This is a genomic window from Streptomyces sp. NPDC087901, from assembly GCF_044742205.1.
In the GTDB taxonomy this organism is placed as follows: Bacteria; Actinomycetota; Actinomycetes; order Streptomycetales; family Streptomycetaceae; genus Streptomyces.
On the sequence record NZ_JBIUUC010000005.1, the window covers coordinates 223576 to 338918 of the forward strand.

99 protein-coding genes and 1 pseudogene (2 of these 100 only partly in view) are annotated in these 115343 nt (G+C 71.0%); 48 read left to right on the plus strand and 52 right to left on the minus strand.

Annotated features, from left to right (window positions below; genetic code table 11):
* Positions 1-1433: the 5' portion of an alpha/beta fold hydrolase gene (locus tag ACIOEW_RS18220; protein WP_401964617.1), read on the minus strand. Its footprint begins 91 nt before the window's first position; only the first 1433 of its 1524 coding nucleotides appear in the window; its start codon is at positions 1431-1433; its stop codon lies off the left edge, out of view.
* A 409-nt stretch (positions 1434-1842) separates the two neighbouring features.
* Between ACIOEW_RS18220 and paaK the strand changes: the two are divergent.
* Both paaK and ACIOEW_RS18230 read left to right on the plus strand, forming a co-directional pair.
* A pseudogene (gene paaK / locus ACIOEW_RS18225) lies at positions 1843-3133 on the plus strand (phenylacetate--CoA ligase PaaK).
* A 189-nt stretch (positions 3134-3322) separates the two neighbouring features.
* Complete coding sequence (locus tag ACIOEW_RS18230) at positions 3323-4087, plus strand: SAM-dependent methyltransferase (RefSeq protein WP_401964968.1); 765 nt, start codon at positions 3323-3325, stop codon at positions 4085-4087.
* 69 nt (positions 4088-4156) lie between these two features.
* Here the strand turns inward: ACIOEW_RS18230 and ACIOEW_RS18235 are convergent, their stop codons facing one another.
* The gene (locus tag ACIOEW_RS18235) at positions 4157-5656 is read right to left on the minus strand and encodes an acyl-CoA synthetase (protein ID WP_401964619.1); all 1500 of its coding nucleotides are present in this window, start codon (positions 5654-5656) and stop codon (positions 4157-4159) included.
* A gap of 150 nt (positions 5657-5806) precedes the next feature.
* On the opposite strand from ACIOEW_RS18235, the gene ACIOEW_RS18240 reads away from it, so the two are divergent.
* Complete coding sequence (locus ACIOEW_RS18240) at positions 5807-8230, plus strand: penicillin acylase family protein (protein ID WP_401964620.1); 2424 nt, start codon at positions 5807-5809, stop codon at positions 8228-8230.
* A 38-nt stretch (positions 8231-8268) separates the two neighbouring features.
* Here the strand turns inward: ACIOEW_RS18240 and ACIOEW_RS18245 are convergent, their stop codons facing one another.
* Genes ACIOEW_RS18245 through ACIOEW_RS18255 form a run of 3 tightly spaced genes read right to left on the minus strand, consistent with a single transcriptional unit; the run spans position 8269 to position 12075 of the window.
* Complete coding sequence (locus tag ACIOEW_RS18245; protein WP_362545748.1) at positions 8269-9375, minus strand: ionic transporter y4hA; 1107 nt, start codon at positions 9373-9375, stop codon at positions 8269-8271.
* A gap of 52 nt (positions 9376-9427) precedes the next feature.
* The gene (locus tag ACIOEW_RS18250) at positions 9428-10969 is read right to left on the minus strand and encodes an acyl-CoA synthetase (protein ID WP_401964622.1); all 1542 of its coding nucleotides are present in this window, start codon (positions 10967-10969) and stop codon (positions 9428-9430) included.
* Positions 10966-12075, minus strand: a complete 1110-nt coding sequence (locus tag ACIOEW_RS18255; protein ID WP_401964623.1) for an NAD(P)H-dependent flavin oxidoreductase — start codon at positions 12073-12075, stop codon at positions 10966-10968. The genes ACIOEW_RS18250 and ACIOEW_RS18255 overlap by 4 nt, the downstream gene beginning before the upstream one ends.
* A 182-nt stretch (positions 12076-12257) precedes the next feature.
* Between ACIOEW_RS18255 and ACIOEW_RS18260 the strand changes: the two genes are divergently transcribed.
* Positions 12258-14108 carry a serine hydrolase gene (locus ACIOEW_RS18260; protein WP_401964624.1) on the plus strand — a complete coding sequence of 617 codons (1851 nt, stop codon included), beginning with the start codon at positions 12258-12260 and terminating at the stop codon, positions 14106-14108.
* Positions 14109-14619: 511 nt separating this feature from the next.
* Positions 14620-15039, plus strand: coding sequence for a hypothetical protein (locus ACIOEW_RS18265; protein ID WP_401964626.1), 420 nt, complete (start codon positions 14620-14622; stop codon positions 15037-15039).
* 249 nt (positions 15040-15288) lie between these two features.
* Here the strand turns inward: ACIOEW_RS18265 and ACIOEW_RS18270 are convergent, their stop codons facing one another.
* Positions 15289-15726 carry a VOC family protein gene (locus ACIOEW_RS18270; RefSeq protein WP_401964627.1) on the minus strand — a complete coding sequence of 146 codons (438 nt, stop codon included), beginning with the start codon at positions 15724-15726 and terminating at the stop codon, positions 15289-15291.
* A gap of 597 nt (positions 15727-16323) precedes the next feature.
* Between ACIOEW_RS18270 and ACIOEW_RS18275 the strand changes: the two genes are divergently transcribed.
* Positions 16324-17715: an endo-1,4-beta-xylanase gene (locus ACIOEW_RS18275; protein ID WP_401964628.1), complete on the plus strand. Its 1392-nt coding sequence runs from the start codon at positions 16324-16326 to the stop codon at positions 17713-17715.
* 135 nt (positions 17716-17850) lie between these two features.
* Here ACIOEW_RS18275 and ACIOEW_RS18280 read toward each other — a convergent pair whose 3' ends face one another.
* A complete protein-coding gene (locus tag ACIOEW_RS18280) occupies positions 17851-18933 on the minus strand; it encodes a LacI family DNA-binding transcriptional regulator (RefSeq protein WP_362545730.1) in 1083 nt (360 codons plus the stop codon).
* A 226-nt stretch (positions 18934-19159) separates the two neighbouring features.
* Between ACIOEW_RS18280 and ACIOEW_RS18285 the strand changes: the two genes are divergently transcribed.
* From ACIOEW_RS18285 to ACIOEW_RS18335, 11 genes are all read left to right on the plus strand, one after another.
* Entirely contained in the window at positions 19160-20428 is a 1269-nt protein-coding gene (locus ACIOEW_RS18285; protein WP_401964630.1) for an ABC transporter substrate-binding protein, read from the plus strand.
* A gap of 138 nt (positions 20429-20566) precedes the next feature.
* Positions 20567-21409 carry a carbohydrate ABC transporter permease gene (locus ACIOEW_RS18290; protein WP_401964632.1) on the plus strand — a complete coding sequence of 281 codons (843 nt, stop codon included), beginning with the start codon at positions 20567-20569 and terminating at the stop codon, positions 21407-21409.
* A complete protein-coding gene (locus ACIOEW_RS18295) occupies positions 21396-22319 on the plus strand; it encodes a carbohydrate ABC transporter permease (RefSeq protein ID WP_401964633.1) in 924 nt (307 codons plus the stop codon). The genes ACIOEW_RS18290 and ACIOEW_RS18295 overlap by 14 nt, the downstream gene beginning before the upstream one ends.
* Positions 22320-22364: 45 nt before the next feature.
* Positions 22365-23129: an SDR family NAD(P)-dependent oxidoreductase gene (locus tag ACIOEW_RS18300; RefSeq protein ID WP_401964635.1), complete on the plus strand. Its 765-nt coding sequence runs from the start codon at positions 22365-22367 to the stop codon at positions 23127-23129.
* The gene (locus ACIOEW_RS18305; protein ID WP_401964636.1) at positions 23117-24904 is read left to right on the plus strand and encodes a heparinase II/III family protein; all 1788 of its coding nucleotides are present in this window, start codon (positions 23117-23119) and stop codon (positions 24902-24904) included. The genes ACIOEW_RS18300 and ACIOEW_RS18305 overlap by 13 nt, the downstream gene beginning before the upstream one ends.
* Before the next feature lie 3 nt (positions 24905-24907).
* Entirely contained in the window at positions 24908-26887 is a 1980-nt protein-coding gene (locus tag ACIOEW_RS18310; RefSeq protein ID WP_401964637.1) for a hypothetical protein, read from the plus strand.
* Between the two features lie 2 nt (positions 26888-26889).
* The gene (locus ACIOEW_RS18315; RefSeq protein ID WP_401964638.1) at positions 26890-27492 is read left to right on the plus strand and encodes a hypothetical protein; all 603 of its coding nucleotides are present in this window, start codon (positions 26890-26892) and stop codon (positions 27490-27492) included.
* On the plus strand, positions 27489-28568 hold the full coding sequence (locus ACIOEW_RS18320; RefSeq protein WP_401964639.1) for a DUF1565 domain-containing protein: 1080 nt from the start codon (positions 27489-27491) through the stop codon (positions 28566-28568). The genes ACIOEW_RS18315 and ACIOEW_RS18320 overlap by 4 nt, the downstream gene beginning before the upstream one ends.
* A 59-nt stretch (positions 28569-28627) precedes the next feature.
* Positions 28628-29716 (plus strand): SGNH/GDSL hydrolase family protein, encoded by a 1089-nt coding sequence (locus tag ACIOEW_RS18325; RefSeq protein WP_401964641.1) that lies wholly within the window; start codon positions 28628-28630, stop codon positions 29714-29716.
* Positions 29673-32153, plus strand: coding sequence for a polysaccharide lyase 8 family protein (locus ACIOEW_RS18330; RefSeq protein WP_401964642.1), 2481 nt, complete (start codon positions 29673-29675; stop codon positions 32151-32153). Before ACIOEW_RS18325 ends, ACIOEW_RS18330 begins: the two co-directional genes overlap by 44 nt.
* A 4-nt stretch (positions 32154-32157) precedes the next feature.
* Positions 32158-33132: an acetylxylan esterase gene (locus ACIOEW_RS18335; protein ID WP_362545701.1), complete on the plus strand. Its 975-nt coding sequence runs from the start codon at positions 32158-32160 to the stop codon at positions 33130-33132.
* Between the two features lie 9 nt (positions 33133-33141).
* Here the strand turns inward: ACIOEW_RS18335 and ACIOEW_RS18340 are convergent, their stop codons facing one another.
* From ACIOEW_RS18340 to ACIOEW_RS18365, 6 genes are all read right to left on the minus strand, one after another.
* Positions 33142-34686: a phytoene desaturase family protein gene (locus ACIOEW_RS18340; RefSeq protein WP_401964643.1), complete on the minus strand. Its 1545-nt coding sequence runs from the start codon at positions 34684-34686 to the stop codon at positions 33142-33144.
* Positions 34687-34756: 70 nt separating this feature from the next.
* Positions 34757-37000 (minus strand): tetratricopeptide repeat protein, encoded by a 2244-nt coding sequence (locus tag ACIOEW_RS18345; RefSeq protein WP_401964644.1) that lies wholly within the window; start codon positions 36998-37000, stop codon positions 34757-34759.
* Positions 37001-37026: 26 nt separating this feature from the next.
* Positions 37027-37917: an oxygenase MpaB family protein gene (locus ACIOEW_RS18350; protein WP_362545692.1), complete on the minus strand. Its 891-nt coding sequence runs from the start codon at positions 37915-37917 to the stop codon at positions 37027-37029.
* A 46-nt stretch (positions 37918-37963) separates the two neighbouring features.
* Positions 37964-39142 carry an acyl-CoA dehydrogenase family protein gene (locus ACIOEW_RS18355; protein WP_401964645.1) on the minus strand — a complete coding sequence of 393 codons (1179 nt, stop codon included), beginning with the start codon at positions 39140-39142 and terminating at the stop codon, positions 37964-37966.
* Between the two features lie 104 nt (positions 39143-39246).
* The gene (locus ACIOEW_RS18360; RefSeq protein WP_401964647.1) at positions 39247-40404 is read right to left on the minus strand and encodes a methyltransferase; all 1158 of its coding nucleotides are present in this window, start codon (positions 40402-40404) and stop codon (positions 39247-39249) included.
* 199 nt (positions 40405-40603) lie between these two features.
* Positions 40604-40801, minus strand: a complete 198-nt coding sequence (locus tag ACIOEW_RS18365; RefSeq protein WP_362545683.1) for a hypothetical protein — start codon at positions 40799-40801, stop codon at positions 40604-40606.
* Positions 40802-41053: 252 nt separating this feature from the next.
* Between ACIOEW_RS18365 and ACIOEW_RS18370 the strand changes: the two genes are divergently transcribed.
* From ACIOEW_RS18370 to ACIOEW_RS18385, 4 genes are all read left to right on the plus strand, one after another.
* Positions 41054-41878, plus strand: a complete 825-nt coding sequence (locus ACIOEW_RS18370; RefSeq protein WP_362545680.1) for an endonuclease — start codon at positions 41054-41056, stop codon at positions 41876-41878.
* A gap of 272 nt (positions 41879-42150) precedes the next feature.
* On the plus strand, positions 42151-43515 hold the full coding sequence (locus tag ACIOEW_RS18375; protein ID WP_401964649.1) for a leucyl aminopeptidase: 1365 nt from the start codon (positions 42151-42153) through the stop codon (positions 43513-43515).
* A gap of 1 nt (position 43516) precedes the next feature.
* Positions 43517-45175 (plus strand): AbgT family transporter, encoded by a 1659-nt coding sequence (locus tag ACIOEW_RS18380; RefSeq protein ID WP_401964650.1) that lies wholly within the window; start codon positions 43517-43519, stop codon positions 45173-45175.
* Positions 45176-45180: 5 nt separating this feature from the next.
* The gene (locus tag ACIOEW_RS18385; RefSeq protein ID WP_401964651.1) at positions 45181-46989 is read left to right on the plus strand and encodes an SLC13 family permease; all 1809 of its coding nucleotides are present in this window, start codon (positions 45181-45183) and stop codon (positions 46987-46989) included.
* Positions 46990-46995: 6 nt separating this feature from the next.
* Here ACIOEW_RS18385 and glsA read toward each other — a convergent pair whose 3' ends face one another.
* From glsA to ACIOEW_RS18400, 3 genes are all read right to left on the minus strand, one after another.
* Positions 46996-48333 carry a glutaminase A gene (gene glsA / locus ACIOEW_RS18390; RefSeq protein ID WP_401964652.1) on the minus strand — a complete coding sequence of 446 codons (1338 nt, stop codon included), beginning with the start codon at positions 48331-48333 and terminating at the stop codon, positions 46996-46998.
* Between the two features lie 14 nt (positions 48334-48347).
* Positions 48348-48914, minus strand: coding sequence for a hypothetical protein (locus ACIOEW_RS18395; protein WP_401964653.1), 567 nt, complete (start codon positions 48912-48914; stop codon positions 48348-48350).
* Between the two features lie 82 nt (positions 48915-48996).
* Entirely contained in the window at positions 48997-49491 is a 495-nt protein-coding gene (locus tag ACIOEW_RS18400) for a DUF1269 domain-containing protein (protein WP_401964654.1), read from the minus strand.
* A gap of 124 nt (positions 49492-49615) precedes the next feature.
* Here ACIOEW_RS18400 and ACIOEW_RS18405 point away from each other — a divergent pair, with 124 nt between their 5' ends.
* Positions 49616-50731 (plus strand): chemotaxis protein, encoded by a 1116-nt coding sequence (locus ACIOEW_RS18405; protein WP_401964655.1) that lies wholly within the window; start codon positions 49616-49618, stop codon positions 50729-50731.
* A gap of 75 nt (positions 50732-50806) precedes the next feature.
* Complete coding sequence (locus tag ACIOEW_RS18410) at positions 50807-51130, plus strand: plasmid stabilization protein (protein ID WP_362545656.1); 324 nt, start codon at positions 50807-50809, stop codon at positions 51128-51130.
* Positions 51131-51184: 54 nt separating this feature from the next.
* Here the strand turns inward: ACIOEW_RS18410 and ACIOEW_RS18415 are convergent, their stop codons facing one another.
* The 7 genes from ACIOEW_RS18415 to ACIOEW_RS18445 form a co-directional block, all read right to left on the minus strand.
* On the minus strand, positions 51185-53572 hold the full coding sequence (locus ACIOEW_RS18415) for a phosphoketolase family protein (protein WP_362545653.1): 2388 nt from the start codon (positions 53570-53572) through the stop codon (positions 51185-51187).
* A gap of 99 nt (positions 53573-53671) precedes the next feature.
* Complete coding sequence (locus ACIOEW_RS18420; RefSeq protein ID WP_401964656.1) at positions 53672-55084, minus strand: NADP-dependent succinic semialdehyde dehydrogenase; 1413 nt, start codon at positions 55082-55084, stop codon at positions 53672-53674.
* 177 nt (positions 55085-55261) lie between these two features.
* Complete coding sequence (locus tag ACIOEW_RS18425) at positions 55262-55765, minus strand: ATP-binding protein (protein ID WP_362545647.1); 504 nt, start codon at positions 55763-55765, stop codon at positions 55262-55264.
* Positions 55766-55955: 190 nt separating this feature from the next.
* On the minus strand, positions 55956-58055 hold the full coding sequence (locus tag ACIOEW_RS18430; RefSeq protein ID WP_401964657.1) for a xanthine dehydrogenase family protein molybdopterin-binding subunit: 2100 nt from the start codon (positions 58053-58055) through the stop codon (positions 55956-55958).
* A gap of 80 nt (positions 58056-58135) precedes the next feature.
* Positions 58136-59122, minus strand: a complete 987-nt coding sequence (locus ACIOEW_RS18435; RefSeq protein ID WP_401964658.1) for an FAD binding domain-containing protein — start codon at positions 59120-59122, stop codon at positions 58136-58138.
* Complete coding sequence (locus tag ACIOEW_RS18440; RefSeq protein ID WP_401964659.1) at positions 59119-59685, minus strand: 2Fe-2S iron-sulfur cluster-binding protein; 567 nt, start codon at positions 59683-59685, stop codon at positions 59119-59121. Before ACIOEW_RS18440 ends, ACIOEW_RS18435 begins: the two co-directional genes overlap by 4 nt.
* Before the next feature lie 94 nt (positions 59686-59779).
* A complete protein-coding gene (locus tag ACIOEW_RS18445; RefSeq protein WP_362545638.1) occupies positions 59780-60172 on the minus strand; it encodes a hypothetical protein in 393 nt (130 codons plus the stop codon).
* A 209-nt stretch (positions 60173-60381) separates the two neighbouring features.
* Here ACIOEW_RS18445 and ACIOEW_RS18450 point away from each other — a divergent pair, with 209 nt between their 5' ends.
* Both ACIOEW_RS18450 and ACIOEW_RS18455 read left to right on the plus strand, forming a co-directional pair.
* Complete coding sequence (locus ACIOEW_RS18450) at positions 60382-60714, plus strand: DUF6479 family protein (RefSeq protein WP_362545635.1); 333 nt, start codon at positions 60382-60384, stop codon at positions 60712-60714.
* 193 nt (positions 60715-60907) lie between these two features.
* Positions 60908-61735, plus strand: a complete 828-nt coding sequence (locus tag ACIOEW_RS18455; protein ID WP_401964660.1) for a VOC family protein — start codon at positions 60908-60910, stop codon at positions 61733-61735.
* A 12-nt stretch (positions 61736-61747) separates the two neighbouring features.
* Here ACIOEW_RS18455 and ACIOEW_RS18460 read toward each other — a convergent pair whose 3' ends face one another.
* The 3 genes from ACIOEW_RS18460 to ACIOEW_RS18470 all read right to left on the minus strand — a co-directional run bounded on the left by ACIOEW_RS18460 (position 61748) and on the right by ACIOEW_RS18470 (position 63343).
* Entirely contained in the window at positions 61748-62263 is a 516-nt protein-coding gene (locus ACIOEW_RS18460; protein ID WP_362545629.1) for a DUF6328 family protein, read from the minus strand.
* Positions 62264-62399: 136 nt separating this feature from the next.
* Positions 62400-62891 carry a GNAT family N-acetyltransferase gene (locus ACIOEW_RS18465; RefSeq protein ID WP_401964661.1) on the minus strand — a complete coding sequence of 164 codons (492 nt, stop codon included), beginning with the start codon at positions 62889-62891 and terminating at the stop codon, positions 62400-62402.
* A 47-nt stretch (positions 62892-62938) separates the two neighbouring features.
* A complete protein-coding gene (locus tag ACIOEW_RS18470; RefSeq protein ID WP_401964662.1) occupies positions 62939-63343 on the minus strand; it encodes a DUF1992 domain-containing protein in 405 nt (134 codons plus the stop codon).
* Between the two features lie 239 nt (positions 63344-63582).
* On the opposite strand from ACIOEW_RS18470, the gene ACIOEW_RS18475 reads away from it, so the two are divergent.
* Together ACIOEW_RS18475 and ACIOEW_RS18480 are read left to right on the plus strand one after the other, a co-directional pair.
* Positions 63583-64158 (plus strand): hypothetical protein, encoded by a 576-nt coding sequence (locus tag ACIOEW_RS18475; RefSeq protein WP_401964663.1) that lies wholly within the window; start codon positions 63583-63585, stop codon positions 64156-64158.
* Positions 64155-64724: a hypothetical protein gene (locus ACIOEW_RS18480; RefSeq protein WP_401964664.1), complete on the plus strand. Its 570-nt coding sequence runs from the start codon at positions 64155-64157 to the stop codon at positions 64722-64724. Before ACIOEW_RS18475 ends, ACIOEW_RS18480 begins: the two co-directional genes overlap by 4 nt.
* A 359-nt stretch (positions 64725-65083) precedes the next feature.
* Here ACIOEW_RS18480 and ACIOEW_RS18485 read toward each other — a convergent pair whose 3' ends face one another.
* The 3 genes from ACIOEW_RS18485 to ACIOEW_RS18495 form a co-directional block, all read right to left on the minus strand.
* A complete protein-coding gene (locus tag ACIOEW_RS18485) occupies positions 65084-65884 on the minus strand; it encodes a tyrosine-protein phosphatase (protein WP_401964665.1) in 801 nt (266 codons plus the stop codon).
* Between the two features lie 412 nt (positions 65885-66296).
* A complete protein-coding gene (locus ACIOEW_RS18490; protein ID WP_362545611.1) occupies positions 66297-66590 on the minus strand; it encodes an SHOCT domain-containing protein in 294 nt (97 codons plus the stop codon).
* Between the two features lie 58 nt (positions 66591-66648).
* Entirely contained in the window at positions 66649-67077 is a 429-nt protein-coding gene (locus ACIOEW_RS18495; RefSeq protein ID WP_362545608.1) for a DUF6325 family protein, read from the minus strand.
* Between the two features lie 296 nt (positions 67078-67373).
* On the opposite strand from ACIOEW_RS18495, the gene mutA reads away from it, so the two are divergent.
* The 3 genes from mutA to meaB are packed head-to-tail and all read left to right on the plus strand — an operon-like array spanning position 67374 to position 72469.
* Positions 67374-69230, plus strand: a complete 1857-nt coding sequence (mutA, locus tag ACIOEW_RS18500; RefSeq protein WP_401964666.1) for a methylmalonyl-CoA mutase small subunit — start codon at positions 67374-67376, stop codon at positions 69228-69230.
* Positions 69230-71431: a methylmalonyl-CoA mutase gene (gene scpA / locus ACIOEW_RS18505; protein WP_401964667.1), complete on the plus strand. Its 2202-nt coding sequence runs from the start codon at positions 69230-69232 to the stop codon at positions 71429-71431. Before mutA ends, scpA begins: the two co-directional genes overlap by 1 nt.
* Positions 71432-71443: 12 nt before the next feature.
* The gene (gene meaB, locus ACIOEW_RS18510; protein WP_401964668.1) at positions 71444-72469 is read left to right on the plus strand and encodes a methylmalonyl Co-A mutase-associated GTPase MeaB; all 1026 of its coding nucleotides are present in this window, start codon (positions 71444-71446) and stop codon (positions 72467-72469) included.
* Positions 72470-72648: 179 nt separating this feature from the next.
* Here meaB and ACIOEW_RS18515 read toward each other — a convergent pair whose 3' ends face one another.
* Positions 72649-73530, minus strand: coding sequence for a GNAT family N-acetyltransferase (locus ACIOEW_RS18515; protein ID WP_401964669.1), 882 nt, complete (start codon positions 73528-73530; stop codon positions 72649-72651).
* Between the two features lie 323 nt (positions 73531-73853).
* Between ACIOEW_RS18515 and rho the strand changes: the two genes are divergently transcribed.
* Complete coding sequence (rho, locus tag ACIOEW_RS18520; RefSeq protein WP_401964671.1) at positions 73854-75026, plus strand: transcription termination factor Rho; 1173 nt, start codon at positions 73854-73856, stop codon at positions 75024-75026.
* A 17-nt stretch (positions 75027-75043) separates the two neighbouring features.
* On the opposite strand, the gene ACIOEW_RS18525 is transcribed toward rho, so the two are convergent.
* The 4 genes from ACIOEW_RS18525 to ACIOEW_RS18540 all read right to left on the minus strand — a co-directional run bounded on the left by ACIOEW_RS18525 (position 75044) and on the right by ACIOEW_RS18540 (position 81218).
* Positions 75044-76408, minus strand: a complete 1365-nt coding sequence (locus ACIOEW_RS18525; RefSeq protein ID WP_362545586.1) for an NAD(P)/FAD-dependent oxidoreductase — start codon at positions 76406-76408, stop codon at positions 75044-75046.
* Between the two features lie 133 nt (positions 76409-76541).
* A complete protein-coding gene (locus tag ACIOEW_RS18530; RefSeq protein WP_401964672.1) occupies positions 76542-76889 on the minus strand; it encodes a hypothetical protein in 348 nt (115 codons plus the stop codon).
* Between the two features lie 29 nt (positions 76890-76918).
* Positions 76919-78649 (minus strand): cytochrome c oxidase subunit I, encoded by a 1731-nt coding sequence (ctaD, locus tag ACIOEW_RS18535; protein ID WP_401964673.1) that lies wholly within the window; start codon positions 78647-78649, stop codon positions 76919-76921.
* A gap of 346 nt (positions 78650-78995) precedes the next feature.
* Positions 78996-81218: an NADP-dependent isocitrate dehydrogenase gene (locus ACIOEW_RS18540; RefSeq protein ID WP_362545579.1), complete on the minus strand. Its 2223-nt coding sequence runs from the start codon at positions 81216-81218 to the stop codon at positions 78996-78998.
* 128 nt (positions 81219-81346) lie between these two features.
* On the opposite strand from ACIOEW_RS18540, the gene ACIOEW_RS18545 reads away from it, so the two are divergent.
* Positions 81347-81856 carry a tetratricopeptide repeat protein gene (locus ACIOEW_RS18545; protein WP_401964674.1) on the plus strand — a complete coding sequence of 170 codons (510 nt, stop codon included), beginning with the start codon at positions 81347-81349 and terminating at the stop codon, positions 81854-81856.
* 6 nt (positions 81857-81862) lie between these two features.
* Here the strand turns inward: ACIOEW_RS18545 and ACIOEW_RS18550 are convergent, their stop codons facing one another.
* Both ACIOEW_RS18550 and ACIOEW_RS18555 read right to left on the minus strand, forming a co-directional pair.
* Positions 81863-82894 carry a glutathione S-transferase C-terminal domain-containing protein gene (locus ACIOEW_RS18550; RefSeq protein WP_362545574.1) on the minus strand — a complete coding sequence of 344 codons (1032 nt, stop codon included), beginning with the start codon at positions 82892-82894 and terminating at the stop codon, positions 81863-81865.
* Entirely contained in the window at positions 82891-84408 is a 1518-nt protein-coding gene (locus tag ACIOEW_RS18555; protein WP_401964675.1) for an MFS transporter, read from the minus strand. Before ACIOEW_RS18555 ends, ACIOEW_RS18550 begins: the two co-directional genes overlap by 4 nt.
* Positions 84409-84551: 143 nt before the next feature.
* Here ACIOEW_RS18555 and ACIOEW_RS18560 point away from each other — a divergent pair, with 143 nt between their 5' ends.
* The gene (locus tag ACIOEW_RS18560; RefSeq protein WP_362545569.1) at positions 84552-84947 is read left to right on the plus strand and encodes a helix-turn-helix transcriptional regulator; all 396 of its coding nucleotides are present in this window, start codon (positions 84552-84554) and stop codon (positions 84945-84947) included.
* A gap of 129 nt (positions 84948-85076) precedes the next feature.
* Here the strand turns inward: ACIOEW_RS18560 and ACIOEW_RS18565 are convergent, their stop codons facing one another.
* Entirely contained in the window at positions 85077-86477 is a 1401-nt protein-coding gene (locus ACIOEW_RS18565; RefSeq protein WP_401964676.1) for an NAD(P)-binding domain-containing protein, read from the minus strand.
* Between the two features lie 104 nt (positions 86478-86581).
* On the opposite strand from ACIOEW_RS18565, the gene ACIOEW_RS18570 reads away from it, so the two are divergent.
* The gene (locus tag ACIOEW_RS18570; RefSeq protein ID WP_362545566.1) at positions 86582-86947 is read left to right on the plus strand and encodes a metalloregulator ArsR/SmtB family transcription factor; all 366 of its coding nucleotides are present in this window, start codon (positions 86582-86584) and stop codon (positions 86945-86947) included.
* A gap of 61 nt (positions 86948-87008) precedes the next feature.
* Here ACIOEW_RS18570 and arsB read toward each other — a convergent pair whose 3' ends face one another.
* Positions 87009-88187 (minus strand): ACR3 family arsenite efflux transporter, encoded by a 1179-nt coding sequence (arsB, locus tag ACIOEW_RS18575; protein ID WP_401964677.1) that lies wholly within the window; start codon positions 88185-88187, stop codon positions 87009-87011.
* On the minus strand, positions 88184-88492 hold the full coding sequence (locus ACIOEW_RS18580; protein ID WP_362545560.1) for a metalloregulator ArsR/SmtB family transcription factor: 309 nt from the start codon (positions 88490-88492) through the stop codon (positions 88184-88186). Before ACIOEW_RS18580 ends, arsB begins: the two co-directional genes overlap by 4 nt.
* A gap of 93 nt (positions 88493-88585) precedes the next feature.
* Here ACIOEW_RS18580 and ACIOEW_RS18585 point away from each other — a divergent pair, with 93 nt between their 5' ends.
* Positions 88586-89008: an arsenate reductase ArsC gene (locus ACIOEW_RS18585; protein WP_362545557.1), complete on the plus strand. Its 423-nt coding sequence runs from the start codon at positions 88586-88588 to the stop codon at positions 89006-89008.
* Positions 89009-89083: 75 nt separating this feature from the next.
* On the opposite strand, the gene ACIOEW_RS18590 is transcribed toward ACIOEW_RS18585, so the two are convergent.
* Positions 89084-89629, minus strand: coding sequence for a DUF1697 domain-containing protein (locus ACIOEW_RS18590; protein ID WP_401964678.1), 546 nt, complete (start codon positions 89627-89629; stop codon positions 89084-89086).
* Between the two features lie 131 nt (positions 89630-89760).
* Positions 89761-91044: an MFS transporter gene (locus tag ACIOEW_RS18595; protein WP_401964680.1), complete on the minus strand. Its 1284-nt coding sequence runs from the start codon at positions 91042-91044 to the stop codon at positions 89761-89763.
* A 180-nt stretch (positions 91045-91224) separates the two neighbouring features.
* On the opposite strand from ACIOEW_RS18595, the gene dhaK reads away from it, so the two are divergent.
* Genes dhaK through ACIOEW_RS18615 form a run of 4 tightly spaced genes read left to right on the plus strand, consistent with a single transcriptional unit; the run spans position 91225 to position 93855 of the window.
* On the plus strand, positions 91225-92217 hold the full coding sequence (gene dhaK / locus ACIOEW_RS18600; RefSeq protein ID WP_401964681.1) for a dihydroxyacetone kinase subunit DhaK: 993 nt from the start codon (positions 91225-91227) through the stop codon (positions 92215-92217).
* 54 nt (positions 92218-92271) lie between these two features.
* Complete coding sequence (gene dhaL / locus ACIOEW_RS18605; protein ID WP_362545547.1) at positions 92272-92886, plus strand: dihydroxyacetone kinase subunit DhaL; 615 nt, start codon at positions 92272-92274, stop codon at positions 92884-92886.
* A complete protein-coding gene (gene dhaM, locus ACIOEW_RS18610; RefSeq protein ID WP_401964683.1) occupies positions 92883-93293 on the plus strand; it encodes a dihydroxyacetone kinase phosphoryl donor subunit DhaM in 411 nt (136 codons plus the stop codon). Before dhaL ends, dhaM begins: the two co-directional genes overlap by 4 nt.
* A 49-nt stretch (positions 93294-93342) precedes the next feature.
* Complete coding sequence (locus ACIOEW_RS18615; protein ID WP_362545541.1) at positions 93343-93855, plus strand: NUDIX domain-containing protein; 513 nt, start codon at positions 93343-93345, stop codon at positions 93853-93855.
* A 33-nt stretch (positions 93856-93888) separates the two neighbouring features.
* On the opposite strand, the gene abc-f is transcribed toward ACIOEW_RS18615, so the two are convergent.
* The 3 genes from abc-f to ACIOEW_RS18630 all read right to left on the minus strand — a co-directional run bounded on the left by abc-f (position 93889) and on the right by ACIOEW_RS18630 (position 97043).
* Positions 93889-95532 (minus strand): ribosomal protection-like ABC-F family protein, encoded by a 1644-nt coding sequence (abc-f, locus tag ACIOEW_RS18620; protein WP_401964685.1) that lies wholly within the window; start codon positions 95530-95532, stop codon positions 93889-93891.
* A 243-nt stretch (positions 95533-95775) separates the two neighbouring features.
* Positions 95776-96714 carry a M56 family metallopeptidase gene (locus tag ACIOEW_RS18625; RefSeq protein ID WP_401964687.1) on the minus strand — a complete coding sequence of 313 codons (939 nt, stop codon included), beginning with the start codon at positions 96712-96714 and terminating at the stop codon, positions 95776-95778.
* Complete coding sequence (locus ACIOEW_RS18630) at positions 96711-97043, minus strand: BlaI/MecI/CopY family transcriptional regulator (protein ID WP_401964969.1); 333 nt, start codon at positions 97041-97043, stop codon at positions 96711-96713. Before ACIOEW_RS18630 ends, ACIOEW_RS18625 begins: the two co-directional genes overlap by 4 nt.
* A gap of 278 nt (positions 97044-97321) precedes the next feature.
* Here ACIOEW_RS18630 and ACIOEW_RS18635 point away from each other — a divergent pair, with 278 nt between their 5' ends.
* Together ACIOEW_RS18635 and ACIOEW_RS18640 are read left to right on the plus strand one after the other, a co-directional pair.
* The gene (locus ACIOEW_RS18635; RefSeq protein WP_401964689.1) at positions 97322-97993 is read left to right on the plus strand and encodes a DedA family protein; all 672 of its coding nucleotides are present in this window, start codon (positions 97322-97324) and stop codon (positions 97991-97993) included.
* On the plus strand, positions 97990-98592 hold the full coding sequence (locus ACIOEW_RS18640) for a phosphatase PAP2 family protein (protein WP_401964690.1): 603 nt from the start codon (positions 97990-97992) through the stop codon (positions 98590-98592). The genes ACIOEW_RS18635 and ACIOEW_RS18640 overlap by 4 nt, the downstream gene beginning before the upstream one ends.
* 91 nt (positions 98593-98683) lie before the next feature.
* Here ACIOEW_RS18640 and ACIOEW_RS18645 read toward each other — a convergent pair whose 3' ends face one another.
* The 8 genes from ACIOEW_RS18645 to ACIOEW_RS18680 all read right to left on the minus strand — a co-directional run bounded on the left by ACIOEW_RS18645 (position 98684) and on the right by ACIOEW_RS18680 (position 105835).
* The gene (locus tag ACIOEW_RS18645) at positions 98684-98998 is read right to left on the minus strand and encodes a DUF6191 domain-containing protein (protein WP_401964692.1); all 315 of its coding nucleotides are present in this window, start codon (positions 98996-98998) and stop codon (positions 98684-98686) included.
* 162 nt (positions 98999-99160) lie between these two features.
* Positions 99161-100201 (minus strand): NAD(P)-dependent alcohol dehydrogenase, encoded by a 1041-nt coding sequence (locus ACIOEW_RS18650; RefSeq protein WP_401964693.1) that lies wholly within the window; start codon positions 100199-100201, stop codon positions 99161-99163.
* 58 nt (positions 100202-100259) lie between these two features.
* Positions 100260-101033, minus strand: a complete 774-nt coding sequence (locus ACIOEW_RS18655) for an SDR family NAD(P)-dependent oxidoreductase (protein WP_401964694.1) — start codon at positions 101031-101033, stop codon at positions 100260-100262.
* Entirely contained in the window at positions 101030-101701 is a 672-nt protein-coding gene (locus ACIOEW_RS18660; protein ID WP_401964696.1) for a TetR family transcriptional regulator, read from the minus strand. The genes ACIOEW_RS18655 and ACIOEW_RS18660 overlap by 4 nt, the downstream gene beginning before the upstream one ends.
* A gap of 131 nt (positions 101702-101832) precedes the next feature.
* Positions 101833-103047 carry a PP2C family protein-serine/threonine phosphatase gene (locus ACIOEW_RS18665; RefSeq protein ID WP_401964697.1) on the minus strand — a complete coding sequence of 405 codons (1215 nt, stop codon included), beginning with the start codon at positions 103045-103047 and terminating at the stop codon, positions 101833-101835.
* Positions 103048-103264: 217 nt separating this feature from the next.
* Complete coding sequence (locus tag ACIOEW_RS18670) at positions 103265-104029, minus strand: GNAT family N-acetyltransferase (RefSeq protein ID WP_401964699.1); 765 nt, start codon at positions 104027-104029, stop codon at positions 103265-103267.
* A complete protein-coding gene (locus ACIOEW_RS18675) occupies positions 104026-104946 on the minus strand; it encodes an NADP-dependent oxidoreductase (protein ID WP_401964701.1) in 921 nt (306 codons plus the stop codon). Before ACIOEW_RS18675 ends, ACIOEW_RS18670 begins: the two co-directional genes overlap by 4 nt.
* A gap of 151 nt (positions 104947-105097) precedes the next feature.
* Positions 105098-105835, minus strand: coding sequence for an SAM-dependent methyltransferase (locus ACIOEW_RS18680; RefSeq protein WP_401964703.1), 738 nt, complete (start codon positions 105833-105835; stop codon positions 105098-105100).
* A 333-nt stretch (positions 105836-106168) separates the two neighbouring features.
* Between ACIOEW_RS18680 and ACIOEW_RS18685 the strand changes: the two genes are divergently transcribed.
* The 7 genes from ACIOEW_RS18685 to ACIOEW_RS18715 form a co-directional block, all read left to right on the plus strand.
* Positions 106169-107821: an ABC transporter substrate-binding protein gene (locus ACIOEW_RS18685; protein ID WP_401964704.1), complete on the plus strand. Its 1653-nt coding sequence runs from the start codon at positions 106169-106171 to the stop codon at positions 107819-107821.
* 45 nt (positions 107822-107866) lie between these two features.
* A complete protein-coding gene (locus tag ACIOEW_RS18690; protein WP_401964705.1) occupies positions 107867-109993 on the plus strand; it encodes an alpha/beta hydrolase family protein in 2127 nt (708 codons plus the stop codon).
* Positions 109990-111048, plus strand: a complete 1059-nt coding sequence (locus ACIOEW_RS18695) for an ABC transporter permease (RefSeq protein ID WP_401964706.1) — start codon at positions 109990-109992, stop codon at positions 111046-111048. The genes ACIOEW_RS18690 and ACIOEW_RS18695 overlap by 4 nt, the downstream gene beginning before the upstream one ends.
* The gene (locus tag ACIOEW_RS18700) at positions 111045-111869 is read left to right on the plus strand and encodes an ABC transporter permease (RefSeq protein WP_362545500.1); all 825 of its coding nucleotides are present in this window, start codon (positions 111045-111047) and stop codon (positions 111867-111869) included. The genes ACIOEW_RS18695 and ACIOEW_RS18700 overlap by 4 nt, the downstream gene beginning before the upstream one ends.
* Positions 111869-113797 (plus strand): dipeptide ABC transporter ATP-binding protein, encoded by a 1929-nt coding sequence (locus ACIOEW_RS18705; protein WP_401964708.1) that lies wholly within the window; start codon positions 111869-111871, stop codon positions 113795-113797. The genes ACIOEW_RS18700 and ACIOEW_RS18705 overlap by 1 nt, the downstream gene beginning before the upstream one ends.
* Before the next feature lie 68 nt (positions 113798-113865).
* Positions 113866-114480 carry a helix-turn-helix domain-containing protein gene (locus tag ACIOEW_RS18710; protein WP_401964710.1) on the plus strand — a complete coding sequence of 205 codons (615 nt, stop codon included), beginning with the start codon at positions 113866-113868 and terminating at the stop codon, positions 114478-114480.
* A gap of 312 nt (positions 114481-114792) precedes the next feature.
* Positions 114793-115343, plus strand: the 5' portion of a protein-coding gene (locus tag ACIOEW_RS18715; RefSeq protein ID WP_401964712.1) for an RNA polymerase sigma factor SigF. It continues 433 nt past the right edge of the window; the window shows 551 of its 984 coding nt (coding positions 1-551); its start codon is at positions 114793-114795; its stop codon lies off the right edge, out of view.

The following is a 115343-nucleotide window of genomic DNA, read 5'->3' on the forward strand; positions in this document are numbered from 1 at the left end:
GAGCCGGGGATCTGCCGGGCCATCCGGGCGAGGTCCTCCTGGACGATCTGGCTCCTGGGCCCGCCGCCGATCACGAGCGTGGGCGCGGTGATCTCGCCGAGGCGTTCGTGGCCCTGCGGATCGGGTTCGTTGAGCTGGGCGTTGATGGAGGGCACGACGGGCCAGTCGAAGTCCAGTTCCCCGCCGGGGTGTTCGACGGGTGTTCGGGGCGGGTCGAGCGGGAACGGGGGCGGCGCCTCCTCGATGACGAGGCGGCCGATGAGTCCGGGCTGCCGCCCTGCGAGCAGATAGGCCGCGGCGCCGCCCATGGAGTGCCCGACGACCGTGGCACCGGAAAGGTTGCGGGCCTCCAGGAAGGCGTGCAGGTCGTCGCGGAACAGCTCGAAGGAGTAGCGGCCGGTCCAGTCGCTGAGCCCGTGGCCGCGGAAGTCCAAGGCGTACACCCGGTGACGGGCTGCGAGGCGTTCGGCGACGGTGGTCCAGGTGGCACTGTCGCCGCAGCGTCCGTGGGCGAGGACGACGGGCGGTGCGGACGGGTCGCCCCACACCCGGTAGGCGAGCCGGATCCCGCCGGCCTGGACGCTGTGCACGTCCGGGTCCAGAAATGCGGTGAGGGTACGGACGAACGCCCCCGGGTCGTCCAGCCAGGGGAAGTGTCCGGCGCCGCGTTGCACGGCGAACTCCGACTCCGGGAAGAGCGCCGCCAGTTCGGCAGCACGGTCGGGCGTGGTCACGCCGTCGTACTCACCGGCGAGGACGAGCACCGGGGCCGGGAACTCACGCAGGGCCGCGACCGTCGCGGGCGGATCGAATGCTCCCGGCCCGTAATGGCCCCGTGCCGCTTCGGCGTTGATCTGCACCGCGGAGAGGGCGGCGTGTGCCTGCGCGGCCGCGTCCCAGCGTCCGTAGAGGAACGGCCTTGCGGCGGCGCGCAGTTCGTCCGTGAGATGCCCCGCCCAGATCTCCTCCAGAGCCGGGAGCGCCTGCGCGTACCAGGGTTCCGAGCTGCGCAGGGCGGCGGCCTCCCGGGCCTCGCGTTCCACGAAGGCGAATCCGGTGGCCTGTGTGCCGGGGGCGACAAGGATGAGACTGCGCAGCGCCCGCGGGTGGCGCGCGGCGTAGAGCGCGGCAAGGTTCCCTGCCGCCGAATGGGCGAGCAGATCGATGCGTTCGAGGTCCAGGTGCCGGCGCAGCGCCTCGACGTCCTCGACAAGCCGGTCACACCGGTAGGTGGAGACGTCGTCCGGCACGGCGGAGCCCCCCGTCCCGCGCAGATCGAGGACGACCAGCTGCCGTACGGCGGAGAGTCCGCCGAGGTCTCCGAGGTAGGCACCGGCTCTCATCGCGCCGCCGGGCAGGCAGATCAGCGGTACGCCCTCCCCCATGACGTGATAGGCGAGCTCGGTCCCGTCGTACGTACGGAAAGTCGGCATGGACCCATCCAAACAGGGCCGACCGGGTGATGCAGCTGTGTTCGGTACGGGCGTGTCCGCGATGCGGGACGGCACCCGTCGGGTGCGGTGCATCGGGTCGGATGTGAGCGCCCGGGAGCCGCGCTCCAACGGAGAGCCGATCGTCGCGCCGGCGGATGCGTCCTCCCGCGATCCTCCGCGCCACTGTGCCGCGGCCCGGGAACGGGACGGCCGGCTGGCTGGCTGGCTGGCTGGCTGGCTGGCTTGTGTACGGCACGAGGCCGCGGAGGCGTAGCGAGCCGTGCTCCCGGCGGGGCGGTGCGCACGACATGCGTCGCCCCTCTTGCCACCCGGTGGAAGATCCTGAATTACTGCTCCCGGAAGGAACGACCGAATGATCGGTCGACTGCACGGGAAGAGGGAGATCCGCATGACGGCTCTGCTGGACGCAGCGGAACGGATGGACCGCGAGGAGCTGGAGGCGCTCCAGCTGGAGCGGCTGCGGGCCACACTGCGCCATGCGTACGACCGGGTCGGCCACTACCGGACGGCGTTCGACCGGGCGGGGCTGCATCCGGACGACTGCCGCTCCCTCGCCGACCTGGCCCGGTTCCCGTTCACCACCAAGGCCGATCTTCGCGACAACTATCCGTTCGGGATGTTCGCGGTGCCCGAGGAGCAGGTGCGGCGGATTCACGCCTCCAGCGGGACGACCGGCCGCCCGACGGTCGTCGGCTACACCGAGAAGGATCTGGACACCTGGGCGGACGTGGTGGCCCGCTCGATCAGGGCGGCCGGCGGACGCCCCGGGCAGAAGGTCCATGTCGCTTACGGGTACGGCCTTTTCACCGGCGGGCTGGGCGCGCACTACGGGGCGGAGCGGCTCGGCTGCACGGTCATTCCGGCCTCGGGCGGCATGACGGCCCGGCAGGTCCAGCTGATCCAGGACTTCCGGCCCGAGATCATCATGGTGACGCCGTCGTACATGCTGACGCTGCTCGACGAGTTCGAGCGGCAGGGCGTCGATCCGCGGACGACGTCGCTGAAGGTGGGGATCTTCGGGGCCGAGCCGTGGACGGAGGAGATGCGCCGCGAGATCGAGGAGCGTTTCGCGATCGACGCGGTCGACATCTACGGGCTGTCCGAGGTGATGGGCCCGGGCGTCGCGCAGGAGTGCGTGGAGACCAAGGACGGGCTGCACATCTGGGAGGACCACTTCTATCCCGAGGTGGTCGACCCGTTCACCGGTGAAGTGCTGCCCGAGGGGGCGGAGGGTGAGCTGGTGTTCACCTCGCTCACCAAGGAGGCCATGCCGGTGATCCGCTACCGGACCCGGGATCTGACCCGGCTGCTGCCGGGTACGGCCCGCGTTTTCCGGCGTATGGAGAAGGTCACCGGGCGACGATCTGGTCATCCTGCGCGGGGTGAACCTCTTCCCCACCCAGATCGAGGAGATCGTGCTCCGTACGCCCGGGGTGTCGCCGCACTTCCAGCTCCGGCTGACCCGCGAGGGCCGGCTGGACGTCCTGACGGTGCGGGCGGAGGCGCGGGCCGGGGCGACTCCGGAGCAGCGCGCGGCGGCGGCCGCGTCGGTCGCCGCGGCAGTCAAGGACGGGATCGGGGTCTCGGTCGGGGTGGAGATCCTCGATCCGGAGACGCTGGAGAGGTCGGTCGGAAAGTTCCGGAGGATCGTGGACGAGCGGGAACGGCCGGGCAGTTGACCGCCGTCCGATCCGGCGGCAGCCTCAACTGACCCTGGGGTCAACTTGGTTGCTGTGGCAGGATGCGTCGGGGTGGCCATGGGGTGCAGAGGGGATGTGACCGGCCGCGTGCTGCCCCGTTCTGAACGTTCTCCCGTACCGAAGACCTGGAGTTCGCCATGACGCCAGGCCCGGCCAAGGGAGGCTCGGATCGACACCAGCAGGCCGCACCCGGCGCGCGTCTACGACTACCTGCTGGGCGGCAAGGACCACTACCCGGTCGACCAGGCGCTCGGCGAGCAGATGCCGCCCGAAGCGAAGGACGCCGTCGCGCAGAACCGGGCCTTCATGCACCGGGCGGCCGGCTGGGCGGCGCGTACGGGCATCGACCAGTTCCTCGACATCGGGACGGGCATTCCGACCCGGCCGAACCTCCATCAGATCGTCCAGGAGATCAACCCGGCGGCCCGGGTGGTCTACACGGACAACGACCCGGTCGTGCTGCGACATGCCGAGGCGCTGCTCGTCAGCACACCGGAAGGCGCCACCGACTACCTGGAAGCCGACGTGCGCGAGCCCGGGAAGATCCTCGGCCACGCCAGGACCGTGCTGGACTTCGACCGGCCCGTGGTGCTGTCCCTCATCGCCCTCATGCACTTCGTTCCCGACGAGGACGACCCCTACGGCATCACCCGCACGCTCCTCGACGCGCTGCCCACCGGCAGCTGCCTGGTGCTTTCGCACTTCACCAAGGACTTCCTCTCCCCCGAGCAGGACAGGACCGACGAGTACAGGTCGAGCGGCATCGCCTTGCGGCCCCGGACACGGCCGGAGGTCGCACGGTTCTTCGACGGGCTCGACCTGGTTGATCCGGGCCTGGTCACGGCCCCTCGCTGGCATCAGGGCGCGGCTGTCCAGGGGAGCAGGAATGCCACCGACAGCTTCCACGCCGGTGTCGCCCGCGTCCGCGGGTAACGGCCCTTCCCTTCGACAGGGAGTGAGCCCGTCCCCTGTCACCGGGAAGGCCGTCAGGCCCCCGCGAACTCAGGCGAAGCGGTCGCGGAGCTCCCTCTTGAGGATCTTTCCGCTGGCGTTGCGCGGGAGCCCGTCCACGAACACCACCCTCTTCGGGGCCTTGAAGTGGGCGATCCTGTCGCGGGCGTGGCCGATCAGTTCGGCCTCGGTCGCCTCCCCGCGCAGGACGACGACGGCGGTGACGGCCTCGATCCAGCGCTCATCGGGCAGCCCGATGACCGCCGCCTCGGCGACGGCGGGATGGGTGTAGAGGGCGTCCTCGACCTGCCGGGAGGCGACGAGGACTCCGCCTGAGTTGATGACGTCCTTCACGCGGTCGACGACCGTGAAGTACCCCTCCGGGTCGCGTACGGCGAGGTCGCCGGAGTGGAACCAGCCGTCACGGAACGCCTCGGCGCTCTCCTGCGGCTTCTCCCAGTAGCCGCTGCACAGCTGGGGCGAGCGGTAGACCACCTCGCCGGCCGTGCCGTCGGGGACGTCCTTGCCGTTCTCGTCGACGATCTTGGCCTCGACGAAGAGGACGGGCCGGCCGCAGGAGTCCATCCGGCCCTCGTGCTCGTCCGGTCCGAGGACGGTGGCGAGGGGGCCGATCTCGCTCTGGCCGAAGCAGTTGTAAAAGGCAAGTGCCGGAAGGCGTTCGCGGAGGCGTTCCAGCACCGGGACAGGCATGATCGACGCCCCGTAGTACGCCTTCCGCAGGCCCCCGAGGTCACGGACCGCGAAGTCGGGGTGGTTGGCCAGGCCGATCCAGACGGTGGGCGGGGCGAAGAGGCTGTCGGCCTGTCCCGACTCGACGAGGTCGAAGATCCGGCCGGCGTCGGGGGCGTCCAGCACCGTGTTCTCGGCGCCGACCGCGAGGTAGGGCAGCAGGAACACGTGCATCTGCGCGGAGTGGTAGAGGGGCAGGGCGTGCACGGGACGGTCGGTGACGCGCAGATCGAGGGCGGTGACGGCGCTGACGTACTCGTGGACGAGGGCGCCGTGCGTCATCATCGCGCCCTTGGGCAGGGCCGTGGTGCCGGAGGTGTACAGCAACTGGACGAGGTCGTCCGCGGCCGGTTCGTGCACGGACGCGAAGGGGCGCGGGGTGCCGAGTTCGGCCAGGAGGGAGCCGTCGGCGTCGCGGAGCGGCCGTACGGCATACCCCTGCGGGACGCGGCCGGCAAGGTCCGGGTCGGTGAGGACCAGTGCGCTGCCGGACTGGCTCAGGATGTACGCGAGGTCCTCACCGGTGAGGTTCTGGTTGACCGGTACATGGACCAGTCCGGCACGGGCGCAGGCGAGAAAGGCGATCAGGTACGCGTCGGAGTTGTGGGCGTAGGAGGCGACCCGGTCCCCCGGGCGCAGTCCGTGGCTGTCCATGAGGACGGCGGCCGCGGTACTGACCGCCTCGTCCAGCCCGCGGTAGGTCCAGGCCCGGCCGGCGTACCGCAGGGCGGTGCGCTCGGGGGTGCGCCGTGCGCTGCGGGTCACGACGCCGTCGACTGTGCTGCTGCGTACACCGGTCATGGCGTGATCCTGTGCGGCCGGGGCCCCGCGGTCAAGGGTCTGGATACCGGCCGGGATGTTGACAGACGCACAGGACTGCTGGCTGAGTTGCCCATGACATCTCGAACTCCTGAGTAACCGTCTTTCGCACCCGCAGAGTTGGGAGGACCGTTGCCCCTCCGGAACCGTCTGAGGATTCTCGCCGTATCCGGTCTCGCGCTGTTCACCGTGTCGGCGTCCCTGCCGCCGGCCTCGGCGCTCACCACCCGCACCCACCATCCGTCGGGCGGCGGGCTCTCCGCCGTGATCCGCTACACCGAGTACGGCATTCCGCACATCGTGGCGAAGGACTACGCCGGCCTGGGCTTCGGCAACGGCTGGGCGCAGGCCGCCGACCAGGTGTGCACGCTCGCCGACGGCTTCGTCACGCTGCGCGGGGAGCGGTCCCGGTACTTCGGACCGGACGCGGCGCCGGACGGTTCGCTGTCCTCGGCGACGAAGAATCTCTCCAGCGATCTGTACTTCCGCGGGATTCGCGACAGCCACACCGTGGAGAAGCTGCTGAAGGTGCCGGCCCCGGCCGGACCCAGCCGTGCGGTGAAGGAACTGCAGCGCGGCTGGGCGGCGGGCTACAACGCCTGGCTGAAACAGAACCGGATCACCGACCCGGCCTGCCGGGGCGCCCGCTGGGTGCGCCCGGTGACCACGCTCGATGTCGCCGAGCGCGCCTTCGCCCTCTCCGTACTCGGCGGTCAGGGGCGCGGCATCGACGGCATCACGGCCGCGCAGCCGCCCGCCGTCGCACCGGCACCCGCTCCCCCGGCGCCCGCGCCGTCCCCCGACGAGGCGGCGGACGCGGCGGCACGGCTGCTTTCGACGCAGAACGCGGACATGGGGTCCAACGCCGTGGCGTTCCGCGGCAGTACGACGGCCAACGGACGCGGGCTGCTGCTCGGCAACCCGCACTATCCCTGGCAGGGCGGGCGCCGGTTCTGGCAGTCCCAGCAGACGATCCCCGGTGAACTGAACGTGGCGGGCGGTTCGCTGCTGGGCTCGGCGACCATGTCGATCGGGCACAACGCCGACGTCGCGTGGAGCCATACGGTGGCGACGGGCGTCACCCTCAACCTGCATCAGCTGACCCTCGATCCGGCCGATCCGACCGTGTATCTGGTGGACGGAACTCCGCACCGCATGACGAAGCGCACGGTCTCCGTCGCGGTCGAGGGCGGCGCGGACGTGACGCGCACGCAGTGGTGGACCCGCTACGGACCGGTCGTCACCTCACTCGGGGCGGGGCTGCCACTGCCGTGGACGCGGACGGCCGCGTACGCGCTGGGCGATCCCAATGCCGTGAACCTGCGCTCGGGCGACACCGCACTCGGCTTCAGCAAGGCTCGCAGTACGGCCGGGATCAAGGAGTCGCTGCGCCGTACGCAAGGGCTGCCGTGGGTCAACACGATCGCCGCGGACTCCTCCGGGCACACGCTGTTCTCGCAGTCGCAGGTGCTGCCGAGGATCACGGACGACCTCGCGCAGCGGTGCTCGACACCGTTGGGCAAGGCCACGTACCCCACGTCCGGACTCGCCGTGCTGGACGGCTCGCGGAGCGACTGCGCACCGGGGTCGGACCCGGACGCGGTACAGCCCGGGATCTTCGGCCCGGGCCGGATGCCGACCGTGGAGAACGCGCCGTACGTCGAGAACTCCAACGACAGCGCCTGGCTGACGAACGCCGATGCTCCGCTGACCGGTTACGAACGCGTCTTCGGGACGGTCGCCACACCGCGCTCCATGCGGACCCGGGGCGCTGTCGAGGACGTTTCCGCGATGGCGGACGGCGGCCGGCTGACCGTCGCCGATCTGCAGCGTCAGCAGTTCGCGAACCGGGCGCCGGCCGGTGACCTGGCCGCGTCCGATCTGGCACGCGTCTGTGCGGCGCTGCCAGGTGGCACGACACCCGAAAGCACCGGCACGCCGGTCGATGTGTCGGCGGCCTGCCCGGTGCTGCGCGACTGGGACCGGAAGACCGACACGGGAAGCCGGGGCGCGCTGCTCTTCGACCGGTTCTGGCGCAGGGCGGTGGCCGTGCCGGCGGCCGAGCTGTGGAAGGTGCCGTTCTCCCCCGCCGACCCGGTGGGTACGCCGAACACGCTCAACACCTCGGCGCCGCGCGTCCTCGCGGCCCTCGCCGACACGGTGGCCGAGCTGAGGGCTGCGGGCATCGCACTGGACGCGCCGCTGGGTGAGCACCAGTCGGTGCTGCGGGGCGAGCGGCGCATCCCGGTCGGCGGCGGCACGGAGTCCCTGGGCATCTGGAACAAGACCGAGGGCGTGTGGGACGCGGCAGCGGGCGGGTACACGGACGTCTCGACCGGCTCCAGCTACATCCAGGCGGTCGGCTGGGACGGCGGTCCGTGTCCGGTGGCGCGCACCCTGCTCACGTACGCGCAGTCGTCGAATCCGGCGTCCGCCCACTCCAGCGATCAGACCGAGCTGTACTCGGGTGAGCACTGGGTGACGTCCCGGTTCTGCGAGAAGGACATCGCGCGTTCGCCCGCGCTCGAGGTGGTACGGGTGCGCGAGCGCCGGTAGCGGCTTCCGGCCCGCGGTCAGCCCCTGAGCCTCCGCGGTCAGGGGCTGATCGCGAGGAAGACGAACGCGGCGAAGATCGACAGGTGCACGCCGCCCTGGAGCAGGGTGGCGCGCCCCGGTACGACGGTGAGCGCGCCGACCACCACGGTCAGCGCGAGCAGCACCATATGGGTGGCGCTCAGCCCGAGGTGGAGCGGTCCGGACAGCCAGATCGAGGCAAGCGCGATGGCCGGGATCGTCAGGCCGATGCTGGCCATCGCCGAGCCGAGCGCCAGGTTGAGGCTGGTCTGGATGCGCTCGCGGCGTGCCGCCCGTACGGCGGCCAGGGTCTCCGGCAGGAGCACCAGCAGCGCGATGACGACACCCACGACGGCCTGCGGCATACCGGCTGCCTCCACCCCGGACTCGATGGCCGGCGAGACGGCCTTCGCGTCGCCGACCACGGCGACCAGGGCCACGAGCAGCATGGTGAGGCTGAGCGCGGTGGCTCCCCTTCCGGGCAGCGACGCCCGGTGGTCCTCCTGTTTGAGCTGTCCGTCCTGGGTGAGCGGGAGGAAGTACTCGCGGTGCCTGACGGTCTGCACGGCGACGAACAGGCCGTACAGGAACAAGGAGGCGACGGCGGCGAAGGTGAGCTGGGCGGACGAGAACTCGGGCCCTTCCTTGCCGATGGTGAAGGTGGGCAGCACCAGGCTGAGCGTGGCGAGCGTCGCCACGGTCGCGAGGGCGGCGCCGGAGCCCTCCGCGTTGAAGACGACCACGCGGGTGCGGACCGCCCCCACCAGCAACGAGAGGCCTACGATGCCGTTGCAGGTGATCATCACCGCTGCGAAGACGGTGTCCCGCGCCAGCGCGGACGTCTTGGGACCGCCGTCCACCATGAGGGTGACGATGAGCGCCACCTCGATCACGGTCACGGCGACGGCCAGGACGAGCGAGCCGAACGGCTCACCGACACGGTGGGCGATCACCTCGGCGTGATGCACGGCGGCCAGGACGGCCCCGGCGAGGCAGAGCGCGACCACCGCGACGGCGAACGGCGGCAGCTCGCGCCCCCAGCTGAACACCAGCGCGAGCGCGGCGACCAGCGGCACGACCACGGTCCACCGGGTCGCCAGTGACCGGATCGTCGCGCTCGCGTTCATGGGCCATACGCTGCCAGAACCGGCCGGGGCCCGCGCGGTGGGCCGGACCCTCCTACAGGTGCCCCTCCCAGTACGGTTCGCGCAACCGCCGTTTGTACAGCTTGCCGTTGGGGTCGCGGGGCATCGTCGTGATGAAGCCGAGCGTCTTGGGTCGTTTGTACCCGGCGAGCAGCCCGGCGCAGTGGCCGAGGATCTCCGCGGCGAGCTCGTCGCCCGCCTCATGCCCCTCGGCGGCTTCGACGACGGCTCTGACCTCCTCGCCCCAGTCGGCGTGCGGGATGCCGAAGACCGCGGCGTCGGCGACGGCGGGGTGGGTGAGCAGGGCGCTCTCGATCTCGGCGGGGTAGATGTTCACCCCGCCCGAGATGATCATGTCGATCTTGCGGTCGCGGAGGAAGAGGTAGCCGTCCTCGTCCAGGATCCCGAGGTCTCCGACGGTGAAGAAGTCGCCGATGCGGTTCTTCCTCGTCTTGCCCTCGTCCTTGTGGTAGCTGAAGCCGCCGGTGCTCATCTTCATGTAGACGGTGCCCAGCTCGCCCGGTCCGAGCCGGTTGCCGTCGTCGTCGAAGACCGCGAGTTGGCTGATGGGCCAGGCCCGGCCGACGGTGCCCGGCTTCTTCAGCCAGTCGTCGGCGGTGGCGAAGGCGCCGCCGCCCTCACTGGCCGCGTAGTACTCCTCGACGCAACGCCCCCACCAGTCGATCATGGCCCGTTTGACGTGGTCGGGGCAGGGGGCCGCGCCGTGGATGGCGTGACGCATCGCCGAGACGTCGTACCGCTGCCGGACCTCGTCGGGGAGGGCGAGGAGGCGATGGAACTGGGTCGGGACCATGTGCGTGTGGGTGCAGCGGTGCGTGTCCATCGCCCGCAGCATGTCCTCGGGCGACCACTTGTCCATCAGGACGAGCGGGTGGCCGATGTGCAGGGCTGCGCCCGCGAACTGCAGCACGGCGGTGTGGTAGAGCGGTGAGCAGACCAGATGGACGTTGCCGTCGAACGGTTTGATGCCGAAGATGCCGAGGAAGCCTCCGAGGTAACTCTCCTCGGGGAGCTTTCCAGGCAGTGGCCGGCGGATGCCGCGTGGGCGGCCGGTGGTGCCGGAGGTGTAGTTCATGACCCAGCCGAGCGTGCGCCCCTCCGGAGGCGAGACCGGCCGGTTCTCCAGCAGTTCGGCGTACGGGCGGAAGCCGTCGGCCGCACCGACCCCGTAGCGATGGCTCGCGGGCAGTTTCGCCTCGTCGGCGGCGGCGGTCGCGGCCTCGGTGAAGCGCTCGTGGGCGATGAGCACCTTGGCGCCGGAGTCGGAGACGATCCAGGCGATCTCGGGCCCGACGAGGTGGTGGTTGACGGGGACGAGGTAGAAGCCGGCCTGGGAGGCGGCGAGGTAGGCGGTGAGGAACTCGACGCCGTTGGGCAGGACGACGGCGAAGGCGTCGCCCTCTTCGAGGCCGGCCGCGCGAAGGCCGTGGACCATGCGGTTGGCCTCGGCGTGCAGCCGTCCCGCCGTCCATGTCCCGCCGTCGGGTGCGACCAGGACCGGGCGGTCGGGGTCGGCGGTGGCCTGGGCCCAGAAGCCGTTGGGCGGCTGGTTCATGAGGCGCTCCGTCCGGCGATGCGGTTGATCCGGTCGACGGCTCGTTCGAAGCCCCGGGTCAGGTCGTCGAAGACGGCCTGCACACTGCGTTCGGTGTTCATCCGGCCGACGATCTGGCCGACGGGGGTGCCGAGCAGGGCGCCCGTCTCGTACTTCTGGATACGGGAGACGGCCTCGGCGACCAGGAGTCCCTGGAGTGGCATGGGCAGGGTGCCGGGTCCCGACGGGTCGTCCCAGGCGTCGGTCCATTCGGTACGGAGCTGCCGCGCGGGTTTGCCGGTGAGGGCGCGGGAGCGAACCGTGTCGCCGGAGCCCGCGGCGAGGAGTTTGGCGGTCAGCGCCCGGGAGTGCAGGTCCGCCTCCTCGGTGGTGAGCCAGAGGGAGCCGAGCCAGACGCCCTGGGCGCCCAGGGCGAGTCCGGCGGCGATCTGTTCGCCGCTGCCGATGCCGCCCGCGGCGAGGACGGGCAGCGGGCCGACGGCGTCGACGACGTCCGGGACCAGCACCATGGAGGCGATCTCGCCGGTGTGGCCGCCCGCCTCGTATCCCTGGGCGACGACGACGTCGATGCCCGCGTCCGCGTGGTGCCGGGCGTGCCGGGCGCTTCCGGCGAGGGCAGCGACGAGGACGTCCTGGCCGTGGGCGCGGGCGATGACGTCGGCGGGCGGTGAGCCCAGCGCGTTGGCGAGGAGCTTGATGGGGTAGCCGAACGCCACGTCGAGCTGGTTGCGGGCGACTTCCTCCATCCAGCCCGTGATGCGCCAGCCCGATGCCTCGCCCTCGGCGAGTTCGGGGACGCCGTGTTTGGCGAGGGTCTCCTGGACGAACTGCCGGTGGCCCGGCGGGATCATCGCCTCCACATCGGCCTCGCTCACACCCTCCACCTTCTTGGCGGGCATGACGACGTCGAGGCCGTAGGGCTTGCCGTCCGTGTGTTCCTGCATCCAGTCGAGGTCGCGTGCGAGGTCGTCGGGGGCGGTGTAGCGGACCGCGCCGAGTACGCCGAATCCACCGGCCCGGGTGATGGCCGCGGCCACCGCCGGGAACGGCGTGAAGCCGAAGATGGCGTGCTCGATCCCCAGTTTTTGACTCAGCTCCGTCTCCATGGGCGGCAGGATGCCGCAGTCCGACGGACGAGGGAAGAGATTTTCTGATGCAGTGTCAGATTCTTTGTGACTCCGGGGCCTACGGGACGGCGGAGGGTGACAGTACCCTCTGGTTCGGCAGGAAGTTTCACACTCGGACAATATTTCGAAAGTTACTTTCAGGCATGGGGAAGGGGTTCCGGATGACCGAGGACACGACGGGCGGGGGCATCAGCCGGCGGAGGCTGGGCGGTGGGATGCTGGCCCTGGGCGGAGCACTCGCCCTGGCGCCCATTCCGTTCGCGGCGGTGGCGTCTGCCACGGAGTCGGGGGCGGGGTCGTCGGACATGAGCGCAGGGACCGCGGCGGGGACGCCGACGGGTGGGCACAGGCCGACGCTGCGGCGCGGATCGGCCGCCCGTGCGGGGCTGTTGCAGGAGCCGCTCGACCGACTGGTCACCGAGGCGGAGAGATACCTCGCCGACTCACCCAAGCACCCTTGGTACGCGGGCGCCGTACTGCTCGCGGGACGGGGCGGGACGGTGGCACTGCACCGGCCGATCGGCAAGGCGGTCCGCTACGCGGCGTACGACGAGAAGACCGACACCGGTGTGGAGTTCCCGGCGGATCAGCAGATCCCCATGGCCGAGGACACGGTCTTCGACCTGGCGTCGGTGTCGAAGCTGTTCACCTCGATCCTGGCCGTGCAGCAGATCGAGCGCGGCACGCTGGAACTGGAGGCGACCGTCGCCTCGTATCTCCCCGACTTCGCCGGCGGCGGCAAGCAGGACATCACGATCCGTCAGCTGCTCACGCACACCTCGGGTTTCCGGGCCTGGATCCCGCTCTACAAGGCGCCGACACGGGAGGGAAAGCTGGAGCTGCTCTGGAACGAGGTGCCGGCGAGCCCGCCCGGCACGGCGTACCTCTACTCCGACCTCAATCTGATCTCGCTCCAACTGGTCCTGGAGAAGATCACCGGCCGCACCGAGGACGTACTGCTCCGCGAACAGATCACCGCTCCGCTCGGAATGCAGCGCACCCGGTACAACCCGCCGGCCTCCTGGAAGCCGAAGATCGCCGCGACCGAGGACGCCCGGCTCCCCTGGTCAGGGCTGGAACGCGGGCTGGTCTGGGGCGAGGTACACGACGAGAACGCGTACAGCCTGGACGGTGTCGCCGGTCACGCCGGGGTCTTCTCCTGCGCCTGGGACCTGGCGATCCTCGCCCGAACGCTCCTCAACGGCGGTGTCTACGGCCGCGCGAGAATTCTCTCGGCCGCGTCGGTGGACCTGCTCTTCACCGATTTCAACACCGCGTTCCCCGGTGACGCGCACGGCCTCGGCTTCGAGCTCTACCAGCACTGGTACATGGGGGCGATGGCCACACCGCGCACGGCGGGCCACACCGGATTCACGGGCACCAGCCTGGTCCTCGACCCGACCACGGACTCGTTCCTGATCGTGCTGGGCAACTCGGTCCACCCGGTGCGCAGCTGGCGCTCCGGCAGCGCGCCGCGCGTCGCCACCGCCAACCAGATGGCCCGGGCGGTCGCGGTCCGGCCGGCGCGGGGCCGTACGGCATGGTTCTCCGGTCTGGCAAGCGCATCCTCGGCCACCCTGGCGCTTCCGCCGCTCACCCTCGCGTCCTCGCGGGCGCGGCTGAGTTGCGCACTGTGGTGGGACACCGAGCCCGGCTCCGACTTCCTGTTCCTGGAGGCCTCGCCGGACGCCGGAGCCACCTGGCAGCCGGTCCCGTTCACCACCGAACCGGACTCGCGCGAGGGTCAGGAGCAGCCCGAACCGCATCCTGCGGGCTCGGTGTCCGGCTGGTCGGGCCGCGTCTGGCACCGGCTGGACGCGGACCTCGCGCAGTGGAGCGGCGGGGAGTTGCGACTGCGCTGGCGGTACGCCACGGATCAGCTGTACGTCGGCCGCGGGGTGTACGTGGACGCCATCAGGGTGGAGGACGGCAGACGTACGGTCTTCGACGAGGGGCGACCGGGTGACGCCCGGCGCATCGAGGCGGACGGCTGGGCCGCCTCGGCGGACTGACCGGCACGCTGCGAGGGGACGGGGCGGCCGCGCCACTGCGGCGGGCCGCCCCGCACCGCCGTCCGTCAGCCCGTCAGCCCGTCAGTCCGTCAGTCCGTCAGTCCGTCAGTCCGTCAGTCCGTCAGTCCGCGCAACGCCCGATGAGGCGTCCCGAAGAGCGTTTCGCGCCCAGGGGTGCTCGGGAACTCGGGCGACTCAGCCGCTCGGGGAAGGTGAGCCGTCACGTGCGGCGGCGCCGGATCCGGCATGTGGTTCCCGAGCGCCTGGACCGGCGAACCCACCGCCGCAACAGCGCAGTTCGGGTGGCAGGGCCCGCCCCGCCGACTGCCGGCCGCGTGGGGACGCGCCACGCCTTCGGGCTTGCACGGCGATCCGCCCCGGAGGCAGCGACCGGCACGGGAGCCGGACCGCTTCAAACACATCCGCAGCCGGTCACAACCCTGTCACCGCCGCAGCTCCGGCGCCCCGTCGGCCGCACGATGTCCCTACTCGTGACGCACCAGGGGGAATCATGCGTATCCGCACCACAACCGCGGCCGTCGCCGCACTGCTCGCCGTCACCGTCGTCGGCTGCAGCGGCGACAAGGGCAGTGACAGCAAGGCCGGCGCCATCAAGAGCACCGCGCCCGAGACGTCGAGTGCGGCAGACAACAGCGTCGCCGCCAAAGACGCCGGCATCCCGCCCGAGCCCACCGGTGCCGAGCGGTCCGCCGTCCTCGAGGCCATCCACGACGTCAACGGAAACCTCACCCATGACGAGGACAAGGCCATCGACGCGGCCCGCAACCAGTGCTCGGCCCTCGAAGGTGGCGCAACGAACCCTGACCACGTTGCTGCACAGCGATTCTCCTACGACGGCGTCACGCTGACGGATGACGACGGAAGTCACATCAACTTCGGGCTGCGCAGGACGCTCTGCCCCGAATCCTGATCAGCCAACCGGCTCCGGCCCGGCCGCGACCGTATGCGACCGGGCCTCACCATGCCGGATCATCACCGCGCCCCGCCTGACCCGGCGGCCCCGGCGGGCCCGGGGGTCCCAGCGGCCCCGGCGGGCCCGGGGTCTGCATTTCTGCGACGTCGTGCCGTGGGATCCGAGTCCGCGGTCGTCCGCCGCACGCGATCTCCCCCGTGCGCCAGGCCGACGCGCCCCGCCCGATCGGGTCACCGTGCCGGGCCGTCACAGCAGGCAGAACTCGTTGCCTTCCGGGTCGGCCATCATGTAGTGGTCGGGCCGGCCCTGAGCCTCGTACTCATGAATGACCGTGGCCCCGGCGGCAGTCAGCCGATCCAGCGCCTCCAGCACGCGCGGCCACCGCACCTCCCACGGCACCTCGCGGCCGCCACCCGCCTGCACATCCAGGTGCAGGCGGTTCTTCCCCGCCTTCGGCTCGGGCACCTTCATGAAGGACAGGGCGGGACCCTCACCGTCCGGGTCCGACAGGTAGGCGCCATCGTCCCACTCCTCCTCCGGTACGTCGTAGTGCGCGAACCACTCCTCCCAGCTGCCGAAGCCCTTCGGCGGCGGCTTCTGCGCGTAGCCCAGGGCGAGCGCCCAGAACTCCGCCAGTTGCGCGGGGTGCGCGCAGTCGATCGTCACGCTCCACCGTGTCGCCATGAATCCCTCCGGGTGGTGCATCCGGCTGCCCGGCCGGCCACGGAAACCGATCGTGTCATGGGAGGACCCGGAAATCCCCCGGAATCGATTCAAGATTCTTTTCCTGGTCGAAATATTTCGATCGATTGTGCCATCGATATCGATTCACCGGACATCTGATTCGCCGATGCGAGCAAAAGAATCCCAGATCAGCAAGGGTGGCCCTCCTTCTCGTTTTGCACTTGCCACGACGACACACACTCCCGCCTCGTTCAGCATTCGGAATCCTTTCGTAACTCCGAGGGCTGAATGTACGCATGCGTCCCCCACACCCCACGGAATGGCGTGAATCAGAGAACAAACCAGCAGGTCAAAGCCACAGAGGATGACAACGAGGCGGTTAATCTCGTCGAAATATTTCGGAAATGTGGCGTTGACGAGCGATCCGGCCGGGCGCATACTCTCCCTCGCTCCCTGCATCACCGATCAACTTCGCGCCACGGAACCGTCGTTGGACGGCGGGTCCCCCCGTGGCCGAGGACCGCTCAGCGCACGGTCCACTCACCCGTCCGGGCGGCCCGCTCATGCCGCCCGGCGACCGGAAGAAGGTGTTGGAAAGTGATCGTCAATTCACGGCACAGCGGCGAAGCCGCACGTCCGAAGTCGCTCTCACGGGCACGCAGGGCCGGCGTGCTCGCCACGGCCGGCGTGCTCGCCGCGGCGGGAGTCCTCTCGCTCGCGGGCACCGCCGAAGCCGCGACGACGCTCGGGGCGTCCGCCGCCGCCAAGGGCCGCTACTTCGGCACCGCCGTCGCCGCCAACCACCTCGGCGAGTCCGCGTACGCCTCCACCCTGGACACCGAGTTCACCATGGTGACGCCGGAGAACGAGATGAAGTGGGATGCCGTCGAGGCCTCCCGCAACAGCTTCAGCTTCGGCTCCGCGGACCAGATCGTCAGCCATGCCCAGGGCAAGGGCATGAAGCTCCGCGGTCACACGCTGGTGTGGCACTCCCAGCTCCCCGGCTGGGTCGGCGGGCTCGGCGCCGACGACCTGCGCTCGGCGATGAACAACCACATCAACCAGGTGATGGCGCACTACAAGGGCAAGATCTACGCCTGGGACGTCGTCAACGAGGCCTTCCAGGACGGCAGCAGCGGGGCCCGGCGCAGCTCACCCTTCCAGGACAAACTCGGCAACGGCTTCATCGAGGAGGCCTTCCGTACCGCACGGGCCGCGGACTCCGGGGCCAAGCTCTGTTACAACGACTACAACACCGACGGTCAGAACGCGAAGAGCAACGCGGTCTACGCCATGGTGAAGGACTTCAAGCAGCGCGGTGTCCCGATCGACTGCGTCGGCTTCCAGTCGCACTTCAACAGCAACTCCCCCGTCCCCTCGGACTACCAGGCCAATCTGCAGCGTTTCGCCGATCTCGGGGTCGACGTGCAGATCACCGAGCTGGACATCGAGGGCTCGGGGTCGGCGCAGGCCGCGAGTTACACCAAGGTCGTGAACGCCTGTCTGGCCGTGTCGCGCTGCGCGGGCATCACCGTATGGGGCATCCCGGACAAGTACTCGTGGCGCAGCAGCGGCACCCCGCTGCTGTTCGACGACAACTACGGCAAGAAGCCGGCGTACACCGCCGTACTCGCGGCACTGGGCGGCACCAGCGGCGGTGGCGGGGACAACGGCGGCGGGACCGGCTCGTGCACGGTCACCTACACGAAGACCAACACCTGGGGCGACCGCTTCAACGGGCAGGTGACGGTCAAGGCGGGCAGTTCGGCGATCAGCACCTGGACGGTTCCGGTGACCGTGACGTCGCCCCAGAAGATCACCACCACCTGGAACGGCACCCCGTCCTGGGACAGCAGCGGCAATGTGATGACCATGAGGCCCAACGGCAACGGCAGTCTGGCCGCCGGGGCCTCGACGTCCTTCGGGTTCACCGTCATGACGAACGGCAACACCTCGGCGCCCTCCATCGGCGCCTGCACCACGTCCTGACCCAGGGGCGGGCGCGGGGCGCGGCAGCGCCCGCTCACGTCCGGTGACCATCGGCGCGAGGGCACCGCTTCCGGGGCGGTGGCCTCGCGCTGTCCGCGTCCCGGCCGGTCGACGCCACCGGCGCGCACCGGCGGCTCAGCGGTGCGCAAGCACCTCGCCCGGCGACTCCACCTCGACAGGGGCGGGCGCCGTCGACTCCCGGACCACGAGCCTCGGCCTGATCAGGAGCGAACGTCCGGCGACCGGGGCGGACTCGATGCGGGCCTTCAGCTGCTGAAACGTCTCAGCGGCCATCTCCGGCAGAGGCTGGCGCACGGTGGTCAGCGGCGGCTCGAAGAGGTCTGCGAGCAGGATGTCGTCGAACCCGACCACGGAGACGTCCTGCCCGGCGCTGCGGCCGGCGTCCTTCGCGCCCCGGCAGATCCCGATCGCGCACATGTCGTTGATCGCGACGAACGCGGTGGGCGGACGCGGTCCGCACAGCAGCTCCCGGGCGGCGTTGCGCCCCAGCTCGGCAGCGTCCTTGTCACCGAACTCCGCGGTGTCGGCGCCGGGCCACACGATCGCGTCCGCCGGGTCCAGGCCCGCCGACTCCAGGGCTGCCCGGAATCCGCGCAGCCGCTCGCGACGGTTGACGCTGTTGACCGAGCCGGAGACGAACGCCAGCCTGCGGTGTCCCAGTTCGAGCAGATGGCGGGTGGCAAGCTCGGCGCCCATCGCGTTGTCGACGCTGATGGAGGCCAGCGACGGCGGATCGCCCGCCTGGGCGGTGCGGTCGAAGGCGACCATCCTCAGACCGCGGCTGAGCAGCGGGGCCACATGCTCGAGCGAGGGCAGCGAGGAGCAGAGCACCACCCCGCTCACCCCGTCGGCCAGCAGCTCCTCCCCGTACTTGAGCTCCCGGGCCGGATCGCGCTCGCTGTTGCAGAGCAGTACGTGATACCCCTCGGCCAGCGCGATGGCCTCCAGCTCCCGGGCCAGCGCCCCCCAGAAGGGGTTGGCGACGGACGGCACGATCAGGCCGATGACCTGGATCCGGCCGGTGCGCAGCATGCGCGCCGCACGGTTGGGCCGGTAGCTGAGCTGCTCGATCACCCGCTCCACGCGGGCCAGGGTGGCCGCCTGCATACGGTCCGTACGTCCATTGAGGACGTTCGACACGGTGCTGGCGGAGACACCCGCAGCCTCCGCGACCTGATGGATCGTTACCCCGCTCATGCCACCTCCGGTTCGGAACGTGTTCAGCCACACTAGTGTACCGATTTACTGAACTTGCTTCACCGGTACACCCGTTAACTTCCCAGAAAATTGTTGTGCATCAGCTGTTGACGAGTCTCACGAGGCGTTCTTAGTCTCAGTGCATCGATTTACCAGCACTTCCCAGCCATGGCCGGGTTGTCATTGCTGGATCGATCCACTGCCTCCGCCTCAAAAGGGGTGCCCCATGGAACTCAAACGACGGTCGCTGCTTGCTACCATCGGTGCCGGAACGGCTGCGGCCGCGCTCAGCGGCTGCGGCACCGGCTCCACTGCCGCAGGCTCCGCCGATGGTCCCGCCGAGGGCGAGATCACGCTGCTCACCCCGATCTACGAGAACGCCAACGGCAAGACCCTGTTGGAGAAGGAGATCCTCGGAGGCTTCCGGAAGAAGTATCCGGACGTCAAGGTGAACGTGGACTACACCACGTACACGCAGCTCAACGAGAAGATCACCACGGGTATGGCCGGCGGTCTGCTGCCCGACGTGCTGATGATGGGGGTCGGCTGGATCCCGCCCTTCGCCGCCAAGAAGGCGATCGCCCCGCTTCCGGAGACGTTCGCCACCGCGCACGACTACGAGAAGCGTGTGCTGGAGCCGTCGCGCTACGACGGCAAGCTGTACGCACTGCCGGTGGTGCTCGACACCCGCATCGTCGTCTACCGCAAGGACCACTTCGCCGAGGCAGGCATCAAGAAGACCCCCGCCAACTGGGCCGAGCTGCGGGCCGTGGCGAAGCAGCTGACGAAGGACGGGCGGATCGGTTTCGACCCGTTCTCCATCGATCTGCGCCAGTGCTGGGAGACCTTCCTGTTCGCCAACGGCGGTCAGCTGTTCAGCGCGGACGGCAAGAAGGTGCTCTTCACCGACAACCGGGGTGTCGAGGCTCTGCAGTTCTTCAAGGACCTCATCAAGGACGGCTCCGCCAGCTACGCCAAGAAGACGGCACTCGGTGAACCGGCGAACGTCCAGACGGGCAAGGCGTCGATGATGATGACGAGCAGCGCCCTGTGGGAGCAGGTCCGCCTGCAGAACCCAGAGCTCCTGAAGGACGACAAGCTCGGTGCGTTCGTGCTGGCCAACCGCAAGCCGGCGATGCTCCAGGGCGGCACCCTCGTCACCCAGTCGGCCAGCTCCAAGCACCCGGCCGCCGCCCGTGCGCTGGTCCAGTATCTCGCGACCCCGGAGTCGATCCTGGGCGCCGTGAAGCAGCGCGGCTCGGTGCCGGGGCTCAAGGACCTCAGCAACACCAGCTATGTGAAGGAGAACAAGTTCGTCGACCTCTCTCTCCAGAACATGAGCGCCGCCTGCTCGGAGGGCGGCACCCCGGCCTGGATGGAGATCCGCGAGAAGATCAAGCCGACGCTGGAGCCCGCGATCGTGGGCGACCAGTCCGCGAAGGACGCCATCGCGGAACTCGGCCGTCTCGCCGAAGCCGCCATCGGCCGGATGTGAGGCGCCACTGTGGGAGCTGTATCCGTACTGAAGGCACGGCCCGCGCGGCCGCCTTCCCCGCCTGAGAAGACCCGGCCCGCCAAGCGGCGGACCGGCAGGACCCCGACGGGTCCGGGGCGCCGCCGGCAACGGGCCGGCATGCTGATGGTGGCCCCCGCCCTGCTGCACGCGGCGCTCTGGATCGGCCTGCCGGTGGTCGCCTCGGTCGTCCTGGCCTTCACGAAGTACGACGTGCTGACGCCGCCGCAGTTCGTGGGGCTGGACAACTTCAAGGAGATGATGGACGACGCGGTGTTCCGCAAGTCCATCGTCAACACCGTCGTCTACACCTTCTTCACCGTGCCGTTCGGCATGATGCTGGGGCTGCTGGTGGCACTCGCCCTGCACACGGGCCTGAAGGCGCGCGGCATCTTCCGTACCGCGATCTTCCTGCCGCAGGTCACCGCCACGGTGGCGATCGCCCTGGTCTGGCTGTGGATCTACAACCCGAGCAACGGGCTGCTCAACGCCCTTCTCTCGTTCGTCGGGATCGACGGCCCGGCCTGGCTCTCGTCGACCACCTGGGCGTTGCCCTCGGTGATCCTGGTCGGCATCTGGCAGGGCATCGGCATGAAGATGCTCATCTACCTCGCCGCGCTCCAGTCCCTGCCGAAGGAGCTCTACGAAGCCGCGTCGGTGGACGGCGCGTCCAAGGCCCGGCAGTTCTTCTCCATCACGCTGCCGCTGCTGAAGCCCGCGACGTTCTTCGTGCTCATCACCTCGATGATCACCGCGTTCCAGTCGTTCGACCAGATCTACATCCTCACCGAGGGTGGACCGGCCAACAGCACCACGATGATGACGTACGAGATCTACAAGTCCGCCTTCCGGGAGTTCCGCGTCGGCTACGCCTGCGCCCAGTCCCTGGTGCTGTTCGCCCTGCTGATGGGCTTCACCCTGGTCAACCGGCGGATCATGGGAGGTACCCGTGGCCACAACTGAGCTGCACAAGCCCGGCGTCGCTCGCCCGCCCCGGCCCACGGCCAAGGGGAAGCCGGTCACTTTCGGGCGGATCGCGCTCTATGTGACGCTGTCCGCCGTGTCGCTGCTGATGGTGGTGCCGTTCGTCTGGATGGTGCTGACCTCGCTCAAGACACCGGTCGAGATCGCGTCGCAGGACGCCGGACTGCTGCCGGAGCACTGGGACTTCAGCAACTACACCGAGGCGCTGAAGGCCGCTCCCTTCGCCACGTACGCCCGCAACAGCTTCATCATCGCGATCAGTCACACCGTGCTCAATCTGGTGATCGCCTCGATGGCCGGGTATTCGCTGGCCCGGATCAAGTTCCGGGGCAGCGAGGTCATCTTCTACCTGTTCATCGCGGCGCTGATGATCCCGACGTACACGAAGGTGCTGCCCGAGTTCCTGATCGTCCGCTTCATGCCGCTGGCCGGCGGGAACGACCTGTTCGGTCAGGGCGGCAGCGGCTGGCTCGACACGTGGTGGGCGCTCATCGTGCCCGGCGCGGTCACCCCGTTCGCGGTCTTCCTCTTCCGGCAGTTCTATCTGGACCTGCCGGTGGAGCTGGAGGAGGCCGCCCGGCTGGACGGTCTGGGCGAGTTCCGGATCTACGCCCGGATCATGACGCCGCAGGTCAAGCCCGCGCTCATCACGGTGGCGCTGCTGACCTTCGAGTCCTCCTGGAACAACTTCCTCTGGCCGCTGCTGGTGACCCGGACGGACAGTCTGCGGGTCATCCAGGTGGGGCTCTCCGTCTTCAGGACGGAGAACGGTCCCCAGTGGCACTTCCTGATGGCGGGCACCACGCTCGCCACCCTGCCCATGGTCATTCTCTTCCTGATCGGCCAGCGCTACTTCGTGCAGGGCTTCGCAACCGCCGGTCTCAAGTGACCGGTCCCGGTCCTCAACGGCCGGTTATCGAAAGGGTTACCCCCCATGTCTGCTGATCTCCAAGGTTCCCGCGCGCTGGTGACCGGGGCGGGCCACGGCATCGGCCGCGCCATCGCCGTCGCCCTGGCCGAGGCCGGCGCCGATGTCGCCGTCCACTACCACTCCTCCGCCGACGAGGCCGCGAAGACGGTCTCCGCGATCGAGGCGCTGGGCCGCCGGGCCAAGGCGTTCCAGGCCGATGCGACGGTGACGGCCGAGGTGGACCGCTTGGTCGAGGAGGCCACCGGATTCCTCGGCGGACTGGACGTCCTGGTCTGCAACGCGGGCCATCTGATCGGGCGGGCAACGATCGCCGAGATGTCCGACGACCATTTCGACCAGGTCATCGACACCAATCTGACCTCGACGTTCCGTACGGTGCGGGCGGCACTGCCGCATCTGAAGGAGTCGTCCGCCGGGCGCATCATCACGATGTCGTCGCTCGCCGCGCACAACGGCGGCGGTCCCGGATCGGTCGCCTACGCGGCCGCCAAGGCCGGGATCCGCGGGTTCACCAAGGGTCTGGCCAAGGAGCTCGGCGGCAGCGGCATCACGGTCAACACCGTCGCCCCCGGCTTCATCAAGGGCACCGCGTTCCACGACACGTTCACCGCTCCCGCGGCGCAGCAGGCGATGGAAGCGGGCATCCCGGTGGGCCGGGCCGGCACGCCGGAGGACGTGGCTGCGGCCGTCGTCCACCTGGCGTCGCCCTCGTCCGGCTTCCTCACGGCCACCACGGTCGACATCGACGGTGGCGTGTGGCCGCGTTGAGGCGGATCGCCCGGGAGCGCGGCGGCTGGTGGCACGCGTACGTGTGCCCGGCCCACGGTATGGAGCTGGACCACGGCGACGCACTCGCCGGAGCGTTTCCCGAGGGCGGTGCGCGCTGCGCGTACGGCTGCCGGGTGGACAACGAGGCGGTGCGCGGTGCCTGGCTGGTGCTGTCGCACCAGGCGTGGGCGCGGCACCTGCGGGTGCTCGCCCACCGCGGGGAGCGCGGCGAAGCTGTGGCGAGGCTCGTCGAGTACACCGCTCTGTACGAGGAACTGGCCGCCGCGCAGCACGGTGAGGCGCAGGACTGGATGCTGCGCGGCCGGCTCTTCCACCAGGCGCTGAGCGACGCGATCTGGGCGGTGAACATCGGGCACACGGTCCTGACGCTCGCCGAGCACGGGACGGACGATCTGGCCGGGGTGCTGCCGCTGCTCGACGCTCTGGAACGGGCCGCACTCGACGCCCGCGCCGTACTGGTCGGCAAGGGGCAGCTCGCCTCCAACTACACCGCCTGGCTCAACGCCGCGGGCGCCGCCGCCGGACAGGGAGCCGCGGCGGCGCGCGGGCGGGAGTGGGAAGGCGGCAAGGAGTGGCTGGAGGGCGACAGCGGGCTGTACGCGCATCTGCGCGTCGCGGTCGCCGAGGACGGCTGGGAGTGGGAGGGCAGCACCTACTACCACGGGTTCGTGCTGCGTGCGGCGCTGCTGGCGCTGCGGGGCACCGATCCTCAGACCCTCCCGTCGGATGTGGTGGGTGTGCTGGCCGGGATGACGGACGTCCTGGCGGCGATCGCCACGCCGGGCGGCATTCTGCCCGCCCTGCACGACGGCCCCTATCTGCGTGACCCGCTGGCACTTGAGTGGCTCGAACTAGCTGCTCTGGCACAGCAGTTGGTTCCATCCGCCGCGCTGGACGCGGTGGCCGGCCGGGCCCGTGCCGAGCTGGGCCCGGCCGATGACGGGCTGGACCGGGAGCTGGGCGGCTGGTTCACCGGCCCGCCGCTGCCGGAGCGCCCCGCGGCCGGTGCGCTCACGTTGTTCACCGAAGCCGGCTACGCGGTGCTGCGGGTCGCGGGCATCCACGCCCTGCTGGACTTCGGCCCGCACGGCGGTTCGCACGGCCACCGGGACAAGCTGTCGCTCTATCTCTACGGGGACACCACGCCGTGGCAGCCCGATCCCGGCCAGGTGCCCTACGCCCACGCCGAGTTCCGTGATCTGTACGCGTCCACCGAAGCCCATCCCGCGTTCCGGGTGGACGGCATGGAACAGGCGGAGTGCGCGGGAGCGCTGCTCGGTTCGGGGGACCGGTCGGTCACCGCCGAGGTGACGTCGGCGTACGAGGGTGTGCGCGGGGTCCGGCGGATCGCGGCCGGCGACGGCTATCTGGTGGACCTGCTGACCGTGACGGCCGACGACTCCCGGCGCATCACCGCACAGTTGCGCCCCGGCACCGCACTGGACGTGCAGGTGCAGGCGGCGGGCGCGGCGCGTACCACCTGGTACGGCGACGAGACACTGCACGGCTGGCACACCCACCGGGCCGATGCGCCGGTACGCCCGGTCAGCCGGCCGGGCCCGGGCCCGGCAGACGATCCGCAACGCGTGAGGACCCGGGTGGACTTCACCGCCGACACCGACCGGGTCACGTTCGCATCGGTCTACCAGGCCGCATCGGCCGGACCCGCGGTGACCGACGTACATCTGGACGACGACGGGCTGACGGTCTGCCTCGCCGACGGCAGTACCGCGCGGTTCCACACGGAGGACTGACCCTTGTTGCTCTCGGCGACCCCGCCGCCCGGCCCGCGCCCCGCGCAGGAGGTGCGGCTGTTCGAGGAGGCCGCCCGCCACCGCGGGCTGACCCCGCCCGGTACGCACCCCCTGGCCAGCATCACCTGGCTCGGCCCCGCCGCCTCCAACCCGGCTCTTGCCTACCGGGTCTCCGGCGACCGGGCGCATCTGGCGGAGAGCCTGCGCTGGATCGAGGCCGCGGTGCGGCTGCCCCACTGGGGCAGGGCGCATATGCCGGACCACGACCTGGACGCCGGCTGGCTGCTGCACCACCTGGCGCTCGCCTACCGGTGGCTCGGTGACGATCTGCCGGACGGGGCGCAGGCGCTGCTGCGGTACAAACTGCTGCTCCAGGGGCGGCGGATGTACGAGTTCGCGGTGGCGAGCGAGGGCCGCTGGTGGTCGTCGTCGTACTGGCAGAACCACAACTGGATCTGCTACGCGGGCCTGGCGACGGCCGGGTACGTGCTCGGCAAGGAGGAGTGGACCGAGCGCGCCAGGGACAATCTCGCAACCGTCCTGGACCTGATGCCCGAGGACGGCTCGCATGCCGAGGGCGTCGTCTACTGGCGCTACGGCGTGCCGTTCCTCGCCATCCATCTGGATCTCCTGAAGGAGGCGGAGGGCATCGACTGGTGGGACAGGGGCGGATTCATGTCCCACACCTTCCGCTACCGGCTGCACCAGACGGCGCCCGGGTTCGCGTTCAACGTCGACCACGGCGACTGCCATGACCGGCGCAGCGGCCACAGCGCCGGTCTCTACTACCGCCTGGCCGCCCAGTACGCGATCCCCGAGGCCCAGTGGATGGGCGATCTGGCATCGGGCGAACTGCTGTGGCCGGAGGCGGCCGAGAGCGGTGTGCGGCCGGGAATCCTGCCGGAGGCCTATCTGGAATACCTCTGGTACGACCCGTCCGTGCCCGCGGCCCGGCCCACCGAGACGCGGGCGTTCTTCCCGGACCTGGGGCTGCTGGCGGCGCGCACCGGCTGGGACGACGACGCCACGCTGGTGTCGTTCAAGGCCAGTCCGGGCGGGGGTCACCGGGCGTGGGAGACCGCGGAGAAGCACCGGGTGGAGAAGGGCTGGGAGACTCTCAACCAGGGTCATCACCACCCCGATTCGGGTTCGTTCGTGTTCGTCTCGCAGGGTGCGTTCCTCGCCGTGGACGAGGGCTACAGCAACCGCAAGAAGGCCGCGCACCACAATCTGCTGCTGGTGGACGGGCAGGGGTACGCGGACGAGGACCGGTATCACGTGTACCGGGACATCCCCTTCGAGCGGCAGGCCGGACAGCGCGATGTGCTCGTCTCTCCCGACTGCGGATGGGCCCACTCCACGGCGGAGATCGCCAAGATGTACGACCCCGCGCTGGGGGTGCGGCGACTCGACCGGACGCTGGTGTTCACCCCGTCGGGGCGCCTGGTGCTGCTGGACCTCGCCGAGGCGGACACGGAGCGGGAGTGGACGTTCCTGCTGCAGACGGACCGGCCGACCGAGCCGCAGCCGGACGGCACCCGGCTGATCCGTTCCGGGGCGGCCGCGGCCCGGCTGCGGCAGTTCGCCCCCGCCGATGGCCGCGTCGTCGGGGAGGTCACCGAGGTGGAGGCCAATCCGACGTCGAGCACGCCCGGACTGCGTCTCACCCGCACCCTGCACACCCTGCGCTCGACCACGGGGCGGTCGTCCGAGGGGTTGTTCCTCACCACGATCACCCCGGGAACGGAGCCGGATGCCACCCGGGTCGCGTGCGCGGAGGGCCAGGGCGTGACTTTCGGTACCGAGACCGTGCTGCTCTCCCCCGTCGCCCGGCGGATCCGTACCGCCGGTGTCCACGCCGATGCCGCCGCCGTGCTGCTCAGCGAGGGCGACGCCCCCTACGTCGTGGCCGCGACCCGGCTGGAGCTGGACGGCGTCGCGCTGCTCGACGTGGCGGAACCGTACACAGGAAAGGTCGGCTGACCATGCAGGCAACTCTCTCGTCCGGCTGGCCGACGCTGCTGCGGCGGCTGGAGTTCGTGGCCTACCCGGCAGCCGCCGGAGCCGCGTTCGCCGTACTGTCGCTGGGGGTCGTGACCTGGCTTCCCGCCCTCGCCGCGATGGCGCACGGGCTCCAGCGCTGGCGGGCCGAGGGCGACAGCCACTGTTTCAGCAATACGTTCAGGTCCTTCCCCACATACTGGCGCAGCCTGTGGCGGCACTCGCTCGCGTCCACGGCCGCCGGGGCCGTCCTGGCCGCCAACATCGTTCATCTGCTGGGCCGTTCGGAGCCGTGGACCTTCGTGCTGCTCGCCGCCCAGATGGGCATCGCGGCCGCCCTGGTCATCCATCATGTGGCGTTCGCGGCCGAGGCCGGCCGGGCGCCGGCCGGCACCGTCCGCACCTGGACCCTGGGCGCGCTGGCGCTCGGCTTCGGTTCGGCAGCCCGCGGCACCGCCCTGCTCGGTGCGGTGATCTCCGCCGTACTGCTCTCTCTCGTCGTACCGCTCGGGCCACTGCTGCTCGGCCCGAGCATTCCCGTACTGCTCGCTCTGTCCTTCGCTGATCCCAGGAGGCACACCTCATGAGCCATGCACTGCGCACCACCCTCGTAGCCGCGCTCGCGGTCGGCACCCCGCTCGCCTTCCCCCCGCCGTCCGTGGCCGCCGCGGCGGCGACCGCCTACTACGTGGCACCTGCCGGAAGCGACACCAACTCCGGTACGTCGGCGGGCTCCCCGCTCGCCACGATCCAGAAGGCGGTCGATCTGGCGCCGACGGGCGCGGTGGTGAACCTCGCCGCCGGTACGTACAAGCAGGATGTCGTGACCAAGCGCGCCGGCGTCACCATCACCGGCCCGGCGAACGCCGTGGTGAAGGGGGCCGGCGACGCGCGGATCATTCAGGTGCAGCACGATTCGACGACTCTGAGCGGCTTCACGGTGGACGGACTGCACGGGTCGTCCACCGATGTGTCCGGGTACCGCCTCAAGCTCATATATGTCATGAGCACGACTCCCGGGAACGGTGTGGGCGGTCTGAGCATCACCGGGATGACCCTCAAGAACGCTGCCGACGAGTGCCTGCGGGTACGCTATCTGGTGACCGGCGCCGACATCTCCGGCAACACCATCACCGACTGCGGCGTCGCCGACTTCAAGTTCGGCGGCGGCGGCAAGAACGGCGAGGGCATCTACCTCGGCACTGCCCCCGAGCAGCAGGGCGCTAACGGCGCCCCGGACGCGGCAGCCGACATCAGCCGGAACAACCGCATCCACCACAACACGATCGCCACGCGCGGCAACGAATGCGTCGACGTGAAGGAGAACTCGACGAACAACTACGTCGAGTACAACGACTGCAGCCAGCAGAAGGACTCCAGCTCCGGCGGTCTGGACGCGCGCGGCAGCGGCAACATCTTCCGCTACAACACCATCCACGACAACACCGGAGCGGGCATCCGGCTCGGCGGTGACACCGCGGCCGACGGCATCGACACCAGCGTCTACGGCAACACGATCACCGGGAACGCCGGTGGCGGCATCAAGTTCATGCGGACCCCCCAGGGGCCCGTCTGCACGAACACGATGAGCGGGAACACCGGCGGCGACGCCGTGGGCACCTACGGCAGCGCGTACGACCCGACCGGTGCGTGCCCCCAGTGAGCGGCCGGGGACCCGCGAGACGCGGGGTACTGACTGCGGCGGCCGGACTGGCCGCGGTCGTGGCGACGGCCCAGGGGGCGCAGGCAGCCGGCACACCGGCCACAGGGGCGCGCCGCTCACGCTGGACGACGTCGTGGGCGACCGCGCAGACCGCGCCGACGCCAACCGACACGGTGGCGAGCGCAGGGCTGACACAGGGCACGTTCACCGCACACGTACGGCTGTCGGCCGGCGGCCAGGTCCGGCTGCGCTACGGGCACGCCTTCGGGACGGTGCCGGTGCTGATCGGCCCGGTGACCGCGGGTGACAGGCCCGTGACGTTCGGCGGGAAGCGGCAGGCCTGGCTGGCCGCGGGCGCCTCGCTGACCAGTGACGCGGTCGGGGGACTGCGGGCCGCCGAGGGCACCCTGCTGACGGTCCGGACCGAACTGCCCGGCCCGACGGGGCCGTTGTCGTTCCACCGCAACACCCATGCCTCGCACGACGTCGACGGAGTGCGCACCACTTCGGTGTTCCTGCTGACGGGTGTCGAGGTGACGGGCGCGCACGGGCCGGTGATCGCGGTGCTCGGCGACTCCATCGCGGAGGGCGTCGGCACGCCCGACGACGCCGATCTGCGCTGGCCGGACCAGCTGGCCAGGCGCCTGCCCGGCGCGGCGGTCGCCGATCTCGGGATCAGCGGTAACCGGGTACTGCTCGACGACGCCCGGTTCGGTCCTGGCGGGCAGGCCCGCTTCGACCGCGATGTGCTGTCCCTGCCCGGGCTGCGTACCGTTCTGGTCCACCTCGGGGTCAACGACCTCCAGCAGCCGCCCAGCCAGACCGACCCGGCGCTCGTCCTGGCCGGCTACCGGCAGCTGGTGCTGCGCGCCCGTGACGCCGGACTGCGCGTGGTCGGCGCGACCATCACGCCGTTCGGCGGCTGGACACGCTGGACTCCCGAGCTGGAGACGGTGCGGCAGCGGATCAACGCGGCCGTGCGGACCGGCCGGCTCTTCGACGCCGTCGCCGACTTCGACGGCGCGCTGCGCGATCCGGACCACCCGGAGCGGATGCTGCCCGCGTTCGACAGCGGCGACGGGCTCCACCCCAACCCTTCCGGCCATGCGGCGCTCGCCGCGGCCGTCGACCGCCGACACCTTCTGTGAGGGCCGCACCATGAACCCAGGCACCACCCGAGGCACCACCGGCACCACCACCCGCCGCACCGTCCTCGCCGGTGCGGCGGCGCTCGGCGCGGCCGCCGCCCTGCCGTTCACGCTCGCGGCGGGCACCGCACACGCCGCGGACCCGGTCGACGACGCAGCCTCGCTGCGGACCCGGTGGCACACCCTGCTCACCGGCGGCCCCGGCCTCGACCTCACGGACCCGCAGATCGCCGCGGCCGTGGCCCGGATCGGCAAGGCCGCGACGACATCCGCGAAGGGCCTGGACCCGTCCCGTACCGACGGGCTCTTCCCCGACCTGACCAGCACCACGCTCTCCAACCACGTCACGACGTCGTTCAAGCGCCTCGCGACCGTGGCGACCGCATGGGCCGTCCCCGGCACCGTCCAGTACGGCGACACCGCGCTCCGGGACCTGCTCGTGGCGGGCATCGACTGGATGCTGACGAACCGGTACGGCCCCGGGCACACCCGGTTCGACAACGACTGGGACTGGGAGATCGGCTCCGCGCTCGCGCTCAACGACGCGACCGTGCTGCTGTACGACGCACTCGGTGCGGAGCGGCTCGGCCGGATCAACGACGCCGTCCGCAGCTACACGCCCGACCCGAACCTCTGGCGGGCCGACCGGCAGATCGCGACCGGTGCCAACCGGGTGTGGATCTCCACCGTCGTCGCCGTGAACGCGGTGCTCCGCGACAGCGGCGGCGATCTCGTCCGGGTACGTGACGCTCTTTCGGACGTCGAGGGTTCGGGCGCCAACAGCGTCCTGGCCTTCAACGACGCGAGCGCGGCGGCCGAGGGCACGGGCGAGGGCTTCTACTCCGACGGTTCGTTCCTCCAGCACTACAAGCACCCGTACAACGGCGGCTACGGCAAGGAGCTGCTGAACAACCTCTCCCGGCTGCTGAACCTCCTCGCGGGCACGTCGTGGACGGTGACCGATCCCGACCTCGACAACGTCCGCCTCTGGGTCGACGAGGGTTTCGACCCACTCCTGGCGCGCGGCGATGTGATGGCGTCGGTCTGCGGGCGCGAGATCGCCCGCCCGAGCAAGCAGGGCCATGTCTCGGCGCAGACGGTCATCGAGGCGGTGGTGCGGCTGATCCCGAGCTTCCCGGGTGAGACCGCCGACCGGTTCACCTCCCTGGTCAAGCAGTGGATCGCCGAGGACACCTACCGGGACTTCCTCGCCGTCACCGACCTCGCCTCCCTCGTCGCGGCCAGGAACGTCATCGCGTCCCCGGTGCCGGCCCGCGGTCCGCTGGTCGCGCACAAGCAGCACCCCCGGATGGACAAGGCGGCCCACCACCGGCCCTCGTTCGCCCTCGGCATCTCCGCGTACTCGTCCCGGATCTACAACTACGAGTCGATCCAGAACGAGAACCTGCACGCCTGGCACCTGTCCGACGGAATGGTGCTCCTGTACACGAACGACCTCGGCCACTACAGCGAGGACTACTGGCCCACGGTCGACCCCGCCCGGCTGGCCGGGACGACTGTTCTCGCGGGCCGGCCGGCCGACGCGGCGGGGCAGCGCACCACCAGCACCACCGACTGGGCGGGCGGCGCCGCGCAAGCGGGAACGACGCTCGGCGCGTACGGCATGGAGCTGCGGGCGTTCGGCAGCTCGCTGCACGGCTTCAAGAGCTGGTTCTGCCTGGACGACGTCATCGCGTGCGTCGGCTCCGGGATCAGCGCGGACGCGGGTACGGCCGAGACGATCGTGGAGAACCGGAAGCTGCGGGACCCTGCGGCGGCACTGCTCGTCAACGGACAGGCCGCCCCTGCGGACGCCGGGTGGTCGGCGACGCTGGACAAGGTGCGATGGCTGCATGTCGCCGGGACCGGCGGCTACGTCTTCCCCGAGGCCGTGACCCTGCACGGTCTGCGCGAGGACCGGACGGCGACCTGGCGCGAGATCAACCTCAAGTACGGCACGGACACCTCCGTCACCCGCCCGTATCTGACGCTGTGGCAGGACCACGGCACCGCACCCGACCAGGCCGGATACTTCTGGCTGCAGGCGCCGATGGCCTCCGCCGAGCGTACGAAGCAGTGGTCGGCGGCGCCCCCGGTGAAGCTGATCGCCGGCACCACCGCCGTGCACGCGGTACGCCGCTGCGCGGACGGGCTCCTCGCCGCGAACTTCTGGACCGCGGGGACCGCGCAGGAACTCACCGCGGACGGACCGGCCTCGGTCCTGGTGCGGCCGGAGGGCAAGACGGTGACCGTCTCGCTGTCCGACCCGACGCAGCTGCGGTCCTCCGTCGTACTGGACCTGGCCCGTCGCGATCTGAGCGTCGTCTCCGCCGACCCGGGCATCACCGTGGCCCGGACCGGCACCGGAATCCGGATCACCGCCGACACGACTGAACACCACGGTGCAACCCTCGACCTCATCCTGAAGAGGAGCTAGACCCTTGCTGTTCGACATGCCCCTGGACCGGCTGCGCGACTACCGGCCGGAGCCGGAGGAGCCAGCCGACTTCGACGCCTTCTGGGAGAAGACCCTCGCCGAAAGCACCCGCCACGATCTGGACGCCGAGTTCGTCCCGTACGACGCCGGATTCGCCACCGTCGACGTGTTCGACGTGACGTTCCGCGGCTGGGGCGGCCAGCCGGTGAAGGCGTGGCTGATGCTCCCCCGGGAACGCTCGGGTCCGCTGCCGGCCGTCGTGCAGTACATCGGGTACAACGGCGGCCGCGGCATCCCCTACTCCTGGCTCACCTGGAGCGCCCTGGGCTACGCCCATCTGGTGATGGACAACCGCGGTCAGGGCGGTGGCGGCAAGAACACCGCCGACACCGTGGACATCGGCCCGGACGGAAACGGCTCCTCCTCCCCCGGGTTCCTCACCCGGGGCATCGAGGACCCGTACCGGCACTACTACCGCAGGCTGATCACGGACGCGGTGCGGGCCGTCGACGCGGCGAAGACCCATGACGCCGTGGACGCCTCGCGGATCGCGGTGCTCGGCGGCAGCCAGGGCGGTGGCCTCGCGCTCGCCGTGGCGGGGCTGCGGGACGACGTCGTGGCGGCCGTCGCCGATGTGCCGTTCCTCTGCCACTACCGGCGCGCCTCGCAGATCACGGACGCGGGGCCGTACGCGGAGATCGCCCGCTGGCTGTCCGGACACCGCTTCCGGATCGACGAGGCGATGGAGACCCTCTCCTACTTCGACGCGGTCAACTTCGCGGCGCGGGCGACCGCTCCCGCGTGGTTCTCCGTGGGGCTGATGGACAAGGTCTGCCCGTCGTCCACCGTGTTCGCCGCCTACCACCGCTACGCCGGTCCGGCGCAGATCGAGGTGTTCACGTACAACGGGCACGAGGGCGGCGCGGAGTACGACCTGCCGCGCAAGATCGGCGCGCTGCGGGGCGTGTTCGGTCAGTAGGGTTACCGGTCACCGGCCCAGCGCCGCCATCGCGGCGTTGTGGCCGGGGACCCCGCTCACCCCTCCGCCGCGCACCGCGCCCGCCCCGCAGAGCAGGACGTTGGCGTGCGCGGTCTCCACGCCCCAGCGGCCGGTCTCCGGGGTGGCGTACGGGAAGGCGAGGTCCCGGTGGAAGATGTGGCCGCCGGGCAGCCGCAGGTCCTGTTCGAGGTCGAGCGGTGTCTTCGCCTCGATGCACGGCGCGCCGTCCGCGTCGAGCGCCAGACAGTCCGCGAGCGGCTCCTCCAGATGGGCGTCGAGCTCGGCGAGCGTGGCCTTGAGCAGGGTGGCGCGGGTGGCGTCGTTGTCCGCGGCGAACAGGCGCGCCGGGGTGTGCAGGCCGAACAGGGTCAGGGTCTGGTAGCCGCGGGCGGCGAGATCCGCGCCGAGGATCGAGGGGTCCGTGAGCGAGTGGCAGTAGATCTCCGAGGGCGGGGCGGCGGGCAGCCGGCCCGCCGCCGCGTCCCGGTAGGCGTCGCCGAGTTGTCCGTACCCCTCGGCGATGTGGAAGGTTCCGGCGAACGCCTGGCGCGGGTCCACGGAGTGGTCGCGCAGCCGGGGCAGCCGGGTGAGCAGCATGTTCACCTTCAGCTGTGCGCCTTCGGCGGGCGGCGGCGGCTCCTCGCCGAGGAGAGCGGCCAGCGCCTGCGGCGAGGCGTTGACCAGGACACGGCGCGCGCCGACGGTGGGCTCACCGCTGTCCGTCCGCACCGTCACCTCGGCGTGCGACCCGTCGGTGTCGATGCGGATCGCCTCGTGCCCGGTCCGGATCTGCGCACCGGCGGCGAGCGCGGCCCCCGCGAGGGCATCGGTGAGCGCGCCCATGCCGCCGACCGGGACGTCCCAGTCGCCGGTGCCTCCGCCGATCACGTGGTAGAGGAAGCAGCGGTTCTGGAGCAGTGAGGCATCGTGCGCGTCGGCGAAGGTGCCGATCAGGGCGTCGGTGAGCACGACGCCCCGGACGAGGTCGTCGTCGAAGTTCTCCTCGACGGCGACACCGATGGGTTCCTCGAACAGCATCCGCCAGGCGTCCGCGTCGCCGATCCGCTCCCGCAGCGCGTCGCGGGTGGGCAACGGCTCGGTGAGCGTGGGGAAGATCCGCTCGGCGAGCTGCCCGGTGAGTCCGTAGAACCGCTGCCACGCCTCGTACTCCCGGTCCGATCCGGTGAGCGCGGCGAAGGAGTCGCGGGTGCGGTCGCCGCCGACGAGCAGCCCGGTGGCACGCCCCTCACGGACGGCCGGGGTGTACGAGGAGACGGTCCGTTTGCGTACGGCGAAGTCCAGGCCGAGATCGCGGACGATCTTCTGCGGGAGCAGTGACACGAGATAGGAGTAGCGCGACAGCCGGGCGTCGACCCCGGCGAAGGGGCGGGTCGAGACTGCCGCTCCGCCGGTGGTGGCCAGCCGTTCCAGGACCAGGACCGACTGTCCTGCGCGGGCGAGGTAGGCGGCGGCGACCAGGCCGTTGTGGCCGCCGCCCACGATCACTGCGTCATAGCTGTCTCGTACGGGCATGCCCCTTGGTAACACGGACACGCGGCCCGGACCAGAGGTCCCGCCGGGACACCCCCTCTGCCGGTCGGTCTCAGTGCTGCGGGATGCCACGCTGCTGTCGCAGCGCCGCCACCTGCCGGTAGAGCTCGACGGCCTCCGGGCCCCTGCCGAGCTGTTCGAGGCAGTGCGCCTCGTCATTGCGGCCGGAGAGCGTGTCGGGGTGGTCGGCCCCCAGAATCCGGGTGCGGGCCTCGGCGACCTGCCGGTACACCTTGAGAGCCTCGGCCCAGCGCCCCAGCCAGCCGAGGCCGACGGCGACCTCGCGGCGGCTCACCAGGGTGTCGGGGTGGTCGGCGCCCAGAACACGCTCGCGGTGCGCGCACACCTCGTGGGATTCGGCCAGCGCCTCCTCCCAGCGGGCCAGCCGGCCCAGGTTGACGCCCAGCCCGTGGCGGGCGCGAAGGGTCTCGGGGTCGGCGGGGCCACTGACCCTGGTCCGGTCGTCGACGAGCCCGCGGTAGAGCTCCAGGGCCTCGGCGCTGCGGCCCAGCCGGCCGAGGCTGATCCCCACCTCGTAGCGGGCCGCGAGGGTGTCCGGGTGGTCGGCGCCCAGGACCCGCGACCGGGCCTGGACGACCTCCGTGTAGGTCTGCAGGGCCTCCGTCCAGCGGCCGAGCCGGCCCAGGGTGTAGCCGACCTCGTAGCGGGTGACGAGGGTGTCGGGGTGGGCGGCGCCGAGGAGCCGGGCGCGCGCTGTCGCCACGTCCCGGGCCATGGCGTACGACTCCTCGAGCCGGCCGAGCCTGCTGAGGTTGAACGCGAGATTGTGGCGGCAGCGCAGGGTGTCGGGGTGGTCGGCCCCCATGGAGCGTTCCCGGGAGGCCAGGACGGCGGCGTACAGCTGGTGGGCCTCGAAGTGACGGCCGAGCCGGCCCAGTACGTAACCCATCTCCTGGCGGGCCGCGAGGGTGTCCGGGTGGTCGGGGCCCAGGGTGCGTTCGCGGCCCTGGGCCACCCGGTCGAACTCCCGCAGCGCGTCAGCCGCGTGTCCGGTCCGGCTGAGGGTGAACCCCACCTCGTACCGGCTGGCGAGCGTGTCGGGGTGATCGGTGCCCAGGGCGCTCTCGCGTTCGGCGGCGACCGCCCGGTGGACCTCGTGCGCCTCGTCCCAGTGGCCGAGCCGGCCGAGGTTGAGGCCGGCACTGTGCCGGTTGGCGAGCGTCGAGAGGAGCCCCGGGTCCGGGGTGGGCCGCTCGGCCCCGGCCGGCCCGCTGAGGCCGGTGGTCCATGCGCCGGTCAGACCCGCCGAATGGTCGAACGAATCCGGCGGTACGGTCACGCTGCGCGTCACCTTGTGACCCGTGGTCATCCCACGGGTCCAGGCGGGCAGGCGGGGTGCGGATGCGGCGGGTCCGCCGGGATGCTCGACCAGGGCGGGCGGTGCGAGCAGCACCCGCCCGGTCGGTTCCAGGTGCGGCTGTTCGCCGGTGCGGCCGACCGCGATGCGGCGGCGCAGGTCGCCCGCGTCGGCCGGCCGCTGGTCCGGGGCCTTGGCCAGCAGTTCCAGGACGACACGGTCGAAGAACCCGGGCAGCTCCGCGCGGTGGGTCCGCAGGGGTTCGGGCGGGGTGTCGCGGTGCCCGACGAGCACACCCCAGGCGTCGTCGAGGTCGAACGGCGGGACGCCCGTGGCGATCTCGTACAGCACGCAGCCCAGCGAGTAGAGGTCGCTGCGGTGGTCGACCTGGCCGCCGCTGATCTGCTCCGGCGACATGTAGTGCGGGGTGCCCATGGCGATGCCGACACCGGTGAGGCGGGAGGTGACCGAGATGTCGTGGCCGAGCCTGGCGATGCCGAAGTCGCAGATCTTCACCGTCCCGTCGGCCAGCCGCATGATGTTGGCAGGCTTGAGGTCGCGGTGGACGATGCCCTGCTGGTGGGTGTAGCCGAGGGCGTCGGCGACCTGCTCGGCGATGTCCACGACGTCGTCGACGGGCAGCGGGTGCTGCTTGTTGTCCTCCAGGAGCTGGCTCAGGTTGCGGCCGTCCAGGAGCTCCATCACCAGATAGAGCACGCCCTCGTGTTCACCGAAGTCGTGGACGACGGTGACGCCCCGGTGCTGGAGGGCGGCGGCGACCCGGCCCTCCCGGCGGAAGCGCTCGCGCAGGATGCGGGTGAAGTCCTGGTCGTGCTGCGGCCCCATCGGCTTGAGACATTTGACGGCGACCTGTCGGCCGAGCGATTCGTCGCGGGCACGCCACACCTCGCCCATGCCGCCGCGCCCGATCAGATCGAGCAGTCGGTACCGGCTCTGGATCAGCCTGGTTTCCGCCATCCCTGCTGTCGCCCCCGTCGCTCCGCCTACTGTTGCTGCGCCCTCCCCGGCCCGTCCAGTATGGCTGCCTGCCTTTTCAGTTTGTACGGGGTGGGGCGGCTACCGGGTCCGAGTCGCGCCATCGCGTTCACAATGTGACCGGGCGGGAGTTGCCAGCGCAGCTTCGACGGAATGGTGCGCAGGACGGTTCCGGTGGTGCGCAGGCGGCGGTCGACGGTGGCCGCCGGCGGTGCGGGTCTGCCGTACAGCTCGTGCGCGTACGGCGGCAGCGACTGGTAGGCGAGTGTCGCGACGCGCCGCCAGAGCACGGCGCGCGCCGGCAGGAGCAGCGGGTGGACCGGTGGCCGGCGCAGGAAGTCGTCGACGTCCGACGCCTCGGGCGAGGAGGCGAGCTGGGGCCGGACCCGCTCGAAGTAGGCGGCCAGTTGCGCAGCCGTCGCAGGAACGCCGGCCGGGTCAAGACCGACGAGGCGGGCGCTGGTGCGGTGTTCGTCGACGTACCGGTCGGCCTGCGCGTCGGTGAGCGGGTAGCCGGAGCGCCGCTCGACCTGGAGGTAGGAGTCGACCTCGGCGCAGTGCACCCACAACAGCAGGTCCGGTTCGCCGACTCCGTAGGTCTCGCCGGTCAGCGGGTCGGTGACTTCGAGGAGCCGGTGGATCCTGCGGACCCGGGCGCCGGCCTTCTCCGCGGCTTCGGTGGTGCCGTAGGTGATCGTCCCGACGAAGCCCGCCGTGCGCATCAGCCGGCCCCAGGCGTCCTTGCGGAAGTCGGAGTTCTGCATGACGCCGCGCACCGCGCGCGGATGGAGCGCCTGGAGGTACAGGGCGCGTACGCCGGCGACCCACATCATCGGGTCGCCGTGCATCTGCCAGGTGACCGATGCGGGCCCGAAGAGCCCGGGGTCGGCGTCCGTCATGAGCTCGTACCTCCTGCTGGGCGGCGTACCGGCGCTCACGCGGTGCTCAGCGGCGTACCCGCGGCATCCCGAGGCCGATCCACGAGATGATCTCCCGCTGGATCTCATTGTTGCCGCCGCCGAAGGTGAAGATGACGGCGGACCGGTATCCGCGTTCGAGCTCGCCGTGCAGGACGGCGCCCGCCGAGCCCTCCTTCAGCGGTCCCGCCGAGCCGACGACCTCCATGAGCCAGGCGTAGGCGTCGCGACGCGCCTCGGAGCCGTAGACCTTGACGGCGGAGGCGTCCTGCGGGGTGAGGGTGGCGTGCTGGACGGCTGACACCATCTGCCAGTTCAGGAGTTTCATCGCGTCGAGCCGGGTGTGCGTGCGGGCGAGGCGGGCGCGGACCCAGCCGAGGTCGATCACACGGCGGCCGTCGGCGAGGCGGGTGTCGGCGGCCCAGCGCCGGACGTTGTGCAGGGCCCGGATGGCCATGGTGCCGTGGGCGGCGAGGGTGACGCGTTCGTGGTTGAGCTGGTTGGTGATGAGCCGCCAGCCCTTGTTCTCCTCACCGACCCGGCGGGAGACAGGAACACGGATGTTCTCGTAGTAGCTGGCCGTGGTGTCGTGCGAGGCGAGGGTGTTGATGAGGGTGCAGGAGTAGCCGGGGTCGGACGTCGGGACGAGGAGCATGGTGATGCCCTTGTGGGGCGGGGCGTCCGGATCGGTGCGGGCGGCGAGCCAGACCCAGTCCGCGGTGTCGCCGTTGGTCGTCCAGATCTTCTGCCCGTTGACGACGTACGTGTCGCCGTCGCGCACCGCCCGGGTCTTGAGGGCGGCAAGGTCGGTGCCCGCGTCGGGTTCGCTGTAGCCGATCGCGAAGTCGATCTCCCCGGCAAGGACCTTCGGCAGGAAGTAGGCCTTCTGCTCGTCGGTGCCGAACTGCATGATCGTCGGGCCGACGGTGTTCAGGGCCATCAGCGGCAACGGGACGCCCGCCTGGGCCGCCTCGTCGAAGAAGATGAACTGTTCCATCGGGGACAGGCCGCGGCCGCCGTACTCCGTGGGCCAGCCGACGCCGAGCCAGCCGTCGGTACCCAGACGTCTGATCGTCTCCCGGTAGAAGCGCTTCTGCGCGGCGGGGTCGGCGTAGCGCGCGTAGGCGTTGTCGGGGACCAGGGACGCGAAGTACGTATGCAGCTCATTGCGCAACTGCTGCTGTTCAGGCGTGTATTCGAGGTGCACGGCCCCTCCAGGAGTCTCGCTTCGCGTCGCCCGTGTGCGGCGGCGCACACAGTAGAACGTGTTGCAAGAATCCGGAAGGGGCGCGAGCACCCGGGGCGTGCCCCTCAGCGCTTGACTGCGCGCAGCACGACGAATTTGGGGTCGCCGGCCACTGTGGTGCAGTTGCCGAAGATCCGGCGCAACTGGGTGTGGTAGGCGAGGTGCCGGTTGCCCACCACCCACAGTTCGCCGCCCTGACGCAGCGCGGCGCGGGCCCCGTGGAACATGTTCCGGGCGGTCGCGTCCGTGGTGGCCTGGTGCGAGTGGAACGGCGGGTTGCACAGGACGAGGTCCGCTCCGGCGGGCTCGGCTCCGGCCAGCCCGTCGCCGACCACGAACCGGGCTTCGGCGTCCGGCCCCGCGTTGACCCGGAAGGTCGCCTCAGCCGAGGCCAGTGCCTGGTAGGACTCGTCGACGAAGGTGAGTTCGGCCTCGGGGTTGGCGAGCGCGGCGGCCAGGCCGAGGACCCCGTTGCCGCAGCCGAGGTCGACGACCCGGTCGGGTCCGCTGCGCACCGGCAGGTGCTTCAGGAGGAATCGGGTACCGATGTCGAGCCGCTCCGCGCAGAAGATCCCGGCGTGGTTGACGACGGTCCGGCCGGCGACCGTCCCGACGTCGTCGGGCAGGTCGTAGTGGTAGGGCCAGGGGCTGGGGGTGCGGGCGAGGGAGGGGTCCGGCGTGCAGTGGATGAGCCGGGCCTTCTTGACCGCGAGCGAGGTGCGGGTGGGGCCGATGATCCGCTCGAACAGTTTGAGGGTGGAGGTGTGGATCTCCTTCACCATGCCGGTGCCGATGACGACGGTGCCGGCATGGACGGCGGGGGCGAGCCGGTGCAGCTGGTCCTCCAGGAACGCCAGACTCTTGGGCACACGGACGAGCAGCACGTCGATACGGTCCGGCGGTGCGTCACGGGCGGACAGCAGGTGTACGGCATCGGGGCCGGCCCCGTTGCGCTCCAGATTCGCCGCCGTCGCCCGCTGCGCGAGGTAGGAGTCGGTGATCTGTGCGGGGCGGTGCGCGGCCAGCACTGTGCTCAGCGCGCCCCAGCGGTCGCCGACGATCACGACACGTCCGGAGAGGCCGACCGGCTCGGCACCGTCGGCCCCCTCCAGATGCCGGAGCAGATATTCGTCGGCCGCGTCCCAGGCCTGGAACGGGTCGCGGGGGTTCTCGGGGAATCGGGCGAGGTCGTAACCAGCCCCTGACGTCGTCAAACGGTTCATATTGCGTTCAGGCTATCCGAGCAGCGCCGTACGCCCGCACAATCTGCGGCACCCGGGGCTCCGGCCGCACGCCGACGTACGCCCGCACAGCCTGCGGCCGCCGCGCCACCATGCCGCACCGCCGCACCGCCACCGCGGCCGGGCGCACCGGGCCGCCGGCATCCGCCGGTGGCCGCGGCGGACGCCCGGCTGCGGGTGACTACGGCAGCTGCTTCTCGATGGCCGCCCGGCCCTCCCTGGCCAGCCGGCGCTCCGCCCACTCGAGATTCCGGGGTGTCAGGTCCCGCCCGGAGGCAAGGACCACGTCCTCCGCCGACGGATTGTCGCTGGCACCGGTGTGCAGAAGGCTGTCGGGGGTCACGCCCCGTACGGATATGGATTCGGGCTCGTCGCTCATGCCGCCTCCTCGTCCTTGCGGCAATTCTCGCCCCGCACCGACGGCGGCGCATCCGAGGCCTGCCGAGACGCCCGTGGCAGCCCGGCACCGGCCCTCACTTGATCTGCACATGATAAGTACGCAGGGTTCACACCTTGGTCACGGTGCGTGTGGAAGGCTCCCGCTGACCACCTAGTAACACGACCACCGCGGAGCCGCCCCCCACCCTGTGACGGCGCCGCGGTGCCCGTATTTCCGGAGAGGACACCCCACATGTCCCGTCGTCACCTTTCCTGCCGGCGCCCGCTGCTGGCCACGTTCGCCGCCTTCGCGGTGCTCGCCGGCACCGCGGCCGCCGCGCCGGCCGCGACACCACCGGCCCCGGCGGCATCGGCCACCCCGCTCGGCGCACTGGACGACACGTACTACCAGGACGCGCTCGGCAAAACCGGCACCGACCTCAAGGGCGCCCTGCACACGATCATCAGCGACCAGTCCAAGCTCACCTACAGCCAGGTCTGGGACGCGCTGAAGAGCACCGACCAGGACCCGGCCAACTCCTCCAACGTGATCCTCCTGTACACCGGACGCTCCGAGCCCAAGAGCGACAACGGCGGCAACGTCGGCCAGTGGAACCGGGAGCACGTCTGGGCCAAGTCCCACGGCGACTTCGGCACGGCCACGGGCCCCGGCACCGACATCCACCATCTGCGCCCGGAGGACGTCTCGGTCAACTCCACCCGCGGCAACAAGGACTTCGACAACGGCGGCACCGAGCTGAGCGCGGCGCCCGGCAACTACACCGACAGCGACTCCTTCGAACCGCGCGACGCCGTCAAGGGCGATGTGGCCCGCATGATCCTCTACATGGCGGTGCGTTACGAGGGCGACGACTCCTTCGCCGACCTCGAACCCAACGACAGCGTGTCGAACGGCTCCGCACCGAACATCGGCAGGCTCTCCGTACTGAAGACGTGGAGCGAGCAGGACCCGCCGGACACCTTCGAACAGCGGCGCAACGACGTCATATTCGACCAGTACCAGCACAACCGGAACCCGTTCATCGACCACCCCGAGTGGGTGGAATCCATCTGGTGAACGGACCGTCCTGACGCACCTCCCCAAAAATAGCGACACTCCGGCACGAACTGCCCAGTTACCCCAAATGGGGTGATTTACTGCGCAACGTCTTGCCTACTGCGCTGGGGAGCGTGTTTCAGATGAGTCCTTCCGCCCTGCCGTCACCCGTCCCGTCCCGGAGTCAACACCCCGACATCGAGGTGGCATCGCGGCGGGCCGCACCTCGGGCGGCGGTAAACGGGACTCCGACCGGTGTACCTGTCACGTCGTCGGGCGAGCTGCCCGACGACGTGACCATCGGCGCACAGACGGCGCAGGCCGTGGGAATGACCGGAGCGGTGGGCCGGACCCTGGTCTGCGCCGACGCCTCCGGCTCTCCCGTAGTCCTGTACGGAGTCGGTGACCCGGATGCGCTCGACGCGTCCGCGCTGCGTGACGCGGTGGCCTCCTACGCCCATGCCGCACAAGCCGCGCGCCTTGAACTGGCCCTGCCCGAGGGGCCGCTGCTGACGCCCGAGGCGGCGGCGCAGGCTGCCGTCGAGGGTGTCCTGCTCGCCCGGTACGGGTACGAGCCGCTCAAGGCCACGCCCTCCGTGACGCCCGTGACTTCACTGACCCTGCTGGTGGACGACGCGTCCGTCGAGGCGGCCCGGCGCGGGGCGGAGCGCGGCCTGGTCTATGCCCGGGCCACTGCGCTGGCCCGGGATCTGGCGAACGCCCCGCCCAACATGCTGACCGCCGCAGGGATGGCCGAGTGCGCGGCCCGGCTGGCCGCCGAGTCCGGGTTCCGGGTCGAGATCTTCGACAAGGAAGCGCTCACCGAGCTGGGCTGCGGCGGACTCCTCGGCGTCAACGCGGGCAGCGCCGAGCCGCCCCGCATGATCAAGCTGAGCTACGCCCCCGCGGACCCCGCCGCCCCGCGCCTGACGCTGGTCGGCAAGGGCATCATGTACGACTCCGGCGGCATCAGCCTCAAGCCGAGCGACGCGGTCCACGCGACGATGAAGAACGACATGTCGGGTGCGGGCGCGATCCTGGCGGCGATGACCGCCCTGCCGCCGCTGGAGTGCCCGACGGCGGTCACCGCGTACCTGATGTGCACGGACAACATGCCGTCCGGCACGGCGACGAAGCTCGGGGACGTGCTGTCCATCCGCGGAGGCACCACGGTGGAGGTGCTCAACACCGACGCCGAGGGCCGTCTCGTGATGGCTGACGCGCTGGTGCTCGCCACCGAGGAACCCACCGACGCCATCGTCGACATCGCCACCCTGACGGGAGCCTGCCTGCGGGCCCTGGGCGCCGAGATCGCCGGTGTCTTCGGTAACGACCAGCCCCTGGTCACCCAGGTCCTCGCGGCCGCCCGGGACACCGGCGAGCCCGCCTGGCAGCTGCCGCTGGCCCGCCGCTACCGCGCCGAACTCGACTCGGACGTCGCCGACATCAAGAACATGGGCGGTCCCAACGGCGCGGCCATCCACGCGGCGCTCTTCCTGGAGGACTTCGTGGCCGGTGTCCCCTGGGCCCACATCGACATCGCCGGTCCGGCGCAGAACGACAAGGCGGACTCCTGGCGGCCCCGCGGCTGCACCGGCTTCGGCGCGCGACTGCTCACCGAGCTGGCGCTCAACTTCCGTCCGGTGAGGAACAGCTGACATGAGCACTGTCTCCGGCAACGACGCCGCCGCCACCGAACGGACCCGCTCGCAGCGCGTACTCGACGGCATCGAGCGCATCGGCAACAAGGTCCCGCACCCGGCCGTCATCTTCCTCGTCCTGTGCGGTCTGGTCATCGTCCTCTCGGCGATCCTGTCCGCCCTGGACGTCTCCGTCACCTACGAGACCACTGTCCCGGAACCGATCGTCGCGGAGGAGACCTACAACGGCGGGACCAACGAACCGTCGATCGAGTACCCGCCCTCGGAGCTGTACGTCCACGACTACAGCGTCAAGACCGAGACGACAGGCATCGAGTCCCTGCTGACGGGTGACGGAATCCGCTTCATCTTCACCTCGGCCGTCGACAACTTCAACAACTTCGGCGTCGTCGCCGTCATCCTCGTCGCCATGGTCGGCGTCGGTCTCGCCGAGGAGGCGGGACTGATCGGCGCACTGATCCGCAAGTTGGTGAAGGTGGCCCCCGCGGGTGCGCTGACCTTCATCATCGTGCTGCTCGGCATCATCTCCAGCGTCGCGTCGGACGCCGGCTACCTGGTCCTGATCCCGCTGGGCGCGGTGGCGTTCATGAGTGTGGGCCGGCATCCGCTCGCCGGACTCGCCGCCGCCTTCGCCGGTGTCGGTGCCACCTTCGGTGTCAACTTCCTCATCACCCCCACCGACGGCATCGTCACCGAGGTCACCAACGAGGCCATCCACCTGGTCAACCCCGATCTGTCGATCGACCTCACGGCCAATCTCTACTTCGGGATCGGTTCGTCGATCTTCCTCGCGCTGGTGATCACCTTCGTCTCCGACAAGATCATCGAACCCCGGCTCGGGAAGTTCGAGGGCACGGTGGAGCAGGAGCACACCCAGGAGACGGACGGCGGTCCCGAGGGCGAGGCCAGGGGGCTGAGGTTCGCCGCACTCGGCTTCTTCGCGGTGGCCCTGCTGATCGTGCTGCTGACCGCGCTGCCGAACGCTCCGCTGCGCAACCCCGACACCGGCAGCGTCTTCGACGACTCACCATTCATGGACAGCCTGATCTTCATCATCATGCTGCTCTTCCTGGTGGCCGGCCTCTGCTACGGCTACGGGGCCAGGACGCTGCGGGGCAGCGCCGCCGCGATGGAGGCCATCACCAAGACGTTCGCCGGTCTCGGCGGGCTGATCTTCCTGCTGCTGATCATCGCCCAGTTCATCTCGTACTTCAATTACAGCAACATGGCGACCGTCGCGGCCGTGAAGATGTCCGACGCGCTGGAGAGCTCGAACGTCGGGCCTCTGTGGCTGCTGGTCGGGCTGATCGTCGTGACGATCATTCTCGACATCATCATCCCGGGCGTGATCCCCAAGTGGGCCATCTTCGCCCCGGTGTTCGTGCCGCTGTTCATCCGGCTCGACGTGGCACCGCAGACGGTCCTCGCCGCCTACCGGGTCGGTGACTCCCCCGTCAACGTCGTCACCCCGCTCATGGTGTACCTGCCGTTCATCGTGCTGCTGGTGCAGAAGTACAAGAAGGAGGCCGGCATGGGCACGGTGGTGTCGCTGATGCTGCCGTACACACTGATCGTCGCCGTCGCATGGATCCTGTTCTTCGTCGCCTGGTACCTGCTCGGCATCCCCCTGGGGCCCGGCGCTCCGGTGGAGACCTGACAGGAATGAGTGATGCCACCCTGTCCCTGACGGTCCTGGGCGTGGTGATCGTCCTCTTCGTCTGGAACCGGCTGCCCGTCGAGGTCGTCGCGCTCGGCTCGGCGATCGCGCTGTACGCGACCGGGGTCATCTCTGCCGAGCAGGTCTTCTCCGGGTTCGGTGACCCCGTCGTCCTGTTCATCGCCGGCCTGTTCGTCGTCAGCACGGGGCTGACGGCGGCCGGGGTCACCACCTGGGCCGGGCAGCAGCTGGCGGCCCGGGCAGGGAGCGGGCCCCGGCGGCTGCTGGTGCTCACGATGGTGCTGGCCGCCGCCATCTCCGCCCTGATCACGGTCAACGGGGCCGTCGCGGCGCTGTTGCCGATGGTGGTGATGCTCGCGGTACGGAGCAAGCTGCCGCCGTCCCGTCTGGTGATGCCGCTGGCGTTCGCCGCTCACGCGGGATCGCTGCTGGTGCTCACGGGAACCCCGATCAATGTGCTCGTCTCGGAAGCGGCGGCCGACGCCGGCGCCGACGGTTTCGGATTCTTCTCCTTCGCCCTCGTCGGGGTGCCACTGGTGGCGGGCACGGTGGCCGTCGCCGTCCTGTTCGGCGACCGGCTGCTGCCCCGCCGTACACCCAGCAGCCTGCCGCCGGACCTCAGCAGGCACGCACGGACGATGGTCAGTCACTACGGTCTGGAACAGGACGCCGTCCGGCTGCTCGTACCGCCGGGGTCGACAGCGCTCGGCAGTACGGCCGACACGCTGGCGGCGGCGGCACCGCCGAAGCTGACCATCGTCGGTGTGGTCGCAGCGTCCGGCTCACCGCGCGGCAATGTGCCCCTGCGGGCCGACGACGTGCTGATCGCGCACGGTCCGCCGGAAGCCGTCGAGGAGTTCGGCGAACGGTTCGGGCTGAAACCGCTGGCCGGCCCCGTCCGCCCGTACCTGGTCGGGGCCCTGGTCGACCAGGAGCTGGGCGTGGCGGAGACGGTGATCAGCCCGCGCTCCGCGCTCATCGGCGCGGAGGTCTTCCCCGGGATGGCGACCGACAGCGGCGACCTCGTCATCCTGGCCGTCCAGCGCAAGGGGCACGACCTCGGGCCGGAACCCTGCGTGCTCGCCGCCGGGGACACCCTGCTGCTGCGCGGTCCGTGGCAGGCGTTGAAGCGCCGCACGGAGCTGTCCGCGGACGTGCTGGTGGTCGACTCCCCCGCGGAGGTGCGGCGCCAGGTGCCGACACTGGGCGCGGACGGACGGCGCGCCATCCTCTCGCTCGTCGCGATGGTGGGTCTGCTCGCGTCCGGCGCGGTACCGCCCGCGGTGGCGGCCCTGCTCGCGGGTGGCGCCATGATCCTGATGCGGGTGCTGTCGATGGCCGACGCGTACGACGGCGTCGCCTGGACCACGCTCGTCATCGCGGGCGGCATGTTCCCGATGTCGGCGGCCATCCAGCAGTCGGGCGCCGCCGACCGCATCGCCGACCTCGTGGTGTCGGCCGCTGGCGGCAACGGCTATCTGCTGCTCGCCGGACTCTTCCTGGTGACCGCGGTGCTCGGTCAGCTGATCAGCAACATGGCGACCGCGCTGATCGTGATCCCGATCGCCGTCTCCGCGGCGGCCGATGTCGGGATCTCCGTCCGGCCCGTGCTGATGTGTGTCGCCGTCGCCGCGGCGGCCGCGCTGCTCACCCCGGTGGCGACACCCGCCAACCTGATGGTGATGGGGCCGGGCGGCTACCGCTTCGGCGACTACTGGAAGTTCGGGCTGCCCGTGCTGCTCTGGTTCATGGCGGTGGCCCTGCTCGTCGTGCCGCTGGTCTGGCCCCTGTAGGGCGGTTCAGCCCGCGGCCGTCTCCGTGCACCAGGCCACGGCCTCCTCGCGGGAGGCGAAGCAGCGCGGAGCCCCGGCCTCGTCGCCCGGCTCCCGCAGGCGGCCGTCCGGGTCGGCCACGGCGGCGCGCCTGCCGTCGGCGGTGAGCCGGGCCAGTCCGCTGCGAAGCATCGCCCGGGCCACGGTGTCGATGTCCGTCACCCTCAGCAGGTCGAGCACCACGGCGACGGATCGTCCGGGCTCCGCCTCGTCGAGTGCGTGCAGTACGCGCTCCGCCGCGGTGAAGTCCAGAGCGCCCTGGGCCGCGACGACCGCCACCCGTTCACGGCGGGCGCGCTCCCGTTCGCCCGCCGGAGCGGTCGGCAGGTCGTCGGCGGTCGTGACCAGTGTGACGGTGGAGCCCGCCAGTGCCGGGTTGTGCATGAGATGCAGACCGAGCCGTTGCGAGAGCGTCCCGATCGCCAGGTGTCCGCGCACGGAGGTACCGGTCGGGTCGAGCAGTGGGCTGTACGTCGCCAGTCCGAACCGTGCGGGCCCTGCGGCGATCACACCGCCGGACACCCCGCTCTTGGCCGGCAGCCCCACTCTGAGCAGCCAGTCGCCCGAGGCGTCGTACATGCCGCAGGTCGCCATCACGGCGAGCACCTGGGCGGCTACGGGCTCGGGCACCACCCTGTCCCCGGTGAGCGGATTGACGCCGCCGTGCGCCAGCGTCGCCGCCATGGCGGCGAGATCCAGGGCTGTGACCCGTACCGCGCACTGGCGGAAGTACGTCTCCACCGCAGCCACCGGGTCCACCGGCAGGGGCCCGGTGCTGCGGATGAGATAGGCGAGGGCGCGATTGCGGTCCCCGGTGGCCGCCTCGGACGCGTACACCTCCTCGTCGACGTCGAGCCGCCGGCCGGCGAACCGGCTCAGGCAGTCGAGGATGCGTCCGAACCTCGGTGCGCCGGGAGTGTCGGGGATCAGGGCGGTGGTGACGATGGCGCCCGCGTTGACCATGGCGTTGGCCGGGCGACCGGTGGCGCGTTCCAGGCTGATGGCGTTGAACGCCTCGCCGCTGGGCTCGGCGTTCACCCAGCGGGACACCTCGTCGAGGCCAAGGAGCGACAGGGCCAGGGCGTAGACGAAGGGCTTCGACACGGACTGGACGGTGAACGGCACATCGGCATCGCCCGTGCTGTACCGGTGACCGTCCATGCTGATCAGGGCCAGCCCGAAGGCGCCCGGGTCGGCGAGCGCCAGTTGCGGAATGTAGTCGGCGAGTTCGCCGTCGTCGACGTCGGCGTACCTGATGTGCAGGTCTCGCAGTGCGTCCGTGACCGCACCGGTGGCGGCGCTCACCGTGGTCCCGGCCGTCAGCTGCGCTCGGCCTGGGCGATCCGGGGGAACGACTTCACGCCGGCGGCCTTGCGGCTGTTGGCGTGCTGGCTGACCGTCCGGTTCGGCGGGGCGTCGGCGAAGCCGAGCACCACGGAGTCGAGCACCTTTCCGGACGCGTCCACGAATTCCACGCGCACAGCGTAGAAGGCAGCCTCGTCGGTGCGGTTGCTCACCCGTACGAGGGCGCTGCGGAACTGTTCCTCCGCCGCGACCGGGAGACCGGTGACGGAGACGTCCTCGACGGCGTTGCCCTTCCCCTCGACGCCCTTGAGCGTCGCCACAGCCTTCTGCCGGTTGCGTTCCACATCGGCGGAGACCGAGGCCGCGAAGTCCTCCTGGGTGCGCTGGCTCTCGGTGGCCGTCGGGGACGCGGCCGGCTCCGCGGACAGCGTGCGGGTGCTTTTGGCCGTGCCCTGTGACGAGGTGTCGGAGCTGTCGCAGGCCGCGGTTCCGGCGACGATCACCGCGGCGAGCGCGATGGGGGTCAGGCTGCGGACTGCGCGGCCGCCGAGGGCTCGCCGCACGGGACTGGTCTGGTTCACGGACGCTCCGTCTGCTCGGAAGTACGAAAGGAGGTGGGGGCCAGTGGGGTGAGGCCCGGTCGCGGGGCGGGCTCCCGGGAGGTCATGCCGCGTCGTCGCCGAAGATGTCGCGGAGCCGTTCCTCGCTCCGGGTGTCCAGATTGCTGTGGAGCAGTTCGGCTCCACCGCCCGGGAGCGCGTCGCTGATCCGGTCGGGCACCTCGTTCATGGTGAGCAGGAACAGGGCCGAAGTGCCGGGAGTGATCTTCTCCTTGACCTCGGCGATGAAGTCGTCGTCGATGCCGACGTCGGCCAGCTTGCCGCCGAGCGCTCCGGCGGCCGCGCCGATGGCGGCGCCCAGCAGCGGCATCAGGAAGATGAGCCCGAAGAGCATGCCCCAGAAGGTGCCGCTCAGGGCGCCCGCGCCGACAAGGTTGAGCAGCTGCTTCGTGCGCGGCTTGGCGCGGTCGGCGGGCCAGTTCACGACGGCGGCGTCCAGGATCTTGATCAGCCCCTCCTTCTGAAGGGACTTCAGCGTCGTCTCCACCTCCTCGGCGCCTTCGGCCGACTGGAACTTCCACACGGTGAGCGTGGACATCGCGCATACCTCCCGAGCCCGGAATGACCAATTCGCCCATATTAGGATCAAACGGTATGAATTGACTCGTTGAATCACCCGCTCCGCACGTGCAGTGCGGAGCAAGTCCCCCGGGAGCGAACTGATGGATACGGATGCCCTGACCGCCGGCCTGCTGCAAGAACTCCGCGCGGCCAAGCCCTATCCGGCCCTTTCCCTGACCATGCCGACCCATCGGCGCGCCCCGGACAACGCCCAGGACGCAGTACGGCTGCGCAACCTGGTCTCCGAGGCCGGCAACCGGCTCGACGCCGACCCCGGGGTCACCCGTGAGGTGCGCGCCGCGGTCAAGCAGCAGCTCGACCGGGCGGTCGCGGAGGTCGATCCGCGCCGGGCCCTGGACGCGCTGGTGGTCCTCGCGACGGCGGACGAGTACCAGATCTGGCAGTTGCCGCGCACCGCACCCGAACGGGTGATCCTCAGCGACACCTACCTGACCCGCAACCTGGTCGCCGCGAAGGCCCAGGCACAGCCGTTCTGGGCACTCACCGTGTCGGCGGACCACGCCACCCTGTTCAGCGGTACGTCCGACGCCGCACACGAGGAACACATCGGCGGCTTCCCGCTGACGGCTCCGCGCGAGGCGCCCAACCCGCAGCGCGAGGAGCGGATCGGCGACACCCCGAGCACCTTCAGCGACGAGGAGACCCGGCAGTTCCTTCGCACGGTGGACGAGAAGCTGCGCGGGGTGCTGGCCACCGATCCGCGCCCGCTCTACCTGGTGGGCCTCGCTCCGGCGCTCGCGATGCTCGACGAGGTCGGCGAGAGCGCCAAGGGTTCGGCCGGCCGGGTCACCAAGGGCGCACCGGCCGACACCACGCCCAGCGATCTGCTGACCGAACTGCGGCCCGCGCTGGAGGCCCGGCAGAAGCGGTTCGCCGCGGAGATCGACGGCAAGCTGGACGAGGCCCGCGGGCGGCGCGCCTTCGCGGGCGGCCTCGACGAGGTATGGGCCGCCGTACGGGAGGGACGCGCAGGTCTGGTGGCGGTGGAGGAGCACCACCAGCAGACGGTCCGGGTCGACCAGGAGCACCTGGTGCCGGTCAGCGGGGAGGCCGCGGACCCGGCGGACGAGAAGGTCCGCGAGGACATCGTCGACGAGTTGGTCGAGGCGGCGCTGGACAGCGGCGCCGACGTCGTGTTCGTCACGGACGACTCGCTCAAGGAGCACGGCCGGATCGCGGCGGCACTGCGCTACTGAGCAGTGGCTACGGCCCGGCCTCTTTTGTCACACTGGAGAGGTCACCGGGCCGTATCGCCGAGAGGAGAACGTGTCATGCCACGCGGATCGAATCCGAAGCGGGAACGGCAGTACGAGCACATCAAGGAGAGCGCCCAGGAGCGCGGCGTCGGCGAGGACCGGGCCGAGGAGATCGCCGCCCGGACGGTCAACAAGGCGCGCGCCCGCGCAGGTGAGTCGCGGACCGCGAGCCGTACGTCGACCGAGGACATCTCCTCCTCGCGGCGCGGCGGGCTGCGCTCGCACAGCGGTGCGCAGGGCCCCACCCGCGACCAGCTCTACGAAGAGGCGAAGCACAAGAACGTCAAGGGCCGTTCATCGATGACGAAGGCGGAGCTGGCCCGCGCGGTCGGCCGCTGACCCGCGCACGGCGGAGGCCCGGACGGATGAACCGTCCGGGCCTCCGCCGTGCGCTCACCCCTCCCAGGTCCAGTCGGCCACCTCCGGCAGGTCCGTGCCGTGTTCGCGGATCCAGTCGTGGTGGCGGGTCCGGGTGTCGGCCATCGCCTGACGCACCGCCACCGCGCGGACGCCCAGACCCGGGACACGGTCGATGACGTCCATGACGAGGCGGTAACGGTCGAGGTCGTTGCGGACCACCATGTCGAAGGGCGTGGTGGTCGTGCCCTCCTCCTTGTATCCCCTGACATGCAACTGGGCGTGGCCGGTGCGGCGGTAGGCCAGCCGGTGGATCAGCCAGGGATAGCCGTGATAGGCGAAGATCACCGGCTTGTCGCGGGTGAAGAGGGCGTCGTACTCGGAGTCCGGCATCCCGTGCGGATGCTCCCCGTGCGGCATGAGCCGGGCCATGTCGACGACGTTCACCACCCGCACGGACAGCTCCGGCAGGTGACGCCGCAGCAGACCGGCGGCTGCCAGGGTCTCCAGGGTGGGTACGTCCCCGGCACAGGCGAGCACCACATCGGGTTCGCGACTGCCGTCCTCGGTGCCCGCCCATTCCCAGACGCCCGCTCCGCGCGCGCAGTGTGCACGGGCCTGGTCGAGGGTGAGCCAGTCGAAGCTCGGCTGCTTGCCGGCCACGATCACGTTCACGTAGTCGCGGCTGCGCAGCGCATGGTCGGCCACGGACAGCAGGGTGTTCGCGTCCGGCGGCAGATAGACGCGTACGACCTCGGGGCTCTTGTTCAGGATGTGGTCGACGAAGCCCGGGTCCTGATGCGAGAAGCCGTTGTGGTCCTGGCGCCACACGTGCGAGGTGAGCAGGTAGTTGAGGGAGGCGATGGGGCGACGCCAGGGCAGCCGCCTGGAGGTCCGCAGCCACTTGATGTGCTGGTTGACCATCGAGTCGACGATATGGGCGAACGCCTCGTAGCAGGAGAACAGGCCGTGGCGGCCGGTGAGGAGGTACCCCTCCAGCCAGCCCTGGCACAGGTGCTCGGAGAGGACCTCCATGACACGGCCGTCCCGGGCGAGATGCTCGTCGGTCGGAAGCGTCCCCGCCTGCCAGGCCTTTCCGGTGGCCTCGTACAGGGCGTCGAGGCGGTTGGACGCCGTCTCGTCGGGCCCGACGACCCGGAAGTCGCGCCGGTCGGCGGTGGCCGCCATGACGGCCTCCAGCAGGCCGCCGAGGACCCGGGTCGGTTCATGGAGAGCGGCCCCGGGCCTGTCCACCCGGACGGCGTGCTCATCGAGGGGCGGCACCGGCAGATCGCGCAGGAGCAGCCCGCCGTTGGCGTACGGAGTGGCGCCGAGCCGCGCCGTTCCCTCGGGCACGCAGGCGAGGACCTGGTCCGAGGGGCCTCCCGTGGCGTCGAAGAGTTCCTCGGGCCGGTAGGAGCGCAGCCAGCGCTCCAGCTGTCGCAGGTGCCCTGGGTTGTCGCGGACCCCGGGCAGCGGGACCTGGTGGGCGCGCCAGGTGCCCTCGACGGGCACTCCGTCGACCTCGGCGGGTCCGGTCCACCCCTTCGGGGTACGCAGCACGATCATCGGCCAGCGGGGGCGTCCGGTGTCACCACCGGTCCGGGCGGCGGCCTGGAGCTCCCGGATGCGGTCGACGGCGCTGTCCATCGCGGCGGCCATCGCCCGGTGCACCGTGAGGGGGTCGTCCCCCGCCACGTACAGGGGTTCGTGTCCGTAGCCGCGCAGCAGGGCGTCGAGTTCCGTCTCCGGGAGGCGGGCGAGGACGGTCGGGTTGGCGATCTTGTAGCCGTTGAGGTGGAGGACCGGAAGGACGGCTCCGTCGTGGACGGGATCGAGGAACTTGTTGGCGTGCCAGGAGGCGGCGAGCGGCCCGGTCTCCGCCTCGCCGTCTCCGATGACACAGGTGACCAGCAGGTCCGGGTGGTCGAGTGCGGCGCCGTAGGCATGGGCGAGGGCGTAGCCCAGTTCACCGCCCTCGTGGATGGAGCCGGGTGTCTCCGGCGCGACGTGGCTGGGGACGCCGCCGGGGAAGGAGAACTGCTTGAACAGCAGGCCCATGCCCGCTGCGTCCCGGCTGACGTCGGGGTACGTCTGGGAGTAGCTGCCCTCCAGCCAGGAGTTGGCGAGGACGGCTGGGCCTCCGTGTCCGGGGCCCCAGACGCACAGCGCGGGGGTGCCGCGCGATTTGATCACGCGGTTGAGGTGCGTGTACACGAGGTTGAGCCCCGGCGAGGTGCCCCAGTGGCCGAGGAGCCGGGGCTTGATGTCCTCGGGGACGAGCGGTCGGGTCAGCAGCGGATTGGCCATCAGGTAGATCTGTCCGACGGCCAGGTAGTTGGCGGCCCGCCAGTGCGCGTCGAGCGCGGCGATCTCCTCTTCGGTCGGGCCGGTCGTCGCTGAGGACGGCGGGGCGTCGCTCATGGTCACCTCTCTGCGGGCGTGTGCGGGCGGTCCGGTCTCGGCGGACGTGTGCGGTACGTGAGCGGTGGTCCGCTCTCGGCGGACGTGCGCGGTGGCCGGCTACCGCGGCTCGGGGCCGTACCAGACGGTGGTGGCGTTGCAGAACTCGCGGATGCCGTGACCGGCGAGCTCACGTCCGTAACCGGATCGCTTCACCCCGCCGAACGGCAGCGCGGGGTGCGAGGCCGTCATGCCGTTGAAGAAGACGCCGCCCGCCTCCAGGTCGCGGATGCAGCGGCGGCTTTCCTCGGCGTCGCGGGTCCACACGTTGGAACTGAGCCCGAAGGGCGTGTCGTTGGCCAGCCCCACGGCCTCGTCCAGGCTGTCTGCCCGGTAGAGCGTGGCGACGGGACCGAAGGTCTCCTCGTGGTGGATGCGCATGGCGGGAGTGATCCCGGCGAGGACGGTGGGGGCGTAGAACCAGCCCCGCTCCAGTCCACCGGTCAAGCCCTCGGGCCGGCCGCCGCCGCACAGGGCGTTCGCACCGTGGCGCACGGCGTCGTCGACGAGCTCCTCCAGATCGGTGCGTCCCTGTTCGCTGGCGAGCGGGCCGATGTCGGTGGACTCCTCCAGCGGGTCGCCGACGGTCAGGTCGCGCATGCCCACGGTGAAGCGTTCGGCGAACTCCTCGTACACCTCCGTGTGCACGATGAACCGTTTGGCGGCGATACAGGACTGCCCGTTGTTCTGGACGCGGGCGGTGACGGCGGTGCGCGCCGCCTTGGCGACGTCGGCCGAGGGCAGCACGAGGTACGGGTCACTGCCGCCGAGTTCCAGGACGGTGTGCTTGACCTCGTCGCCCGCGACGGCTGCGACGGCGCGGCCGGCCGGTTCGCTGCCGGTCAGGGTGGCCGCGGCCACCCTGCGGTCGCGCAGGATCGCCTCGACGGCTGCGGAGCCCACCAGAAGCGTCTGGAAACAGCCGGCCGGGAAACCGGCCCGGTGGAACAGGTCGCCCAGGTACAGCGCGGTCTGCGGCACGTTCGAGGCGTGTTTCAGCAGACCGGTGTTGCCGGCCATGAGTGCGGGGGCCGCGAAACGCACGACCTGCCAGAGCGGGAAGTTCCACGGCATCACGGCGAGCACGGTGCCCAGCGGCCGGTAGTGGACGTAGGCGCGGGACGCACCGGAGTCCTCCACGTCGGCGGGCGATGGGTGCTCGTCGCCGAGGAGTTCCTCGGCGTGGGCCGCGTACCAGCGCATGGCCTTGGCGCACTTCGCGGCCTCGGCACGGGATGCCTTGACGGGCTTGCCCATCTCCAGGGTCATGGTGCGGGCAATGTCCTGCTGGTCCTCGTCGAGGAGGTCGGCGGCCCGGTTCAGCAGCCGGGACCGTTCACCGAATCCGGTGGTGCGGTACTCCCGGAAGGCGGCGTCCGCAGCGGCGAGCCGCCGCTCGATCTCGTCCGCTCCCAGTGCGTCGAACGTCCTGAGCGTCTCGCCGTTCGCGGGGTTGACCGTCGCGATGGGCATGGCTGTGGCCTCCTTGCATCGGTACTTCGACCGTGCCGCGCCGCACGCGGCTGCGCAACGCGGGCCCCGCCATCCGCATACCCGACCGGCGCGGACCATGCATGCGTGTGGCATGCGATCCGCGCCGGAGAGGGCTGTGTGCTGGGACAGGTGCGTGGGGCTGATCCGTGCCGCGCCTCAGACGAGGGCGGGAGCGTCGGTGCGGACCGGGGCGGCCGTGGGAAATTCTGTGACCACGGCCGGCGGCCGGCGGAACTCGCGGACTCCGGGCAGCGGCGGCAGCGGCACCAGCTCGATGTGCTGGGGCTCCTGCGCATACCGGGTGAACCAGACGACCTTGCCCTCGGCCGTCCGGCAGGTGCCCCAGCTGTCACTGAGGGCCATGACCCGGCTCAGGCCGCCGCCCTCGTGGAGCAGCCGCGGCATATCGGATCCGTTGTCGGCGACGGAGACCGTGAGGTGCCGTCCGGACCAGCGGAGTTCGAGGACACAGGTGTTGTCGTCACCGACATGCCGCTGGACGTTGGTCAGCAGCTCCTCCACAGCACGGCACACGGGCCGGATGTGGAGTTCGAGACTCCAGTGGCGGAGATGCGCGGCAACTATTCGTCGCAGCTGGGACACACGCTCTGCCGATACCTGGAGTTCGACCAGATAGTGCCGGTCGAGTGGAACGGTCATCGTCGAGGCTCCTCACATCGAGGCCCACATGCTTCGCCTCGTTCAACCAACGACCCCCGAATACGAAGAGTGAGCAGATGTCACTTCTGGGTCACTCCTTAGGGTGAGGCCGCAGAGCCGGTTGCGCAACACATCGGGCCGCGCACCCCCGGTGAGCGGCACCGATGCGCCCGTCGGAGCCGAACCGGTCTCAGGACAGATACGGCAGCAGCCGGTCCGGAGTGAGCGGAAGCGCGCGAAAGCGGATGCCGGTGGCGTGATGGACGGCGTTGCCGATCGCCGCGGCCGCGCCGACGATGCCGATCTCCCCGATGCCCTTGCTGCCCATGGGATTGAGGTGTGGATCGTCCTCGTCGATCCAGTGCGCCTCCAGGCCGGTCACGTCGGCGCAGGCCGGCACGTGATAGGAAGCGAGGTCGCTCTCGGTGAAGTCACCGAAGACCGGGTCCACCGTGCTGCTCTCGGTCAGGGCCATGCCGAGCCCCATCGTCATGCCACCGATGAACTGGGAGCGTGCGGTAAGGGAGTTGAGAATGTGCCCGGCCGCGAAGACGCCGAGCATCCTGCGCACTCGGACCTCGCCGGTCCGGGAGTCGACCGCGACCTCCGCGAAATGGGCCCCGAACGCGTGACGCGCATAGGCGGACTCGGCGGCCGTCTCCTCGACGGTGTCCGCCGTGACGGTCACTCCCCCGGCGGGCAGCGGTCCGGCGTGCCCGCCGAGCCGCTCCAGAAGGGCGGTGGCCGCCTTGTGCACGGACCAGCCCCAGGAGGCGGTCCCCGAGGAGCCGCCGGCCAGCGGGGCGTCCGGCAGATCGCTGTCGCCGATGTCGACTGTCACGTTCTCCACCGGCGTCCGAAGCACGTGCGCGGCGATCTGGGCCAGTACGGTCCGTGCGCCGGTGCCGATGTCGGTGGCGTCGACGGCAATGCGGTAGGAGCCGTCGGACGCCGCGTGCGCCGAAGCGTGGGAGGCTCCGGCGTAGACGGGGTACGTGGCGGCGGCGACGCCCGTACCGAGCAGCAGGGGGCCTTCCCGGCGGGCTCCCGGACGCGGGTCACGGTCGCTCCAGCCGAAGCGTGCCGCTCCGTCCCGGAGACATGCGGCCAGGTTGCGGCTGCTGAAGGGCTTGGCGGAGTCGGGTTCCTCCGCCGGATCGTTGCGCAGCCGCAGTTCGACGGGGTCGATCCCGACGGCCGAGGCGAGTTCGTCGACGGCCGATTCGAGGGCGTACATGCCGGGCGCCTCGCCCGGGGCGCGCATCCACGAAGGGCTCGGGACGTCGAGCGGGGTGACCCGGTGGACGGTCCGGCTGTGTGCGGATCCGTACATCACGCGGGCCGGTACGGCGGCCTGCTCCACGAACTCCTTGACGGTGGAGGTGTGGGTGATGACCTCGTGGGCCACCGAGGTGAGAGTGCCGTCGCTCTCCGCACCGAGCCGGACGCGCTGCACGGTGGGCGCCCTGTGGCCGACGACGGCCGCCATGTGGCGCCGGGGCATGGCGAGCTCCACGGGGTGTCCCGTGTGGAGCGCGGCCATGGCGGCGAGAACGGCCTGGGGGCGCGGCGTGCCCTTGCTGCCGAAACCGCCGCCGACGTGCCGCGAGACGACGGTGACCTGGTCCGACCGGAGTCCGAAAACGGTGGCGAGGCTGTCGCGCACCTTGGTGGCGCCCTGGCTGGAGTCGTACAGGGTGAGGCGGCCGTCCGGCGACCAGTGGGCGGTCGAGGAGTGCGGCTCCATGGGGTGGTTGTGCAGCGGCCCGATCGTGTACGTGGCGTCCACCCGAACGGGTGCTGCCGCGAAGGCGCGGTCGAAGTCGCCGCGTTCACGCACGGCCGGGTACCCGCCGTTGGCGTTCTGCGGGGTGTACAGACCGGCGTGCCCCTCGGTGAGGACGACGTCGTGTGCGGCCCTCTCGTAGGTGATGTGGAGCGCCTCCGCGCCTGCCCGCGCGGCTTCGAGGGTGTCGGCCACCACGAGGGCGATCTGCCAGCCCCGGTGCGGCACGCGGTCGTTCTGGAGGACGGCGAGGATCGGGTCGTCCGGCTCCTCGGTCCGTGGCGCGTTCTCGTGGGTGAGGACGGCATGGACGCCGGGGAGTGAAAGAGCGTCGGCGGTCCGGATCGCGGTGACCCGTCCGCAGGGCACGGTGGCCGGCACGGGCCAGGCGTACAGACAGCCGGGCAGGTTGAGCTCGGCGGCGTAGCGCGCGGCGCCGGTCACCTTGTCCCGGCCCTCGCGGCGGACGACGGGGGCGCCGAGCGGCTGGGCGGCGTGGCTCATGGCGGGGTTCCTCGGCTCTTCGGGGGCGGGCCTCAGGGGGAGGCACCTTCGGACGCGGGCGGCTTCAGGGGCGGGCGGCTTCAGAGGCGGGCAGCGAGTGCGGCCAGGGCGTCGACCGCCAGATGGCGGGCCAGGGCCACCTTGAAGGCGTTGTCGCGCAGCGGCCGGGCCGCGGCGAGCTCGGCGTCCACCGCGCTCAGGTACGCGGCATCGGTGGCAGGTGCGCCGCGCAGTGCCTCCTCGGCGGTGCGGGCGCGCCACGGCCGGTGGGCGAGTCCGCCGAACGCCAGCGCGGCGTGCTCGATCCGCCCTTCGCGTACACGCAGGACAGCAGCCACGGAGGCCAGGGCGAACGCGAACGAGGCGCGGTCGCGGGCTTTGCGGTAGAGGCAGACCGCACCGTCGGGAAGCGGCGGCAGGACCACCTCGGTGATCATTTCGTCCGGCCGGATCACGGTGTCCACGCTCGGTTCGTCCCCGGGCAGCCGGTGGAAGTCGGTGACGGCCACGGTCCGTTCCCCGTCCGGTCCCTGCAGGAGGACCACGGCGTCGAGGGCGGCGAGCGCCACCGCCATGTCCGAAGGGTGGGTGGCGACGCACGCGGAGGAGTGACCGATGACGGCAAGGTCGCGGTGGACGCCCGCGCGAGCCGGGCAGCCGCTGCCGGGTTCCCGCTTGTTGCAGGGCTTCGACGTGTCCTGGAAGTACGGACAGCGGGTGCGCTGGAGCAGATTACCGCCGGTGGTGGCGGTGTTGCGCAATTGCCCGGAGGCCCCCGCCAGCAGCGCCTGGGAGAGCGCGGGATAGCGCGTACGCACTGCGGGATGGGCAGCCAGATCGCTGTTGCGGACGGTGGCTCCGATGCGCAGTCCTCCGTCGGCGGTGTCCGTCACCCGGTCGAGTGGCAGCCGGCTGACGTCGATGAGCAGGCCTGGATTCTCCACACCGAGCTTCATCAGGTCGACCAGGTTGGTGCCGCCGCCCAGGAACCGGGCACCGGGATGGGCGGCGCGCTCGCGGACCGCTTCGGCGACCGATGCTGCGCGCAGATACGCGAACGGTTTCACGACGCGACGTCCCCGATCGCCTCGACGATGCGGGGGTACGCGCCGCACCGGCACAGGTTGCCGCTCATCCGTTCACGGATCTCGGCGGCATCGAGGGGCGCCGGGGCGACGACGGGCGCGGTGTGCGCGGTGGCGTGGGAGGGGAAGCCGTCCTGAGCCTCACCCAGCACCCCGATGCCCGAGCAGATCTGGCCCGGCGTGCAGTACCCGCACTGGAGGGCGTCCCGCTCCAGGAAGGCCGCCTGGAGCGGGTGCAGCCGGTCGCCGTCGGCCAGGCCCTCGACCGTGGTGATCCGGGCTCCGTCATGGGCGACGGCCAGAAGCAGACAGCTGTTGGCGCGCCGGCCGTCGACGAGCACGGTGCAGGCGCCGCACTGTCCGTGGTCACAGCCCTTCTTCGCCCCGGTCAGGCCCAGGTGCAGGCGCAGTGCGTCCAGGACCGTGGTGCGGTGGTCGAGCGTCAGGGTGCGCTCGGTTCCATTGATGTTCAGGGTGAGGGCGGAATGGTGGCCTGTCGCCCGCCCCTCCCCCTCGCCGCCCCTCCTCAGGCTGGTCGGGTCCACGTGGCTGCACCTTTCGAGAGAGGTCGTTTCGTCCGCTTTCTACCAGTCGGGCGGCGGCTCCGCGTCATGAACCCGGGCCGGCGGAGCGTTCGGCCTACTTGTTCTCCAGCCGCAGACGGACCTCCTCCTCCTGGTCACCGGACACGGTGCCCACGACCCGAACGGTGAAGGCGCCCGCCAGGCTCTGCCGGAGCCGGTCGACCGCCCAGTAGCCGCCCTGCACGTCGGCGGTGACGGGCGCACCGAGCCGCACCGGCCCGGACACCACCCGGGCCTCGGTGACGTCGACGGTCACGACCCACGCCGTGGGCCGCTTGCCGGTGACGTCCTGCGGTACGTCGACCGAGGCCCGGTCGGTGACGAAGGCGGCCCGCAGCACGTCGAAGACCGTGCGCGCGTCGTCCTTCTCGCACCCGCTGACGACGACCGACACCTCACGGCCGTCCCGGCTTGCCTCGGACTGCTGCTTGTCCTGTGTGCTGTTCACCGCGGTTCCTTCCCAAGGGGTTACCTCCAGGCTCACCCCGCAGGCGGAGGCCTGCGACACGGGCGACCCGGGTATCCGGCGGGTACCCAGCGGGCAGCCGCGACGAACAGCCTCACCCGTCCCAAACACTTTCGGTGTTGATATCCACTTAAAACATGAATTCCATGCCAGAGCCGAGTGACGGCCCCTCCCTGGGGTATCCGGCAAGCATGGACGTATCGGATGGAGCCCTGAATTCCCTGGCCCTCACCCTCGCGGACGGACGGGGCGCGACCGGGGCGGTGATGGGCGTTGTCGGCGTGATCCTGGTGGCTGTGCTGATCGGCGCCGTCTGGCTGGGCAGGCGCCGGCGCGCCGAGGAACTGCCACCGCCCCGGCCCGAGGAGCAGCCGGTGGCACCGGACCACCGCACCCACGTCGAGGAGCGCGACGTCCACGGGGACGACGACTTCCCCGCCGACGGCCGGGGGCTGTCGCCCTACGAGCTCGGCGACCACGGGAACGAGACCATCCACCGGGACAACGACGAGCGGCGCGACTGACCGGCCTCCGTCGCGGTTCCGGGGGGCTGCTTCCGCCACCGCCCCGGAACTTCTGTCCCCCGGGCCGCCCGCGCGGTGGCCGCCCCGGGTGGCGGTGCCGCGTGTTGCGAGAGCGCCCGCCCGCGGTGAGGCTGGTGAAGTCCCGAAGGCCACGGCACACACCTGCCGCACTCCCCATGAAGGCAGTAGGACCATGACCGGAAGCACCCCTGGCACGGCATCCGCGCCCGCACCGCTGACCGGGCCGGCGGCACCCTGCTGGGTCAACCTGATGACCCGGGACCTTGAGTCCGCCCAGGAGTTCTACGGCCCGGTGATGGGCTGGACGTTCCGGCCGGGCAAGCTCGGCCAGGAGTTCTCGGTCGCCCGCCGCGGTGACGTACCCGTCGCCGGGATCGGCGCCGTGGCGACCACCTTCAGCGTCGCGGTGGCGTGGACGCCGTACTTCGCCGTCCAGGACGCCGATGTGACGGCTGCCCGGATCCGGGAGCGCAGCGGCACCGTGGCGGTGGGCCCGCTGGCACTCGGCAAGGGGCGCGGCGCGCTGGCCGCCGACCTGGACGGCGCGGGGTTCGGCATCTGGGAGCGGACCGCGCCCGCGACCTCGCCGCCCGCCCCGGACGGCCATGCGCACGCCTGGCTGCGGCTGCGCACGCGGAACGCCTTCGACGCCGCGATCTTCTACGGCGAGGTCCTGGACTGGGCCAGCGGTCGGCCCGGCTCCTGTGAGGTGGCGTACGCGAAGGACGAGGTGATCGTGCAGTGCGGCGGACGCCAGCTGGCCCGCATCAGCTCGGGGGCGGTCGAGTCGGCCCCCGAGCCGCTGATCCGTCCGCACTGGCAGGTCAATTTCCCGGTGGACGACGTCAGCGCCGCCATTGCGTCGGCACATGAGCACGGCGCTTCTCTGATCGAGGAACTCTCCCGGCCCGAGGGACGCGAGGCGACGCTGGTCGATCCGGACGGCGGCCTCTTCACACTCACGGACATCCACAAGGCCGGGGCCACCGGCACGGCCTGACCGCGGGCACCGTCATCTCTCCCGGCGGCTGTGGGACCGGGTCAGAGCCCAGGCCGGGAAGACGAACCAGCAGACCAGGAACCACAGCGCCATCCCACCGACCAGCCAGAGGGCGAGCGCGTTGTGCAACGCCACCCGCAGGATGAGAAGGAGCGCCGAGCACATCGTGCAGAACAGCAGGATCAGCCCGATCACGGTCAGGCGTGACGCCCAGGTGACCGTCTGGGGCTTCAGCCGCCGTCCGGTGAGCAGCCGGTGGTACGACACCGGTCCGATGAGCGCACCTGCCGTGGCGGAGCCGAACATCACCGTGACCACGTAGATCGTGCGATCGGTGTCGGAGAGATCCACGAAGCGCGGCTGGAAGACGACGGCGAGCAGGAAGCCGAAGAGGATCTGCACGCCGGTCTGGGCTACGCGCAGCTCCTGGAGCAGATCGGTCCACCGGCGGTCGGCCCGCTCCTCCGCCGTCTCCTGGCGACCCCATCCCCGGTCCCTGCCGTGCTCCTCCCCGGGTGGGTTCACCATGGACCTCCGTCCGGTAGGTGCAGCGCCTGTTACGGCGCCCTGTTCCCACACGGTAGACCTCCGGGTGGGCCGGGACCCGTCCAGTGAGCGGGTGCCGGCCCATGTCGCGAAACGCTCCGGCCCCCTCCCGACCACCTCAGGTGACAGGCAGCATCAGTTCGGGACGGTCCCACATCACCGCCGGCGGCGCGGCCCACACGGTGCCGGTCCGTCGGGCTCCCACACTCCTGTAGAAACCCTCGGCCGGCGGATGCGACACGATGCGCACCTCGGCGAGGCCGGCCTCGTGCGCTTCGTCCCTCAGGTGCCCGATGAGCACGCGTCCGATGCCTGCGCCCTGCGCATCGTCGGCGACGAACATCAGATCGAGTTCGGGCGGGTCGAGGATCAGTGCGTAGAAACCGAGCAGCCGATCAGAGGATTCGCCCACGGCTGCGAAGACCCTGTGCGTCTCGACGTAGTCGTGCCCCACCCGGTACCCGGCGACCATGGGCGCGTACGGCCCCTCATAGGCGCCGGAGGTCCGGACCAGCCGGGTCAGACGCTTCGTGTCCCGGGCATCGGCCCGTCTGATCCCCACGTCTTCGCCCAGAACCCGGCGCCCGCGCGACGTAATGCCTGATCTCATATATCGAGTATTACGCACCCGGGACGGGCAAGGAGCCGCCGCCAGCCTCAGGGAGAGCGTCGGGCGGTGCGCCACTCCTCGACCAGGGCCTCGACGTCGAACGGCTTCAGGTTCAGGGGCGGTCCCTGCGGCGGACGCCTCACGGCCTCGGTGATCTTCTCGTTCATCTCGTTCAGCATCCGCCGCACCTCGGACTCGGTCCGTGTCCCCGGCACCGCCGCGAGAGTGTCCTCCGCCTCCTTGCGCAGGGCCAGCGAAGGCGGAAGCACGGACACACCCTCGCGCTGCATCTTCGCCTTGATCCACCACGCCTCGTCGTAAGGGCGGTCAAGGCCTTCGAGCGGTTTGCCGAATCCCGGCAGCTGGGCGAAGTCACCACGCTGTTCGGATTCACGAATCTGTTTGTCGACCCACGACTCGAAGCTGACGCCCGCGGGTTTGCGCTCGGTCACCGTGATGCCCCTCTCGGAGATGCGTGTGATGCAGCCTCTTCACGATACCCAAAGGCCGTTCAGCGGCGGCCGGAGCCCGCCCGGAACGCAGTCGGCGGCCAGCCTCGGGGCCTTGAACGCGGCCGGCGGGGTACACGAGCAGCACGCCCGGCCGATACGGCGCCGGGGCACGATCCGAAAGGGATGGTGAGAGTGGAACACAGCGACATGCGGACCGAGAACCGGCAGGAGTGGTGACCATGACGACCGTACTGATCATCGTCGCGGTCGCCCTCGTGGCGGCCTGCGCACTGGCCTTCCTCTACGCACGGCAGACGGGCGGGCGCGGGATCCGGCGACGCTTCGGACCCGAGTACGACCGGACCGTCGCACGCCATCACGGCGACGCGAGGGCCGCCGAACACGAGCTGCACGAGCGGCTGAAGCGGCACCGTTCCCTGCACGAGCGTCCGTTGACGCCCGAGGCGCGCTCGCAGTACGAGGACCGGTGGACGCGGATCGAGGCCGGCTTCGTGGACGCGCCGCAGCAGGCGGTCGCCGAGGCGGACGCCCTGCTGGCCGAACTGGCCCACGACCTGGGCTTCCCCGACGGCAGGGACTTCGGCGAACAGAGTGCCGCACTCTCCGTCCACCACGCCGAACACGTCAACGGCTATCGCCGGGTGCACGCCGCCAAACAGGGCGACGGCGGTACGGAGGAGATGCGGGAGGCGATGCTGGAGGCCCGCGGCCTGTTCGACGTGCTCGCCTCGAACGGCACGGACCGGCCGGTCCGCCGGCACCCGCACCACGCGGAAGGAAGTGGCACGGCATGACTCACGACGCGCGATCCACACCTCGCATCCAGACCGAGGTCCCCGAAGTGGCCGAGAAGCCCAGGGCCGCCGCCCCCGACCGCACACCGGTCCACGGCGCAGCGGACACCCGCGCGGTGGACTCCGGCCCCACGGGCGCCGGAGCAGCAGGTACCGCGCGGAAGCCGGACGGCCCCCCGGCCGGGAAGCCGCACATGAAGGCCCCTGTCGCGGCCGCCCTGCCCGGCGACGGCACGCCCGGTGAATCGGTATCCGGCGGCCGGCCGTTCGCCGGGGGAAGCACACCCGGCGCACCCCGCCCCCTCTTCCCGGCCGATGACCACCACCGGCTCTCCGAGCGGCTCCAGCACGCCGTGAGCGAGTTCGTCGAGAGCCCGCGCCAGGCGGTCGAGGAAGCCGAGAGCACGTTCGACACAGCCGTCGACGGCCTCACGGACGCACTCAAGGAGTACCGGCGCACACTCGGCACCGCGGGACGGGACGACGATTCCGGCATGCGAACCGAGGAGTTGCGGGTCACCCTGCAGCACTACCGCGACCTCACCGAACGGCTGCTGAACGTGTGAGGCGCACAGTCGCCCACGCTGCGGGCCTGCGCGCAGACGTGCACGCATGACTCCGGCCTTCGGCTCTCCTGCGGACATGACTTTCGCCGCTCGCGCACACGCGCGGGCGGCGAAAGTCATGCCGGTGATCAGCTGCTGAGCCCGTCCCAGGTCGCGGGATCGCTCAGCGGGCTTCGGTGCGGGCCGTACGCGCTGCCTGCACTGCTGACCGGCAGGCAGCGTCATCAAGCTGTGGCCTCCGTGACATCGGGGAGCAGCGCGGCTTTCGTCCGCTGATCCGCGCGCATCGGGGTCGCACCGGGGTGTTCCGGCGCCCGGCAGCAGCTGGTGGCCTGGGACCGCGGAATCCGCGGCTCAAGTCACTGAGCGGTCGCCACGAGCTCGCCGCGCAGCCGCCGCAGCACGGGTACGGGAATGCGCAGCCCGTCGCGCGCGTACCCGTCAAGCCCTCCCCAGCGTTCGTCCATGGCGTCCAGAGCCGTGTCGAGATAGCGGGGCCGGACCTCGATGATCGCGGAGGCGATCTCGGGGTCACCGCCCGCGTCGAGGAAGTTCTGCACGTACGGCCGGAAGGCCACGCGCATCAACGGGTTCACCGCGAGGAACTCCGTCCTCACGACGTCCCGCGAAGCGCCGAGAAGCAGCAGCAGCACGGAAGCCGCCCAGCCCGTGCGGTCCTTGCCCGCGGTGCAATGGAAGAGCACGGGGCGCGCGGCGTCGTCGGCAGCCGTCTCCACGAAGGCCCGGTAGGCGGCAGCCGCGCGCGGCGAGAGCACCATCTGCCGGTACGTCTCCGCGAACATCTCCTCGGCCTTCCCGCCGCCGAGCAGCCTCTCCGCCTCGACCGGATCGGCGAGCAGTGCACGGAGCCGGGCCGGTGCCACGCCCGGGTCGTCCCCGAGCACGTCGGCTACGAACAGGCGGGCTCCGGGCGGCAGACGGTCGGGGGCCGAGGCCCGCTCGTCCGCGGTCCGCAGATCGACGACGGTACGGATGCCCAGTCCGGCCACCGCCGCGTCGTGCACCGGGTCGAGGCCACTGAGCTGACCGGAGCGCAGCACCACGCCCGGCCGCACCTGCCGGCCGGGCCCCAAGGCGATGCCGCCCAGGTCCCGCAGGTTGAGAACAGAGGCTGCCGGGACGGCCCTGGCGGTTTGCACGATGAACTTCCTCTTTTCCCGACACGGATCCGAAATTGATTTCGGCCTGGCCGGATCAAAAGTCGCATGATGTCGGGAAATCGACAAAGTAAAACGCCGGTGATCATCGATCGGCCGTGCCGGGCAGGCGAGAGGAATGAGAGGAAGAAGGGAAGAGAGGAAGAGAGGAAGAGAGGAATCGCCCTCAGGACTTCTGGCCAGGTGCGCCGATGTCCGCGCGGGGCCGGGAAGTCCCCGGATCCGGATTCGCGCCGGCCCGTCGGACCGTACCGGGGCCCGCTGATCCGACATACGAAATGCACCGGCGCGCCACCGCGCATTCACGCACCGCGGCGCGCCGACATGACCGCGGGAGAACGACTTCACGCCCAGGGAATCCGCCGGGCGGGCCGCTGCGCCCGCCCGGCGCACATCACTCCGCCAGAAGTTTTGTCTTCTGGGACTCGAACTCGGCATCGGTCAGAATGCCCTGCTTCTTCAGCTCGGCCAGCCGCTCCAGCCGGCTGATCAGATCGTCGACGGGCGGCTCGGCCACCTGCTGCTGGGCGGGCTGCGCCTGCTGCTGGGCGCCCGCCTGCTCGGCGTCGCTCTCGGCGAACTTCGCCTGTTGGTGCCGCTGGACGCGGCCGCCGACCGCGGAGGCGGTACCCGCGACAACCGCCGTACGCGCCACCGCCCCGAGCAGGCCGGGTCCGCGACGGTTCATTCCAGGTCCTCGAAAGATCGGCATGTCATAGGCCTTTCCAGTGCGGTGCCGAGCGGGATCAGCGTGCGGAAGCGGCGGCGGAGACAGCGGCCTCCGCGACTTCGGCGGGAATCCGCTCATGGGCGACGAGCTGACCGCCCGACGCACGGACCGCCTCGGTGAGCGGCAGCGCCCAGAGGTCCTCCCACACGATCAGCGCCGCGGAACTGCCCGGCGGCACGCTCTCACCCAGCGTCCTGATGTCGTCGCTGCTCAGCATGCCGCTCACCTCGCCCTCGACCGGCTCGAAGGAGACGAGGTCGCTGGGGTCGAGGTCCTCCAGTTCGACGATGTCGATCGCACCGTCCTCCGCCCGGTACACAAAGGTCAGGTCGATGATGCGCACCGCCTTGGACGCGACCGCTTCGGCCAGCGCCGGGGCGATGGCACCGGTGAACCGGCTGCCGGGGAAGGCGACGACGAGGTACTCCACAGGTCCCACAGCCACGGGCGTGTCCTCTCCGAAAGGATGAATTGCCAGCAGCATAACTTCGGACATTTATTGCTGCATTGTGGCAAATCCCCACCAGCCGGTGAAGCATCGGGACAGCGGCCACGGCTGCGGCACGCCGTCCGGTGACGGTAAGGGCCGACGCACACTCACCTCCGGGGCGCAGTGAACCGCAGGTGCCGTTCGACCGGCGGGTTACGCGACCGTACGTACCGGATCAAGTGCGCTCGGAGAGGGCAAGGTCACAGGTCGAGCCTCTGCTGCCCATCTGAGACCTGTCCTAGCATCTGGGCATGACGGTCCTGCCTGCCGACGGGCTTTCGTTGGCCGCCGAATTCCCTGATCCCGCCCACGAGCAGTGGCAGAGCCTTGTCGAAGGTGTGCTGCGCAAGTCGGGCAAGGATGTTTCGGGTTCGGCCGCCGAGAAAGCACTGTCCACCACGGTGGAGGACGGGCTCATCACCCGCCCCCTCTACACCTCGCGCGACGACGCGCCCGATGCCGGTCTCCCGGGCTTCGCCCCCTTCACCCGCGGCAGCACGCCGCAGGGCAGCACGGCGGGCGGCTGGGGCGTACGGCAGCGGCACGCGTCGACGGATCCCGTTCGGCTCAACGAGGCCTTGCTCGGTGATCTGGAGAACGGTGCCACCTCGTTGTGGCTGACCGTCGGAGGCGCCGGCGGTGTGCCGGTCTCCGGTCTGGCTCGGGCGCTGGAAGGCGTCCACCTCGATCTGGCACCGCTCGTACTCGAAGCCGGAGACGAACTCGACGCCGCTGCGACAGAGTTGCTCAGGCTCCACTCGGAGCGCGGCGTACCGGCGGATTCGGTACGCGGCAGCCTCGGCGCCGACCCGCTGGGGCAGGCTGCCCGCAGCGGCGGCGCGGCGGATCTGACGTCCGCCGTCCGCTGGGCCAAGCACTGCGCGGCGGGGTTCCCCGGGCTGCGGGCCCTGACCGTGGACGCGCTGCCGTACCACGAGGCCGGCGGGTCGGCCGCCCAGGAGCTGGGCAGTTCGCTGGCCACGGGCGTCGCCTATCTGCGGGCACTGACCGAGGCCGGGCTCGGTGTCGAAGAAGCCTGCACTCAGCTGGAGTTCCGGTACTCGGCCACCGCCGACCAGTTCCTGACGATCGCCAAGCTGCGGGCCGCGCGCCGGCTGTGGGCGCGGGTCGCCGAGGTCTGCGGGGCGCCGGAGGCCGGGGCGCAGCGCCAGCACGCGGTGACGTCGCCGGTGATGATGACCCGTCGCGACCCGTGGGTGAACATGCTGCGGACCACGCTGGCCTGTCTGGGCGCGGGGGTCGGCGGCGCGGACGCCGTGACCGTACTGCCCTTCGATCATGCGCTGGGCCTGCCGGACGCGTTCGCCCGGCGTATCGCCCGTAACACGTCGACGATCCTCCTGGAGGAGTCCCATCTGGCCCGGGTCATCGACCCGGCGGGCGGCTCCTGGTACGTGGAGCGGCTGACCGACGAACTGGCGGACGCCGCCTGGGCGTTCTTCCAGGAGATCGAGCGGGCGGGCGGTCAGGCCGCAGCGCTCGGCTCCGGCATGGTCGCGGAGCGCATCGCGGCCACCTGGGCCGCCCGCAGCAAGGATCTGGCGCGGCGCAAGGAGCCGATCACCGGCGTCAGTGAGTTCCCGCAACTCGCGGAGCGGACGGTGGAACGCGAGCCGCTGCCTCAGGCGGCGGCGCGGGGCGGCCTTCCGGTCGTCCGTCGCGACGAAGCCTTCGAGGCACTGCGTGCCCGTTCGGACGCCCATCTGGCGGCGACCGGCGCCCGGCCGCGGGTCTTCATCGCCGCGCTCGGGCCCGCCGCGGCACACACCGCGCGCGCCGCGTTCGCCGCGAACCTCTTCCAGGCGGGCGGCATCGAACCCGTCCACGAGCCGGTCCAGGTGGACGCCTCGTCGGCCGCCGCGGCGTTCGCGGCCTCGGGAACGGACGTCGTCTGCCTGTGTTCCAGTGACGCGCTCTACGCCGAACAGGCCGGCGAGGTCGCCGAGGCGCTCGTCTCGGCCGGTGCGCAGCGGGTGTACCTGGCCGGACGGCCCGGTACGTACACGGGTGTCGACGAGTACGTCTTCGCCGGATGTGACGTGGTGGCCGTGCTCTCTTCCGTTCTCGACCGTATGGGTGTGGCGTAATGCGGATCCCCGATTTCTCCGACATCGAGCTCGGGCCGGGCGCCGGCGCCGAGGTGACCGAGGACCAGTGGCGCACCGCGGTCAAGGAGTCCTCCGGAACCTCCGACGGCGACCTTCTGTGGGAGACCCCGGAGGGCATCGCGGTCAAGCCGCTGTACACCGGCCAGGACCTGGAGGGGATCGACTTCCTCGGTACGTACCCAGGGGTGGCACCGTATCTGCGCGGCCCGTACCCGACGATGTACGTCAACCAGCCCTGGACGATCCGGCAGTACGCAGGGTTCTCCACCGCCGAGGAGTCCAACGCCTTCTACCGCCGCAATCTCGCGGCCGGGCAGAAGGGTCTCTCGGTCGCCTTCGACCTGCCGACCCACCGCGGCTACGACAGCGACCACCCGCGGGTGACCGGTGACGTCGGCATGGCGGGCGTGGCGATCGACTCCATCTACGACATGCGCCAGCTGTTCGACGGCATCCCGCTCGACAAGATGTCGGTGTCGATGACGATGAACGGCGCGGTGCTGCCCGTCCTCGCGCTGTACATCGTGGCCGCCGAGGAACAGGGCGTTGCGCCCGAGAAGCTGGCCGGGACCATTCAGAACGACATTCTGAAGGAGTTCATGGTCCGCAACACCTACATCTATCCGCCGAAGCCCTCGATGCGGATCATCTCCGACATCTTCTCGTACACCTCGAGCAAGATGCCGCGCTACAACTCGATCTCCATCTCCGGCTACCACATCCAGGAAGCCGGAGCCACGGCCGACCTGGAGCTCGCCTACACCCTGGCCGACGGGGTGGAATACCTGCGGGCCGGACGCGACGCCGGACTCGACGTCGACGCGTTCGCACCACGGCTCTCCTTCTTCTGGGCGATCGGGATGAACTTCTTCATGGAGATCGCGAAGCTCCGGGCGGCCAGGCTGCTGTGGGCCAAGCTGGTCAAGGAGTTCGAACCGAAGAACCCCAAGTCCCTTTCCCTGCGCACCCATTCCCAGACCTCCGGATGGTCCCTGACCGCGCAGGACGTGTTCAACAACGTCACCCGCACCTGCGTCGAGGCGATGGCCGCCACCCAGGGCCACACCCAGTCGCTGCACACCAACGCCCTGGACGAGGCCCTGGCGCTGCCCACCGACTTCTCGGCCCGCATCGCCCGCAACACTCAGCTGCTCCTCCAGCAGGAGTCCGGCACCGGACGGGTCATCGACCCGTGGGGCGGCAGCGCGTACGTGGAGAAGCTGACCTACGACCTGGCACGGCGGGCCTGGCAGCACATCGAGGAGGTCGAGGCCGCGGGCGGCATGGCCAAGGCCATCGACGCCGGCATCCCCAAGCTCCGCATCGAGGAGGCGGCGGCGCGCACCCAGGCCCGCATCGACTCCGGACGCCAGCCCGTCATCGGCGTCAACAAGTACCGCGTCGAGACCGACGAGAAGATCGACGTACTCAAGGTCGACAACTCCTCGGTCCGCACCCAGCAGATCGAGAAGCTGCGACGGCTGCGCGAGGAACGCGACGAGCAGGCCTGCCAGGACGCGCTGCGCGCGCTGACGGCCGCGGCCGGGCGGGACCCGGGCCCCGGCCTGGACGGCAACCTGCTGGCCCTGGCCGTCGACGCGGCGCGCGCGATGGCGACCGTGGGCGAGATCTCGGACGCGCTGGAGAAGGTGTACGGACGGCACGCGGGCCAGATCCGTACGATCTCCGGTGTGTACCGCAACGAGGCAGGGGAGTCGCCGTCCGTGGACCGTACCCGCACGCTGGTCGACGCGTTCGAGGAGGCGGAGGGGCGGCGTCCGCGCATCCTGGTCGCCAAGATGGGCCAGGACGGGCACGACCGCGGCCAGAAGGTCATCGCGACGGCCTTTGCCGACCTGGGCTTCGACGTGGACGTCGGCCCGCTGTTCCAGACTCCGGGCGAGGTCGCCCGGCAGGCGGTCGAGGCGGACGTGCACATCGTGGGCGTCTCCTCCCTGGCCGCCGGCCACCTCACGCTCGTACCGGCGCTCCGCGCGGAGCTCGCGGCCGAGGGCCGTGAGGACATCATGATCGTGGTGGGCGGGGTGATCCCGCCGCAGGACATCGACGCGCTGCACGAGGCCGGTGCGGCTGCCGTGTTCCCGCCGGGAACGGTGATCCCGGACGCCGCCCACGATCTGGTGACGCGGCTGGGCGCCTCGCTCGGTCACGAGCTGTGAGCCGCTGAACCGATGGCTCCGAAAATCGATCTCGACAGCTATGTGAAGGGGGTACTCGACGGGAAGCGGGCGCACATCGCGCGCGCCATCACCCTCGTCGAGTCCACCCGGCCTGATCACCGGGCGCTTGCGCAGCAGTTGCTGCGCGAACTGCTGCCGCACTCGGGCAACGCCCGGCGCATCGGCATCAGCGGTGTGCCCGGGGTCGGCAAGTCCACGTTCATCGACGCCCTCGGCACGATGCTCACCGGGCTCGGGCACCGGGTCGCGGTGCTCGCCGTGGATCCGTCCTCAAGCCGCACCGGCGGCTCCATCCTGGGCGACAAGACCAGGATGGAGCGGCTCGCGGTGGACCCGGCCGCTTTCGTGCGCCCCTCCCCCACCGCCGGAACCTTGGGCGGCGTGGCGAAGGCGACCCGGGAGTCCGTCGTGGTGATGGAGGCGGCGGGCTACGACGTGGTGCTGGTGGAGACGGTCGGCGTCGGCCAGTCGGAGACGGCGGTCGCCAATATGGTCGACACCTTTCTCCTGCTGACGCTGGCCCGCACCGGTGACCAGCTCCAGGGCATCAAGAAGGGGGTGCTGGAGCTGGCGGACGCCATCGCGGTGAACAAGGCCGACGGCCCGCATGAGCGCGATGCCCGCTCCGCCGCACGTGAACTCGCGGGCGCACTGCGGCTGATGCACCCCGTGGACGCGGCCTGGACTCCGCCGGTGCTGACCTGCAGCGCCCGGGAGTCCAGCGGTCTGGACACCTTGTGGGAGCGGCTTGAGCAGCACCGTGAACTGCTCGAATCGACGGGCCGGCTCGCGGCCAAGCGGAGTGAGCAGCAGGTCGACTGGACCTGGACCATGGTGCGGGACGACCTGTTGGACAGCCTGCGCAGCCATCCCGGGGTGCGCGCGCTCGCGCCGGATCTCGAACTGCGCGTACGTGAGGGCACGTTGCCCGCCACGCTGGCCGCCGAGCAGATCCTGGAGGTGTTCCGGGGACTGGGCACGGCGGCCGGGCGTGACGAGGGACCGGGCCCGGCCTGATCCGGACGACGGACTCTAGTGCCGCGTCCGTCAAGGTTTGCCCGCACAGGAGCGGCGTCAGGTGCGTGCTCTCGGCGTGCCGGCCGGAAGCCCTCGTACTGGATGTACCTGGGCTTCCGGCCAGTGCGGCGAGAGTGCGTGCATGGCGTCGCGACGGGGCGAACCTTGGCTGCGCGGCACTAGAGGTCGAGCTGGTACTCGAACGAGCGGTGCGTCGCCTCGTACCCGAATGCGTCGTTGATGCTCCGCATGTACGTGTTGCTGTCGGCGGTGTCCGCGAGCAGGCCGACCAGGTCCGGGTGGCGCTCCCGGGCCCGCAGGATGGATGCGGCCTTCATCCAGCGTGCGAGGCCGTGGCCCCGGTGCTCGGGAAGTACGCCCGTCCCGTAGTGCTGTCCGTCGCCCTGCCCGTCGCCCGGTACGACGAGTTCGGTGAAGCCCGCGATGGTTCCGTCGGTCTCGTCGACGGCGGCGACGGTGTGGAGGCGGTCGCCGCGGTCCTCGACGGCCCGTGCCACGGCCATGACCCGGTCGATGTCCCATGCGACGGTGCCGTAGTCGGTGTCGTCCATGGGCATGTCGTCCATGGCGCGGCGCGACGCGGCGAACGTCTGCGCCAGTGGACCGGGGACGGTGCCGTCCCAGGACTCCAGCCGGTAGCCCGGATGCGGCTCCCGGGCGACGGCGGTCAGGGCGGAGGTGTCCACCGCCCCCAGTGACAGCCGGGCATAGGTGAGGGTGAGGACCCTGCGCAGTCCCCTGGCCCGCAGGAAGCCGTCTCCCGGGGTTCCTGCCCGGGTCTGCGCGACGACGGAGCGACGGCCGTGCTCCCTGGCGGCCAGGACGGCCGCTTCGAGCAGCCGGGAGCCGGTGCCCCGGCGGCGCTCCGCGGGGTGCACATGGATTTCCAGTTCGGCGAGGTGGTCCTGCCCCTCCCGGGTGAAAACCCGGAGGAACGCCGATCCGACGGGCACTCCCGCCTCGTCGGACGCCAGCCACGCGAGGCGGTGGTCGTTGGCTCCGCGGTCGGGGTCAGTCAGGGCGGTGAGGTGTATCGGCAAGGTGACTCCGGAGTCGGGAGAGGGACGACCCGGAGTACGAAACCACCCCCGCTCCCCTGCCGCAACGAGTTGACCGCCCCACATCCACCATCGGCGCCCGACATCCGTGCTACATTGCAACGGATACATGTGCATGCCTCTCATTCAGGCTCCGGTATCGATTCACCTTCATCACGCTGATGCGCCTGGCCTTCAGACCGGCGATCCAGCTTCATCGCATTGATTCCCTCAGTCCGGTCCGGGCTCTCGCCCACCGGCCTTTCCTGCCCGTCGTCCGGGGCGTGAGATCTCCGCCCCCGTCTCAGCCGGGCCCCTTCATTCGCATGTCCGCGAAAGGACCACCCCGCATGACCACCACACTCGAACACCCCGTATCCACCACCGCCCGGCCCGCGGCCACCACCGCCGTCGGCGGCATCCTCGACATCGCACAGCAGGGGCACGGCTCCCTGCGCTCCACCGGCGGCCACCCCGCCCCCGGGGACGTACAGGTCCCCGCCGCACTCATCCGCAGGTACGGCCTGCGCAAGGGTGATGTCGTCGAGGGCGCCTGCGAGCGGCCCCGCGCTCTGAGCGCCGTCGCGCGGGTCAACGGGCTGCCCCCTCAGTCGCTGCGCGGCCGCCCGCACTTCCGCGACCTCACCCCGCTCCACCCCCGGCAGCGGCTGCACCTGGAGACTCCGTCGGGCGGCGCCTCCACGCGCATCGTCGATCTCGTCGCCCCGATCGGCAAGGGGCAGCGCGGGCTGATCGTCGCACCGCCCAGGACCGGAAAGACGGTTCTCCTCCAGCAGATCGCGGCGGCCGTCGCCGAGAACCACCCCGAGTCCCATCTGATGGTGGTGCTCCTCGACGAACGGCCCGAGGAGGTCACCGACATGCGCCGCTCGGTACGCGGCGAGGTCTACGCCTCGACCTTCGACCGGCCCGCCAAGGAACACATCGCCCTCGCGGAACTCGCACTCCAGCGCGCCAAGCGCCTCGTCGAGCAGGGCCGGGACGTCGTCATGCTGCTGGACTCGCTCACCCGGCTCTGCCGGGCCCACAACAACGCCGCCGGCAACGGCGGACGCACCCTCAGCGGTGGCGTGGACGCCGCCGCGCTGCTCGGCCCCAAGCGGCTCTTCGGCGCCGCCCGCCTCACCGAGGAGGGCGGTTCCCTGACCATTCTGGCCACGGCGCTCGTCGACACCGGTTCCCGGGCCGACGAGTACTTCTTCGAGGAGCTGAAGGGCACCGGCAACATGGAACTCCGGCTCGACCGCTCACTGGCCGAGAAGCGCATCCACCCGGCGGTGAACATCGCCGCCTCCGGCACCCGCCGCGACGAACTCCTCGTTCCGGCCGACGAGTTGGCCGCCGTCCGAGGACTGCGGCGGGCCCTGCACTCCAGGGACGCCCAGACCTCCCTCGAAACGCTGCTGGACCGGATCCGGAACACCGGCGACAACGCCGCGTTCCTCCGCCTGATCCGCACCACCGTGCCGTCGGCCTGACGGGTCGCGTTGCCGGATCACTTCATCCGGGCGTTCAGCGAGGCCGTGTGCTCACGGACCTGCTCCGGGGTGAGGTAGCTGTCCGTGTACTCGAAGTCCCGCAGTGTCGCGGGCTTGCGTGACTGGAACCCGGTCCGGACGAAGTCGTCGCCCGCCGCCGCGTTGATCAGCCAGTTGGTCATGACGCGCGCCTTGGCCACGTTGGTCCGCAGCGCCGACCAGTGGTAGCCGCGGGCCACGGCCTGGGCCGTGATCCCGTGCATCTCGATGCCGAGCGGCTTGGAGACGGCGTCCTTGCCGCCGAGGTCCACGACGAGCCCGAGGTCCTTGTGCACGTACGGCCGCAGCGGCTGGTGCCGGAGCGTCGCCAGCAGGTTGTCGGCGAGCCTGCGCCCCTGACGCATCGCGTGCTGGGCGGTCGGCGGGCAGACCGCGCCGTCGCCCTTGACCAGATCCGGCACGGCCGCCACGTCCCCGAGCGCGAACATGCCGTCGTAGCCGGGCAGGCTCATCTCGGGGGTCACCGCCAGCCTGCCACGTACCGTCTCCGCGTCGAAGGTGGTGACGAGCGGGCTCGCGGTGACACCGGCCGTCCAGATCAGTGTGCGGCAGGGCAGTACCCGGCCGTCGGTGAACGTCACCGTTTCGGCGCCCGCCTCGGCGACGGAGACACCGAGCGACACCTCGATGCCGCGTTCCCGCAGGACCTTCAGCGCGCTCTCGCCCAGCTTGTCGCCCAGCTCGGGCATCAGCTTCGGAGCGATGTCGATCAGATGCCACTTGATCAGCTTCGGGTCGAGCCGGGGATAGTGCCTGACCGCGTTGCTGGTGAGCCGTTGCAGACAGGCGGCCGTCTCGGTGCCCGCGTATCCTCCGCCGACCACCACGAACTGCAGGCGGGAGGCTCGCTCCTCCTCGTCGCTGCTGGCGTCCGCGAGGTCGAGCTGGGCGATCACGTGGTCACGTACGTACGCCGCCTCGGCCAGCGTCTTCATGCCGCGGGCGTTGTCGAGCAGTCCGGGAATGTCGAAGGTACGGGTGACGCTTCCCGGGCTGAGCACGATGTAGTCGTACGGCTCGTGGACGACCTCGTCGGTGATCTTGCGGATGACGCAGATCTTCGCCTTCGGGTCCACTCCGATGGCCCCGCCGGGAATGATGCGCGTGCGGTGCCGGCTGCTCCGTCGCAGTGACACCGCGACGGACTGCGGGGTGAGGACGCCGGAGGCGACCTGCGGCAGCAGAGGCAGGTAGAGCTGGTACGAGAACGGTGCGACGAGCGCGATGTCCGCTTCGCCCGGGCGGAGCCCGCGCTCCAGACGGCGTACGCACTCGACCCCGGCAAATCCGGCTCCGACAACGAGAATCCTGGGTCGTGCCACAGTGTTCGTCCCTTCTCGGGGTCTGCACGGTCGTCCGTTCGCCTGCCCCGTCACACGCGCCCGTCACCCCTCATCTTTACGAGACGGGCGCGAGTCCGCCTGCTGGGGCGGCAGAACGGACGACCTCGGCGGGTCATCTGGCCAGGTAGGCCGCGACCGTGCAGGCCCCGCCGGCGGTACCCGCGCAGACCACCGCGGTGGCGACACAGCGCGTTCTGAGCCTGCGGTAGCACTCGTCGTACTCGCCGCGCAGTTCGGCGGCGCGGGCCGAGACGCGTACCAGCATCGCCCGCGAGGCGGCTGCCCGGTCGGCCGTGTAGACCCGCTCCACGTCCTCGCGCTGGGCCGTCGTGAGCCATGGCAGCTCGTCGGTGAAGCGGCGGGCGTGCCGGCGCGCCTCCCCGACCTCGGCATTCCACAGCAGGTAGCCCTCCATCTGGGCCAGGCCGCGGGCGCTGTCCTTTTCGGGATCGGGACCCATCCGTCTCTCCTCTCCCCCGGCCCTCCTGCTCACGCCTGCCTGTCCCCCGGCGCCACCGTCGCGGACTGGTCACCGCGGTTGGCGGCCTCGTCGAGCTCACGCACGGACGGGTGGTGCAGGTCGAACGCCGGGGATTCGGAACGGATCCGGGGCAGCGTGAGGAAGTTGTGCCGCGGCGGCGGGCAGGAGGTCGCCCACTCCAGCGAACGGCCGTAGCCCCACGGGTCGTCGACCTCGACGTTCTTGCCGTACTTGGCGGTCTTCCACACGTTGTAGAGGAACGGCAGCATCGACAGGCCGAGCAGGAACGAGGAGATCGTCGAGATCGTGTTCAGCGCGGTGAATCCGTCCGCGGCCAGGTAGTCCGCGTAACGCCGCGGCATGCCTTCCGCCCCCAGCCAGTGCTGCACGAGGAACGTGCCGTGGAAGCCGACGAACAGCGTCCAGAAGGTGATCTTGCCGAGCCGCTCGTCCAGCATCTTGCCGGTGAACTTCGGCCACCAGAAATGGAATCCGGCGAACATGGCGAACACCACGGTGCCGAAGACGACGTAGTGGAAATGCGCGACCACGAAGTACGAGTCCGAGACGTGGAAGTCCATCGGCGGCGAGGCCAGGATGACGCCGGTCAGACCGCCGAAAAGGAATGTGACGAGGAAGCCGATGGACCAGAGCATCGGTGTCTCGAAGGACAGCGAGCCCTTCCACATCGTGCCGATCCAGTTGAAGAACTTCACCCCGGTGGGCACCGCGATGAGGAACGTCATGAAGGAGAAGAACGGCAGCAGCACACCGCCGGTGACGTACATGTGGTGCGCCCACACCGTCACCGAGAGACCGGCGATCGAGATCGTCGCGGCCACCAGGCCGATGTATCCGAAGATCGGTTTGCGGCTGAAGACGGGGATGATCTCACTGACGATCCCGAAGAACGGGAGCGCGATGATGTACACCTCCGGGTGGCCGAAGAACCAGAAGAGGTGCTGCCAGAGCAGCGCGCCGCCGTTGGTCGCGTCGAAGACGTGGGCACCGAACTTCCGGTCCGCCTCCAGGGCCAGGAGCGCCGCGGCGAGCACCGGGAAGGCCAGCAGGACCAGGACACCGGTCAGCAGGACGTTCCAGACGAAGATCGGCATGCGGAACATCGTCATGCCGGGAGCGCGCATGCAGATGATCGTGGTGATGAAGTTGACCGAGCCGAGGATCGTGCCGAAGCCGGAGAAGGCCAGACCCATGATCCACATGTCTCCGCCGACCCCGGGCGAGCGAATGGCGTCCGTCAGTGGGGAGTAGGCGAACCAGCCGAAGTCGGCCGCGCCGTTCGGAGTGAGGAAGCCGGCCACCACGAGGAGCGAGCCGAAGAGGTACAGCCAGTACGCGAACATGTTCAGCCGCGGGAACGCCACGTCGGGCGCGCCGATCTGCAACGGCATGATCCAGTTGGTGAATCCGGCGAACAGCGGCGTCGCGAACATCAGCAGCATGATCGTGCCGTGGATGGTGAACGCCTGGTTGAACTGCTCGTTCGACACGAGCTGCGTGCCCGGACGCGCCAGCTCGGCACGCATGACGAGCGCGAGCACGCCACCGAGGAGGAAGAACGCGAACGACGTGACCAGGTACAGCGAGCCGATCGTCTTGTGGTCAGTGGTGGTCAGCCACGTGATGACGACGTTTCCCGGCTCCTTGCTGTGTACCGGAAGCTCGTTGGCGTACGACTCCTCTTCGTCCGTCGGCTCTGCTGTGCCCGTCGTCGTCACTGGGACGCTCCTTCGGTTGTCATCCGCGGGTGGAATGCGCACCCGGCGTGGCGCCGCTTCCAGCGGGTGGGCCGAACGGCCCTCCCCGCGCGTCGCGCGTGTTTCCGGTTGCAGCAAACCAGTCACGGCCCCGCCGAAGGCGGCCCGGCGCCCGCCACGGCTCCAACTTCACTCGTCAGGGCGTCCGCCGGGGCCCCGGCGGACGAGCCGGCCGGTACTGCGGGGAGCGGTGCCGAAAACAGCTCCGCCCCGGATCGACGGAAAGTCGGCCGGGGCGGAACAGCAACAGGGCTGTACGGGCTGCGGGGGCAGAGGTGCGGGCCCCTGTCCCCTCGCCCTGCCTACATCAGGCGAGGCTCGCGATCGCCTGGTTGAACGTCGCCGACGGGCGCATGACGGCCTCGGCCTTGGCCGGGTCGGGCTGGTAGTAGCCGCCGATGTCGACCGGCTTGCCCTGGACCGCGACCAGTTCGCCGACGATGGTCTGCTCCTGCTCGGCCAGCGTCTTGGCGAGCGGGGCGAACGCCGTCGCGAGCTCGGCGTCGGCGCTCTGCTGCGCCAGCTCCTGGGCCCAGTACAGGGACAGGTAGAAGTGGCTGCCGCGGTTGTCGATCCCGCCGAGCTTGCGGCTCGGGGACTTGTCCTCGTTGAGGAACGTGGCGGTCGCACGGTCCAGCGTGTCGGCGAGGACCTGGGCGCGCGCGTTGTCCGTGGTCTGCGCGAGGTGCTCGAAGCTGACCGCGAGGGCGAGGAACTCGCCCAGGCTGTCCCAGCGCAGGTAGTCCTCCTTGACGAGCTGCTGGACGTGCTTGGGCGCGGAGCCGCCGGCGCCCGTCTCGAACAGACCGCCACCGTTCATCAGCGGCACGACGGAGAGCATCTTCGCGCTGGTGCCGAGTTCCAGGATCGGGAACAGGTCGGTGAGGTAGTCACGCAGCACGTTGCCGGTCACCGAGATGGTGTCCTCACCGCGGCGGATGCGCTCCAGGGAGAAGGCGGTGGCCTTCTCCGGGGTCAGGATCTCGATCTGGAGACCATCGGTGTCGTGGTCGGCCAGGTAGGTCTTGACCTTGGTGATGAGCTGCGCGTCGTGGGCGCGGTCCTCGTCGAGCCAGAACACGGCCGGGTTGCCGGTCGCGCGGGCGCGGGTGACGGCGAGCTTGACCCAGTCCTGGATCGGCAGGTCCTTGGTCTGGCACATCCGGAAGATGTCACCGGCGCCGACGGCCTGCTCCAGGACGGTGGTGCCGGCGGTGTCGACGACCCGCACCGTGCCCGTGACGGGGATCTCGAAGGTCTTGTCGTGGCTGCCGTACTCCTCGGCCTTCTGCGCCATCAGACCGACGTTGGGCACCGAGCCCATGGTGGACGGGTCGAAGGCGCCGTTCGCACGGCAGTCGTCGATCACGACCTGGTAGACACCGGCGTAGCTGCTGTCCGGGAGGACGGCGACGGTGTCGGCCTCCTGGCCGTCCGGGCCCCACATGTGGCCGGAGGTGCGGATCATGGCCGGCATGGAGGCGTCCACGATGACGTCGCTGGGGACGTGAAGGTTGGTGATGCCCTTGTCGGAGTCGACCATCGCCAGGGCGGGGCCCTCGGCGAGCTCGGCCTCGAAGGAGGCCTTGATCTCGGCACCGACGTGAGGCACCGAGTCGAGACCCTTGAGGATCCCGCCGAGGCCGTCGTTCGGGGTCAGGCCCGCGGCGGCGAGGACGTCGCCGTACTTGGCGAAGGTGTTCGGGAAGAAGGCGCGGACCACGTGGCCGAAGATGATCGGGTCGGAGACCTTCATCATCGTGGCCTTGAGGTGCACGGAGAACAGGACGTCCTCGGACTTGGCCCGGGCGATCTGCGCGGTGAAGAACTCACGCAGCGCGGCGACACGCATGACGGCGGCGTCCACGACCTCGCCGGCGAGCACGGGTACGGACTCGCGCAGCACCGTGGTCGTGCCGTCGTCGCCCACGAGCTCGATGCGCAGCGAGCCGGGCTCGGCGATCACGGCGGACTTCTCGGTCGAGCGGAAGTCGTCGACGCCCATGGTGGCGACGTTCGTCTTCGAGTCGGCAGACCAGGCGCCCATGCGGTGCGGGTGGTTCTTGGCGTAGTTCTTGACCGACGCGGGGGCACGGCGGTCGGAGTTGCCCTCGCGCAGGACGGGGTTGACCGCGCTGCCCTTGACCTTGTCGTAGCGGGCGCGGACGTCCTTGTCCTCGTCGCTCTGCGGGTCGTCCGGGTAGTCCGGAAGGGCGTAACCCTGCTCCTGCAGCTCGGCGATCGCGGCCTTCAGCTGCGGGATCGAGGCCGAGATGTTGGGCAGCTTGATGATGTTCGCACCGGGAGTGGTGGCCAGCGCGCCCAGCTCGGCAAGAGCGTCGTCGATGCGCTGGCTCTCCTGGAGGCGCTCGGGGAAACTGGCGATGATCCGGCCCGCCAGGGAGATGTCACGGCTCTCCACGGTGACCCCGGCCTTCGAGGCATAGGCCTCGACCACGGGCAGGAACGAATACGTCGCCAGGGCCGGGGCCTCGTCGGTGTGTGTATAGATGATGGTCGAGTCAGTCACCCTGTGCTCCGCTCCACGTCTGCAACATTGCTTGACATCAAGATATCTCGTGATCGCCCGTGTCTCGACAGGGCCCTGCCCCCACACGGTTTTGCGGTGGGCCCGTCGGCCTGGCAGCGTGCGGCGGCATGAGCACCGACAGCGAGCACGAGACGGCGGACGCGGCACTGGCGCAGGCGGTGCACCTGCGCGAGCAGAAGACCGCGCAGGCGCACGAGGAGCTGGTGACACTGGCGGCGCGCCGTCCGCACGATGCCGCCATCGCCTACCAGGCCGCCTGGTCGCACGATTCCCTCGGCCTCGAGGCTCAGGCCGTGCCGTTCTACGAGCGTGCACTGGACGGAGCGGGCCTTCCGGCGCAGGACCGCCACGGAGCCTTCCTCGGTCTCGGCAGCACGCTGCGGGTGCTGGGCCGCTACGAGGAGGCGCGCGAGGTACTCGGGCGGGGCCTGGGCGAGTTCGCCCAGGATGCCGCACTGCGGACGTTCCTGGCCATGACGCTGTACAACCTGGGCGAGTCCCGCGAAGCCGTACGGACGCTCCTGCTGGTGTCGGCCGCCACCAGCGAGGATCCGCAGGTCCGCGCGTACCGTCCGGCGATCGAGTACTACGCCGATCATCTCGACGAGACGGAGTAGGGCCGCTCAGGGCCGGTGCCGCGGGGGGACCCGTTCGCCCTCCGGCACCGGACCGGGCGGGGTGCCGTCGCCGAACGGGCGGCCGCCGAGCTGCTCGCGGTGGTGCGGGGTCAGGAACCCCGACAGGTCGGGCCCGACGGGCACGATGCCGGTGGGATTGATGCCCGTGTGGACGCGGTAGTAGTGCTGCTTGATGTGGTGGAAGTCGACGGTGTCCCCGAACCCGGGGGTCTGGTAGAGGTCCCTGGTGTATGCCCACAGGACCGGGTCCTCGGCCAGTTTCGAGCGGTTGCACTTGAAGTGGCCGTGGTAGACGGGATCGAAGCGCACCAGCGTGGTGAAGAGGCGGATGTCTGCCTCGGTGATCGTGTCGCCGACGAGGTAGCGCCGGTCCGCCAGTCGTTCCGACACCTGGTCCATGCGGTGGAAGAGTGCCTCGTAGGCGCTCTCGTACGTGCTCTGGCCGTCCGCGAATCCGGCCCGGTACACGCCGTTGTTGACGTCGCGGTAGACCCCTTCCATCACCTCGTCGATCTCGTCGCGCAGCGGCTCCGGGTAGAGGTCGGGCGCCCCGGGGCGGTGCAGCGCTGTCCATTCGGTGGCGAAGTCCAGGGTGATCTGCTGGTAGTCGTTGGTGACCAGCCTGCCGCTGGTGACGTCGACGATCGCGGGGACGCTGACGCCGCCGGGGTAGCCGCGCTCCCTGGCGTCGTACGCCTCGCTCAGGTAACGGATCCCGAGTACCGGGTCCCGGCCGTCCGGGTCCAGGGTGAAGCGCCAGCTCCGGTCGTCCTGCAACGGGTCGGCGACGGCGAGCGAGAGGGCGCTCTCCAGGCCCAGCAGCCTGCGGGAGACCAGGGCGCGGCTCGCCCAGGGGCAGGCGCGGCTGACGACCAGGCGGTAGCGGCCGGCCTCGACCGGCCAGCCGTCGCGGCCGTCGGCGGTGATGCGGTCGGCGAAATGACTCCGGGACCGTTTGAAGGGCCTGTGTCCGTACGAACGGTTGCCGTCCTGCGCGGTGCCGTCGGGGTCCTTCATCGCGTCTCCTCAGAGGCCGCCGGGGATGATTCGGACTGTTGTGTACGGCTTCTGCCCCGCCGCGCCCCGCCCACGTCGGCCAGTGCCACGACGAGTCCGGCGATCACGAAGGCGACGGAGACGATGAGTCCGTGGTCGTAGGCGGTGGACCAGGCGGCGGAGCCCACCTGGGCGAAGAACACCGAACCCACGGCGGCGATCCCGATCGCGGAGCCGACCCGCTGGCCGGTCTGCAGGGTGCCGCCGGCGCTTCCGGCGGTGGCCACCGGCACCTGCGACAGGGTCAGGGTCTGGTTGGGTGCGATGACCAGACCGCTGCCCAGTCCGGCCAGCAGCAGCGGGGCGGCCATCGCCCATCCGGCGCCCCTTCCGGGCACCAGGTGGACGGCGAGCGCGGTGGCCGCCAGCCCCACCGCGACTGTGGCCATGCCCAGGACGACGAGGGGGCGCCCGTACCGGCCGACCATTCTGCCGCCGGGGCCCGCGGCGACTGCGGAGCCCAGGGCGAACGGGGTGATCGCGAGACCCGCCTGCAGGGCGGTGTAGTGCAGCCCGCTCTGCAGGTAGAGCGTGGTGATGAAGAAGATCGAGGTGAATCCGGCGAAGTACAGCAGGATCAGCAGACAGCCCAGCCAGTAGGAGCGGACGCGGAAGAGCCGGAGGTCGACGACCGGCTGCGTACCGCGGCGCCCGCACCGGGATTCCCAGGCCACGAACGCGGCGAGCAGTACCGCGGCGACGGCCAGGAGCAGCCACTTCCCGTTGCCCGGCCACTGATGGGCCTGGACGAACGGCAGCAGCAGGGCCAGCACCCCCGCTCCCAGCAGCAGGATCCCGAGGGGGTCGAGGTCCCGCAGCCGCACCGGGCCCGCGGAGGGGGTGTCCGGCAGCAGCTTCCGCGCCAGCAGGAGGCAGACGAGCCCGAGCGGCAGGTTGACGTAGAACACCCAGCGCCATCCCTCCTCGGCCCCGGCCGCCTGGATGAGCAGTCCGCCCAGCAGCGGGCCGACCGCGGTGGAGATGCCGACCACCGTGCCGAACATGCCGAAAGCCCGGCCCCGCTCCCGCCCCGAGAACATCTGCTGGATCAGGGCGGAGATCTGCGGCGAGACCAGACCGCCGGCCAGCCCTTGGACCAGTCGGGCGATCACCAGCCAGGTGCTGGACTGGGCGGCGCCGCAAGCGGCGGACGACAGGGTGAAGAGCACCAGCCCGGCCATGAAGACCTCGCGGCGCCCACGGGCGTCGCCGAGGCGCCCGGCGGGAATCAGGAAGAGACCGAATGCGAGCGAGTACCCCGAGAGCACCCACTGCAGGTCGGACTCCGGAGTGTGCAGCCCTTCCTTGATGGACGGCAGGGCCACGTTGACGATGGACACGTCCAGGAGGGTCATGAAGCCCGCCACCAGACAGACCGCGAGCGCCTTCCACCGCCGGGGGTCGGGGGTCTCCGGTGCGGCGGCGGAGCCCGCATCCCGCCCCGCAGAACCCCGGTACCCCGCGCTCTCTGCCATGGCTCGCACACTAGGTCGCACGCCCCGATTCCTCATCCCGGCAGGGCCACCCGGCCCACCGGTCGAGTGACAATCTGGCATCTGCCAGCATTTGCCATGTTTACGGTTGCATTTGCGGCTTGAATGGCTCTAGTCTGCGGCATATGCAGACCTATACCATCGGGCAGGCCGCCCGCCTGCTGGGCGTCAGCCCGGACACCGCGCGGCGCTGGGCGGATGCCGGCCGCGTCGCCACCCATCGCGAGGAAGGCGGTCGCCGACTCATCGACGGCCGCGACCTGGCCGCGTTCTCCGTCGAGGTCGCACAGAACGGCGCGGGCGAGGAGGAGGTCTCCTACACCTCCGCGCGTAACGCCTTTCCGGGCATCGTCACCGCGGTCAAGCTCGGGGACGTGGCGGCGCAGGTGGAGATCCAGGCCGGTCCGCACCGGCTCGTGTCACTGCTGACCCGGGAGGCCGTCGAGGAGCTCGGGCTGGAGGTGGGCATGACGGCGACCGCCCGCGTGAAGTCGACCAGCGTGCACATCGACCGGACCTGACACACCCACCCGTCCGGCCCGCGGTCCGCCGCCGCAGGTGCGCCGCGGGCGACGGGCCCGTCCGCCCAGGCGCTTCCGACAGCCGGCGGGGCCTCGCGGACGCGCGCCCGAACCGCCGATCCGGGACCCTCAGGTTCCGCAGCAGCCGCCGGCCGGGGACTCCGCCGCCCCTTCGGTGGGGCCGGCCTGAGCGAAGCCGGCGATCTGCACCAGCGCCGGAACGGGAGCGGCGCAGCAGCCACCGTCGTCGGCCTGGCTTGCGGCCGGGGCGTCGAAAAGTCCGGCGCCGCCGCAGACCCCGGTTTCGGGGAGGGTGAGTTCGACGCGGTCGGCGGCCTCGGTGTCGCCGGCGAGGGCGGCGGTGACGGAGCGGACCTGCTCGTAGCCGGTCATGGCGAGGAAGGTGGGGGCGCGGCCGTAGGACTTCATACCGACCAGGTAGATGCCCTGTTCGGGGTGGGCCAGTTCGCGGTGGCCGTGCGGGTAGACGGTGCCGCAGGAGTGCTGGTTCGGGTCGATGAGCGGGGCGAGCTCCACCGGTGCCTGGAGGCGCTCGTCCAGGGCGAGGCGGAGTTCGGACAGGAAGGACAGGTCGGGGCGCAGGCCCGTCAGGACGATGACCTCGTCCACGGGGTCGAGGCGCCGGCCGTCCTCGCCGACCAGGACCAGGCGGTCGTCGTCGGTGGGCTCGATGACTTCGGTGCGGAATCCGGTGACGGCGTCGGCGTGCCCGTTGTCGACGGCGGCCTTGGCCGCCAGACCCAGGGCGCCGCGGGCGGGGAGCTGGTCGGCGGAGCCGCCGCCGAAGGTGGAGCCGCTGATGCCGCGGCGCAGGATCCACACGGAGTGGGTGCCGGGTGCACCCTTCGCCACGTCGGCGAGGGCGGCCAGGGCGGTGAAGGCGGAGGCGCCGGAGCCGATGACCGCGGTGCGCCTGCCCGCGTACCGGGCGCGGACGGCCGGGTCCTTGAGGTCGGGGATGCGGTAGGAGATGCGGGCGGAGGCGGCGCGTTCACCCAGGGCGGGGAGCCCGTCGGCGCCGATCGGGCCCGGGGTGGACCAGGTGCCGGAGGCGTCGATCACGGCCCGGCCCAGGATGCGCTCCTCGGTGCCGTCGGCGCGCGTGACGCGGAGGGTGAAGGGCTGCTGTTCCCGGTCGGCGTCGACGATCCGGTCACGGCCGAGGCGGGAGACGCCGGTGACGGTGGCGCCGTAGCGGACCTTGTCGCCGAGGACGTCGGCGAGAGGCTGAAGGTAGTGCTCGGCCCAGTCACCGCCCGTGGGATACACGTCTGCCTCGGGCCGAGCCCATCCAGTGGGTGCCAGGAGCTTCTCGGCGGCCGGGTCGACGAGCTCGCTCCAGGTCGAGAACAGCCGCACGTGCGACCAGCCGCGCACCGCGGTGGCGGCGGTAGGGCCGGTCTCCAGGACCAGCGGCTCGAGGCCACGCTCGACGAGGTGCGCGGCGGCCGCCAGCCCGGCGGGGCCGGCGCCGATGACGACAACCGGAAGGTCTGCAGTGGTGGTCATGGCGTTGATGTCCTCCGGGATGGGCGACCGCTCCCGGCCGCTGTTTCGATTGCTGTCTATATCCAAAGGTTGCCACTGGTATCGATGAGTGTCAACATAGACATATGTCGAATTCACGGATGGTGGAGTTGCCGGTGCTGGATGCCGGAACGGTGGTGCCGTGCTGCCCGCCGATCACCGCGGGGGAGCTGTCGCAGGGCGACGCGGAGAAGATGGCCGCAATGTTCAAGGCGCTGTCCGACCCGGTGCGGCTGCGCCTGTTCTCCAAGGTCGCCTCGCACGCGGGTGGCGAGGCGTGCGTGTGCGACATCTCCGATGTCGGCGTCTCCCAGCCGACCGTCTCCCACCACCTGAAGAAGCTGCGCGAGGCCGGGCTGCTGACCTCGGAACGACGCGGGACCTGGGTCTACTACCGGGTCACCCCGTCCGTGGTGGCGGGCATGTCCGCCATGCTCGATCTGCGTACCTGAAGTCGCGCCGATGCCCCGTCCCCCCGCACGCACTGCGGGGGGACGGGGCATCGGTGCAAATTCAGCCGTCCCGCCCCGCCGTGACGGGTGACACGAACCTGTTGCGCCAGGCCAGCGCGACGTACACCAGCCCGATGAGCACCGGGACCTCGATCAGCGGGCCGACGACACCCGACAGCGCCTGGCCGGACGTGACGCCGAAGGTGGCGATGGCGACGGCGATGGCCAGCTCGAAGTTGTTGCCCGCCGCGGTGAAGGCCAGGGTCGTGGTGCGGGCATAGGCCAGCCCCAGGGCCTTGCCGAGCAGGAAGGACCCGAAGAACATGATCGCGAAGTACACCAGCAGCGGCAGCGCGATGCGTACGACGTCCAGCGGCTGCGAGGTGATCGTCTCCCCCTGCAGGGCGAACAGGATGACGATCGTGAACAGCAGCCCGTACAGCGCCCACGGCCCGATCCTCGGGAGGAACTCTGCCTCGTAGGACTCGCGGCCCATCCTCTTCTCGCCGATGCGACGGGTGAGGAATCCGGCGAGCAGCGGGACGCCGAGGAAGACGACGACGTTCAGCGCGATGTGCCAGACGGGCACGTCGAGGCCCTGCCCGTCACCGAGGCCCAGCCACCGAGGCAGCAGGTCGAGGTAGAACCAGCCCAGTACACCGAACGCGATCACCTGGAACACGGAGTTCAGCGCGACCAGTACTGCCGCCGCTTCGCGGTCACCGCAGGCCAGGTCGTTCCAGATGATGACCATGGCGATGCAGCGGGCGAGGCCGACGATGATCAGCCCGGTGCGGTACTCGGGCAGATCGGGAAGAAAGGCCCACGCCAGGGCGAACATCACCGCCGGCCCGATGATCCAGTTGATGACCAGCGAGGACACCATCAGCTTCCGGTCGCCGGTGACGGCATCGAGGCGGTCGTAGCGGACCTTGGCCAGCACCGGGTACATCATGACAAGCAGCCCGAGCGCGATCGGCAGGGAGATTCCGCCGACCTCGATCTTCGCCAGGGCGTCGCCCAGCCCCGGAACGAGGCGCCCAAGGCTCAGCCCGACAGCCATGGCCAGCAGGATCCACACCGCGAGAAAACGGTCGAGGGTGGAGAGCTTCCGGACGACGGACCCGCCCGCGGCGGGCCGGACCGGCGGGACAGGCCCGTCCGCGGCGGGCCGGACCGGCGGGACAGGCCCGTCCGCGGCGGGCCGGACCGGCGGGACAGCGGACTCGGTGGAGGTCACGGACAGGCCCTCTTGATTCCGTCGGCGGTCCTCGCCGACTCCGCGAGCGCGGCGAACTGCACGGAGAGCCCGGCAAGGACGTCGGGGCGCAGCTTGTAGTAGGTGAAGCGACCACACGGCTCGGTCTCCACCACACCGGCCTCCCGCAACACCTTCATGTGGTTCGAGAGATTGGTCTGCTTCGCACCGGTCTCCTCGACCAGGTGCGTCGTGCAGAGCGTCTCGCTCGCGAGCAGGGTCACGATCCGAAGGCGGAGCGGATCGCTCAGCACTCGCATCAGATCAGCATCGACTGAAGTCAGCATGCACCGATATTGTCACATCACTGCTCACTGATACCAGCAGAGGCTGATCCGTCGACGGCTGGTTCCGTCACGCGACGAGGGAGCACGATCACCATGGCCGAGACCGGCGGCAAGCCGTCCGTCCTGTTCGTCTGCGTACACAACGCCGGCCGTTCCCAGATGGCCGCGGCCTGGCTGGCTCATCTGGCCGGAGACCGTGTCGAGGTCCGCTCCGCCGGCTCGGCACCGGGCACTCGCGTCAATGCCGCCGCCGTCGAGGCGATGGCGGAGGCCGGGATCGACATCTCGACCGAGACCCCGAAGGTCCTGACGGCCGACGCGGTCCGGGAGTCGGACGTGTGCGTCACGATGGGCTGCGGCGACACCTGCCCCGTCTTCCCCGGCAAGCGCTACCTCGACTGGAAACTGGACGACCCGGCCGGCTTGGGAGTCGAGGCCGTGCGCACCGTCCGCGACGAGATCCGGGCGCTCGTCGAGAGCCTCATCGAGGAGATCGCCCCGGCCACCGGAGCCTGACGGCGCGCACGCGGCGGGGCGGGGCGTCGGACGACCGGTCGCCGGCCCGCATGGCGCCGCGCGGCATCCCGTCCCTCAGGCCGCGCCCTTCTTGGCCGCACCGAGGATCTTCACCACGGTGTGGAAGAAGCGCGTCGTCGCGTCGTGGCCCAGGACGCGCTCCTGGAAGCCCTTCGCGGCGGGCGCCCTGCCCTTGATCAGATACCAGACGACGAAGGCGTCGTACCCGGTGCTGCCGATGATCTCCATGTCCTTCTTCGGAGAGAGCATCGGCAGAGAGAGCTCCGGATCGATCCGCTCGGTCGTGAACACCACGCAGCAGCGCAGGTCGTCGGTGACCGTGACGCCCTTGAACGGGTCGAGCGCGATCAGCGCCTCCAGTTCCGGCACCGTTCGCAGACAGACCGCGACCTCGTAGCCGAGTTCCCGTTCGAGGTGCTCACCGATCCGGGCGCCGAGCACGGCCCGGTCCGTCTCGTCGGACTCGAAGAAGACGTTGCCGCTCTGGATGTAGCTGCGTACCGAGTCGAATCCCATGTCGGTGAACAGACCCCGCAGATACTCCATCTTCACCGAGCGGCCCGGCACGTTCATCCCGCGCAGGAACGCGATGTACAGCAAATCAGATCACCTGTCCGCAAGGAGATGTGCGCAAGAGGAGTGGAGCCACGACCGGCGTGCGACAGAGTAGCCCGTGCACCACTTGACGGGGGAACAGCAGGTCCGCGCGCCCCGGCGGATTCGCCGGCGGGTCATGCGACCTCGCCCGACAGCCCCCCGGCGGGCGACGACTTCGCGATCCCGGTCACCGTACCCGCCATCGCGATGCACAGCACGGCGATGCCGATGACGACGAGGACCGCGGTGACTCCGACACCGGCCGCGGCCGCCGTGGCAGCGGCCGCGCCCAGTGGCCCCAGGGCCGAGTGGAGGGTCCAGAACGTGGAGGTGACCCGTCCCAGCAGCCGGCTCGGAGTCACCTCCTGACGCAGCGACATGGAGGAAATTCCGGCGACACCGGTGCACATGACGTTGACCGTCATCAGGACGGCGATCACCGGCACGCTCCGCGAAAGCCCCATGCAGGCGACGGCCACGCCTGCCAGCGCGAAGGCCGTGATCCAGCTCGCCCCGAACCCCATTCGCGCACGGACCCGGGCGACCACGGCGGAGGCGATGAACGTGCCGACCGTGCCGGCCGCCAGCACGTAGCCGACCGTGGTGTCGCGGTGGCCGAGATCGTGCTTCAGCAGATAGATGACGAGGTCCGTCATCCCGTACGTGAGAAAGGTCAGCAGCGACAGCAGCACGGTCAGCGGCCGGAGCACCGGATGCGCCCAGAGGAACCGCGCTCCTGCCAGGAACTCCCGCCGCACCGCGCCGTGTCCGGCCCGGTCGGCATCGACGCGCGGGGTCGTGCGGATCCTGACGAACAGTACGCCGACAGCCGAGACCATGAAGGTCACGGAATCGATGCCGATGGCGGCGGCCGGGCCGGCGGCCGCGGCCACGAAGCCCGCCAGTGCCGGGCCGGCGACCCCGGCGACGGCGAACGTGGCGAAGAGATGTCCGTTGGCTCTCGCGATCTGGTCCGGCGCGACGATGGCCGGGACCACGGTCACGTAGGTGACCTGGAAGAGCATGGAGAAGACGCCGACGACCGGCACGATGGTGTAGATCAGCCAGATCGGCGTCGCGAACAGCCAGACCAGTGGGATGAGTGCGTAGAGCAGACAGCGGGCCCCGTCGCTGATCATCAGAAGCCGCCTGCGATCGAACCGGTCCGCGATCACACCGGCGAACACGCCCGTGACGATCGACGCGACTCCCGTGAGGCCGGTGACGACCCCCATCTGGACCACCGACCCCGTGCTGTGCAGCACCAGAAGCGGAATCGCCACGTACGAGAAGGAGTCCCCGAGGGCGGACAGGGCCTGGATCACCAGGAACATGCGATAGGCGGGGTTTCGCCGGAGTGAAGGAGCAACGGCTTCACCCGCCGCCGGCTCCATCTGCGACGGTTCACCTGTACCCACTGCGCACCCTCCTCGGTCCGGTCCGGCCTCGACGGTATGTGCCAGGGAGGTGAGAGTGCCCGTCATTTTCCAGCCGCACCGGGGACATCGCGAGAGAGCGGACGCATGCGGTTCTTCGCACGGGACCTCCGGCGTCCTACGGTGGTGGTCCAGCGTCGACAGCCTTCCTGGGAGATTCCGTTGCGCATGCTGATCAACGTCCCCGAAACCGTGGTCGCCGACGGGTTGCGCGGCATGGCCGCCGCCCATCCCGAACTGACCGTCGACGTCGAGAACCGTGTCGTCGTACGACGCGACGCCCCCGTGGCCGGAAAGGTCGCCCTGGTCTCCGGCGGCGGGTCCGGGCACGAGCCGCTCCACGCCGGGTTCGTCGGCCCCGGCATGCTGTCGGCCGCGTGCCCGGGCGAGGTGTTCACGTCGCCCGTACCGGATCAGATGGTACGGGCCGCCGCCGCCGTCGACAGCGGTGCGGGCGTCCTGTTCGTCGTGAAGAACTACACCGGTGACGTACTCAACTTCGAGATGGCCGCCGAACTCGCCGACGAGGAAGGGGTGCGGGTCGCCCAGGTGCTCGTGAATGACGATGTGGCGGTGACCGACAGCCTCTTCACGGCAGGGCGACGGGGCACGGGAGCGACCCTGTTCGTCGAGAAGATCGCCGGGGCGGCGGCGGAGGAGGGCGCCCCGCTGGACCGGGTGGCGGCCATCGCGCGGCAGGTCAACGACGCGTCGCGGAGTTTCGGTGTGGCCCTGACCTCGGTCACCACGCCCGCCAAGGGCTCCCCCACGTTCGATCTGCCGCCCGGCGAACTCGAACTCGGAGTGGGGATCCACGGCGAGCCGGGACGGGAACGGCGTCCGATGATGACGTCGCGGGAGATCGCCGACTTCGCGGTGGACGCGGTGCTGGAGGACCTGCGGCCGCAGGGGCCGGTCATCGCGCTCGTCAACGGGATGGGCGCGACACCGCTGCTGGAGCTGTACGGATTCAACGCCGAGGTACAGCGGGTGCTCTCCGAGCGCGGCGTGGTGGTGGCCCGTACGCTCGTGGGGAACTACGTGACCTCGCTCGACATGGCGGGCTGTTCGGTGACGCTCTGCCAGGTGGACGAGGAGCTGGTACGGCTCTGGGACGCCCCGGTGCAGACTCCCGCACTGCGCTGGGGCCGCTGACCGCCCGTCCCCCGCGCGGGCCCGCCGTTTCGTTCGACGTACCGAGGAGAGCATGTGCTCGACGCAGACTTCTTCCACCGCTGGATGACCACGACCGCCGCCTCTGTCGACCGCGAGGCGGCGCATCTGACCGAACTCGACTCCGCGATCGGGGACGCCGACCACGGCAGTAATCTGCAGCGCGGTTTCGCCGCGGTCTCGGTCGCCCTGGACAAGGAGCCGCCGCGGACGCCGGGGGCCGTACTGATGCTTGCCGGGCGGCAGTTGATCTCGACCGTCGGCGGGGCGTCCGGGCCGCTGTACGGGACACTGCTGCGGCGCACGGGCAAGGAACTGGGTGACGACCCCGCCGTCAGCGCCGAGGAGCTGGCGCGGGCGCTCGGGACGGGTGTGGCGGCGGTGGCCCAGCTGGGCGGTGCGCAGGCCGGTGACAAGACGATGCTCGATGCGCTGCTGCCGGCGGTCGAGGCGCTCGGGACGTCGTTCGAGGCAGGCCGGGACGCGGCCCGGGCGGGCGCACTGGCGACCGTTCCCCTGCAGGCGCGCAAGGGCCGGGCGAGCTATCTGGGTGAGCGGAGTATCGGGCATCAGGATCCGGGGGCGACGTCGGCCGCGCTGCTGATCGCCGCGCTCGCGGAGACCGCCGGTGCGGTCGGAGGTGACGCGTGAGCGCGGACAAGCAGGTCGGGATCGTGCTGGTCTCGCACAGCGGCCCGGTGGCCGAGGCGGTCGCCGAGCTGGCGAGGGAGCTCGCGGCCGGCGGGGCGACGGCGCCGGTGGCCGCGGCCGGCGGTACGCCCGCGGGCGGGCTCGGGACCAGCGCGGAGCTCATCGCCGAGGCGGCCCGGTCCGTCGACGGCGGTGCCGGCGTCGCGGTGCTCGTCGACCTGGGCAGCGCCGTGCTCACGGTGAAGGCGATGCTGGCCGAGGGCGACGAACTCCCGGACGGGGCACGCCTGGTGGACGCACCCTTCGTGGAGGGTGCGGTGGCCGCGGTGGTCACCGCGTCGGCGGGCGGCGGCATCGACGCGGTGCTGGCCGCGGCCTCGGAGGCGTACGGCTACCGCAAGGTTTAGGCGGCCTGTCGTCCGTACGGTGCCGGGCCAGGCACCCACACTTGACGGCATGGCACCCCACACGCGCTCCGGACGCAGCGCCGGTCTCCTTCTGTTCCGCCGCCTCGGCACCGGCTTCGAAGTCCTCGTCGGGCACATGGGCGGCCCGTTCTGGGCGCGCCGGGAGAGTGCGGCGTGGTCGGTCCCCAAGGGCGAGTACGGCCCCGAGGAGGGAGCGGAGGCGGCGGCACGGCGGGAGTTCGAGGAGGAGTTCGGCCACCCGGTGCCGGACGGTGCGTGGGTGGCGCTGGGTGAGTCGCGTCAGGCCGGCGGCAAGACCGTGACGGTGTGGGGCGTGGAGGCCGACCTCGATCCGGCCACGGCAGCACCGGGGACGTTCACCATGGAGTGGCCGCGGGGGTCCGGTGTGCAGCGGGAGTTCCCGGAGATCGACCGGTTCGCCTGGTGCGCGCCGGAGGTCGCGGCCGAGCGGCTCGTCAAGGGCCAGCGGGTCTTCCTGGACCGGCTGCGGGACCATCTGGCGGGCGGACAGGACCCTGCCGCGCACGACGACGGGCTCTGAAGCCCGCGCCCCCGTCGTCGTGCCTCGCCGACGTCAGGTGCGGGCGACGGGCCTGCCGGCGTGGAGATCCAGCCGGTCGCCGGCGAAACGGCTGCGGAAGCTGCGGTCGTGCGAGACGACCACGACCGCTCCCTCGTACGCCGCCAGCGCCGCCTCCAGTTCCTCCACCAGGGCCAGGGCGATGTGGTTGGTCGGTTCGTCCAGCACCAGCAGGTCGGCGGGCCGGGTGACGAGCCGGGCCAGCGCCAGCCTCCGCTGCTGTCCGACGGAGAGCGCGGCAACCGGGACGGACAGGTCCTCCGGACGGAAGAGGCCGAGCGCCAGGAGCATGTCGGTGTACTCGTCGGCGTGGCCGGGCCGTCCGGCCGCGAAGGTGTCCAGCAAGGTGCGGCGGGTCAGCCGGGCGGGGAGTTCCTGCGGAAGAAAGCCGATCCGTGCCCGGCGGCGGACCGTGCCCGTGTCGGGGGCGAGGTCGCCCGCCAGGACCCTCAGGAGAGTCGACTTCCCGGCCCCGTTCGCCCCGGTGACCAGCAGGCGCTGCCCGTCGTCCACCCGCAGCGCCGGCATGCTCAGCCGGCCGCCCACCGAGACGGACACGAGCTCCACGAGTGGCCCCGGTTCCCGGTCGCCGTCGGTGGCCAGGGTCAGTCCTGCGGTGAACCGCAACGGCTGGGGCGGAGCCGGCACGGGCGCCCTGCGCAGCCCTTCCAACCGCGTTCCGGCCGCTCTGACCTGACCGGACAGCTTCGCCTCGTGCGAACGGCGGTGCTTGCCCCAGCCCTCCCCCGGGTCCTTTCCGGTGGCGGCGAGCCGCCGGCCCGCGGCGTTCACGAGTTCTTCGGTGCGGGCCAGCTCGTCCAGCCACTCCTGGTGATCCTGCGCCCAGCGGCGGCGCGCCGCGGCCTTCGCCGTGCGGTAGCCGTCCCAGCCGTCCCCGTACCGGACGACGCTGCGCAGATCGCGGTCGACCTCGACGATGACGGTGGTGGTCCGTTCCAGGAAGGCGCGGTCGTGGGTGATCACGACGAGGGTGCCGCGGTGGGCGCGCAGATGGTCCTCCAGCCAGGTGGTGGCCCGGAGGTCGAGGTGGTTGGTCGGCTCGTCGAGGAGCAGCAGTTCGGGGCCCGACGCCAGTACGCAGGCGAGCGCGAGCCTGGACTGTTCGCCCCCGGAGAGGCTGCCGAGCGTGCGCTCCCTGGTGAGGTGCGCGAGTCCGAGGCCGTGCAGTGCGGCGTCGACCCGGGCATCGGCCTGATATCCGCCGCGCTCCTCGTACTCCGTCAGCAGGTCTCCGTACCTGGCCAGTTGTGCGTCGTCGGCGCCTCCGGGTGCGGCGAGAGCCTCTTCGGCGGCGCGGATCCGCCGCTCCAGTGCGCGCAGTTCGGCGAGGGCGGCGTCGACGGCGCCCTGGACTGTGCGGGCGGGGTCGAGGGCGAGCGTCTGGGTGAGGTAGCCGGTGCCGCCGTGGAAGCGGACGGTGATCTCGCCGCTGTCCGGCGTCTCGGCACCGGCGATCAGCCGCAGGAGCGTGGACTTCCCGGATCCGTTCTCGCCGATGACACCTACGTGGTCGCCGGGGCGGACGGTGAGTGACACCTGATCGAGGACTACGCGGTCTCCGTATGCCTTGGAGACGTCTTTCACGGTCAGCTGGGCGCGGTCGTACGGGAGGGGCATGGTTGATCTTCCCTGGGGGGTGCGTGCCCCGGCGGCCCATGGCGGGGCGCGGCGGGCGGGGCTTCCGGACGGTCCGAGGGGGCGGCCGCATGCAGCGTGACCGGTCGTCACAAGGTGACGGCTCGGCGTCGCGCGGCGGCGGCCCTGCCCGGAATCAGCGGAAGAAGTAGTACGAACCCATGGGGTGAGTGTAGCCGGGGCAGTGCGGGAGCCCTCGGATCCCCGCGGGAGTCGTACCGGCTCCTACGGGTTCTCGCCCTGCGCGATCTCGATGCTGCTGTGCAGGTCGTACGTCGCGTCGAGAGCGGCTGCGCCCGACACCGCCAGGCAGGCCAGCAGGGTAGCGGCCGCGGCCCTGCCGACGGCCGGGCGCGCGGCGGCCCGGCCGAGCAGAGCGGCGACACGGCGCGGGACGGGCCCGGCTGCCGCCGCGAGCGCCCCCGCCGGGCGGGGCACGGACGGCTCTCCGGCGGCCCGGGCGGCGAGTGCGGCACGGCCGATGGCGCGGGCGGCGACCCGGCGGTCCCCCACCGCGTGCGCGGCGGCCTCGTCGGCGCAGCGCTCCAGTGCGTATCCCATGGGTGCGCGCAGGGCGCGCAGGGCCGGATGGCAGCGCGCGGACAGTTCAGCGGCTGCGAGGTACAGGTGGTGGCGGCCGGCGAGGTGAGCACGTTCGTGGGCGAGGAGCGCCTCCCTCTCGGCGGGGTCGAGGGCGTGCAGCATGCCGGTGGTGACGACGATCCGGCCGGGGCTGCCGGGCCGTCCGGGCAGTGCGTAGGCGTCCGGCCGGTCGTCCCGCAGGACCGCCAGCTCTCTCCCGTCGCCGCGGTCAGGGCGGAAGGCCCGGTGGAGCTGGACCCAGTGACCGCGCACCGCACGCGTCACGGCGGCGGCGCAGCCCGCGATCAGCGCCAGGGAGGCTGCCGCGAGCGGGACGGCCGCGCCCGGTGCGGGGGCCGCGAGCGGGCGGACGAACTCCCCCGCCGCGGCTACGGCGGACAGCCGGCCTGCACCGGGCACCACCAGGAGCGCAAGGGCGAGCAAGGTGCACACCGCAAGCCCCGCACCGGTCGCGGCCAGGAGTCGCACGGCCCGTGCAGGCGCCAGGGCATCGGCCAGCCGACGGGCGGCGGGAACGACGACGAAGGGCACCAGCAGCGGAATCCACACGGCGTAGATCACCGGGTGTCACCGTCGAGGAGATCGCGGAGCAGCCTCTCGTCCTCGTCCGTGAGCTGCGAGACGAACCGGGCCAGCACCGTGCTGCGGTCCTCTTCCTTGCGCAGTTCGCTGTGCATCCGGCGGGCGGTCAGTCCGGCCGCGTCCTCGGTGGGCGTGTACGCGAAACCGCGCCCCGCCCTGCTGCGGGTGACCGAGCCCTTCTCGTAGAGGCGCGACAGGATCGTGGTGACGGTGGTGCGGGCGAGTTCCGTTTCGATCGCCTGCTGCACCTGGCCGGGCGTGAGCGGGGTTCCGGCCGCCCAGAGGGCCGCCAGGATCGTGGACTCCAGTTCACCGGAGGGGCGTCGCTCGGCGGCGGCGCGGTCGGCTCGGCCGGACGCAAATCCGGCGGGGGCTCCCGTCCCGGCCGTGTCCGGTGGCGTGGGTTCGGATGCCGACGTGCCGGACGGCCGGTGGGCGGATTCCCCGTCCGATATCCCGTTCACCTGGGCCATGGGAACTCTCCTCCCCGTTCGGGCGTCTACAGTGATGTAGACCGTCTACATCACTGTAGTCAGTCCGGGCGTTCCGCGAGGCCGCCCGCTCACCATTATGGAGACCCGCCACCGTGTCCGTACTTTCGTCGGCGCCCCTGCCCCAAGCGGTGAACCTGCTGGACGCCGGTTCACTGCTCGGCACGTTCGGCGCACTCGGCATCGCCGTCGTGCTCTTCGCCGAGACGGGGCTGCTCGTCGGCTTCTTCCTTCCCGGCGACTCCCTGCTGTTCACGGCAGGCCTCCTCTGTGTGCCCGGCACGCACGGTCCGGTCGAGCTGTCGCTGCCGCAGGTGCTGATCGCAGCGGTGGCCGGCGCGCTGCTCGGAGCCCAGGCCGGCTACTGGATCGGGCGGCGCGGCGGAAGGGCTCTGCTCGCCCGCAGCGGCGCCGGGCGGCTTCACGAGGGCGCCGCCCGCGCCGAGGAGCTGCTCGCGAGATACGGCCATGGTCGCGCGATCGTGCTGGCGCGCTTCGTCCCCGTGGTGCGGACCGTGCTCAACCCGCTGGCCGGGGCGCTCGGCGTCCCGGTGCGCCTGTTCACCCTGTGGCAGGCAGCCGGCGGCGTGCTCTGGACCGTCGGACTGGTGCTCGCCGGATACGGGCTGGGGTCCTCGGTGCCGAACGTCGACCGGTATCTGCTGCCGATCGTCGCCGTGGTGGTCGCGGTCTCCCTCATCCCGCTCGCTGCCGAAGTGATCCGCTCACGTTCCCGGCGCACCCCCGAAGGAGACACTCACCGATGACGCTCGCTTCCGCCGCCTCCTCGATCGACGGTGGGTTCTACACCTGGGTCACCGAGCTGGCCCACCGTTCCCCCGCCGCCCTGGATTCCGTCGTGCGCCTCTGGTCGGACTACGGCCTGGCCCTGTTCGCCCTGCTGATGCTCGCGTCCTGGTGGCGCTCCCGGCCCGAGGATCCCGCGCGGACCGCCATGGCTCTGTGCACCCCCCTGGTCGTGGTGGCCGCGTACCTCGTCAACGACCTGGTCAAGTCGGTCTTCCATGAACAACGGCCCTGCCGGACGCTGCATGTCGTGACGGTGGAGGCGTGTCCGGCGCTCGGTGACTGGTCCTTCCCCAGCAATCACGCCGCCATCGCGGCGGCAGCGGCGACGGCGATCTGGCTGACCGACCGCCGGATCGGCGCGGTCGCGCTCGCCGCCGCGCTGCTGATGGGCGCCTCCCGGGTGTGGATCGGGGCGCACTACCCGCACGATGTGCTGATCGGCCTGCTGACCGGCGCCCTCGTCGCCTGGCCACTGACGGTGGCGGCCCGCCGCTGCGCGCCGGCGGTGATGCGGCTGCGCGACAGCAGGCTGCGCCCGCTGGTGGCGGCGGGGTGACGCGGGACGCGCCGCGCCACCGGTCTCCCGTCCGGCAGACTCCGGGCGAGCGACCGGTGGCGACACCGGGCCCTCAGCGAGTGGCGCCCTTTCACTGCCCCGGCAGGCGGACGACGGCGAGGTCGCCGTCGAGGTCGACCGTGGTGTGGTGCGGCGGGGCGCCGTCCTCCGCGTCGTCGCGCAGCAGAAGGGCGCTCTGCCGTTCCTTGAGCTCGCTCTGCTTGCCGGGTGAGAACGTCGCGTGCAGCTGCTCGAACCCGGTCGCGGAGATCTGGCCCTGCCGGGCACTGCTGCGCCACGGCAGCAGACCGGCCCGCCCCGCGCGCAGCAGTAGCTGGTCGAGGAAGGCTGCGGCGGTCAGCCCGATCACCAGTCCTGGCAGCGTCATCAGCGCGAGGAAACCCATCCCGGCAGTCTCGCCGTTTGCATCCCGGTGCGCAACGGCCTCGGATACGGCGGTCTCTCTCCGCATACGGGCCGGGTGCGCGCAAGGTCCTCGGGCATGACGATGCGGGCCGGCGCACAGTGCGACGGCCCGCAGGGTCGTGAGGAAGGGGACTTCGCCCGGTCAGCCGTTGGGGAGGATGACCGCCCGTCCGTTGATCTTGCCGTCGTGCAGCCGCTCGTACGCCAGCGGTGCCTCGTCCAGCGAGTACGTCTCGACGTGGACCTTCACCGCGCCCGCGTGGGCCAGGTCGAGCACCTCGGCCAACTCGGAACGCGATCCCCAGTACGGAGCCGTCACCGTCGTGCTGAACGGCAGGGAGCCGAAGCCCACCGGCAGCGCTCCGCCTCCGATGCCGACGATCGTGACGTCGGAGTCGATCGCGGCCGCGGCGCCGGCCGTGGCGACGGTCGGCGGCGCTCCGACGAAGTCGAGGACGACCTGGGCGCCGACGCCACCGGTCAGTTCCCGGATCCGGCCAGCGGCGTGCTGGTCGGACAGGACGGTCTCGTGCGCCCCGACCGTGCGGGCCAGGGCGAGCTTGTCCTCCGTGACGTCGAGGGCGATGACCCGGACGGCCGTCATGGCACGCAGCAGCTGGATGGCGACGTGGCCGAGGCCGCCGGTACCGATGACGACGGCGGTCGCCCCGGGCACCAACTTCGGCAGGGAGCGCTTGATCGCGTGGTACGGGGTGAGGCCGGCGTCGGTGAGCGGCACGGCCTGCACCGGGTCGAGGTCGCCGAGGGGCACCAGGTGGCGCGGGTCGTCGACGATCATGTACTCGGCCATGGCGCCCGGCGATCCCAGTCCAGGCGGGTTGATGCCGAGTTCCTTGGCGCGCAGGCAGTAGTTCTCCTTGCCCTCTGCGCACTTGATGCACGTGCCGCAGCCCCAGGGGCCGTAGACCGCGACGGACTCACCGACCGAGAGCCCGCTGACGCCGTCGCCGAGTCCGGCGACGGTGCCGACGCCCTCATGGCCGAGCGTCAACGGCAGGGGGTAGGGGAACTGGTCCGCGGGCCAGCTCATCACCGCGATGTCCGAGTGGCAGACGCCTGCCGCGGTGACCTTCAGCAGCACCTGTCCGGGGCCGGGCTCCGGGTCGGGAACGGTGACGACCTCGGGTGCGGCGCCGACTTCGCGGTACTGAACGGCCTTCATGGGGTCCTCCTTGACCTCAGTTGCTCTTCTTCTCGCCCCCCTGTCCCCCGTCCGCCTGTCAGGAGGCGGAGTAGCCACCGTCCACCAGGTGGTAGCTGCCGTGGATGAAGGACGCGCGGTCGGACAGCAGGAAGGCGGCGAGTTCCGCCACTTCCTCCGCCGTGCCGAGCCGTCCCGCCGGGTGCAGCGAGATCAGGTGGTCGCGGGCGGGGCCTTCGGTGTTGCGCAGCAGCGGGGTGTCGATGAAGCCGGGGCCGACCGCGTTGACGCGGACGTTCTGCGAGGCGTACTCGAGGGCGGCCGTCTTGGTGAGGCCGACGACACCGTGCTTGGCGGCGACGTACGCGGGCGAGCCGGCGAAGCCGTTGGTGCCGAGGATCGACGACATGTTGACGATGGCGCCGCCGCCCGCGGCGACGATGGCCGGAAGCTCGTAGCGCATCGAGTAGAAGACGCCGCTCAGGTTGGTGGCGACGACCCGGTTCCAGTCCTCGACGGCGTAGTCGCCGGTCGGGTTGCTCGGGCCGCCGATGCCGGCGTTGTTCACGGCGAGGTGCAGGGCGCCGAAGGTGTCGACGGCGAAGCGCACACCGGCTTCCACGGAGGCCGGGTCGGTGACGTCCATGGCCACCGCTGCGGCCTTGGCGCCGGTGCTCTCCAGGGCGGCGACCGCCTTGCGGGCACTTTCCTCGTCGTAGTCGGCCACGACGACGGACGCGCCGGCGGCGGCCAGCCGGTGTGCGAGGGCGAGGCCGATGCCGGAGGCCCCTCCGGTGACGAGGGCGGTGCGGCCGGCGAATTCCTGGTCGACGGGGGTGGGGGCGGTGCTCATGATGTTCCGTTTCCTTCCGTGGTGCTGTGTGACGCCGGTCCGGCGGGAGGCTGCGTGAGCAGCTCCCCCGCAAGGGCGTCGAATGCCTGCTCGACGAGTCGGGGCAACTCGTCGGGGCAGCCTCCGCGCACCCAGGCGGCCTGGGCGGCGAGGAGAGCGCCGGCTCCGGCGGCGACCGTGACGGCGGGGCGGATGTCCTGCCGCGGGTCGGTGCCGAGCCGTTCGGCGACGATGGCGACCGAGTCCTCCTGGGCGTCCACGCGGATGTGGTGGAACGCCGCGTAGAGGGTCGGTTCCTGCTCGGCGAGGACCAGCAGTTCGAAGATCCTCGGGCGGCGGTGCCAGGCCTCCGCCTCGGGGTCCGCCAGCCAGGCCAGAACGGCCCGGCGGTACGCGGTGAGCGGGGGTTCGCCGGCGGGGCGGGCCCGCAGTGCGTCGTTGATCCGGTCGCCGTCACCCCGGACCGAGTCCAGGACGGCGGCTTCCTTGCTCGTGAAGTACCGGCTGAACGTGCGCCGGTCGACGTCCGCGCGTTCCGCGATCTCTTCGACCGTCACGTCCCTCAGACCCCGGTCGAGCACGAGCTCGAACGCGGCCTCGGCCAGTGTGTCCCGGGTCCGGCGGGCCTTGCGGCTCCGCCTCTCCGGGGTCTTCCGTTCCCGGTTCATAACTGCACCGTACACCCAAAAATGTCCCGGCGCGACAAAAGTCTCGCCGGGACATACATGGTTCGCCCCAGCGGCCGCGAAGCAGGGCGCGGCCGCGGTACGGGGCATGGCCGCGGTACGGGGCACGGCCGCTACCGCCCGCTGAACGCCTCTGCGGCCCGCATCGCGCCGTAGCTCGTCGGCGTGGGCCGGCATGACGTGCCCGACGGCGTCCGCCGCACGGCGAGCACGGCTATGTCGTCGCGTCGCACACCGCCGGAGAACTCCTCCAGGTCGCGACGGAGTGCGTCGAGCAGCTCCCGGGGGGGCAGATGCGCCGAGCGGCCCAGCCGTGTGTCCAGCGGATAGAAGGTTCCGGCGGTGTCACGGGCCTCGGTCACTCCGTCGGTGAACATCAGCAGCGTCGCGCCGGCCGGGAAGTCCAGCCGTTCGGTGACGCGCGCCTCGCTGCTGAGCTCCGCCAGGCCCAGCGGAACCGATGTACGGCGCAGCGGGACGGGGCGGGCCACGTTCTCGTGCAGCAGGCGGGGCGCAAGATGGCCGCAGTTGACGGCCTGGACTCGCCCGTCGCCGTCGAAACCGAGCACCAGCGCGGTGACGAAGCGCTCGATCTCACCGGTCTGGGCGGAGAAGGCGTTGTGCCGGGCGACCGCGTCCTCCAGGGCGTCGACGACCCCGGTCAGGGAGGGCTCGCGGATGGCGGCCTCCCGGAACGCACCGAGGACGGCGAAGCCCGCTCCGATCGCGGCGAGGCCCTTGCCCTGGACGTCACCGATGATCACCCGGGTCCCGTAGGGCGACTGGACGACCTCGTAGATGTCACCGCCGACCAGTCGGTCCTCCTCGATCGGCGCGTAGGTGCCGTGGGCGACGACCTGGTCGGTCACGATGGGCAGCGGGCGCAGGATCTGGCGCTGGAGCGCGACGGCGGCTGAGCGCAACCGCGCTATCTCGGTGGCATGGCGGATACGCAGGGCGCACGCGCCGACGCCGAGGAAACAGGCGAGCACCGTGATGACGACGCTGCTGGTGATGTCCCAGAACGTCCCACCGGTCACCAGCCGCGAGGTGACGGCCACCACCATGATCCAGGAGGCCACGCCCACGGTCTGCCGGATCGTCGTGAAGACCGAGACGAGTGCGGGCACGACGACCAGCAGCGGCACGATACGCAGTTCGTCGCCGGACCCCATGTCGAGGAGGACGATCACGACGGTCAGCAGAGCCAGACCGCCGAACAACGCCCGGTTGCCGACTCTGGGCGCCCTGACGGCCGCCTCGCCCGCCTCCGTACCCGTGAGCGTTGTTCCACGCGTCGTCGACAGGTGCTGGAGCCCGATCGTCACGGCCGTCTCCTCCCGGGGCCTGCCGGCCCGACGCCGGCGTTCCGTACCAGTGCACCCGAGCCGCGGCGGGCGGCACACGAGGCTTACGGCCTCACACACCGCGCCGAAGGTCCCGGAAACAGCGCCGGCCGGTGCCTTGGGCCCGCCGTCCGCGGGCGCAAGGCACCGGCCCTCCCCCGGCCGGGTCGCACCCGGCCCGGGGCCCCGGGCCCTGCGGTCAGCGGGTGGCTGCCTCACGGACGTCGCCCCGCACGGTGCCCGGCACCCGTATCGGCGGGTCCTCCGGAATGATCGCCGAGAGGAACGGCGTACGGCGGCGGAGTGCGAATCCCAGTGATTCGTAGAGCCGGACGGCGTTGGTGTTGGAGGCGGCGGCGTGCAGGAACGGAGTCTCGCCGCGTTCCCGGATCTCGTGGGCGACAGCCCGCACGAGTCCACCCGCGAGCCCCTGCCCCCGTACCGACTCGTCCGTGCAGACAGCGCTGATCTCGCTCCAGCCGGGCGGGCGCATGCGCTCGCCGGCCATGGCGACGAGCACCCCGTCACGCCGTACACCGAGGTAGGCGCCCAGCTCGACCGTGCGGGCCTCGAAGGGGCCGGGCCGGGTGCGTGCGACCAGGTCGAGCATCTCCGGCACATCGGCGGGGCCGAGCCGGACGGCCTCCGGATACGGTGCCGCCTCGACCCCCGCGTCGACGAGCTGTACGCCCTCGGCATGGAAGACGACCTCCCAGTCGTCCGGCGGCGGCTCGCGGAAGGCAGTGATCGTGACGGCGCCACCTGGTCCGGCGAGCGCTGCGGCATCGGCCCAGTCAGCGGCCTCCGGCCTGTCCGGCAGGGCGACCCAGGGAGCGACCTCCGGCTGATAGCGCAGGATGCGGCCGCGGCGCTCGGCGAAGTGGGCGTGCGGCCCCCTCAGCGCGGCACCCACCGGGTCGTCGAGGGGGTGCACACCACCGGCGGGGATCCCGGGCCCGCTCATGCGGTCACCTCGATCACGGACTTCCCGAGGGCGTGGCCGTCCTCCACCGCGCGAAGCGCCTCGCCCGCCCCGGCGAGCGGGACGGTCCGGGTGACGTACGTGCGCAGTACGCCCTCGACGACGAGGTCCGCCACGGCGTCGAGCACCGCGGCGGTGCGGGCCCGTTCGACGGGCGCCCCGCCGAGCTCGGCCGCGAGCTGCTTGCCGCCGGCGCTGACCAGCGTGGCGGGGTCGGCGAGCAGCGTGGCCGCCTCGCGCAGCGTGTCGCCGCCGACCAGGTCGAAGACCGCGTCGATCCCGTCGGGTGCCGCCGCCCGTACCCGGTCGGCGAGTCCGGCGCCGGATGGGACGTGCACCGCGCCGAGCGACTCGACGAAGTCCTTCTTGGCCTCGCTCGCCGCGCCGATGACTCGGACACCCATGTGCCGTGCGATCTGAACGGCGGCGGTTCCCACACCGCCCCCGGCTCCGGTGACCAGGAGCGTGGCCCCCGGGGCGAGGCCGAGCTGGTGCACTCCGTCGTATGCCGTGGCCGCCGCGACCGGCAGCACGGCCGCGTCGGTGAACGAGAGCCCGGCCGGCTTGTGGGCGGTCACGGCGACGGGCAGCAGGGTGTGCTCGGCGTACCCCCCGGTCACCGGGTTACCGAAGACCTCGTCCCCGACCGCGAAGCCCTCGGCTCCCGGCCCGACCGCCTCGACGACGCCCGCTGCCTCGCTGCCGAAGACGGTGGGAAACGGCTGCGGCTCACTGCCGGGCCTGCTGTATCCCGTGCGCAGTTTCCAGTCCACCGGGTTGACCCCGGCCGCCCGGACGGCGACGAGGAGTTCCCCGGGACCGGGCACCGGCCTGTCCCGGTCGACGAGGGCCTCCACCTCCGGCCCGCCGTTGCGAGTGAACACGTACGCCTTGGACATCGGCTCTCTCCGTTCGTGGCACGGGCACCCGTGCCGGTTGCCCCAGCAGGAGAAAGTCCGGTCGCGGCACACGTATTCCCCACGGACAGGAGCGTTCACGGGGCCGCAACGCAGCGGCGAGGGCCGGGTGCCCCGGAGACCCCGTCGCAGGTCAGCCGGATGTCCGGCGCAGCACCAGAGTCACGAAACCCCAGGACTCCCGGTAGCCGCGCAGCCACTCGGTGCGGCGGGTCGCCGCGGTTTCGAGCACCTCCGCACTGTCCGGGTCGGCCGGATGGTCCAAAGCCCAGGCGGCCAGCGAGCCCCAGCAGGCCCATTCGTAGGCGTCCAGTTCGCCTCGCGAACTGACGTGTCCGTGCACGGGCGTCCATCCGTCGGCGGCGACCCGGTCCAGGGTGGTCGCCAGGTCGGCGAAGTCCCCGAGCACCTCGACGGCCTCCGGCGATGGCTCGCGTTCCCAGAAGCCGTCACCGATCAGCACGCGCCCGCCCGGCGCCAAGTGCTTGCGGGCCGCCGCCAGGGTCGGCAGCAGGCCGCCGAACACGTGCGCGGCCCCGACGCTGAGAACGAGGTCGAACGGCTGCGCGGAGGCGAACTCGGCCCCGTCCTGCTGGTGCAGTACGAGGCGCTCGTGCACACCGAGGCGGTCCGCCGCCTCGCCGGCCTGCCGCAGGGAGCATTCGGAGATGTCGACGCCCTCGGCCCGCAGTTCCGGGTGACCGTCCAGGGCGCGCAGCAGCCACTCCCCTCCCCCGCAGCCCAGGTCGAGCGCCCTCGCGTCGCCGCGCGGGACGGCATGGTCCAGGAGCCGTCTCACCGAATCGTCGTCGAGCGGCGCCTTGATCGGATGGCCGGCATGGGCAAGGGCGGAGAGCTGATCACGGTTCACCGGCGCAGCGTGACAGCACCACCGTCCGTACGCACGTCGATTTCGGCGCTGCCGGGGAGACCGGCGCCCCGTTCCCGCCCGAGCCCGATGCTGCGCGGACAGCGACCCGCCCCGCGCGGCCGGCCCGACCGCCCATCCACCCGACCGCCCATCCGCCCATCCGCCCATCGAGAACGGAGTACGCCATTCATCCCGGTTCGCGGCATTGATACCAGCCAAACGTCCACTCCTTGGACGCTTATTAGGGACCCTTTGACGCCCCCAAAGCCGTTCGACTACTGTCCACGCCCAGTTGGGCAGTACCAGTGGACAAAGTGAGATGGGTGGTTCCCGATGACCTCGGAACCGGGTGGCAACCTCAGCCGACGCCGACTGCTGCGCCTCGCCGGCGCCGGTATGGGCGTCCTCGCCGCGTCCGGTGTGCTCGCCGCGTGTGCGCCCCCTCCCGCGAAGGACTCCGGTGACAGCGCGGCGGGATCGGGGACCGGTGCGCAGGGCGCGGACGTGCCGATCAGCACGCTCACCCTCGCCCTGCCCTCATCCCTCTCCAGCCTCGACGTGGGCCGGGAGTCCGGTGTCCTCAACTACCTGGTCGCGGTGCTGGCCCAGGAGTCCCTGCTGGCGGTCGATCCGTCCGGGAAGCTGGGTCCCGGGCTCGCCTTGTCCTGGAAGCAGCCCGACGCCAGGACGTATGTGTACACACTGCGCCGGGGTGTCACGTTCACCGACGGCACCCCGTTCACGGCGGACGACGTGGTGGCTTCCATCGACGCGATCCGGGACCCGAAGAACGGCTCCGCCCTGGGTTACGCGTACGCCGGCGTCGAGTCCGTGAAATCCACCGGCGACCATGAAGTCACCATCCGGCTGAAGGCACCGGACGCCATGTTCGCCTGGACGACGACCGCCGGCGGACTCCTCGTCAGCAGTCGTGCCTTCCTCACCCGGAACAAGGGCAGGATCGGTACGGCGAAGACGCTGCTGCTCGGCACCGGCCCGTACCGGATCACCGAGTTCGCCGCTGACGACCATGTCCTGCTGGAACGCAACGACGACTGGTGGGGCGAGAAGCCCGCCGTCCGGAAGCTGAAGCTCTCCTTCGTCCCGGACGCGGGTACGCGGCTGGTCGCGATGAAGTCGGGTGCGGTGGACGGCGCCCTGAGCCTCGCATCGGACGAGGCCCGTGGCTGGGAGTCGAGCGCACGCGTCACCTACACCGGCGACCGCTCCGTGGTGTCGCTGGCCTTCGACACCGCCAAGGCGCCGTTCGACGACGTACACGTCCGCCGTGCCGTCGCCCACGCGGCCGACCGCGAGGGCATGGTGAAGGGCATCCTGCACGGCCGGGCCGAGGTCGCCGACGCCCTGCCCTCCCGCGAGATGTGGGGCGATCTGATGCCGGCGGACGAGGTCCGCTCGGGCTACGACGCCATCCCCGCCCTGCCCTTCGACCTGGACGCCGCGCGGGCCGAGCTGGCCAAGTCCTCGGCGAAGGACGGCTTCACGGCCGAACTGCACTACCCCAACAGCGGTCCTCAGCTGGGCAAGGCGGCCCTCGCGCTCGCCTCTTCGCTCAAGAAGATCGGCATCACGCTGAACGTCAAGGAGATCACCCTGGAGCAGTGGGTGGCGGAGCTCGGCTCCGGCAAGCAGCCGCTGCAGTTCCTGTGGTACTTCCCCGTCACCGGCGACCCGGCCGAACTCGCCGACCCGTACCTCAACGCGGCGGCCACCGCGACGGACATCGCGCACTACGACAACAGCACGGTCAACACCGCGCTGGACACGGCGAAGTCCGCCACGGACAAGGATGTCCGCGCCCGGGAGCTGATGAAGGCCGTGCAGACGGCCGGCACCGATCTGCCGTACCTCCCCCTGTGGTGGGCGCAGACCGCGTCCGCGTTCTCCAAGGAGTTCGTGCTGCTGGACCAGGGGCCGTTCGCGTTCATCGGGCCGTGGGCGACCCGTATCCGCAAGTCTGCCTGACCTCCCGCCGACACCTCTTCCTCCACCTTCAAGGAACGGACACCCATGCCCAGTACCGCAGCGACCGTCGTGCGGCGCGTCCGTGAGGCGATGCTGCGCCTGGTCCACCCGGTAGAGGCCCGGATCAGCCCGGACGGCCGCGCGGTCGCCGTGGCGGCGGCCGGTCCCGAGCGAGCCGGGCTGGTCCTCGCCCCGGTGCCCGCCGCGCTGTCCGGCGGGAGCACCGGCGCGCAGCCACCCGTGCTCCGTGCACCGGCCGGTCAGGACGTCCCGACGGACCGTCACAGCCCACGCTGGCTGCCTGACTCCCGCACCCTGCTGCACATCGCCGAGAGCGCGGGCCAGACCGGGGCAGAGGTGCGGCTCGCGGCACTGGACACGGTCTCCGGCACCGTACGCACCGTCGCACGGGCACCTGGCGCCGTGGAGGAGCTGCTGCTCTCCGACGACGGCAGCCAGGCGCTGCTGCTGTGCGCGGCGGACGGCGCCGAGCGTGACGGCATGCACCTCGGTCTGCCGGTGCGGCTGGGATCCGTACCGGCACCGGAACGCTTCGCCCCGGGTACCGGCCGCCGTTCGCTGCATCTCGTCGGCCTCGCCGACGGATCGGTGCGGGAGGTCGGGCCCGCGGGCCTCACGGTGTGGAACGTCGCCTGGCGCGGCGGGACGACCGCGGTCGCGACGGTCTGCGAGGACACACTGCCTGCCGGGTACTACGGCGCCCGGTTCGCCGCCCTCGATCTCGACGCCCGTACCGCCAGGACCGTGTACACGCCCCAGGGGCAGCTGGGCGCCCCCGCGCTCGCTGCCGACGGCCGGTCCGCGGCGGTCTGCGAAGGCATCTCCATCGTCGCCGGACGCCCGGTCCTGGCCGACCTGACGACGGGAGACACCGCCGTGGTGCCCGGCGTCGAGGACGCGACCTGGCTGCGGTTCGACGACTCCGCGCCAGGCACCCTGTGGTTCGCGGGCTGGGACGGCACGGGCTCCCGCGTCGGACACACCGGGCGCCCCTCGGGCACCCGCTGGTCGGGGCCGGCAACCCTCGGCGGGGCCGGCTACCAGCCCGAGCTGTCGCTCAGCGGCGACGGGCTGCTGGCCGCGACCGTGCTCGACGCACCGGGCCGTCCTCCCGAGGCCGTCGTCGCCCGCACCGAAGGGCCGGGCGCCTGGGACTGGACGTCTGTCACCGCGCTCAACACACCCGCGGCCCCCGAGCTCGCGGGTGTCCGTACCGAACAGACTCTCTGGTCCGCACCCGACGGCCGCACCGTGCAGGGGCTCGTCCTCTCCAGCGGTGAGAGCACCGGGCCCCGCCCCCTCGCCGTCCTCGTGCACGGCGGCCCCGCCTGGCTCTGGTCCGCCGGATACGCGCCGGGCGACGTACTGGGACTCGCGCCCGCCCTGGCCGCCGCCGGATACCTGGTGCTGCTGCCCAACCCCCGCGGCAGCAGCGGCCGAGGTCTCGAACACGCCCGTGCCGTGGTCGGCGACATCGGTGGCGCCGATCTGGACGACGTACTGTCCGGCGTGCGCCACCTGGCCGACGCCGGGCTCGCCGACCCGGACCGCACCGCAGTCCTGGGCCACAGCTACGGCGGCTTCCTCGCGGCACAGGCCGCGGCGCGCACCGATGTGTTCCGGGCCGCGGTCGTCGTCTCGGCGCCGACCGACTGGCTCAGCTTCACGCACACCAGCAACATCGGCGGCGGTTACGACCGGACGTACGCGATCGGGGAGCCTGACGCTCCGCAGGAGTTGATCCGGCGTTCGCCGGTCTTCGCCCGCGGCGGCAGCGGCACACCGACGCTCATCGTGCACGGGTCCGCGGACCGGGTCACGCCCGTCGGCCAGGCCCACGAACTGTACCGGTCACTGCTGCGGACCGGCCGCGCGCCCGTCGAGCTGTGCGTGTACCCCGGCGAGGGCCATGAGTTCACCGACGGCGGCCATCTCCTCGATGCCGCGGACCGGGTCGAACAGTGGCTCGCCGCCCACCTGGCGCCGCGCCCCGCGGCCGCCCACCGGACCGCCGTGCCGGGGGACGCTTCCCCCGAGCCGATCCCCGGCACGGCTTCAACGGCAGGGCCGGACGGTGACACCCCCCTGGAACCGTCCGGCCCTGCCACCCTCCGCACGGCTTCCGCCGGCCCGGCCGGAGGCGAGCGATGACGGCCACCACCCGGTCGCGGCTGCGCGCCGCGCTCCCCGCGGGACTCGTGGTGCGCCGCCTCGGCGGCACGCTGGGACTCCTCGTCGTCCTGTCCGTCGCCGTCTTCGCCCTGCTCCAGGCCGCACCGGGCGACCCGGCGCAGACTCTGCTGGGCCCGCGCAGCGCCACCCCCGAGGCGCTGGCCGCCGTCCGGGCCCGCTACCACCTCGACAGCCCGATGGCCGTGCAGTACTGGTACTGGCTGAGTGACGCCGTCCGGCTCGATCTCGGTACGTCGATCCGCACCGGCGAGAGCGTCGCCGCCGCGCTCGGCGACCGGCTGGTGCTCACCGGGCAGTTGGTCGGACTGGGCTTCGCCGTGGCGCTGCTCCTCGGGGTGCCGCTGGGCGTCCTGGCGGGCCTGCGCCACCGGCGCGCCACCGACCGTGCGGTGCAGAGCCTCGGTGTGGTGGCGCTGTCCACCCCCGCGTTCGCGGGCGGGCTGGTGCTCATCTACGTGTTCTCGCTGATGCTCGGCTGGTTCCCCGCATACGGACCGGGCGAGGGCCGGGGCACCGACCGGCTGACGCATCTGGTGCTGCCGGCCCTGGCCCTCGGACTCGCCGTCACCGCCGTTCTGCTGAAGCTGACCCGGGCGGCGGTGATCCGGGAACTCGACCGGGAGCACGTCACGTTCGCCCGCGCCCGGGGCGTGCGGGAGCGGGACATCCTGCTGCGCTACGTGCTGCGCGGCACCGTCGTCCCCGTCCTCACCGGCATCGGGCTGATCCTGGCCTACCTCCTGGCGGGAACGGTCATGGTGGAGCAGGTCTTCGCGCTGCCCGGGCTGGGCTCCCTGCTCGTCGACTCGGTCACCTTCCGGGACGTACCCGTCGTGCAGGCCGAGGCGCTGCTCATCGCCGCCCTGGTCTGTCTGGCGAACCTCGTCACCGATCTCGTACAACCGCTGCTGGATCCGCAGCTGCGGACCGCACCGGCGGCAAGGACCTCGCCCGTGACGAAGGAGTCCGCTGCGGTTCCGGCGTCCGGCGTCCGTGAGGAGGAGAACGCATGAAGACCCGCACCGCCCGCAGGTTCTCCCCGCTCACCGTCTGCTGCACGGTTCTGCTGGTGCTGTTCGCGCTGGCCGCGGCCGTCGGCCAGCTGGTTCTGCCCGGCTGGGACGCGCAGGATCTCGCGACCGGCGCCGCCATGCCGGGCGGCGGGCATCTGCTCGGCACCGACGAACTCGGCCGCGACATCGCCCGGATGGTGGTCGCCGGCGCCCGGAGCACGCTGGTCGGTGCGGCCCTGGTCGCGATCGGGTCGATGATCATCGGCAATGTTCTCGGTCTCCTCGCCGGATACCGGGGCGGCTGGATCGACACCGTCGTGCGGCGCTGGGCCGATCTGCTGCTGGCGCTTCCCGCCCTCCTCGTGACGATCGTCGTCGCCGGCATCGGCGGTGGCGGATACGCGCTGGCTGTCGGCGTGCTCGTCGTGCTGACGTCGCCCGCCGACATCCGGCTGGTGCGGTCCGCCGTGCTGGAGCAGCGGCACCGCGCGTACGTCGAGGCGGCGGAGACCCTGGGACTCTCCCGCTTCACGGTGATGACCCGGCACATCTGGCCCAATGTGCTGCCCGTCGTGGTGGCCAACACGCTGCTGAACTTCGCCGGGGCGATCGTCGCACTGAGCTCCCTGTCCTTCCTCGGCCTCGGTGTGCCGCCGGGCGCCCCGGACTGGGGGCGGATGCTCTCCGAGAACCGCACCCTGCTGTACGACAACCCGTCCGCCGCTCTCGCACCGGCCGTGCTCATCGTCGCGGCGGCCGTGGCCCTCAACCTCCTCGGCGACCGACTGTTCGAGGCGTTCTCCGACCGTGGGAGGTCCTGATGACAGCGCAGTCGGCAACGGACAGCCGCACCACCCCCGCCGCACCGGCCGCCGGGCCGCTGCTCGCCGTCGACGGTCTGCGGGTGGCGGCGACCGCCGGCCCGGCCGGCCCGGTCCCGATCCTGGACGGCATCTCGCTGGAGGTCGGCCGGGGCGAGTGCATCGGCATCGTCGGCGAGTCCGGCAGCGGCAAGTCCCTGGCCATGCGAGCGGTGGCGGGGCTGCTGCCGTCCGGGACCGGGGTGACGGGAGGCTCCGTACGCATCGACGGCCGGGAGGTCCTCACCCTTTCACCGCGCGACCGCCACGCGCTGCGCGGCCGGAGCGTCACGCTGCTGATGCAGGACCCGTTCACCATGCTGCACCCGCAGCTCACCTGCGGGCGTCAGATCACGGACGGTCTCCGCGACCCCGACGGCGGGCAGGGCCGGCGCGCGGCGAAGGCGGCCCGGCGCAAGGAAGTGGAGCGTCGGCTCGCCGAGGTCGGGCTCGGCCCCGATGTCGCCGACCGCTATCCGCACGAGCTGTCGGGAGGGATGCGGCAGCGTGTGGCAGCGGCCGCGGCGCTCGCGGGCGACCCCGAGCTGCTGATCGCGGACGAACCGACGACCGCGCTGGACGCCGCCAACCAGCACGCCGTGCTGGAGCTGCTGCGCGGCCTGCAGCAGAGCCGGCAGATGGGACTTGTCCTCATCACGCACGATCTGCGGGTCGCGTTCTCCGCCTGCGACCGGGTGTACGTGCTGTACGCGGGCCAGGTGCTGGAGCACGGCAACTCGCAGGAGCTGGAGTCCGGCCCGCTGCATCCGTACACCGCGGGTCTGCTGGCCTCCGAGCCGTCCGTGCGCGAGCGGTTCGCGGAACTTCCGGCCATTCCCGGCTCCGTGCCCGCCCCGGGTTCCCGGGGGCCGGGCTGCCCGTTCGCCGAACGCTGCGCCCACGCGGCCCAGGTGTGCCGCAGCGAACCGGTCCCGCTGCTGCCGGTGAAGGCCGGGGCACCGCAGGCCGGTGCGGGCCGGCTGTCCGCCTGTGTGCGGATCGCCGAGATCGGTGGCGCGCTCGTGGCACCGTCGGCGCGCAGGGCCGCCGGACCCGCGACGGTGCCCGGTCAGAGCTCCGGCGAGCAGCCGGACCGGGACGCGGCGCTCGTGGCCACCTCCGTCGACCGCACGTTCCGCTCGTCGGCCGGGGACCACGCCGCCTTGCTCGACGTGAGTCTGACGGTTCCGCGGAACACGGTCGTCGCCCTGGTCGGCGAGTCGGGTTCGGGCAAGACGACTCTCGCCAGGATCGCGGTCGGCCTGGAGACGTTCGACGGCGGCACGGTGTCCGTGGGCGGGATCCCGCTGCCTGCGGGGCGCCGCCCCACGACCGCGGACCGGCGGCGTCTGGCGGAACAGGTGCAGATCGTGTTCCAGGACCCGTACTCCTCTCTCAACCCGCTCCGCACCGCGGGCGCGACACTGCGCGAGGCCCTGGCCGCCGCTGCGGGCGGGCGGAGGCGGGGTGACGCGTCCGGGGTGGAGGCCCTGCTCGCGCAGGTCGGGCTGCCCGGCTCGTACGCCTCACGCCGTCCGGCCGCGCTCTCCGGCGGTGAGCGTCAACGGGTGGCCCTGGCACGGGCGCTGGCCGCCCGGCCCCGGCTGCTGATCTGTGACGAGGCGGTGGCGGCGCTCGATGTGTCGGTCCAGGCCCAGCTGCTCAACCTGCTCGTCACGCTCCAGCGCACCGAGGGCTTCGCGGTGCTGTTCATCACCCACGACCTGGGTGTGGTGCGGCAGATCGCCGATCTGGTGGCGGTGATGCACCGGGGACGGATCGTCGAACAGGGCACGGCCGCCGAGGTCCTGGACGCGCCGCAGCATCCCTGGACCCGGCGCATGCTCGACGCCCTGCCCCGGGCCGCGGGCATCGGCCGCACCACCTGACGGGGCCGCGCCCACGCGGGTAGAGTGTGCCGCTGACCTGCGCGTACCACCGAGAGCGAGGAGGAACGGTGTCCGAACCGACCACCGCCGCCGGGGCGCCCGCGTCCGCCCGCCCACCGCAGGCCCAGGAGTCCGGCGCCCTCGGTGTGCGGGTGTCCCTGGCCGGGAACCTCAACCGCCGTCGGCTCGCCCGCGGCTGGAGCCTGCGCGAGCTGTCGGCGGCGACCGGCGTCAGCAAGGGGCTGCTGTCCCAGATAGAGCGGGCCGAAGCCAATCCGACCGTCGACGTGCTGGTCCGGATCGCCGATGTACTGGGCACCAACTGCACGGATCTGCTGCGCCAGCCGCTGCTGGAGCCGGAGATCATCCGTGCCGCCACGCTGGACGAACCCGAGGACGAGACCTCGGTGAACCTGCTGTACTCCGGCCACGAGCAGGCCCGCATGGAGATCTACCGGACCAGGCTGCACCCGCATGCCCAGAGCCAGGTCAGCTCGCACGGCACGGACTCGGTGGAGTACGTGCTCGTGATGTCCGGCCAGGTGACACTGGTGGTGAACGACGTCCCGTACCTCCTGGAGGCTGGGGACACCGCCCGGTTCTCGGCGCAGAGCAGCCACTACTACACCACCGAGGACTCGCCCGCGGTCACACACACGGTCGTCGGCTACCCGCGCGACTGAGCCGTCGCGGCCGGGCCCCGCTCGGCGCACCGTCGATTTTGACTCAACTACCGCTGGATATGCGCCGCCCGACCCCCCTGGCACCCGTGTCTGTGGCACTCTGGTGACGACCGCCCCACCGGGCTCCCCCGTACCGGTGGGGCGGTTCTTCGCGTCAGCACGCCCGATTCGACCGGGATGTGACGTCGAATCACGTCACATTCCGGCCATTGAGGCACTGTGACCTGATCAACTTCCGTTTGTGTGCATGGGAGCTTTCCGACGGGGCAGACGCTTAGACCTCATGGCCTACCACCAGGGGAGCGTGACAAGATGACGGCGCACACCGCGCGGACTGCCCATGCGGAGCGAGCGGAGCGTGCACGGTCGGCACCGGCCGACAGCGGCGCGGCTTCGGCCGCTGTCGCCGAACACGAGGAGTCCACGGGCTCCGCACTGCCGCCCACGGGCTCCGCACTGGCACCCGCGGACCTCGGCGAGCTGCCGTGGATCGAGGACGCGGGCAAGGTCGCACCCACCGACGCGCGGGAACTGTCCCGGGTGTTCTTCGACCGGCTCCAGGTTCTGGAAGAGGGCACGCACGCCCATCAGTACGCACGCAACACGCTCATCGAGATGAACCTCTCCCTCGTCCGGTTCGCCGCCGGCCGGTTCAGGAACCGGGGCAGCGGCGACATGGAGGACATCGTCCAGGTCGGCACCATCGGGCTGATCAAGGCCATCGACCGGTTCGACCTGTCCCGCGAGGTCGAGTTCACCTCCTTCGCGGTCCCGTACATCACCGGTGAGATCAAACGATTCTTCCGCGACACCAGCTGGTCGGTCCATGTCCCGCGCCGACTCCAGGAGTTGCGCGTCGACAT

Bases quoted from the DNA above. Each gene is read 5' to 3' on its own strand.
- ACIOEW_RS18235 (WP_401964619.1), bottom strand. From the start codon at position 5,656: ATGACCGGTGTACGCAGCAGCACAGTCGACGGCGTCGTGACCCGCAGC.
- ACIOEW_RS18245 (WP_362545748.1), bottom strand. From the start codon at position 9,375: ATGAACGCGAGCGCGACGATCCGGTCACTGGCGACCCGGTGGACCGTG.
- ACIOEW_RS18250 (WP_401964622.1), bottom strand. From the start codon at position 10,969: ATGAACCAGCCGCCCAACGGCTTCTGGGCCCAGGCCACCGCCGACCCC.
- ACIOEW_RS18255 (WP_401964623.1), bottom strand. From the start codon at position 12,075: ATGGAGACGGAGCTGAGTCAAAAACTGGGGATCGAGCACGCCATCTTC.
- ACIOEW_RS18260 (WP_401964624.1), top strand. From the start codon at position 12,258: ATGACCGAGGACACGACGGGCGGGGGCATCAGCCGGCGGAGGCTGGGC.
- ACIOEW_RS18265 (WP_401964626.1), top strand. From the start codon at position 14,620: ATGCGTATCCGCACCACAACCGCGGCCGTCGCCGCACTGCTCGCCGTC.
- ACIOEW_RS18270 (WP_401964627.1), bottom strand. From the start codon at position 15,726: ATGGCGACACGGTGGAGCGTGACGATCGACTGCGCGCACCCCGCGCAA.
- ACIOEW_RS18280 (WP_362545730.1), bottom strand. From the start codon at position 18,933: ATGAGCGGGGTAACGATCCATCAGGTCGCGGAGGCTGCGGGTGTCTCC.
- ACIOEW_RS18285 (WP_401964630.1), top strand. From the start codon at position 19,160: ATGGAACTCAAACGACGGTCGCTGCTTGCTACCATCGGTGCCGGAACG.
- ACIOEW_RS18290 (WP_401964632.1), top strand. From the start codon at position 20,567: ATGCTGATGGTGGCCCCCGCCCTGCTGCACGCGGCGCTCTGGATCGGC.
- ACIOEW_RS18300 (WP_401964635.1), top strand. From the start codon at position 22,365: ATGTCTGCTGATCTCCAAGGTTCCCGCGCGCTGGTGACCGGGGCGGGC.
- ACIOEW_RS18315 (WP_401964638.1), top strand. From the start codon at position 26,890: ATGCAGGCAACTCTCTCGTCCGGCTGGCCGACGCTGCTGCGGCGGCTG.
- ACIOEW_RS18320 (WP_401964639.1), top strand. From the start codon at position 27,489: ATGAGCCATGCACTGCGCACCACCCTCGTAGCCGCGCTCGCGGTCGGC.
- ACIOEW_RS18330 (WP_401964642.1), top strand. From the start codon at position 29,673: ATGCGGCGCTCGCCGCGGCCGTCGACCGCCGACACCTTCTGTGAGGGC.
- ACIOEW_RS18340 (WP_401964643.1), bottom strand. From the start codon at position 34,686: ATGCCCGTACGAGACAGCTATGACGCAGTGATCGTGGGCGGCGGCCAC.
- ACIOEW_RS18345 (WP_401964644.1), bottom strand. From the start codon at position 37,000: ATGGCGGAAACCAGGCTGATCCAGAGCCGGTACCGACTGCTCGATCTG.
- ACIOEW_RS18350 (WP_362545692.1), bottom strand. From the start codon at position 37,917: ATGACGGACGCCGACCCCGGGCTCTTCGGGCCCGCATCGGTCACCTGG.
- ACIOEW_RS18360 (WP_401964647.1), bottom strand. From the start codon at position 40,404: ATGAACCGTTTGACGACGTCAGGGGCTGGTTACGACCTCGCCCGATTC.
- ACIOEW_RS18365 (WP_362545683.1), bottom strand. From the start codon at position 40,801: ATGAGCGACGAGCCCGAATCCATATCCGTACGGGGCGTGACCCCCGAC.
- ACIOEW_RS18370 (WP_362545680.1), top strand. From the start codon at position 41,054: ATGTCCCGTCGTCACCTTTCCTGCCGGCGCCCGCTGCTGGCCACGTTC.
- ACIOEW_RS18380 (WP_401964650.1), top strand. From the start codon at position 43,517: ATGAGCACTGTCTCCGGCAACGACGCCGCCGCCACCGAACGGACCCGC.
- ACIOEW_RS18385 (WP_401964651.1), top strand. From the start codon at position 45,181: ATGAGTGATGCCACCCTGTCCCTGACGGTCCTGGGCGTGGTGATCGTC.
- ACIOEW_RS18400 (WP_401964654.1), bottom strand. From the start codon at position 49,491: ATGTCCACGCTCACCGTGTGGAAGTTCCAGTCGGCCGAAGGCGCCGAG.
- ACIOEW_RS18405 (WP_401964655.1), top strand. From the start codon at position 49,616: ATGGATACGGATGCCCTGACCGCCGGCCTGCTGCAAGAACTCCGCGCG.
- ACIOEW_RS18410 (WP_362545656.1), top strand. From the start codon at position 50,807: ATGCCACGCGGATCGAATCCGAAGCGGGAACGGCAGTACGAGCACATC.
- ACIOEW_RS18415 (WP_362545653.1), bottom strand. From the start codon at position 53,572: ATGAGCGACGCCCCGCCGTCCTCAGCGACGACCGGCCCGACCGAAGAG.
- ACIOEW_RS18420 (WP_401964656.1), bottom strand. From the start codon at position 55,084: ATGCCCATCGCGACGGTCAACCCCGCGAACGGCGAGACGCTCAGGACG.
- ACIOEW_RS18425 (WP_362545647.1), bottom strand. From the start codon at position 55,765: ATGACCGTTCCACTCGACCGGCACTATCTGGTCGAACTCCAGGTATCG.
- ACIOEW_RS18430 (WP_401964657.1), bottom strand. From the start codon at position 58,055: ATGAGCCACGCCGCCCAGCCGCTCGGCGCCCCCGTCGTCCGCCGCGAG.
- ACIOEW_RS18450 (WP_362545635.1), top strand. From the start codon at position 60,382: ATGGACGTATCGGATGGAGCCCTGAATTCCCTGGCCCTCACCCTCGCG.
- ACIOEW_RS18455 (WP_401964660.1), top strand. From the start codon at position 60,908: ATGACCGGAAGCACCCCTGGCACGGCATCCGCGCCCGCACCGCTGACC.
- ACIOEW_RS18460 (WP_362545629.1), bottom strand. From the start codon at position 62,263: ATGGTGAACCCACCCGGGGAGGAGCACGGCAGGGACCGGGGATGGGGT.
- ACIOEW_RS18465 (WP_401964661.1), bottom strand. From the start codon at position 62,891: ATGAGATCAGGCATTACGTCGCGCGGGCGCCGGGTTCTGGGCGAAGAC.
- ACIOEW_RS18475 (WP_401964663.1), top strand. From the start codon at position 63,583: ATGACGACCGTACTGATCATCGTCGCGGTCGCCCTCGTGGCGGCCTGC.
- ACIOEW_RS18480 (WP_401964664.1), top strand. From the start codon at position 64,155: ATGACTCACGACGCGCGATCCACACCTCGCATCCAGACCGAGGTCCCC.
- ACIOEW_RS18490 (WP_362545611.1), bottom strand. From the start codon at position 66,590: ATGAACCGTCGCGGACCCGGCCTGCTCGGGGCGGTGGCGCGTACGGCG.
- mutA (WP_401964666.1), top strand. From the start codon at position 67,374: ATGACGGTCCTGCCTGCCGACGGGCTTTCGTTGGCCGCCGAATTCCCT.
- scpA (WP_401964667.1), top strand. From the start codon at position 69,230: ATGCGGATCCCCGATTTCTCCGACATCGAGCTCGGGCCGGGCGCCGGC.
- meaB (WP_401964668.1), top strand. From the start codon at position 71,444: ATGGCTCCGAAAATCGATCTCGACAGCTATGTGAAGGGGGTACTCGAC.
- rho (WP_401964671.1), top strand. From the start codon at position 73,854: ATGTCCGCGAAAGGACCACCCCGCATGACCACCACACTCGAACACCCC.
- ACIOEW_RS18530 (WP_401964672.1), bottom strand. From the start codon at position 76,889: ATGGGTCCCGATCCCGAAAAGGACAGCGCCCGCGGCCTGGCCCAGATG.
- ACIOEW_RS18545 (WP_401964674.1), top strand. From the start codon at position 81,347: ATGAGCACCGACAGCGAGCACGAGACGGCGGACGCGGCACTGGCGCAG.
- ACIOEW_RS18550 (WP_362545574.1), bottom strand. From the start codon at position 82,894: ATGAAGGACCCCGACGGCACCGCGCAGGACGGCAACCGTTCGTACGGA.
- ACIOEW_RS18555 (WP_401964675.1), bottom strand. From the start codon at position 84,408: ATGGCAGAGAGCGCGGGGTACCGGGGTTCTGCGGGGCGGGATGCGGGC.
- ACIOEW_RS18560 (WP_362545569.1), top strand. From the start codon at position 84,552: ATGCAGACCTATACCATCGGGCAGGCCGCCCGCCTGCTGGGCGTCAGC.
- ACIOEW_RS18565 (WP_401964676.1), bottom strand. From the start codon at position 86,477: ATGACCACCACTGCAGACCTTCCGGTTGTCGTCATCGGCGCCGGCCCC.
- ACIOEW_RS18570 (WP_362545566.1), top strand. From the start codon at position 86,582: ATGTCGAATTCACGGATGGTGGAGTTGCCGGTGCTGGATGCCGGAACG.
- ACIOEW_RS18580 (WP_362545560.1), bottom strand. From the start codon at position 88,492: ATGCTGACTTCAGTCGATGCTGATCTGATGCGAGTGCTGAGCGATCCG.
- ACIOEW_RS18585 (WP_362545557.1), top strand. From the start codon at position 88,586: ATGGCCGAGACCGGCGGCAAGCCGTCCGTCCTGTTCGTCTGCGTACAC.
- ACIOEW_RS18615 (WP_362545541.1), top strand. From the start codon at position 93,343: ATGGCACCCCACACGCGCTCCGGACGCAGCGCCGGTCTCCTTCTGTTC.
- abc-f (WP_401964685.1), bottom strand. From the start codon at position 95,532: ATGCCCCTCCCGTACGACCGCGCCCAGCTGACCGTGAAAGACGTCTCC.
- ACIOEW_RS18640 (WP_401964690.1), top strand. From the start codon at position 97,990: ATGACGCTCGCTTCCGCCGCCTCCTCGATCGACGGTGGGTTCTACACC.
- ACIOEW_RS18645 (WP_401964692.1), bottom strand. From the start codon at position 98,998: ATGGGTTTCCTCGCGCTGATGACGCTGCCAGGACTGGTGATCGGGCTG.
- ACIOEW_RS18650 (WP_401964693.1), bottom strand. From the start codon at position 100,201: ATGAAGGCCGTTCAGTACCGCGAAGTCGGCGCCGCACCCGAGGTCGTC.
- ACIOEW_RS18655 (WP_401964694.1), bottom strand. From the start codon at position 101,033: ATGAGCACCGCCCCCACCCCCGTCGACCAGGAATTCGCCGGCCGCACC.
- ACIOEW_RS18660 (WP_401964696.1), bottom strand. From the start codon at position 101,701: ATGAACCGGGAACGGAAGACCCCGGAGAGGCGGAGCCGCAAGGCCCGC.
- ACIOEW_RS18670 (WP_401964699.1), bottom strand. From the start codon at position 104,029: ATGAGCGGGCCCGGGATCCCCGCCGGTGGTGTGCACCCCCTCGACGAC.
- ACIOEW_RS18675 (WP_401964701.1), bottom strand. From the start codon at position 104,946: ATGTCCAAGGCGTACGTGTTCACTCGCAACGGCGGGCCGGAGGTGGAG.
- ACIOEW_RS18685 (WP_401964704.1), top strand. From the start codon at position 106,169: ATGACCTCGGAACCGGGTGGCAACCTCAGCCGACGCCGACTGCTGCGC.
- ACIOEW_RS18690 (WP_401964705.1), top strand. From the start codon at position 107,867: ATGCCCAGTACCGCAGCGACCGTCGTGCGGCGCGTCCGTGAGGCGATG.
- ACIOEW_RS18695 (WP_401964706.1), top strand. From the start codon at position 109,990: ATGACGGCCACCACCCGGTCGCGGCTGCGCGCCGCGCTCCCCGCGGGA.
- ACIOEW_RS18700 (WP_362545500.1), top strand. From the start codon at position 111,045: ATGAAGACCCGCACCGCCCGCAGGTTCTCCCCGCTCACCGTCTGCTGC.
- ACIOEW_RS18705 (WP_401964708.1), top strand. From the start codon at position 111,869: ATGACAGCGCAGTCGGCAACGGACAGCCGCACCACCCCCGCCGCACCG.